Source organism: Gardnerella sp. DNF00257 (genome assembly GCF_049262745.1).
Classification (GTDB): domain Bacteria; phylum Actinomycetota; class Actinomycetes; order Actinomycetales; family Bifidobacteriaceae; genus Bifidobacterium; species Bifidobacterium piotii.
Genome location: NZ_CP058403.1, coordinates 1,268,774 through 1,384,116 on the forward strand (window position 1 = coordinate 1,268,774; position 115,343 = coordinate 1,384,116).

General features: G+C 43.7%; 99 protein-coding genes, 4 tRNA genes and 1 pseudogene (2 of these 104 running past the window's edge). 29 read left to right on the forward strand and 75 right to left on the reverse strand.

The annotated features are described in order from the left end of the window. Both HXT23_RS04970 and HXT23_RS04975 read left to right on the forward strand, forming a co-directional pair. On the forward strand, positions 1–1,630 hold the 3' portion of the coding sequence (locus tag HXT23_RS04970; RefSeq protein ID WP_422112779.1) for a DUF6020 family protein. 449 nt of this gene lie to the left of the window's left edge; 1,630 of the gene's 2,079 nt are visible here — the last part of the coding sequence; its start codon lies beyond the left edge, outside the window; it ends in the stop codon at positions 1,628–1,630. 8 nt (positions 1,631–1,638) lie between these two features. Then, the gene (locus HXT23_RS04975) at positions 1,639–2,736 is read left to right on the forward strand and encodes a helix-turn-helix domain-containing protein (protein WP_422112780.1); all 1,098 of its coding nucleotides are present in this window, start codon (positions 1,639–1,641) and stop codon (positions 2,734–2,736) included. Positions 2,737–3,154: 418 nt separating this feature from the next. Here the strand turns inward: HXT23_RS04975 and rplA are convergent, their stop codons facing one another. The 20 genes from rplA to HXT23_RS05075 form a co-directional block, all read right to left on the reverse strand. Then, positions 3,155–3,850 (reverse strand): 50S ribosomal protein L1, encoded by a 696-nt coding sequence (gene rplA, locus HXT23_RS04980; RefSeq protein WP_115794021.1) that lies wholly within the window; start codon positions 3,848–3,850, stop codon positions 3,155–3,157. 15 nt (positions 3,851–3,865) lie between these two features. Next, on the reverse strand, positions 3,866–4,297 hold the full coding sequence (gene rplK / locus HXT23_RS04985; protein ID WP_004112010.1) for a 50S ribosomal protein L11: 432 nt from the start codon (positions 4,295–4,297) through the stop codon (positions 3,866–3,868). Between the two features lie 402 nt (positions 4,298–4,699). Further along, positions 4,700–5,083, reverse strand: a complete 384-nt coding sequence (gene rplL / locus HXT23_RS04990; protein ID WP_004112006.1) for a 50S ribosomal protein L7/L12 — start codon at positions 5,081–5,083, stop codon at positions 4,700–4,702. Positions 5,084–5,179: 96 nt separating this feature from the next. Next, positions 5,180–5,701 (reverse strand): 50S ribosomal protein L10, encoded by a 522-nt coding sequence (gene rplJ, locus HXT23_RS04995; RefSeq protein WP_004112001.1) that lies wholly within the window; start codon positions 5,699–5,701, stop codon positions 5,180–5,182. 439 nt (positions 5,702–6,140) lie between these two features. Then, positions 6,141–7,535, reverse strand: coding sequence for an NCS2 family permease (locus tag HXT23_RS05000; RefSeq protein ID WP_032816763.1), 1,395 nt, complete (start codon positions 7,533–7,535; stop codon positions 6,141–6,143). 308 nt (positions 7,536–7,843) lie between these two features. Further along, entirely contained in the window at positions 7,844–8,623 is a 780-nt protein-coding gene (gene pstB, locus HXT23_RS05005; protein ID WP_004131665.1) for a phosphate ABC transporter ATP-binding protein PstB, read from the reverse strand. A gap of 69 nt (positions 8,624–8,692) precedes the next feature. Then, complete coding sequence (gene pstA / locus HXT23_RS05010) at positions 8,693–9,718, reverse strand: phosphate ABC transporter permease PstA (protein WP_116285490.1); 1,026 nt, start codon at positions 9,716–9,718, stop codon at positions 8,693–8,695. Continuing rightward, a complete protein-coding gene (gene pstC / locus HXT23_RS05015) occupies positions 9,715–10,689 on the reverse strand; it encodes a phosphate ABC transporter permease subunit PstC (RefSeq protein ID WP_116285488.1) in 975 nt (324 codons plus the stop codon). Before pstC ends, pstA begins: the two co-directional genes overlap by 4 nt. 94 nt (positions 10,690–10,783) lie before the next feature. Beyond that, positions 10,784–11,962 (reverse strand): phosphate ABC transporter substrate-binding protein PstS, encoded by a 1,179-nt coding sequence (gene pstS, locus HXT23_RS05020; protein ID WP_162861491.1) that lies wholly within the window; start codon positions 11,960–11,962, stop codon positions 10,784–10,786. Positions 11,963–12,244: 282 nt separating this feature from the next. Continuing rightward, the gene (gene mtnN, locus HXT23_RS05025; RefSeq protein ID WP_020973538.1) at positions 12,245–12,946 is read right to left on the reverse strand and encodes a 5'-methylthioadenosine/S-adenosylhomocysteine nucleosidase; all 702 of its coding nucleotides are present in this window, start codon (positions 12,944–12,946) and stop codon (positions 12,245–12,247) included. A gap of 40 nt (positions 12,947–12,986) precedes the next feature. Continuing rightward, complete coding sequence (locus HXT23_RS05030) at positions 12,987–13,478, reverse strand: hypothetical protein (protein WP_116285485.1); 492 nt, start codon at positions 13,476–13,478, stop codon at positions 12,987–12,989. A gap of 239 nt (positions 13,479–13,717) precedes the next feature. Then, a complete protein-coding gene (locus HXT23_RS05035) occupies positions 13,718–14,902 on the reverse strand; it encodes a 3-deoxy-7-phosphoheptulonate synthase (protein ID WP_116285483.1) in 1,185 nt (394 codons plus the stop codon). Positions 14,903–15,386: 484 nt separating this feature from the next. Then, positions 15,387–16,721 (reverse strand): C1 family peptidase, encoded by a 1,335-nt coding sequence (locus HXT23_RS05040; protein ID WP_016636470.1) that lies wholly within the window; start codon positions 16,719–16,721, stop codon positions 15,387–15,389. A gap of 156 nt (positions 16,722–16,877) precedes the next feature. After that, positions 16,878–18,269, reverse strand: a complete 1,392-nt coding sequence (locus tag HXT23_RS05045; protein ID WP_016636471.1) for a hypothetical protein — start codon at positions 18,267–18,269, stop codon at positions 16,878–16,880. Between the two features lie 106 nt (positions 18,270–18,375). Next, positions 18,376–19,059 carry a pyroglutamyl-peptidase I gene (locus tag HXT23_RS05050; protein ID WP_016636472.1) on the reverse strand — a complete coding sequence of 228 codons (684 nt, stop codon included), beginning with the start codon at positions 19,057–19,059 and terminating at the stop codon, positions 18,376–18,378. A gap of 45 nt (positions 19,060–19,104) precedes the next feature. After that, a complete protein-coding gene (locus tag HXT23_RS05055) occupies positions 19,105–20,070 on the reverse strand; it encodes a polyphenol oxidase family protein (protein WP_020757181.1) in 966 nt (321 codons plus the stop codon). A gap of 66 nt (positions 20,071–20,136) precedes the next feature. Next, positions 20,137–21,000, reverse strand: a complete 864-nt coding sequence (locus HXT23_RS05060) for an aldo/keto reductase (RefSeq protein WP_020757182.1) — start codon at positions 20,998–21,000, stop codon at positions 20,137–20,139. A 127-nt stretch (positions 21,001–21,127) separates the two neighbouring features. Continuing rightward, positions 21,128–23,887, reverse strand: a complete 2,760-nt coding sequence (locus tag HXT23_RS05065; protein ID WP_116285480.1) for a polyribonucleotide nucleotidyltransferase — start codon at positions 23,885–23,887, stop codon at positions 21,128–21,130. Positions 23,888–24,359: 472 nt separating this feature from the next. Beyond that, entirely contained in the window at positions 24,360–24,629 is a 270-nt protein-coding gene (gene rpsO / locus HXT23_RS05070; RefSeq protein WP_004131651.1) for a 30S ribosomal protein S15, read from the reverse strand. 120 nt (positions 24,630–24,749) lie between these two features. Further along, positions 24,750–25,406, reverse strand: a complete 657-nt coding sequence (locus HXT23_RS05075) for a hypothetical protein (protein ID WP_032817168.1) — start codon at positions 25,404–25,406, stop codon at positions 24,750–24,752. 139 nt (positions 25,407–25,545) lie between these two features. On the opposite strand from HXT23_RS05075, the gene HXT23_RS05080 reads away from it, so the two are divergent. Further along, the gene (locus HXT23_RS05080) at positions 25,546–26,241 is read left to right on the forward strand and encodes a DedA family protein (protein ID WP_016636020.1); all 696 of its coding nucleotides are present in this window, start codon (positions 25,546–25,548) and stop codon (positions 26,239–26,241) included. 95 nt (positions 26,242–26,336) lie between these two features. Beyond that, positions 26,337–26,409 (forward strand) — tRNA-Ala (locus tag HXT23_RS05085). A 50-nt stretch (positions 26,410–26,459) separates the two neighbouring features. Here HXT23_RS05085 and HXT23_RS05090 read toward each other — a convergent pair. The 9 genes from HXT23_RS05090 to HXT23_RS05130 all read right to left on the reverse strand — a co-directional run bounded on the left by HXT23_RS05090 (position 26,460) and on the right by HXT23_RS05130 (position 36,278). Continuing rightward, positions 26,460–28,553, reverse strand: a complete 2,094-nt coding sequence (locus HXT23_RS05090) for a serine/threonine protein kinase (protein ID WP_116438175.1) — start codon at positions 28,551–28,553, stop codon at positions 26,460–26,462. Between the two features lie 202 nt (positions 28,554–28,755). Further along, complete coding sequence (murA, locus tag HXT23_RS05095) at positions 28,756–30,114, reverse strand: UDP-N-acetylglucosamine 1-carboxyvinyltransferase (RefSeq protein WP_050566871.1); 1,359 nt, start codon at positions 30,112–30,114, stop codon at positions 28,756–28,758. A 118-nt stretch (positions 30,115–30,232) separates the two neighbouring features. Beyond that, the gene (locus HXT23_RS05100; RefSeq protein ID WP_422112781.1) at positions 30,233–31,678 is read right to left on the reverse strand and encodes a serine/threonine protein phosphatase; all 1,446 of its coding nucleotides are present in this window, start codon (positions 31,676–31,678) and stop codon (positions 30,233–30,235) included. Between the two features lie 412 nt (positions 31,679–32,090). After that, positions 32,091–32,162, reverse strand: a tRNA-Gln gene (locus HXT23_RS05105). Positions 32,163–32,202: 40 nt separating this feature from the next. Beyond that, positions 32,203–32,275, reverse strand: a tRNA-Glu gene (locus HXT23_RS05110). Between the two features lie 180 nt (positions 32,276–32,455). Further along, positions 32,456–34,018 (reverse strand): glutamate--tRNA ligase, encoded by a 1,563-nt coding sequence (gene gltX, locus HXT23_RS05115; RefSeq protein WP_422112782.1) that lies wholly within the window; start codon positions 34,016–34,018, stop codon positions 32,456–32,458. Positions 34,019–34,057: 39 nt separating this feature from the next. Beyond that, positions 34,058–35,020 (reverse strand): hypothetical protein, encoded by a 963-nt coding sequence (locus HXT23_RS05120; protein WP_422112783.1) that lies wholly within the window; start codon positions 35,018–35,020, stop codon positions 34,058–34,060. A gap of 92 nt (positions 35,021–35,112) precedes the next feature. Next, on the reverse strand, positions 35,113–35,745 hold the full coding sequence (locus tag HXT23_RS05125; RefSeq protein WP_422112784.1) for a histidine phosphatase family protein: 633 nt from the start codon (positions 35,743–35,745) through the stop codon (positions 35,113–35,115). A gap of 23 nt (positions 35,746–35,768) precedes the next feature. Further along, positions 35,769–36,278: a GtrA family protein gene (locus tag HXT23_RS05130; RefSeq protein WP_016796990.1), complete on the reverse strand. Its 510-nt coding sequence runs from the start codon at positions 36,276–36,278 to the stop codon at positions 35,769–35,771. A gap of 136 nt (positions 36,279–36,414) precedes the next feature. On the opposite strand from HXT23_RS05130, the gene HXT23_RS05135 reads away from it, so the two are divergent. Continuing rightward, positions 36,415–36,762 carry a phenylpyruvate tautomerase MIF-related protein gene (locus tag HXT23_RS05135; RefSeq protein ID WP_016796989.1) on the forward strand — a complete coding sequence of 116 codons (348 nt, stop codon included), beginning with the start codon at positions 36,415–36,417 and terminating at the stop codon, positions 36,760–36,762. A gap of 108 nt (positions 36,763–36,870) precedes the next feature. Here HXT23_RS05135 and brnQ read toward each other — a convergent pair whose 3' ends face one another. Together brnQ and argS are read right to left on the reverse strand one after the other, a co-directional pair. Beyond that, the gene (gene brnQ / locus HXT23_RS05140) at positions 36,871–38,427 is read right to left on the reverse strand and encodes a branched-chain amino acid transport system II carrier protein (RefSeq protein WP_422112785.1); all 1,557 of its coding nucleotides are present in this window, start codon (positions 38,425–38,427) and stop codon (positions 36,871–36,873) included. Between the two features lie 231 nt (positions 38,428–38,658). Next, on the reverse strand, positions 38,659–40,455 hold the full coding sequence (gene argS, locus HXT23_RS05145; RefSeq protein ID WP_422112786.1) for an arginine--tRNA ligase: 1,797 nt from the start codon (positions 40,453–40,455) through the stop codon (positions 38,659–38,661). A 112-nt stretch (positions 40,456–40,567) separates the two neighbouring features. On the opposite strand from argS, the gene relB reads away from it, so the two are divergent. Both relB and HXT23_RS05155 read left to right on the forward strand, forming a co-directional pair. Continuing rightward, positions 40,568–40,804, forward strand: coding sequence for a type II toxin-antitoxin system RelB family antitoxin (gene relB, locus HXT23_RS05150; RefSeq protein WP_016636007.1), 237 nt, complete (start codon positions 40,568–40,570; stop codon positions 40,802–40,804). Beyond that, the gene (locus HXT23_RS05155) at positions 40,788–41,054 is read left to right on the forward strand and encodes a type II toxin-antitoxin system RelE family toxin (RefSeq protein ID WP_016636006.1); all 267 of its coding nucleotides are present in this window, start codon (positions 40,788–40,790) and stop codon (positions 41,052–41,054) included. Before relB ends, HXT23_RS05155 begins: the two co-directional genes overlap by 17 nt. Positions 41,055–41,150: 96 nt before the next feature. Here HXT23_RS05155 and valS read toward each other — a convergent pair whose 3' ends face one another. The 4 genes from valS to HXT23_RS05175 all read right to left on the reverse strand — a co-directional run bounded on the left by valS (position 41,151) and on the right by HXT23_RS05175 (position 47,171). Further along, entirely contained in the window at positions 41,151–43,907 is a 2,757-nt protein-coding gene (valS, locus tag HXT23_RS05160) for a valine--tRNA ligase (protein WP_422112787.1), read from the reverse strand. Between the two features lie 69 nt (positions 43,908–43,976). Further along, entirely contained in the window at positions 43,977–45,560 is a 1,584-nt protein-coding gene (locus tag HXT23_RS05165) for an ABC transporter substrate-binding protein (RefSeq protein ID WP_422112788.1), read from the reverse strand. A 125-nt stretch (positions 45,561–45,685) separates the two neighbouring features. After that, entirely contained in the window at positions 45,686–46,312 is a 627-nt protein-coding gene (nth, locus tag HXT23_RS05170; protein WP_422113089.1) for an endonuclease III, read from the reverse strand. Between the two features lie 43 nt (positions 46,313–46,355). Then, complete coding sequence (locus tag HXT23_RS05175; RefSeq protein ID WP_422112789.1) at positions 46,356–47,171, reverse strand: winged helix-turn-helix domain-containing protein; 816 nt, start codon at positions 47,169–47,171, stop codon at positions 46,356–46,358. 158 nt (positions 47,172–47,329) lie between these two features. Between HXT23_RS05175 and HXT23_RS05180 the strand changes: the two genes are divergently transcribed. Beyond that, positions 47,330–48,055, forward strand: a complete 726-nt coding sequence (locus HXT23_RS05180) for a beta-carotene 15,15'-monooxygenase (protein WP_346284188.1) — start codon at positions 47,330–47,332, stop codon at positions 48,053–48,055. Between the two features lie 191 nt (positions 48,056–48,246). Here HXT23_RS05180 and HXT23_RS05185 read toward each other — a convergent pair whose 3' ends face one another. Beyond that, the gene (locus HXT23_RS05185; RefSeq protein WP_004105658.1) at positions 48,247–48,741 is read right to left on the reverse strand and encodes an inorganic diphosphatase; all 495 of its coding nucleotides are present in this window, start codon (positions 48,739–48,741) and stop codon (positions 48,247–48,249) included. 469 nt (positions 48,742–49,210) lie between these two features. Here HXT23_RS05185 and HXT23_RS05190 point away from each other — a divergent pair, with 469 nt between their 5' ends. Genes HXT23_RS05190 through pgl form a run of 4 tightly spaced genes read left to right on the forward strand, consistent with a single transcriptional unit; the run spans position 49,211 to position 54,964 of the window. After that, the gene (locus tag HXT23_RS05190; protein WP_016796982.1) at positions 49,211–51,478 is read left to right on the forward strand and encodes an acyltransferase family protein; all 2,268 of its coding nucleotides are present in this window, start codon (positions 49,211–49,213) and stop codon (positions 51,476–51,478) included. 56 nt (positions 51,479–51,534) lie between these two features. Further along, positions 51,535–53,115, forward strand: coding sequence for a glucose-6-phosphate dehydrogenase (zwf, locus tag HXT23_RS05195; RefSeq protein WP_032817659.1), 1,581 nt, complete (start codon positions 51,535–51,537; stop codon positions 53,113–53,115). After that, positions 53,112–54,110 (forward strand): glucose-6-phosphate dehydrogenase assembly protein OpcA, encoded by a 999-nt coding sequence (locus HXT23_RS05200; protein WP_016796980.1) that lies wholly within the window; start codon positions 53,112–53,114, stop codon positions 54,108–54,110. The genes zwf and HXT23_RS05200 overlap by 4 nt, the downstream gene beginning before the upstream one ends. Positions 54,111–54,142: 32 nt before the next feature. Next, on the forward strand, positions 54,143–54,964 hold the full coding sequence (gene pgl / locus HXT23_RS05205; RefSeq protein ID WP_016796979.1) for a 6-phosphogluconolactonase: 822 nt from the start codon (positions 54,143–54,145) through the stop codon (positions 54,962–54,964). Between the two features lie 100 nt (positions 54,965–55,064). On the opposite strand, the gene gndA is transcribed toward pgl, so the two are convergent. After that, the gene (gndA, locus tag HXT23_RS05210) at positions 55,065–56,525 is read right to left on the reverse strand and encodes an NADP-dependent phosphogluconate dehydrogenase (protein WP_422112790.1); all 1,461 of its coding nucleotides are present in this window, start codon (positions 56,523–56,525) and stop codon (positions 55,065–55,067) included. A 437-nt stretch (positions 56,526–56,962) separates the two neighbouring features. On the opposite strand from gndA, the gene HXT23_RS05215 reads away from it, so the two are divergent. From HXT23_RS05215 to nrdF, 4 genes are all read left to right on the forward strand, one after another. After that, a complete protein-coding gene (locus tag HXT23_RS05215; RefSeq protein WP_016635882.1) occupies positions 56,963–57,214 on the forward strand; it encodes a glutaredoxin family protein in 252 nt (83 codons plus the stop codon). A 70-nt stretch (positions 57,215–57,284) separates the two neighbouring features. Then, the gene (gene nrdI / locus HXT23_RS05220; protein WP_016635883.1) at positions 57,285–57,779 is read left to right on the forward strand and encodes a class Ib ribonucleoside-diphosphate reductase assembly flavoprotein NrdI; all 495 of its coding nucleotides are present in this window, start codon (positions 57,285–57,287) and stop codon (positions 57,777–57,779) included. Between the two features lie 94 nt (positions 57,780–57,873). Beyond that, a complete protein-coding gene (gene nrdE / locus HXT23_RS05225; RefSeq protein ID WP_422112791.1) occupies positions 57,874–60,102 on the forward strand; it encodes a class 1b ribonucleoside-diphosphate reductase subunit alpha in 2,229 nt (742 codons plus the stop codon). 82 nt (positions 60,103–60,184) lie between these two features. Next, positions 60,185–61,264 carry a class 1b ribonucleoside-diphosphate reductase subunit beta gene (gene nrdF, locus HXT23_RS05230; RefSeq protein ID WP_119529140.1) on the forward strand — a complete coding sequence of 360 codons (1,080 nt, stop codon included), beginning with the start codon at positions 60,185–60,187 and terminating at the stop codon, positions 61,262–61,264. A gap of 167 nt (positions 61,265–61,431) precedes the next feature. Here nrdF and HXT23_RS05235 read toward each other — a convergent pair whose 3' ends face one another. The 5 genes from HXT23_RS05235 to HXT23_RS05255 form a co-directional block, all read right to left on the reverse strand. Beyond that, complete coding sequence (locus HXT23_RS05235; protein ID WP_012913985.1) at positions 61,432–61,707, reverse strand: type II toxin-antitoxin system YafQ family toxin; 276 nt, start codon at positions 61,705–61,707, stop codon at positions 61,432–61,434. Further along, positions 61,700–61,969: a type II toxin-antitoxin system RelB/DinJ family antitoxin gene (locus tag HXT23_RS05240; protein ID WP_016796973.1), complete on the reverse strand. Its 270-nt coding sequence runs from the start codon at positions 61,967–61,969 to the stop codon at positions 61,700–61,702. Before HXT23_RS05240 ends, HXT23_RS05235 begins: the two co-directional genes overlap by 8 nt. A 186-nt stretch (positions 61,970–62,155) precedes the next feature. Continuing rightward, entirely contained in the window at positions 62,156–62,329 is a 174-nt protein-coding gene (locus tag HXT23_RS05245; protein ID WP_004131597.1) for a hypothetical protein, read from the reverse strand. Continuing rightward, a complete protein-coding gene (locus tag HXT23_RS05250) occupies positions 62,326–62,619 on the reverse strand; it encodes a DUF2089 family protein (protein WP_016796972.1) in 294 nt (97 codons plus the stop codon). Before HXT23_RS05250 ends, HXT23_RS05245 begins: the two co-directional genes overlap by 4 nt. Positions 62,620–62,910: 291 nt before the next feature. After that, a complete protein-coding gene (locus HXT23_RS05255; RefSeq protein ID WP_016796971.1) occupies positions 62,911–63,501 on the reverse strand; it encodes a type IV toxin-antitoxin system AbiEi family antitoxin domain-containing protein in 591 nt (196 codons plus the stop codon). A gap of 354 nt (positions 63,502–63,855) precedes the next feature. Here HXT23_RS05255 and HXT23_RS05260 point away from each other — a divergent pair, with 354 nt between their 5' ends. The 3 genes from HXT23_RS05260 to HXT23_RS05270 are packed head-to-tail and all read left to right on the forward strand — an operon-like array spanning position 63,856 to position 66,212. Further along, positions 63,856–64,317 carry a hypothetical protein gene (locus tag HXT23_RS05260; protein ID WP_016800024.1) on the forward strand — a complete coding sequence of 154 codons (462 nt, stop codon included), beginning with the start codon at positions 63,856–63,858 and terminating at the stop codon, positions 64,315–64,317. Between the two features lie 34 nt (positions 64,318–64,351). Further along, the gene (locus HXT23_RS05265) at positions 64,352–65,005 is read left to right on the forward strand and encodes a response regulator transcription factor (protein WP_016635753.1); all 654 of its coding nucleotides are present in this window, start codon (positions 64,352–64,354) and stop codon (positions 65,003–65,005) included. A 34-nt stretch (positions 65,006–65,039) separates the two neighbouring features. Further along, positions 65,040–66,212 (forward strand): hypothetical protein, encoded by a 1,173-nt coding sequence (locus HXT23_RS05270; RefSeq protein ID WP_016800022.1) that lies wholly within the window; start codon positions 65,040–65,042, stop codon positions 66,210–66,212. A 207-nt stretch (positions 66,213–66,419) separates the two neighbouring features. Here the strand turns inward: HXT23_RS05270 and HXT23_RS05275 are convergent, their stop codons facing one another. From HXT23_RS05275 to HXT23_RS05285, 3 genes are all read right to left on the reverse strand, one after another. After that, positions 66,420–66,707 (reverse strand): addiction module antidote protein, encoded by a 288-nt coding sequence (locus HXT23_RS05275; protein WP_422112792.1) that lies wholly within the window; start codon positions 66,705–66,707, stop codon positions 66,420–66,422. Between the two features lie 155 nt (positions 66,708–66,862). Further along, positions 66,863–68,095 (reverse strand): hypothetical protein, encoded by a 1,233-nt coding sequence (locus HXT23_RS05280; RefSeq protein WP_016807336.1) that lies wholly within the window; start codon positions 68,093–68,095, stop codon positions 66,863–66,865. Then, on the reverse strand, positions 68,089–68,829 hold the full coding sequence (locus HXT23_RS05285) for a response regulator transcription factor (protein ID WP_422112793.1): 741 nt from the start codon (positions 68,827–68,829) through the stop codon (positions 68,089–68,091). The genes HXT23_RS05280 and HXT23_RS05285 overlap by 7 nt, the downstream gene beginning before the upstream one ends. A gap of 193 nt (positions 68,830–69,022) precedes the next feature. On the opposite strand from HXT23_RS05285, the gene HXT23_RS05290 reads away from it, so the two are divergent. Next, positions 69,023–69,526 (forward strand): hypothetical protein, encoded by a 504-nt coding sequence (locus HXT23_RS05290; RefSeq protein WP_116285449.1) that lies wholly within the window; start codon positions 69,023–69,025, stop codon positions 69,524–69,526. A 25-nt stretch (positions 69,527–69,551) separates the two neighbouring features. Here HXT23_RS05290 and HXT23_RS05295 read toward each other — a convergent pair whose 3' ends face one another. Further along, positions 69,552–69,899 carry a hypothetical protein gene (locus HXT23_RS05295; RefSeq protein WP_032815943.1) on the reverse strand — a complete coding sequence of 116 codons (348 nt, stop codon included), beginning with the start codon at positions 69,897–69,899 and terminating at the stop codon, positions 69,552–69,554. 259 nt (positions 69,900–70,158) lie between these two features. Here HXT23_RS05295 and HXT23_RS05300 point away from each other — a divergent pair, with 259 nt between their 5' ends. Beyond that, complete coding sequence (locus HXT23_RS05300) at positions 70,159–70,395, forward strand: hypothetical protein (RefSeq protein ID WP_016833933.1); 237 nt, start codon at positions 70,159–70,161, stop codon at positions 70,393–70,395. An 11-nt stretch (positions 70,396–70,406) separates the two neighbouring features. Here HXT23_RS05300 and HXT23_RS05305 read toward each other — a convergent pair whose 3' ends face one another. From HXT23_RS05305 to HXT23_RS05375, 15 genes are all read right to left on the reverse strand, one after another. Continuing rightward, positions 70,407–71,030: an FMN-binding protein gene (locus HXT23_RS05305; protein ID WP_016807341.1), complete on the reverse strand. Its 624-nt coding sequence runs from the start codon at positions 71,028–71,030 to the stop codon at positions 70,407–70,409. Positions 71,031–71,085: 55 nt separating this feature from the next. Next, a complete protein-coding gene (locus tag HXT23_RS05310) occupies positions 71,086–71,931 on the reverse strand; it encodes an ABC transporter ATP-binding protein (RefSeq protein ID WP_205727580.1) in 846 nt (281 codons plus the stop codon). A 75-nt stretch (positions 71,932–72,006) separates the two neighbouring features. Next, positions 72,007–73,296, reverse strand: coding sequence for an ABC transporter permease (locus HXT23_RS05315; RefSeq protein WP_116285443.1), 1,290 nt, complete (start codon positions 73,294–73,296; stop codon positions 72,007–72,009). Continuing rightward, positions 73,286–74,698: an ABC transporter permease gene (locus HXT23_RS05320; protein ID WP_422112794.1), complete on the reverse strand. Its 1,413-nt coding sequence runs from the start codon at positions 74,696–74,698 to the stop codon at positions 73,286–73,288. The genes HXT23_RS05315 and HXT23_RS05320 overlap by 11 nt, the downstream gene beginning before the upstream one ends. 12 nt (positions 74,699–74,710) lie before the next feature. Beyond that, positions 74,711–75,982 (reverse strand): Fe-S-containing protein, encoded by a 1,272-nt coding sequence (locus HXT23_RS05325; RefSeq protein WP_422112795.1) that lies wholly within the window; start codon positions 75,980–75,982, stop codon positions 74,711–74,713. A gap of 131 nt (positions 75,983–76,113) precedes the next feature. Further along, positions 76,114–76,746, reverse strand: a complete 633-nt coding sequence (locus HXT23_RS05330) for an iron transporter (protein WP_004131558.1) — start codon at positions 76,744–76,746, stop codon at positions 76,114–76,116. Between the two features lie 74 nt (positions 76,747–76,820). Beyond that, complete coding sequence (locus tag HXT23_RS05335; RefSeq protein ID WP_422112796.1) at positions 76,821–78,578, reverse strand: FTR1 family iron permease; 1,758 nt, start codon at positions 78,576–78,578, stop codon at positions 76,821–76,823. A 320-nt stretch (positions 78,579–78,898) separates the two neighbouring features. Then, the gene (locus HXT23_RS05340) at positions 78,899–82,186 is read right to left on the reverse strand and encodes a type I restriction endonuclease subunit R (protein WP_422112797.1); all 3,288 of its coding nucleotides are present in this window, start codon (positions 82,184–82,186) and stop codon (positions 78,899–78,901) included. Positions 82,187–82,223: 37 nt separating this feature from the next. Beyond that, the gene (locus HXT23_RS05345) at positions 82,224–83,408 is read right to left on the reverse strand and encodes a restriction endonuclease subunit S (protein WP_016635264.1); all 1,185 of its coding nucleotides are present in this window, start codon (positions 83,406–83,408) and stop codon (positions 82,224–82,226) included. After that, a complete protein-coding gene (locus tag HXT23_RS05350) occupies positions 83,405–85,009 on the reverse strand; it encodes a type I restriction-modification system subunit M (RefSeq protein ID WP_422112798.1) in 1,605 nt (534 codons plus the stop codon). The genes HXT23_RS05345 and HXT23_RS05350 overlap by 4 nt, the downstream gene beginning before the upstream one ends. 198 nt (positions 85,010–85,207) lie before the next feature. Continuing rightward, positions 85,208–86,212: an FAD:protein FMN transferase gene (locus tag HXT23_RS05355; RefSeq protein ID WP_422112799.1), complete on the reverse strand. Its 1,005-nt coding sequence runs from the start codon at positions 86,210–86,212 to the stop codon at positions 85,208–85,210. 8 nt (positions 86,213–86,220) lie between these two features. Beyond that, a complete protein-coding gene (locus HXT23_RS05360) occupies positions 86,221–87,531 on the reverse strand; it encodes a Fic family protein (RefSeq protein WP_016635647.1) in 1,311 nt (436 codons plus the stop codon). Positions 87,532–87,966: 435 nt separating this feature from the next. Next, positions 87,967–88,929 carry a Fic family protein gene (locus tag HXT23_RS05365; RefSeq protein ID WP_422112800.1) on the reverse strand — a complete coding sequence of 321 codons (963 nt, stop codon included), beginning with the start codon at positions 88,927–88,929 and terminating at the stop codon, positions 87,967–87,969. Between the two features lie 233 nt (positions 88,930–89,162). Further along, positions 89,163–89,885 carry a Fic/DOC family protein gene (locus tag HXT23_RS05370; RefSeq protein ID WP_119529121.1) on the reverse strand — a complete coding sequence of 241 codons (723 nt, stop codon included), beginning with the start codon at positions 89,883–89,885 and terminating at the stop codon, positions 89,163–89,165. 28 nt (positions 89,886–89,913) lie between these two features. After that, positions 89,914–90,096, reverse strand: a complete 183-nt coding sequence (locus HXT23_RS05375) for an antitoxin VbhA family protein (protein WP_016635642.1) — start codon at positions 90,094–90,096, stop codon at positions 89,914–89,916. Positions 90,097–90,512: 416 nt separating this feature from the next. Here HXT23_RS05375 and HXT23_RS05380 point away from each other — a divergent pair, with 416 nt between their 5' ends. Next, entirely contained in the window at positions 90,513–91,796 is a 1,284-nt protein-coding gene (locus HXT23_RS05380) for an ATP-binding protein (RefSeq protein WP_119529120.1), read from the forward strand. A gap of 128 nt (positions 91,797–91,924) precedes the next feature. Here the strand turns inward: HXT23_RS05380 and HXT23_RS05385 are convergent. From HXT23_RS05385 to atpB, 9 genes and pseudogenes are all read right to left on the reverse strand, one after another. Beyond that, a pseudogene (locus HXT23_RS05385) lies at positions 91,925–93,801 on the reverse strand (hypothetical protein). Positions 93,802–94,040: 239 nt separating this feature from the next. After that, positions 94,041–94,355 (reverse strand): F0F1 ATP synthase subunit epsilon, encoded by a 315-nt coding sequence (locus HXT23_RS05390; protein WP_004131539.1) that lies wholly within the window; start codon positions 94,353–94,355, stop codon positions 94,041–94,043. Positions 94,356–94,357: 2 nt separating this feature from the next. Next, positions 94,358–95,845: a F0F1 ATP synthase subunit beta gene (gene atpD, locus HXT23_RS05395; RefSeq protein WP_004133619.1), complete on the reverse strand. Its 1,488-nt coding sequence runs from the start codon at positions 95,843–95,845 to the stop codon at positions 94,358–94,360. A 6-nt stretch (positions 95,846–95,851) separates the two neighbouring features. Then, the gene (locus HXT23_RS05400; RefSeq protein WP_004131536.1) at positions 95,852–96,856 is read right to left on the reverse strand and encodes a F0F1 ATP synthase subunit gamma; all 1,005 of its coding nucleotides are present in this window, start codon (positions 96,854–96,856) and stop codon (positions 95,852–95,854) included. 3 nt (positions 96,857–96,859) lie between these two features. Further along, complete coding sequence (gene atpA, locus HXT23_RS05405) at positions 96,860–98,536, reverse strand: F0F1 ATP synthase subunit alpha (protein ID WP_016635637.1); 1,677 nt, start codon at positions 98,534–98,536, stop codon at positions 96,860–96,862. A gap of 16 nt (positions 98,537–98,552) precedes the next feature. Further along, positions 98,553–99,134 (reverse strand): F0F1 ATP synthase subunit delta, encoded by a 582-nt coding sequence (locus tag HXT23_RS05410; protein WP_004131534.1) that lies wholly within the window; start codon positions 99,132–99,134, stop codon positions 98,553–98,555. 78 nt (positions 99,135–99,212) lie between these two features. Then, the gene (locus tag HXT23_RS05415; RefSeq protein ID WP_004133623.1) at positions 99,213–99,755 is read right to left on the reverse strand and encodes a F0F1 ATP synthase subunit B; all 543 of its coding nucleotides are present in this window, start codon (positions 99,753–99,755) and stop codon (positions 99,213–99,215) included. 60 nt (positions 99,756–99,815) lie between these two features. Continuing rightward, entirely contained in the window at positions 99,816–100,049 is a 234-nt protein-coding gene (gene atpE / locus HXT23_RS05420; RefSeq protein WP_004105752.1) for an ATP synthase F0 subunit C, read from the reverse strand. Positions 100,050–100,149: 100 nt separating this feature from the next. Continuing rightward, positions 100,150–101,010, reverse strand: coding sequence for a F0F1 ATP synthase subunit A (gene atpB / locus HXT23_RS05425; protein WP_016635636.1), 861 nt, complete (start codon positions 101,008–101,010; stop codon positions 100,150–100,152). 369 nt (positions 101,011–101,379) lie between these two features. Between atpB and HXT23_RS05430 the strand changes: the two genes are divergently transcribed. Beyond that, positions 101,380–101,453 (forward strand) — tRNA-Met (locus HXT23_RS05430). Between the two features lie 97 nt (positions 101,454–101,550). On the opposite strand, the gene HXT23_RS05435 is transcribed toward HXT23_RS05430, so the two are convergent. The 3 genes from HXT23_RS05435 to HXT23_RS05445 form a co-directional block, all read right to left on the reverse strand. Next, entirely contained in the window at positions 101,551–102,570 is a 1,020-nt protein-coding gene (locus tag HXT23_RS05435) for a tetratricopeptide repeat protein (RefSeq protein ID WP_016635635.1), read from the reverse strand. 78 nt (positions 102,571–102,648) lie between these two features. Then, positions 102,649–103,668: a hypothetical protein gene (locus tag HXT23_RS05440; protein ID WP_016635634.1), complete on the reverse strand. Its 1,020-nt coding sequence runs from the start codon at positions 103,666–103,668 to the stop codon at positions 102,649–102,651. A gap of 21 nt (positions 103,669–103,689) precedes the next feature. Then, entirely contained in the window at positions 103,690–105,543 is a 1,854-nt protein-coding gene (locus HXT23_RS05445) for a hypothetical protein (protein ID WP_422112801.1), read from the reverse strand. Between the two features lie 250 nt (positions 105,544–105,793). Between HXT23_RS05445 and HXT23_RS05450 the strand changes: the two genes are divergently transcribed. Next, positions 105,794–106,789, forward strand: coding sequence for an FKBP-type peptidyl-prolyl cis-trans isomerase (locus HXT23_RS05450; protein WP_016635632.1), 996 nt, complete (start codon positions 105,794–105,796; stop codon positions 106,787–106,789). A 260-nt stretch (positions 106,790–107,049) separates the two neighbouring features. Here the strand turns inward: HXT23_RS05450 and HXT23_RS05455 are convergent, their stop codons facing one another. Then, a complete protein-coding gene (locus HXT23_RS05455) occupies positions 107,050–109,287 on the reverse strand; it encodes an RNA degradosome polyphosphate kinase (RefSeq protein WP_016635630.1) in 2,238 nt (745 codons plus the stop codon). 611 nt (positions 109,288–109,898) lie between these two features. Between HXT23_RS05455 and HXT23_RS05460 the strand changes: the two genes are divergently transcribed. The 4 genes from HXT23_RS05460 to HXT23_RS05475 all read left to right on the forward strand — a co-directional run bounded on the left by HXT23_RS05460 (position 109,899) and on the right by HXT23_RS05475 (position 112,939). After that, positions 109,899–110,630, forward strand: a complete 732-nt coding sequence (locus HXT23_RS05460) for an MIP/aquaporin family protein (RefSeq protein WP_016795912.1) — start codon at positions 109,899–109,901, stop codon at positions 110,628–110,630. An 86-nt stretch (positions 110,631–110,716) separates the two neighbouring features. Beyond that, positions 110,717–111,751, forward strand: coding sequence for a glutamyl-Q tRNA(Asp) synthetase (locus HXT23_RS05465; RefSeq protein ID WP_422112802.1), 1,035 nt, complete (start codon positions 110,717–110,719; stop codon positions 111,749–111,751). 35 nt (positions 111,752–111,786) lie between these two features. Further along, the gene (locus tag HXT23_RS05470) at positions 111,787–112,095 is read left to right on the forward strand and encodes a hypothetical protein (protein ID WP_119529114.1); all 309 of its coding nucleotides are present in this window, start codon (positions 111,787–111,789) and stop codon (positions 112,093–112,095) included. A 31-nt stretch (positions 112,096–112,126) separates the two neighbouring features. Further along, on the forward strand, positions 112,127–112,939 hold the full coding sequence (locus HXT23_RS05475; RefSeq protein ID WP_422112803.1) for a YggS family pyridoxal phosphate-dependent enzyme: 813 nt from the start codon (positions 112,127–112,129) through the stop codon (positions 112,937–112,939). Positions 112,940–112,976: 37 nt separating this feature from the next. On the opposite strand, the gene HXT23_RS05480 is transcribed toward HXT23_RS05475, so the two are convergent. Beyond that, on the reverse strand, positions 112,977–113,792 hold the full coding sequence (locus tag HXT23_RS05480; RefSeq protein ID WP_422112804.1) for a fumarylacetoacetate hydrolase family protein: 816 nt from the start codon (positions 113,790–113,792) through the stop codon (positions 112,977–112,979). Positions 113,793–114,022: 230 nt separating this feature from the next. On the opposite strand from HXT23_RS05480, the gene clpB reads away from it, so the two are divergent. Then, positions 114,023–115,343, forward strand: the 5' portion of a protein-coding gene (gene clpB, locus HXT23_RS05485; protein WP_422112805.1) for an ATP-dependent chaperone ClpB. 1,274 nt of this gene lie beyond the right edge of the window; the window shows 1,321 of its 2,595 coding nt (coding positions 1–1,321); the start codon lies at positions 114,023–114,025; its stop codon lies off the right edge, out of view.

The window sequence follows — 115,343 nt, forward strand, 5'->3', positions numbered from 1 at the left end:
GGCGCCCGTAACGCTGCTCGCCGCATACGGAGCCGACATTTGCTCACAAATCCGCGAATACAGCTGGGCGTGGAATCAAGTAACTGGCCTAAAACAGCCATACATTGGCTTCTTTAGCTTTGTTCCAGCAGACATTTACCCTACGGCGCACTACCTTTGGCCCGCAAAACCAACGTACTTAAGCGACCAACACAACATTGTTTTAACGCTTATTTACGGCGCTACAGCCGCAATATCGCGCTATTTTACAGAGTCGAACGACGCAGGAATAGTGTTGCTTGCCGTTATGCAATTTGTGCTCGCGGCATTTTGTTGCGCTGCAACCGCAAACCGATTCTTAAACACGCCGTGGGCTAGTGCTAAAACAGGCGAATCGCAAGCTGGACACGCGCCATGTGCAACAGCATCAATCCAAACAACACCAATCGCCTTGCGCGCCGCCGTAATAATCACATTTTTATTCAGCCCACTCGTAGTATTTTCAACAATTTCGCTTACAAAATCGCCGCTGTTCGCGTTTGCATTTGTGTGGTGGTTTGGCATAATGTACGAGCTTAATTGCCTGGAATTCAAGCAAAAGCCAGCCGCACACACAATCGTCGAATTAATAATCAGCGTATGCATTATGCTGATTGCCGCAAAATACGCGTGGTACATTCTTGCGATTCAATTTGTGTTGATGATTATATCTAGCAGAAAACGTTGGAAAATATGGGTTTTGTGCATTCTGCTACCAACAATTCTTATACATGGCGCAATTATGCTTGCTATTTCTAGCGGCACTATTATAAATGGCGACCCAATCGAAAGCCGCGGAGTGCAACTTCAGCAAATCGCCAGAATCGCAAAGCTAGACTCCAAAAGCATACCGCATGCAGCAAAGCGCGCAATATCGCCAATTTTCAATCTTAGTCAAACTGCAGAAGCGTACACTCCTCAAGACGCGGACCCTGTAAAATCTTCTGGCTTGCAATCTAAAAAAGTGAGCTACCGTTGGCGTTATATTACAAAAGACAACATGAAAAAGTTTAACCACGCATGGTTGCTTATGATTACACACAGTCCGATTGTTGCAACGGATGCGCTGTTAGCAAAGTCGTACGGCTACTTCGACATTCTAGACGTGCCTTATGTTGGCCCCGAATACTACGTAAACACCGAGAATATAAAGAATTCTGAGTGGATTCGCTACTGGCTGCCCGAGTGGCGTGGCGCTGTATCGAGCAGCGTGGAAGCATGGAGCAATACGCCGATTCTTGGGTGGATTATTCACGGAAACTTGTATGTTGTTACAACGCTGCTGATTGGCGTTGCTGAAATAGCATTGCGCAGGTGGAAAACGCTGGTTTTGCACGCGCCTCTTGCGCTTTTGATGGGCGTAATGGTGTTGGCTCCTGCAAACAATTTTGAGCGACACATGCTGCCGATTGCGTTTGTGTTCTTCTTTACGGTTCTAATGTTTATAAGGGATAGCGTTTGCAGCTCATGCCGTAATACGTGCGATAACACATGCCATAACACATGCCGTCAAAGTGATAAAATAAGTTGCGATTTGGTGCATGATAGTACGCGCGACAAGACGCATGATAGTTCGCACAAGGATTCGCACAACAAGACGCACAAGGATTGAGGGAGTGAATGGACGAAAACGCTGACTTTCTTACAATTCTTACAGGCGTAAAGCCAAATGACGAACGCGATGTGGCAAATAATAATACTGATTCTTCAAGTGATGATTCGAGCTTTACACCAAGTTTTACGCCAATGCCGTGTGCGCCAAAAAGCGAAGATGCACTCGGAATTTTTGACATTCGAGACGGCAAAATTTTTGACTCGGCAACGCGCTTGCGATTGCACGCGCTAATCGGAACGTGCCTTATGAACGGCATTGCAGACAGCCGCGTAAGTGCGCTAATGCACCTCTTGCAATGGCAAGAAAATACGCGATTTGTGGCGATTGCAGGCACGTATAAAACGGAATCAAACTCAAACGACGACAACCCAAATCCAACACCGCAAAACGCGGGCGCACATGCGGCGCAAAACAACACAGACTCTTTAAGACGCGCAATATGGACGCAACTCGGCGCATGCGGAGCATACGATGCGATAGTTGACAGCGTGCAGCTAGACGCCATTAGCGCGCGTGCAAAAACGTGGAAAATCGGCGGAAAATCGCAAGAAAGCGTCGACGCGAGCAAACGCAAAGATGCAGCGCCTTCGCACATAATCATTCTTGCGCTAAGAGAAAACCCAAATCCAACAGCATTAAACAAGATGTGCGAAGTGTTTGCAAAGTCGGGAAAACCCGTTTGCATAAGCGAAGTTGTAGTCGGCGCGCAAAAAATATGCAAAGAAATCACAGCAACACTTGCAGCGCTTGCCGTTGCGCCGTCTGTAACGCATTTGCCGCAAATAATCCGCTGCGACGACGTTCTTCCAGAGCGCGCACTTATAGGTGATGAAACCGCCGTAGAAACCTTATACACTAAGGTGTATCAAAGCTTGGCGCCGTACAATCCAGACGACCCGACTTTGCAAACAGTCGACGCTTTCTTGCGATTTGGCGGCGCACTGGATCAAACTTCGCACAATCTTAACGTGCATCCAAACACAATACGATACCGCTTGCGCAAAGTTGCGCAAACAACAGGCTGGGACGCCACTGACCCTAGAGAGGCGTACGTTTTACAAACTGCGATTACGATTGGGCGCATCCGCGATTCTGCGCTCTAAAACATTGACGTATTTTGTTGAGATTTTCGGCGCGCCATGCAATACACTCAGCAAATACTTACATGATTGCTTTCCTCGCTTGGTATTGCGCGAGGTTTGAGTATTTCTCTCCTCGCAAGTCCCGTCGCTACGCTCCTCTTTTATTGCTCGTAGAGAAATACATCAAACCTTCTGGATATCTAGAACAATTGCGTAGCGTTTATCACCGAGATTCTCGATTTTTCTTGCTCTCTCAGCGAGTCACCATCTAGCGACGCTGAGGCTCGCCTCGCTCGCGGCGAAAAATCTTGAATCTCTACCTTGCTTGGTGACGCTGTTTGAAAAGAATATAAAAACAAAAGCGCCGAAAACAACGCATTCTAAAAAGAACACACTATTTTCAGCGCTAAAAAATTACTCAGCTATGCTTAGCTAAAAATCACGCAGCAATGCTTGCAATATCCACTGGAACGCCAGGAGCCATTGTAGAGGTAATCGTTACCTTAGTGATGTAACGACCCTTAATGGTTGTAGGCTTCAAGCGGCGAATCTCATCGGCAACAGCCTTGAAGTTCTCTTCAAGAGCCTTATCGTCGAAGGAAAGCTTGCCAAACAGGAAGGAAAGATTGCCCTGACGATCAACGCGGAACTCAATCTTACCACCCTTAATATCGGCAACAGCCTTTGCAACATCCATTGTAACGGTGCCAGTCTTAGGATTTGGCATCAAGCTACGAGGACCAAGCACACGACCAAGGCGACCAACCTTGCCCATCATGTCTGGGGTTGCAACAACGGCATCGAAGTCAAGGAAGCCACCGGCAACCTTTTCGATAAGCTCGTCATCGCCAACAATGTCTGCGCCAGCTTCTTGAGCCTCAGTAGCCTTTGGGCCACGAGCAAACACCAAAACCTTAGCGGTTTTACCAGTGCCATTAGGCAAGTTCACAACGCCACGAACCAACTGATCCGCCTTGCGAGGATCCACATTAAGGCGCATAACAGCCTCAGCAGACTCGTCGAAAGCGTACTTTGGCATGCTCTTAAGCAAAGCAATAGCCTCAGCTGGGGTGTAAAGGTTGTTGCGGTCGATCTTCTCAGCCGCTTCACGATACTTCTTAGAACGCTTCACCATTTTTTCCACTCACTTTCAGTCGGTAACGGTAATACCCATCGAGCGAGCAGTGCCCGCGATAATCTTCATACCAGCTTCAACATCTCGTGCAGAAAGATCTGGCATCTTGATTTCGGCGATTTCGCGCACCTGAGCCTTGGTTACAGAACCAACCTTGTGGGTCAATGGGTTCTCGGTGCCCTTAGGAATGCCAGCAGCCTTAAGCAACAAAGCAGCAGCTGGTGGAGTCTTAAGAATAAATGTAAAGGAACGATCTTCGTAAACAGTAATCTCTACTGGAACGATCTGACCCATCTTGTCCTTCGTCTGGTCGTTATAGGCCTTGCAGAAGTCCATGATGTTTACGCCGTGGGAGCCTAACGCAGGACCCAGTGGTGGGGCTGGATTTGCTTTACCAGCCTGAATCTCGAGCTTAATAAGCGCAGAGACTTTCTTTTTTGGAGCCATAATATGGTTCTTCTTTCTTTTGAAGCGGTTAAATCGGCGCCCTAAAACGTTGATATTAAGCCGTTTTAAGGATCCTCCCGCAACTTATATTGCTGTGCTGTGCTAGCGGATTACTCCTCCAGTCACAAGCTTTCCTATTATGCCACTTTGCCGCGACGATTTGGTGAAATGTTTTCCCGACTTTGTACGCGATTTAAGCCAAATATGGTACAAAAAGCGGAAATAGCGCTAGTACGGATTAGCTACGCAGAGAAGCAAAAACGGCAAGGAATTCGTGATAACCACAAAAACCTTGCCGCATTCAAAACGCATCCGCGACTAATGCGCTAGCAAATCGCTAATTAGCAAATCACGCTAGCAACCAGCCGCATGCGTTAACAAAGTTAACAAAAGAGCCTAGAACTACTTAAGTTCAACGGTTGCGCCGGCTTCTTCAAGAGCAGCCTTAGCCTTGTCGGCATCTTCCTTCTTAGCCTTCTCGAGGACTGGCTTTGGAGCATTGTCAACAATGTCCTTAGCTTCCTTCAAGCCGAGGCCAGTCAAAGCCTTAACAGCCTTGATGACGGCAACCTTCTGAGCGCCTGCAGAAGCGAGGACAACGTCAAACTCGTCCTTCTCTTCCTCAGCAGCGCCAGCGGCAGCGGCTGGAGCAGCAGCAACAGCAGCTACAGGAGCAGCAGCCTCAACATCGAACTTCTCTTCAAAGGCCTTGACGAACTCAGAAAGCTCGACGAGGGTCATTTCACCGAAAGCTTCAAGAAGCTCTTCGCTAGTGAGCTTAGCCATAATGGCTTCCTTTCTTACTTGGCCAGACACACCTTGTGCCTTAGAGCCATAACATTTTTATTATTTTTTGGTCTCATGCAGCAAGCTGCAAGGGAATCAAGCGGCCTTTTCCTGCTTCTCGCGCAAAGCGTCGATAGTACGCACTGCCTTGGTTGGCAAAGCGTTGAACAGGTAGGCGGCCTTGGACATGGTGCCCTTGAGCGCGCCAGCCATCTCGGAAAGCAATTCTGGGCGAGACTTGAGGTCTGCCAGCTGCTTGGCGCCTTCGGCATCGTAAACGGTTCCATCTGCGAAACCGCCCTTAATGACGAGGGTCTTATTCTCTTTGGCAAAATCACGCAAGGTCTTAGCAGCCTCAATGAAATCGCCCTTTACAAAGGTGATTGCAGTTGGGCCAGCAAGAAGCTCATCAAGACCTTCAATGCCCGCTTCCTTAGCGGCAATGCGAGCAAGCGTATTCTTAGCCACAGAGTAGGAAGTATCGCGGCCTAGCTTTTCGCGCAGAGAAGAAATCTGCGGAACTGTAAGCCCGCGGTACTCGGTAAGGTAGACAGCGTCGGCGTTACGGAACAAATCCGTAAGCTCTGCAACTACCGCTTCCTTTTCGGGCCTCTTCATGGCGTTCCTTCCTAAATTGGCCGCTGGAATGGAAATAACATATCAAAAAAGCCCTGCGCACGGCAGAGCATCCAAAAAAACACATAGTGTTAAAAAGTTTGTGAAAAATCGCAAATAAATCGCAACAATCACTGCTCAACCTGTGCTGGCATGACACATCATTTTCAGGAATCTTTCGACTCCACCAACGGTCTGTGGTTTACGTTGGGCAAGTTTAATACCCACGCGCGACAATGTCAATATTTTTTCGCAAACTTTATAATTTATTTTTATTTAGGATTATTTAAGAGCGTACTCAACACGCGCGGTTGCTGGCGACTTATCCCAAACTCACGCGGAAAAATCGCAAGCAACCGTACGCATCAAATACGCTCTTAAAATAATTAATTAAATTAATATCTAACTAATATCTAACTTAACTAATATCTAACTATTCGATTTACAAAACTGCGTTAGCAACAAAGTCAAGAATGAACAAAAGCGAAACAATCCAAAGCATTGGATGAACGTCTTTAGCACGCTTCTTGCAAGTCATAACTAAGCAGTACATGATGAATCCAGCGGCAATGCCGTAAGAAATCGAGTAAGAGAACGCCATAAACACGGCAGCGAAGAACGCAGGAATTGCTTCGGAAATATCGTCCCAAGCAATCTCCTTTAACGAGCTTGCCATCATGCAGCCTACAACTACAAGCACGCCAGCCGTAGCAGCCGCAGGAACGGCGCTAGCAAATGGCGCAAGAACAATCGAAAGCGCAAAGCACACGGAAACAACTACAGAAGTCAAACCAGTGCGGCCACCAGCACCAATACCAGCAGCAGACTCAACGTAAGTAGTTGTGTTAGAAGTACCGCAAATTGCGCCAACCGAAGTTGCAATCGAATCAGCAAACAGCGCACGATCCATCTTGGAACTAAAGCCAGAGCCGTTTTCCAAAGCCTTCTCATCTGCCTCCGAGAAAATGCCAGTTCTGCGGCCAGTGCCAATAAACGTGCCAAGAGTGTCGAAAGTATCCGACATAGAGAAGGCGAAAATAGTTACCAAAACAAGCGGGATGCGTGCTGGATTAGAGAAGAGAGCAGGGAAACCTTGCGGGCCAAAAATAGCACCAAAGGTGGTTGGAAGCTGGGCAAAAGCGTCTGTAACAGAAACAGCATTATTTAACGAAGTTAAGCCAAGCGGAATACCAATCAAAGATGTTGCAATAATCGTAATAAGCAAGCTTGCGCGAACCTTAAGAACAGTAAGAACAATAGCCAAAACAAGTCCAATAAGGAATAGCCACAAAATAGGATTATTAATAACAGCAAGGCCTGGAATAGCAGCGGTTGGCTTACTCTTAGCAGCGGCAGCAGGATCCTTGGAGGTAAAGGTGATTAAGCCAACGCTCATAATGCCAACGTATGCAACGAATAAACCAATGCCACCACCAATCGCATGTTGCAACGAAGTTGGGATGGCACGAATAATCATCTTACGAATCTTGGTAACGGTAATAATAATGTTAATTAAACCGCACAAGAACACCATACACATGGCTTCTTGCCACGTAAAATGCAAGCCAAAGCACACTGTGTATGTGAAGAATGCGTTAAGACCCATGCCAGCAGCTTGAGCGTAAGGCACGTTAGCAAACAAGCCCATAACGAGTGTGCCAATAATTGCTGCGATGATTGTAGCGAGGAAAACGCCACCCTTAGGCATGCCAGTTTGGCTTAAAATCATTGGGTTTACAACAATAATGTACGACATTGCAAAGAATGTAGTGAGACCTGCAGTGATCTCCGTTGATACATTCGTGCCGTTTTCTTTGAGATGGAAGAACTTTTCCATAAACTCTCTGTTCCTTGGTTTTACAGCGCAAAAGACCATAAAAAGCGTGGCGATAGCACTTGAGCAATCGCGGACGCAATTACATTTGGGCATTCACGCAGAGGTTACTGCGACTCGCTCGGCGCGCAAAGCACAAGCCGAATAAACACTCTAGAAAACTCGCGAGAATTAGAAACGACTTATAGAACTTTGAACAACCGAACAGGTTCGACCTTACGCGCACGTGCTGACCAAAGAAAAATCGCGCAAAAATTATGCAAAAATCGCCTAAAAATCGCGCAAAAAACACACAGAAATCGCTGCAAAAATCACCCAAATCGGCCAGAAATGTAGCGCTCCGCCTCCGCATTGCGCGGATTGTTGAACATAGTGGTTGTATCTGCAAAATACTCAAGATGCCCTGGTTTTCCAACCGCCTTAAGGTTAAAGAACGCAGTGTAGTCGGCAACGCGCGCCGCCTGCTGCATGTTATGCGTTACAATCACAATCGTGTAATCGCGCTTAAGCTCGTTAATCAAATCTTCTACAGCAAGAGTAGAGATAGGGTCAAGAGCAGAGCAAGGCTCGTCCATAAGAAGCACTTGCGGATGCACAGCCACGGCTCGCGCAATACAAAGTCGTTGCTGCTGACCGCCAGAAAGCCCGATTCCTGGCTTATCGAGTCTATCTTTAACCTCGTTCCACAAATTCGCGCCACGCAAAGCCCACTCAACTAGGTCGTCGGCGTCTTGCTTTGAAATATGGCGATTGTTTAAGCGAACTCCTGCAAGAACGTTTTCTCGAATAGACATTGTTGGGAAAGGATTTGGGCGCTGGAACACCATTCCAACATCTCGGCGAACGGCCACAGGATCCACATCTTTGCCATACAAATCGCGGCCTTCAAGCAACACCTGACCTTCTACGCGAGCGCCTGGAGTAATCTCGTGCATGCGGTCTAGAGTGCGCAAAACCGTTGATTTTCCGCATCCCGAAGGCCCAATAAAAGCCGTAACCTTGTTTGGCTCAATGCTTATGTTAACGTCTTCTACTGCTAGAAAATCACCATAGTAAATGTTCAAATGCTTAACATCAATGCGCTGACCCATTTGCGCCTCACTTTCTAAAATCCTTCGTCTTACTTTGCTTTACTTTGATTTACCTTGATTCACTTCGCTTTATTTCGCCTTTACTGAGAACACGCGCGCTACAACTCGCCCAATAATATTCAGCAGCAAAACAACCACAATCAAAGCAAGCGCCGCCGCCCACGCACGCTCCATCGGAATCGTAGTAACGCACGAAGATGGCGCGTTAGCTGGGCAATTCGCCGAAAGCTTGGAATATTCCTGGTAAACGTACACTGGCAAAGTAGTCATTTGCCCGTCAAAAAGATTGAAATTCGTGGATGCAATAAACCCAGCTGCCATTAAAAGCGGAGCCGTCTCTCCAACCACGCGCGCAACCGCAAGAATACAGCCAGAAACAATGCCAGGCAACGCGGTTCGCAACACGATTTTTGTAATCATGCGCTGCTTTGTAACGCCTAGAGCAAGCGCCGCTTCACGCAGATCGTTCGGCACAATTTTTAACATTTCTTGACACGACTTAACAACAGTTGGCAGCATAAGCAGCGAAAGCGCAACCGACCCTTCAAAACCGTTGATTGTTCCAGGGCCTACAAAAATCGTAAAGCTAGAAAACGCAAACAAGCCAGCCACAATCGAAGGAATTCCGCTCATAACGTCTACAACAAGATTAATCACCCTAGCTAAGCGGCTGTCTCGCGCGTACTCAATCAAATACACGGAGCACATAATTCCAATCGGAATCGAAATTGCCATTGCGCCAAGCGTAATCTCCAACGTTCCAATAATGGCGTGCAAAATACCACCGTAGCCGCCTGTGCCAGTAGCAGCGCCGCCAACAACATAAGTCATATTATGTGTTAAAAAGTCAAGGTTTAGCCGCTTAATGCCGTTTACAATAGTCGTTAAAAGCAAAGAAAGTAGCGGAATTAGCGCAACTACAAAAGACAAAAAGATTAGCACGCGCATAAACAAGTCTTTTCGCTTACGACTTGCGATTCTAGAGCGCGTTGGGCGGAACTTGTTAAAGTCGATTTTTGGAGATTCGCTGCTTGCGCCAACAGTCTGATCAGAGCCAACGGAGCCAACTTGTAACGATTGCGAATTTTGCATCATGCACTCGCCTTTCCCGTGATTTTGCGCGCAATAAGGTTTACAGCGAATGAAATAACAAACAGCACCAAGCCTGTAGCAATAAGCGCACTAACACCCAATCCGTTTGCTTCTGGGTATTGCGCTGCTATGTTTGCTGCAATCGTTTGGTTTTGCGAAGCTTGCAAAATGTTGAATTTAAAGGTGAATCCTGGAGACAAAATCATAAGAACTGCCATTGTTTCGCCCAAAGCGCGACCAAGACCAAGCATAGATGCGGAAACAATTCCCGACTTTGCAAACGGCAAAACCGCTAGCTTTATCATCTCCCACTTTGTTGCACCAAGCGCGAGCGCGCCTTCTTGTTGCAATCGCGGCGCTTGCTGGAAAATGTCTCGCGCCATAGAAGTTATAATCGGCAGAATCATAACAGCAAGAACAATGCTAACAGTTGCAGCACTACGAGAAGGGCTTGCAGCAGGACCTGCAAAAAGCGGAATCCAGCCAAAGATGTGCGAAATAAACTTCCAGAACGGGTATGTGGATGGCACTAGCACCAATCCGCCCCAAAGACCGTAGATTACGGATGGAATCGCAGCAAGCAAGTCGACTACACCACTTAAAAGCGGCACGATTTTTGGCGGAGCATAGTGGCTTATAAACAGCGCGATTCCAATCGAAACAAAGAAAGCAAGGAGCAGAGCGAGCGCAGACATAAGAACAGTTCCAAAAACCATTGGCGCTACGTAGCCTAGAAAATCGTGCGCTTTGCCGCCAGTAAAGTCCAAAAATACTTGGCTTACTTGGCTTTTGTTTGCGCCTATAATAGGCCACGCTTGAAACAGCAGGAACAATGCAACAGCTGTAAGCACCATTAAAATCAGCAATCCGCAAGCAAGAGCTACGCTTTTGAACAAGCGGTCTGCAAAACCACCTGCAAAATGGCCACTTTTGTGCGCATCTTTACTGATTTCAGTTCTTTGTTTAGAACTCACTCATGCTCCTTTTGTAGTCATTATATAAATGCTATCAGCAGCAATATATTGACTACTATATTAACTACTCTAAAATCTTTGCAAAATGCTATTTTTACTTGCCTATCGACTGAATCGACTTGTTAATCCTTCCCATAAGCTTTTCTGGCAAAGGCGCAGTTCCAGCAGCATCTTGAGCCGCAGCCTGGCCATCTTTGCTAGTAACGTAGCTAAGCCAAGACTTTGCAAATCGTGCAGTTGCAGCATCTTTGTAAGCACCGCACACAATATCGTAAGAAACTAGCACAATCGGATAAGCGCCTTTTTCTTCCGTTTTGTGGTTTATTTTAACAACAACGCGGTGCTTTGATTTTGCTGCAGCATCTTCATCAACCTTTGAATCGTTAATGGTTATAGAGCCACCTTCTGGGCTAATCTGGTTGTAAGAATCTCCCACTTTTACTGCCACAGTTCCAAGCTTTCCAACTTGCGAAAAGTCCGCGTATCCAATTGCTCCGTCTGCCATGCGAATTGTGGAAACAACGCCAGACGTGCCTTTTGCGCCCTGACCTACGCTATTTGGCCAATTTTCGCTAAGATCGTAAGCCCAATCGCTTGGCGCAACGTCTTTTATGTAGCTTAAGAAGTTCTGCGTTGTGCCAGACTTATCAGACCTGTGAACAACTGTAATCGGCTTATCTGGTAGCTTTAGCTTTGGATTTTGCGATTTAATAGCATCGTCATTCCAACGCGTAATCTTGCCGTCGAAGATTTTTGCGATTGTAGAAGCGTCCATATTTATGTGTTTTCCAGCATCCGAAACGCCCTTTAGATTAAAGATTACTGCGATTGGAGAAACATATACTGGAACATCGAAAGCCGTAGTGCCATTTGCGCAAACCGACTTTGACTTTTCTAACTCGTCGTCGCTTAACGATTTATCGGATCCAGCCCAAGCTGTGGCTCCCGTCATAAACGTTGTAACTCCTGCACCCGAGCCAGTTGGATTATATGCGATTTTTGCGCCAGGATTTTTGGATTGGAATCCTGCAATCCACGCTTCTACAGCAACCTGCTGGGAAGACGCACCCGAGCCTTGGAAGTTTCCTACGATTTTTGCGCTAGTATTTGCAGACGATTGCGAACTGCTTGCAGGAATATTATCTCCGCAAGCCGCAAAGCTCACTAAAGTTGCGGACGCTAACAATCCTGCTGCAATCGCGCGCATATTCCACTTTGTGTTAGACTTTATTGATTGATTTTCTACTGCATTATTTACTGCATTTTTACGCATATTCTTCATTTCCTTTCAAGAAGAATTGCCATTATGCCAGTCAATCTGCGTTTCTCGTATAACCTACCGCAAATTTTCCTCTTAACTATTTAACTAATGTTTAAAACTGGCATCTTTTATTTCTTATTACCTTTTTTCTTCTATTAACGATGCCAATCTTAAGAGTGGGGTAAAAACCTTGCCGCCAAAATCTGATTGCACTCAAAAAATGGCGGCATTTAGCGCTACTCGCCTTTTGTTTGGCGATGCTGCGCGTCGGCGACCACATCGGCGTGTTGAACTCTACAAATTCCTAACAATATTTACTGTCATTTTTGCAGCAGTATCCGCGTATTCCGATATGTCGAAAGTGTGGAATTCCTCGTATTTTGTGTCTGCATTGTCGCTCATTGCGCGCACAACTAGCGCTGGAACGTCGTTTCTTGCAGCAACGTGAAGAATCGCAGCGCCTTCCATTTCTACAGCATCCGCTTGAGTCGCCTCAATAACTTCCGCCACTTTTTCGGGCGTGTCTACAAAATATCCGCCAGATGCGATTGTTCCCAAAATGTGGTTAATGCCCATCTTTGTTAAAACGCTGTCTGCTGTTTTAAGAAGATAATCGTCTGAATGATATTCGTTTGTAAACGGCTTCCACTGATTAATCATGCGCATGTCAGTGTCTAAATATCTTAATGTTTTTCCAAGAACAACATCATTTGTATGCAAATTTTTATTAAGATTTCCCGCAATTCCCGAAAAGATTACGGCCTGCGGCTTGTACGTATCAATTAAATACTGTGCGGTTGCAGCGGCATTTACAAGTCCCATTCCGCCAACCGTTGCAGCCACTTCGATTTTTCCGCCATCTTCGCATTCAAGCACGCCACAAGATACGTCTAAGCTGGCTGCCTTATTATGCTTAACATTGCTAAGAGAAGCGGCAATGTGCGCAACTTCTTCTTCCATAGCGCCAATAATGGCAATTTTTGTAAACTTAGGCATTCGTCAAATCATCCTTTAGTCTTAATCGTATGTGCTGTATTTAATCTCGCGCGTTGTATTTAATCTCGCGCGTTGCATTGCGTCTAATCAAAAATACGCTTACACAACACATAATAACAAAAGACACGGTTGCAATTTTTAGCGAAGCGCTGCACGTGAATTCAAACCAAGGATTTGTAGCGGGAACATTCAAAAACTCCATGATTTGATTTTGAAGCGCAATAAACCCAAAGAAAGACGCTATTAGCAAAACGCAAATCGTAGAGCCAACAACAAGACGCCACCCGCGCACAAAAACGCAAAGCACAATCAACGTAATAAACGGAACAATAACGCTAAACCATAGTGCAGAACAGGCAACAACAGTGTAGCCTTTGCTGTGAGTGCCGCGATACCACGCAAACGCCAGAAGAAATGCGCCAGCAAGCAAAAGCGCAAAAATCGCGTATCGCGCAATTGGCAGAGCGCGGCTTAAAACGCCATCTTTATCTTGGGGAATATTGTTGTACTCAGGGGCTGGCGATTCGCACATTTTGCACTCCTTTGTTCAAAAATGCTGACTATTTGAGGATTTATTGTAATGGTTTACACCTAAAAAAAAAAACACGGCGTGTCGCCATACAATCGCACTACAGTTTACATAGATTACGCCAAGTGCGGTAGAGATTCGAAATTTTTCGCAGCGGATGAAGCGTATCGTTAGCGCGGTCTAAGCGCGCTAACGCAGAAACACCCAGCCCTCCTACACACCAAATAGGAATCGCGCAACACTCAAGACTTAAGTCGGCGAGCAGAAACAGACTGCGCAAGCGTGTTAAGCAATCGCGCAGTATCTTCCCAAGAAATGCATCGATCTGTAATAGACTTTCCGTATTCAAGCTCGCTCAAAGGCGCAGGATCTTGGTTTCCGCCTTGCAAGAAGCTTTCCATCATAACGCCTTTAATGCCCTTTTCGCCGTGCGCAAATCGATCCGCAATATCTTGCACAACTTGAATCTGGCGATTCTCATCTTTGCCTGAATTTCCGTGCGAGCAATCGATTACAACGCCATTAGACGCCACGCAATCCGCGCCGAGCCTCAAACGAACCGATGCAACGGCCGCTGCAACAGAAGCCGAATCGTAGTTTGGACCCTTGCTAGATCCGCGTAAAACAACATGGCAATCAGGGTTTCCAAGCGTTTGTACAGCGCACGCGCGTCCAAGATGGTCAATTCCAAAGAAAGTGTGATGCTGACTGGCAGCTAGGCAACCATTGACGGCGGCCGTAACAGAGCCATCCGTAGCGTTCTTAAATCCGACTGGCATAGAAAGACCACTAGCAAGCTGGCGGTGAATCTGCGATTCCGTGTTGCGCGCGCCAATCGCCCCCCAGCTAACCGCATCCGCAATAAACTGCGGGCTAGTCGGCTCCAAAAACTCGGTTGCTGCAGCCAAACCAGCGTCCAAAACGCCAAGAAGCGTGCGACGCGCCAAAAGCAAACCCTTGTGAATATCGTGCGTGCCGTCAATATCTGGGTCGTTAATCAAGCCCTTCCAGCCAACTGTTGTGCGCGGCTTTTCAAAGTAAACGCGCATAACAATCAAAAGCTCGCCTTCGAGCTTTGCGCGCAAATCAGCCAAACGAGACGCGTAGTCAAGAGCTGCAGCGGGATCGTGAACCGAGCAAGGTCCAACGATTACAAGCAAGCGATCGTCATCTCCGTTAAGGCATTCGCGAATCTCATCGCGTGACTCGGCAACAATATCTTGCGCATACGGAGAAAGTGGCAACTCGCCAAGAACTTGAGCAGGAGTGGGAAGCGGCTCCAACTCCAACACGCGACGGTTGATTATACGATCTACTCCAACCTGGTCTTCCCAGCGCTCGAATTTAGACGAGTCAAGCGGATTCATGCCGTTTTCAACAGCTTGCTTGACTGCGCTTGAAATGCGCTGATCAGGCGTAGATTCCATTTGTCACCATCCTATAGAATAAACTGCGCTCAATGCGGCAAGATTTGACGCAATTACAAAGCACTACAAGTTTATGTAGTCGCTCAGACCTGCCTTCGAGCTTAGAGCGTAGCGCAACTCTCCTATTTGATGTTGCGCGAGGTTTGAGTATTTCTCTCCTCGCAGGCGCGACGAACCGCCTTTCCGCTTTTTGTACCAAATTTGGCCTAAAACACGTACAAAACCCGGAAAACAACTACGCATTTTGTACCATATTTGACCAAAAACACGTACAAACTCGGGAAAAACTTCCGCTTTTTGTACCAAATTAGGCCAAATTTGGTACAAAAAGCGGAAAATAACTCACGCGGCTCGGGCGCATTAGAGTAGGCCACAACAGTCGCGCGGTCTAAGCGCGCGACTGTCCTCGCTGCAGCAGAAGCAATGCTTCTGCTCTAAGCAGCTCGGGCGCGCTCGATTAGGCTAATTTCCTAGTGAAATTAGCCTAGGCGAGCGCGCCCATTGGGTCCCACGCCGGCAAAACAATTGCTGGTTCTTCCAGTGCTTTCTTATATTCCTCTGGCAAAAGAGCCTTAGGCACAGCAACCTCGTACACGTACTCAGTGAACCAATCGTCACTCATCGTAAAGTAACCCTTGTCCGCAATATCCGCGCCCCAAGAGTTCTCAACACGCCAGCGGCGAGTAGTCGTGCCGTCATCCGCAACGTCAACTCCAGCAAACGCCATAGCATGATTCATAGCCGAATCAGCAAAACGCACGCGCTGCTCCTTGTTCAAGTCAAAATCAACGCCATAAACGCGATCATACTCAAACAAATCCGTAGCCCAAGCGCCATTATCGCGATCCATCATAGGGTGGCAATCTGCACCAAACCAAACTGGAATACCCTGCTCAACAAGAATCTTACGCACGCAATCCTTCATAAACTGGTTTGGCACGTTCAAATATTCAGTAGCATCTCCGCCAGCAACATTGCCCAAGTGCTCAATCGCAATCTTCTTGCCCTTTGGATGCTCCGCACGCGGATCGTCCACCAAGCAAACGTAGTCTTCCAAACCAGCAGTAACGTACTTCTTCCAAAACTCAACTGGAGTAATTTCGCCATCACGATGGAACTTTCCGTCCTCGTCTGTCCACTCCCAATCGAAGCTCTTTGGTGGCTCACCCAAGTGAATTGTAAGAATCCTATGACCTGCAGCCATAGTCGTCTCAATAATATTGTCAATATCTGCAGCGTTAGCATACATATGAGCCACAGCTGTGTGCAAGAGCTTTTTAAGCTGAGTATTCATATCTCCAGTGTCTTTAGAAGACTCTGTTTCTGGGTACAAATCCTTAGGAACAGCACCATATTTCTTGTAGATGTTCATAGCCATGGTCCACTGGCCGCCGTCGCCCATAACGTCACTGAGCAAATGCTGCAACAAACGCGAATCAGAAGGTTCGCCAGAGCGAACAAGAGCCGCAACGTCATTTAAGAAGTAGTTGATTCGCTCAAGCTTGTCGAAGTACATTGCGTAGTTCTGCGAGAACTCAAAATCCTTAACTTTAAGCGATTTTTTAGCAACAAATCGCGCAACATTCAAAGAGCTAAATAGCCAGCAGCGACCAGAATGATCTTGATGCCTTGCGTCGCCATTATCCACAACCGTTGAGAATCGGCGCTGCAGCAGGCGAGCGCGATCGTAGTTTCGCGCCACTTTATCGATTCCTGCAGCCGTAACGCCGTTCATTGCCAAACGATTCAATGGATTTGCGTCAAAATCGTCACGCAAATTTTGCAAAGCTTCGGCACTTAATTCACAGATCTCAGTCACTGTATAACCTTTCTTGTTTTCCTTGTTTTATGTTTATTTTTTATAGTTTATTTTAGCTTTTTTCGCAAATCTTGCGTCTGCTTGCGACTTTTCCGCGACTTTTCCGCACAAATCACGCAGCACAAATTACGCCGCGCGCTTCTGCGCCAGCGCAACTCACGACTCCTGCGCAATTGCCTCTTCCACTTGAGCTTGAGCATCTTTTCTAGCCTGCTTTTGAGCATCCGCATCTCTATGCTCCGAAGCATCCGCATCTGCAGAATCGCCAGAATGCCCCTGTCCAGAAGCAGCATCTCCAAAATCAAATCCCGAGAATGCGTTTGCAAACAAAGACCTAAGCTCAGTAACGCGCTGCGTGATTTGCGCTTCCCTATGCTGCAACTGCGTTAAGCGCGCCGTCATGCCGTCAAGCTCCTTTTGAGCTGCCGCCCTGCGCTCTTCCACCTGAGCCGTAGCATCTTGCATAGCTTTGCGAACGATTTGCGCAGCTTGAGCATCCGCATCTTTATGCGCTTGAGCAGCATAATCATCCGCATCTTGATGCACAGTTTTTGCGCGCGCAACAAGCGCGTCTGCCTCTTCTTGCGCAGCACGCTCACGCTCTTTTAGACCAGAAATAAGCTCGTTCACCTTTTTTGTGGCCTCTTCTTGTTGAGCTGCAATGTCGTTTCTAATTTGCTCAACTTCTGCACTAACTTGGCTCAGTGTACGCGTACGCTCAACTTGCGCTTCGTCCGCAATCTCCTGGGCTTTTGCAGCAGCCGCATCCGTGATTTCTCCCGCCTTGCGCTGAGCATCCGCCATCATCTTTGTTGCGCGCTCTTGCATATCTGCAAGCTTCTTGTTCGCTTCTGCTAAAGCAGACTCAATTTGATCATTTGTTTCTGCTTTAGCATGTGCGATTTCCGCGTTGGCAGCCGACCTTTGTTCTGCGATTTTTTGCGCTGCATCCGCCTTCAGCTGTGCGATTGCGCGCTCTTGCTCAGACTTTTCGGATGCCATTCGCTTCGTATGTTCTTCACGCGCATTGTTGATTTCTAGCGTTGCAGCATCTTTTTGTGCATTAACATCTTTGCTCGTTGTTTCGCGCAAACGCTCTGAATCCTCTTTCGCAGCGCTCGTCATTTGATTTGCCTTATTGCTGGCTGTAGAGAGTAGCGTATCTGCCTTGGTTTGCGCCTCTTGAAGCAAATGCTCCGCGTCTAATTTTGCGTTATTCAGCAAAGTTCCTGCCTGCGCTTGAGCCGTTTTTTTAATCGACGCAGCGTCTTGCTTTGCGCGCTCAATTAATTGCGCACTCGTTTGCTCTGCCGAGGCAAGTAATTGTTGCGCATTTGCGCCCAAAGATGCAAAAGTATTACCGCTTTTTGCGCGTTTTACATTATTTTTTTCTTCTTGCAATTGTGCTTGCAATTGAAGAATAGATTCGTCACTAGATCGCACTTGTTCACGCAACCGCGATATTGTGCGCTCATAGTTGGTAAAGGCTTCGTTGACTTTATCTTTGTCGTACCCTCGCAAAGCAGTTGGGAAACGATCTGGCACCATGTTTATTCCTTTCACAAACCCCCGCACGACTCTACTTATCGTGCACACTCCATCAGCAATAACGCTATCACTTTAGTTGCTAAAACACTCGAGCGTGTCGCGCGAATTACTTGAGCAATATTCCCGAAGACGAAGGTTTCATATAGTAATTTACAGCTTCGCAAATTATGCTTTTTCCAGCTTTTATTTGCGCGTCCAATGGCAGCCCGTGGCGTGCATCATGCAACGCAACCACTGGCGGAAAACTTACAAACCCTGCAATTATGCGCTTTTTAGAATTATTCGACGCCCAATCTAGCAATCTATAAAACAGCGAATTGCAAACATATGTTCCTGCATCCGAGCTTAGCGTAGACGCAATCCCACTATGAGCAAAATCGTTTAGAATCATTCTTAGCGGCAGCCTAGTCCAGTACGCAGCAGGCCCATTTTCAACGATTTGCACGCTTTGAGGAGTGTGGTTATCTACGTCTGGCTTATTCGCATCCATTATGTTTGTAGCGCATCGTTCTAGTTGCACTCCACGAGCCGCGTGTTTTACGCCTGTTGCAATCACAATATCCGCGTCTTGCGCGTTAATCGTTTCTAAAAGATGCGGCCAAGCGTTTGCAAAGCTGATTGGCAACATTACAGACGTAATTTTTACGCTAACATCTTCTGGAAGATTAAAATCCGATGCTAAATCGCCATTTTTGGCGTGTTCAAGCGCTAGTGGCACTTCGTGCGACGGATTTATTTCTAAATCCTCGTATGGCCCAAACCCAGAAATCACTACGTTAATTTGATTCATAACAATAGCTTTCTATAGCTTTCAATAGCTTTCTAACAATAGCTTTTACTTGTCTTTAACTACAAGCGCAAGCAATCGTCCTTCGTGAGATTTTCCTGCAAGACCAGCGCGCCTATGAGAATACCATAATGGATTTTCCAGCGTACACATTGGGTTTTGCAACGCCTTAAGGCGACTTTCCAACACTTCGCCTTCGCCGTCTACCTTACAAATTGTTTGCAACTCTTCGTCTTTAGCCAAATATTGTGTGGCAGCAGTAACGCGCGGCAAAGCGTCAACAATATTTGCAACTCCTGCAAGCGCTAAATCAATGCGAGCAGCTTCTGCAATATCAATTCCAAGTCCACCAAAACGCGTTTGCGTTACAGTTTGTGGGTATCGGCGTTCAAAGTCGCGCGCGATTTCTTCGCCAACTTCGTAGCAATCACCACAAATACATGGCCCTAAAACAGCTGTTATATTCGAGCGTTCGGCTCCCTTTTCGCACATTGCTTCAATAACAGAATCAAGCACGCCAGCCATTAAGCCTTTTCTGCCGCAATGTGCTGCAGCAATTACACCAGATTCACTATCTGCAAGCAAAACTGGCAAGCAATCTGCAGCAAACATTCCTAAAGCAAGCGAGCAAGCAGTTGAAACTTGCGCGTCTGCTTCGATTCTAGCGTGTGAATCTGCAAAACCTGTAGCATCAAAACCGTACGGAGTGTTCCACGAATCAACTATTGGATCTGCATCAAATACGCTATTTCCGTGAACTTGGCTAACAAGACACAAGTCAGATTTAAGCGCGCGTTGCAAAGCACAACGGTTGCTAAACACAGATTTAGCATCATCGCCAGCTTTGCCTCCTAAATTAAGCGAAGCAAACGCACCTTCGGAAATTCCACCTAATCGCGTTGTAAAAACGGCGTGAGCGCGCGCTCCAAGTGGCACTGGAATCGTCACTGGAATTGGCAAGCCATCTTCGTCTTCGTGTGCAAGTGGCATTCCTGCTACGCTAGTTTCTTGCATATTATTCGCTTTCGTTTTGTCTTATTCGTTTTGTCTTATTCGCTGTAAAAGTTAATCAAAATTAAACTAACCCAAATAAGCTAATTCTTCGTCGCTTAATTGCAAATCTGCAGCCTTTAAGCTATCTAAAATCGTAGCTGGCCTATGCGCGCCTGGAATAACAAAAACATTGCTGCCCTTGGCAAGCTCCCAAGCCAAAACAACCTGCTGATAGCTAACGTTGTGAGCATCCGCCACTTTACGGAATGGGTCAAAAAGATGCTCGTCGTACGGGTGACGGAACCCTCCAAGCGGACTCCAGCAAACAAACGCAATTCCAAGCTTCTTGCAATATTGCAATGTGTCTTCGTTTTCTAAATGCACTGGCGAATACTGATTTTGAACAGCAACAAGCTTTTCTCCCAAAATCTCACGCGCAATGTCAATCTGCTCAACAGATGCGTTAGAAATGCCGATTTCTCGCGCGACTCCCTCATCAAGCAGATGTTGCATTGCTTCAATCGACTCATTGTATGGAACTTCTGGATCTGGCCTGTGGAAGTAAAGCAAATCAATCGTATCTACGCCAAGAGCCATTGCCGACTCTTTAGCGTGCGCAATCAAATGCTCTGGCTTTCCATCTTTACCCCACGTTGGCTTACCATCTGTAAAGTTGCGGAAGTGGCCGACTTTTGTTGCAACAAGAATCGAGGACTTGTCTCCATTCCAGCTATCCAACGCCTCGCGCACAAGCTTTTCGCCAGTTTGCTCCTCACCGCCCGAGCAATAATACGCCCATGCCGTATCTATATGCGTGCATCCAGCGTTTAGAGCCGCGTGGATTGTTTCAATGCCCATACTGTGCCCAAGATTGTTTTCAATCGTTAATGGCATCTCACCAAAGCCAATAGCTGTAGTGTTAAACGATCCTATAGTACGATTCATGGCCATTTTGCTCCTGTTCAAATGTTTCAAAAAATGTTTCAAAATGCCCCCAAGCGCAAAAGCAACTTGAAGGCATTTAGATTTTTTATTTTATATGACTAGGCGCTTATGCGCTTGCGTCTTTATCTTGCGATTAGTCCTCGTCAAATGGGTCAAAATCGCGACGGATCCTGCGACGAGGGCGTTCTGCGCGCTCCTCGCGAGCAGCGCGATACTCATCGTAGTGGTCGTCGTCTGCAGCGTAGCGCAAATTGCGGTCGCTCACTCTGCGATCCGATCCACGGCGAGGACGCTCTGCGCGGTCGTCGGAACGATCGGAACGCTCTGCGCGCTCACTTGCACTATCATCTCGCTCGTCGTATCGGTCGTCGCGAGGAGCGCGGCGGCGAGGACGATCTTCATAATCGTTGTTATCGTAGCGATCGCTTCTGCGATCATCTCTTCTAGAAGAGCGTTCGTCGTAGCGGCTTGAACGATCCGAACGATTTTCCCTATCGTCATAACGCGAATCGCGATCATCGCGAACGCTACGGCGGCGAGGACGATCATCTCTATCTCCTCTGTCTCCACGATCATCCCTATCGTCGCGTGGAGCACGCCTACGGTCACTTCTGCGATCATCCCTATCTTCACGATCTTCGCGAGATCCACGACCACGGTTTTCACGAGGCGCTGGCGCCGAAGACTCTTGATTTTCAAAACCTGGAATTGCCAAAGAGATCTTGCCGCGCTCGTCTACGCTTTGCACGATTACTTCTACGGTATCTCCCTCTTTAAGCACATCTTCAACAGTGTCGATGCGCTCACCGTTAGCAAGATTACGAATCTGGGAAATATGCAACAGGCCGTCGCTTCCAGGAGTCAAGTTTACAAAAGCACCAAAGCTCGTAGTCTTAACAACCTTGCCAGTAAAAGTCTCGCCAGCCTTTGGAATACGTGGATTTGCAATAGAATCAATGATTTCCTTAGCCTTTTGAGCAGCTTCGCCACCTTCGGAAGAGATGTACACAGTACCGTCATCTTCAATAGCAATCTCGGCACCAGTTTCTTCTTGAATCTGGTTAATCATCTTACCCTTAGGGCCAATTACTTCGCCAATCTTATCTACAGGAATCGTAGTTGTAATAATGCGTGGAGCAAATGGGCTCATCTCTGCTGGGCAATCAATGCACTCGTTAATCACTTCAAGAATAGTCGTGCGCGCCTCGTGAGCTTGCTGCAAAGCAGCAGCCAAAATGTCTGCTGGAATGCCATCAAGCTTAGTATCAAGCTGCAAAGCAGTAATAAATTCAGACGTACCAGCAACCTTAAAGTCCATATCTCCAAACGCATCTTCTGCGCCAAGAATATCGGTCAAAGTCTTAAAGATGTGCTTGCCATCAACGTCTCCCGAAACCAAGCCCATAGCAATGCCAGCAACTGGAGCCTTCAAAGGAACGCCAGCAGCGAGCAAGGAAAGCGTAGACGCGCACACGGAGCCCATAGATGTAGAGCCGTTGGAACCAATAGCTTCCGATACTTGACGAATAGCATATGGGAACTCTTCGCGACTTGGCAAAACTGGCACCAAAGCCTTCTCTGCCAAAGCACCATGACCAATCTCGCGGCGCTTTGGAGAACCAACGCGACCCGTTTCACCAGTGGAGTATGGAGGCATCTCGTAGTTGTGCATGTAGCGCTTAGTTTGTGGGCCAGAAAGCGCATCCACTTGCTGTTCCATCTTAAGCATGTTCAAAGTAGTTACGCCCAAAATCTGGGTTTCGCCGCGCTGGAAGAGCGCCGAACCATGAACGCGAGGAACAATATCAACTTCTGCACTAAGCGTACGAATATCGCGCAAGCCGCGGCCGTCAATACGGTAATCTTCCGTCAAAATACGACGACGAACAATCTGGCGCTGCAACTCCTTGAACGCATTGCCGAGTTCCTTTTCTTTCTCGGCTTCGTCCATATCAGTAAACTCTTGCGCAATCGCCTCGCGCACGCCTTCTTTAATTTCCGCAATGCGGTCTTGGCGTGGAAGCTTTTCTGCAATAGAAAGAGCCTCGTTCAAATCAGCATGAGCAATCTCATCGATTCTTGCATAAAGCTCATCCGTATACTCTGGGAACAGCTGGAATTCCTTGGTTTCCTTAGACGCAATTCGCTTCAACTCATTTTGCGCTTCGCAAATAACCTTAATGAACGGCTTTGCGGCTTCTAAGCCTCCAGCTACAACTTCCTCATCTGGCTTAATTTGACCCTCATTATAAATCAAATTCCAAGCATTCTTACCAGCGCCAGCTTCGATCATTGCAATCGCAACATCGCCATTTTCAATAACGCGACCAGCAACAACAATCTCAAATACAGCACGCTCACGCTCACTCCAACGAGGGAATGCAACCCACTGGCCATCAATCAAAGCCAAACGCACACCAGAAACTGGACCTTCAAATGGCAAACCAGAAATCATAGTAGAAGCAGATGCAGCGTTCAAAGCAATAACGTCGTAAGCATCATCTGGATTAATTGCCAAAATCGTTTCTACAACTTGCACTTCGTTACGCAAAGTGTGTGGGAAAAGCGGGCGCAATGGGCGGTCAATAATACGGCACGCAAGCGTTGCCTCATTTGACGGGCGTCCTTCTCTGCGGAAGAAAGATCCTGGAATCTTACCAGCAGCGTACATTTTTTCTTCCACATCAACAGTCAGTGGGAAGAAGTCGTAGTTTTCTTTTGGACTAGATCCTGCAGTCGTCGTCGACAAAATCATGGAATCGTCATCCAAGTATGCGGCAACAGCACCATCCGCCTGCTGAGCGAGGCGACCTGTTTCAAAACGCAGCGTGCGCTTTCCAAATGAACCATTATCAATAACGGCTTCTACAGCCTTAATTTCGGGACCCTCCACGGGTTCCTCCTTTTCTTAACTTACCTAATCAACCAACATGCGTCGTCATTGGCAGACTCGCTTTTTTGTTACCTTTGCCTAACATCCGCGCGAATCTTTGCAAAATGCATAACCAACATTTCGTAGTTTTTTGTTTCGGTTACTTCAATCATCCATATTCAATTATGTTTTATTCTTCAGTTATAAATCCTGCAAACTTAAGAACTCGCTAAAACTAAATCGCTTAAATCTTAAATCACTTAAATCTTAATCATTTAACCTTAAATCAATTATTCTTAAATCATTTAGCTTATAATCTAAATCGTTAATCCTAAATCTTCAAACTTAAATCTTCAAACCTCAAATTCAGCCATTTAATCAAGCTTTTTAATTCTACTTCAAACACACTAAATTCACTAGAATTGCATAAACAATACGCATAAATACAGATGCATAAATACAAAAGCCCGAGCTTACGCTCGGGCAAAAAGACTTATCGACGCAATCCGAGTCGATCAATCAAAGAACGATAGCGATTAATGTCTACGCGCTTCAAGTAATCAAGAAGACGACGACGGTCACCAATCATGAGCATCATACCACGACGAGAGTGGTGATCATGCTTGTGCTCCTTCAAGTGATCGGTAAGGTCGGAGATGCGCTTGCTGAGCAAAGCAACCTGAACCTCTGGGGAACCCGTGTCACCCTCGTGCGTTGCGTATTCGTTGATAATGTTCTTCTTATCTTCAGCCGTTAATGCCACGGCGTCCTCCTTATGTAGTTACTGCGCGGTGCCGCATCCTTTAATACAGCGCTTGCAAATCCGCGGGCGTTACACGCCGAGTTTCAATGTTACAACTATGCCCAAACAAGCTTATAAAGCCTACATAGCAGTCATAAATCCACCAAAAATCACAACAAGAATCGCAAGAACTTCAATAGCGTAAAACATTATTAACGAAGCCCAGCTGCGAGTCAAAACGTTTAATCGCGATTTTTTAGGAACCGTTACAAGCAATCCAACAAATAAAATCGCATAAACAGCAACGCCAAATCCAGCAGAGATTATTCCAAGATTTGCTGCATTTGCAAGCCCACTTGCTGGTCCGTAAACTACGTATGTTGAATACCAAAAACTTAAGCGCAATAAGCATAATCCGCTAATAAATTGTTCAATCGCTAGAAAAACAACAAACAAAAATCGCCAAAGCCATCTACCAGACTCAATTAGCGCCATTGCTAAAACTGTAGCAGTTACAACTGTTGTAACCCAAGCAATAAACACAACTCCCTGTGCAGATAAGACAGAAAAATTCTTAACAACCCAAGCAGTATGCTGAACTGCCAAAGTTCTACCCGCCCAATAAGGAACAACAACCGCTACAAGAAGAATCGCAAAATAAAGCACCCAGCGCTTAGGATTTGAGTGGCGTTTGGAGATATCTGCTATAGACAGCTCCGACTCCAATTCGCCAGGCGACTCAAGGGGTTCATCTGCGTTAGCATTAGCAGCATTAGCGTTTGCTTTACACTGAGCCATCTCTTGCATTCTCCTTTAACGTGCTAAATTCTAAATGAATACCTTACCAGCCACATTCCCCTATCTAAAGCGTGCAATATAATGATACTCCACGCGATTGCAACAAAATTCGCAATCACAAACAGATTTAGGTACACACATGGGTTTTATTCACTTTATTCTTAACCTTCTTAAAGATCCGCGCTCCGCTATAGCTGGCTGGATTGCTATGGGAACTGCTCCTGCTTTAGCATTGATTTTTCTAATCATTTTTATTGAAACAGGCGTTGTATTCTTCCCATTCTTGCCTGGAGATTCCTTGCTTTTTGCAGCTGGATTCTTTGCAGCTCCAGATGCACAAACTGGTAAAAGCTCGCTTCCACTTGCGATTTTGCTCGTAGCTGTTTGGCTTGCACCAATTATTGGCGACCAATGCAACTACTTTATTGGCCACTTTTTCGGCAGGCGAATCGTTGAATCAGGCAAAGTTAAGGCCCTAACGCCAGAACGCATTGCTAAAACAGAGCAAATGATTGATAAGTGGGGGCCAATTGCAGTGTTCTTAGGCAGATTCTTCCCATTTATTCGCACATTTATGCCTTTTATTTCTGGCATTTCTGGCATGCGTTGGACTCGTTTTACTCCTTTTTCTGTTCTTGGCGGAATAGTGTGGTCGTCGCTTTTTACTCTTCTAGGCTACTTCTTTGGCAACATTCCTTTTGTTCAAAAGAATTTTGAGCTTGTTATAGTGGCGATTTTGCTTATTTCTCTTGTGCCAACTTTTATTGGACTTTATAAAGCTCATGCTGCAAACAAAGCTAAAAAGCAATCGGAAGGCAAATCGCAGCAAGATTAACTAAAGAATTAGCAACGTTTTACAACACTCCAACGCTGTTAGCGTTGTACTTTTACGCATTTTGTAGTACAGTGTGCAGAGTTGTGTAAAACATTGGGGCTATAGCTCAGTTGGTAGAGCGCTTCGTTCGCATCGAAGAGGTCGTGGTTTCGATTACCATTAGCTCCACTAAGCCCACTGCATTCATTCCACCGCAGTGGGCTTTTTCTTTGCAAATCTTAAACGCCGCTGTTATCAAACGTATTTTCAATCGAATCTATAAGCGGATCCGCCTGACTCATTATGCTCTTAACTCTGTTATCAACGTTTTTATTTTGCGACTTCAAAGACCGTGCTAAATCCAACGCATCGTCAAAAATCTTTTCAACAATATCTTGATTTACGCCATCTGCCTTAAATTGCGCACTCCAAGAGTTCAGTGACTCAAACACAATCTCACTTGCATCTATTTTTACAATCTCATTTTCGTTTTTCTTTGCATTTTCAACAAAAGCGCGCAGCTTTCCAGCATACTCTCGCACTTTAGGCATTGGCTTACCTTGCGAATAGTTTGTAAGATCTAAGTAGCCTTTGCCAAGCGTAGAATACATTAACCCCGACTCATAATCCTTTGCTTTAACACCCTTTAACGCCTCTTCAAACCACTTTACAGACTGTTCAATTCGTTCCTTTCTATTCGCACTACTTGATTCTTCTTTATCTTTAACTCCGTAATACCAATACGCTTTTCCAACAGATAAGCATAATTCATACCAATCTTCGGATTTTTTAAGATCCGACTTGTACTTATTAACAAACGACGTAAAATCTTCTCTTTCGCTTGCGCTCCACCGAAAATCTTCAATCTGGTTTACTAAAAGTCGCAACGCTGGCTGAATAGACATAGGCTGAACATTTGCGTTAAAAAGCTTTACTTGTAAAAACATAGCTTTATTAACGTATTCAACAATCTGCTTAGAATCTGTTGATTTTGCAGCCTTAACCATGTATTTTTTATACTCTTGCGCACTGCTTGTTATATTGCTCGCATGCTTGTTTTTTGTAGAAATATTTCCGCTTTTTACATATGATCGCGGCTCTATTACTTTCACTCTGCCTGCATTTGTTATTACAGATTTACAAGCAAATGCAAAAACAACACATCCAATAAATGCCATTAAGACGCAACAAACAATCTTAAAAATATTTTTCTTGCCATTTTTAACACCATTTTTAACACCATTTTTCTTGTGTCTTTTGCCAATATTTTGATTACCACTTTCTACGCGCAATCGCGCTCTAGCACGGCTGCTACGACTTGCATCATATTTTTTGCGCGTTTGCGCACCTCTTGCACGCCTTTTATTGCGCAAAACAAGACCAGATTCTCCCATATTTGATTCAACTTTTTCGCCAAATTCTAAATCTTCTAAACAATCTTTTAGCGCTTGAGAAAACTCCGCACAATCTTCGTATCGATCCTTTGGATTATGCGCCAATGCGCGCATTAACACATAGCGCACACCACTATCGCAATCGTCGCAGCTCAAGTCGAAGTTAGTAAGCGGATGAGATTTATTAGAATCCTTAAAATCTAAAGTCTGATTACTAGAAAAACTAGAAAAATTGGAATTGTTAAAACTTAAAGAGGAATCAGAATGATTGGAACTCTCGCAATAGCACGTACCCGTAAGCGCGTAAAACAACGTTGCTCCAAGCGCATAAACGTCTGTAAAAACGCCGATTTTAGCATCCTGCTCAAAAAGCTCGGGAGCTGCAAATCCACATGTTGCAAAACGCGCATCTTGCTTAAATCGACTTGGTTGCACCAAAACACCATCTTCGCCTTTAAGCTCTAATGCAGAGCCAAAATCAATTAGATGCACACTAGAATCATTAGAAATCATAACGTTAGAAGGTTTTAAGTCGCAATAAACAACAGCTGGATTTAACGAGTGAAGATATTGCAATAATTCGCATAGCTGGATTCCTAAAGCGCATACTTGACTAGGAGTAATAACTCCGCTTTGCGCAATAATCGTTTTTAGCGAACTTCCCTCAACATAGTCGCGGACTGCGTACGCTCTGCCATTTTCTTCAAAAAAATCAACGATTCTAGGAATGCTAGGATGATTGCAATGATTCAAAACCTCGACTTCTGCTCGAAGCGATTGCAAAATCAAAGCTTTTTTATCACTATCTAAATTCTCATTAGACGTTTCTTTAACAGCCCATTTTTTGTGTAAAACATTGTCTACTGCAAGATAAACGCTAGAAGTTCCGCCCGAACCAAGCTTTCCCAAAAGCTGATATTTTCCACCTACACAAACCATATTTACCGCACTTTCATAAAATCAAACCGATAATAATCCTGTGCGCTAAACTCTATGCACTAATTCATGCAAAGAAAAGACTTAATGGAAAATGTGTACCAAAGCCATCAAAGCCCTAGAAAAATAAGGGAAAAGTTATCCACATTGCTTACATTGCTTACATTGCTTACATTGCTTACATTGCTAGCATTAATAACACTAATCAATCAATGTCTGCACCAAGAGCAGTGAGCTTTCCTCTAAAATCTGCATAACCGCGGTCAATAAGCGAAATGCCCTTAACATTAGACGGTCCTTTTGCTGTAAGAGCTGCAATAAGATGACTAAAGCCGCCACGCAAATCTGGAACATCAATATCTTGACCAGTAAGAGGCGTTGGCCCAAAAATCACAGCAGAATGCTTGTAATTGCGCTGCTGGAATCGGCAAGGAAGCGAGCCAAGGCACTCGCGATACAGCTGAATCATTGCGCCCATTTGCACAAGCGGCTTTGTAAAGCCAAAACGATTCTCATACACTGTTTCGTGCACAATGCTCAAGCCTTTAGCTTGCGTTAAAGCAACAACAAGCGGCTGCTGCCAATCGGTCATAAAACCAGGATGAACGTCTGTTTCAATAGCAACTGGATGCAAGTCTCCGCCTGGATGCCAGAATCGAATACCGTTATCTGCAACGTCAAACTGGCCGCCAACTTTGCGGAAAACGTTTAAGAATGTCATCATTTCTGGCTGAGTTGCGCCTTTAATAAACACATCTCCGTGAGTTGCGAGCGCCGCCGAAGCCCAAGATGCTGCCTCAATCCTATCTGTTAAAGCAGTGTGATTGTAACCTTGAAGCTTATCTACGCCCTCAATCCTAAATGTGCGATCAACGTCTACAGAAATTATTGCGCCCATTTTTTGCAAAACGGCCACCAAATCCATAATCTCTGGCTCGATTGCTGCACCCGAAAGCTCCGTTTTGCCTTCTGCAAGAACGGCTGCAAGAAGAGTTTGCTCAGTGGCACCAACCGAAGGGTAAGGAAGATGGATTTTAGTTCCGCGCAAACCGTTTGGAGCAGTAATATGAATACCGTCTTCGTGGTCTTTGTTTACATTTGCGCCAAGCTTGCGCAAAGTTTCAAGATGGAAGTCTATAGGACGACCGCCAATATTGCACCCACCAAGCGCTGGAATAAAAGCCTCGCCAAGCCTGTGAAGAAGCGGGCCAGAAAACAGAATAGGAATACGAGAAGACCCAGACAGCGTGTCTACGTCTGCAACATCTGCAAGTTGAACATTGCTTGCGTCAATGCTAACAACGCCTGCAGCGCCATCAACGTTTACGTTTACGCCGTGCAATCGAAGCAAATCCGAAACAACATGAACATCTCTAATCTCTGGAACATTCTTTAACACGGATTTTCCAGGAGCTAGCAGCGCTGCAACCATCGCCTTGCTAACAAAGTTTTTTGCGCCACGAACTTTAATCGTTCCGTTAAGCGGCTTGCCACCTTCTACATGTAAAACGTCTGCAGCGTCGATGCCACTTTCGTTATGTTCAGCCGTGTTTTGCGCAGACACATTTACCTCTTTCGTTTGCAACTAAAACTAATTAACTATAATACCGATACTCGTGCCAATCGCATGTAAATTACGTTGCAATCGCGCTCAAATTCGCGCCAATGCTAAATAATCCGTACTATTTTGCAACTATAGACCGCCATCTTCTTAAGATCCTTGCAAAAAGTGAAGGCTTTTGCAATAAATCGACTTCTGGCAAATCGTGGCTACAATCCGCGTTTAATCCATATGTGTACGCTTTCTTAGACGATGCTTTGCCAACTAAATCGCCAAATTCCAGCATTTGCGTTCTAGGCTCGTAAGGGTGACGAATGTCAAACTCAAGAAGCCTTGCTCCACATTTAGAAGCCACTGGCCCGTAAGACGCAAATCCGCACGTTGCAGTGGCCATTAGAAGCATGCCAGAATCCTCGCACCTGCCCGCAAACGCGTTTCTGTGATCGTGCCCTGCGCAAAAAGCAAAAGCACCAATCTTTTGCAAAATATCGTATTCACCGCTGTCTTTATCTGGGCAGCTCACGCCTTCTCCAAGATATCCATCTGGCAAAACGCGATTATCGTCTAAAGCGTAGTATTTTCCAGCAAAACGCCTATATCCTTCGATTGCGTGTTCTTTAGCAGCGCAATCTTTAGCAACTTCGCGCAGCAAATCGTAGTATTGCGGAAGCGGAAAATGCTGAAAAACGCAAAATCTTGGCGGCAAAAAGTTTGGCAAATCCGCTAAAAAGTCAAGTGCCTTGCTAGAAGGACTTCCGTAGCCGCCGCGCTTTTCATAATCGCCAGAATCTACAAGAACAATAGAAAATACGACTTTTTCTTGATTTACGTCCATAACCGGCAAAGCGAATGTTCCTGCTTTACAAGGAAATATGATTTGATTTGGCAAAATGCTTTTTGGAAGAGACATTGCGGATCCGCTAGAAAATTCCCCATCGGTTTGCTGGCGATTCAAGCATCCCGAAAACTCTTGATACAAAGAATCCAGCTCCGCGTTGCTTAATCCGCACTGAAAATCGTGATTCCCGTACGTTAGCGCCCAAGGAATTGAGCGATCTTCTAAAGGCTTTACCATGCATTTAATATGATCTAAGACTTTTTTGCGCGTATTTTGCAAATCTTTTTCATGCGACTTGCGCGCATCTGCTCCACGGTTATCTGCTCCACGGTTATCTTGCGACTCATCCCAGCGTCTTCGCACAAATGTGTTCGCAAAATCTTTAGCATATCCTGCAATTTGATTGCCACTAAAAATCACAATATCTGGCCTAACTGCATCGCAAGCAGACTCTATTAGCTTAATCGTGTCTTTGCTGATTTTTGGCGCATCTTGAACATCTGCAAACTGTAAAACGCGGAATTTTCCCGAAAGATGAAATTGCAACTTACCTAATCTTGCAGAGACGGATGTTGGAAGCTTCGACGAATCAGATGCGCTATACGAATTAGACAAATTAGACGTATTAGATGCATTAGACGACTTAGCATTTTGAAAAGTCTCCTGCTCATTTAGGCTGCTTTTCAAAATCTTAGAGTCGCTTTTATCAGATTCTGCAATTTCTAACATAGTTCAAGCATACGGCACAGCATCTGGCGTATCAACAAAACACGGCAAAACACTAAAAATCATTAATGATTATTCAAGACAACGCAAAACAAGGCAAAACAAGGCAAAACACCGCAAAAATAGCGTTTTTTTACAATGTTTTAAGATAACTTTAAGCTAATAACCTATTAGCATTAAGAAAAGAGTGGTTAGATATAAAGCATAGACGGAATAAATCACAATAATCAGTGATTTAGAACTAATAACTGAACCTCTCTTCTTCTCTTCTTTCAAACCCCCGAGCCAATCACTCGGGGGTTTTGTTTTGCGCAAGACTTGCACAAGATTCGAGTAGGATTCAAGTAGGATTCGAGTAGGATTCATTCGTGGAAGTTGAAAAAGAAAAAGCCCCCGCGATTACGAGAGCTATTCGCTGGGGTACCTGGACTCGAACCAAGAATGGATGAACCAGAATCACCTGTGTTGCCAATTACACCATACCCCAATTGGCAGGCTTCGCGGCTCTTGGAACCGTTCAGTCTTTGTACCCCCGACCGGATTTGAACCGGTGTTGGCGCCGTGAGAGGGCGTAGTCCTAGGCCGCTAGACGACGGGGGCTTAATTTATTTGCTACGCCTCTAGACGCAACAAATGTCGACTTTACAACATAACGCAAGTATATGCAACTAGCGGCGTGTCGTACAACAACCAAATCAACAACAAATCAGCTACAAAATGCCCCCATGCAAGTCAAAAATCAACAAGCATGGGGGCAAATCGCGTTAAAGCTTAATCATTTTACAAATGCTCACGCAATCCAGCCAAGCGAGCCAAAGTCACGTCTTTGCCAACGATTTCCATGGACTCAAACAATGGCGGAGAAACGCGGCGGCCAGAAAGTGCAACTCGCACAGGGCCAAACGCCAATCGCGGCTTATATCCAGCTTCCTCAACAAGCTTCTTGTTCAAAAGCTCGTGCAAAGAATCTGTATGCCAATCAGAAGCATCAACACCCTTCAAAGCAGAGAGCGCAGCGTCTAGCACATCGCCAGCAGATTCCTTAAGCTGCTTGCGCGCATCGTCATCTGGCTCAATGTAGCCATCTTCGCTTAACAGGCTACCAACCATTCCAGCAACTTCACCAAGCAAGCGCACGCGAGGCTGAACAAGAGGAGCAGCAGCGGTGAGCACTTCACGCTCGCGATCAGTCAACGCATCCCAATTGTCTGCACTAACTACGCCATCCTTATGCAAGTAAGGCACAGAACGATTCAAAAAATCTTGAGGCTCAAGCATGCGAATATGCTCAGCGTTAATGGAAATTGCTTTGTCTAAGTCGAAGTGTGCAGGGTTTGCTTTAACGTCGCGCACATCGAACTTTTCAATCATCTCGTCCATAGAGAACACATCGCGATCAGGCGCAATCGACCATCCAAGCAAAGCCAAGTAGTTCAACAAGCCTTCTGGAATAAAGCCGTTATCTCTATGCAAGAACAAGTTAGACTCAGGGTCTCTCTTAGAAAGCTTCTTCTTACCTTCTCCCATAACATAAGGCATGTGGCCGTAAAGCGGAGTTTCCTTAGCAATACCCATTTCCATAAGGTAACGGTAAAGCACAATCTGACGAGGTGTGGAACTAAGAATATCCTCACCGCGCAAAACAACGTTCACATCCATTAATGCGTCGTCAACAGGGTTCGTAAGCGTGTAAAGCGGATCGCCATTCGGGCGCACAATCACATAATCTGGAACAGAACCAGCCTTAAAAGTGATTTCGCCACGAATCAAATCGTTAAAAGTAATGTCTTCATTTGGCATCTTTAAGCGAAGTGCAGGCTTTCTGCCTTCATCGCGGAAAGCTTGCTTCTGCTCCTCAGTAAGGTTTCTGTCGTAACCGTCGTAGCCAAACTCAGCTGGGCGCCCTGCAGCAATATTGCGCTCTTTAATCTCTTCTGGAGTAGAGAAGGACTCGTAAGCGTATCCTGCTTCAAAAAGCTTTTTTGCTACGTCTTTATAAATCTCCATACGTTGAGACTGGCGGTACGGGCCATTTTCTCCGCCAACATCAATGCCCTCGTCCCAATCAATATTTAGCCAACGAAGAGCCTCAATAATCTGCTGGTAGCTTTCTTCGCTATCTCGCTCGTTGTCCGTGTCTTCAATGCGGAAAAGCAACTTGCCGTTCGTGTGGCGAGCCTCTGCCCAGTTAAACAGCGCGGTACGAACCATACCTACGTGAGGCGTACCAGTTGGCGAAGGGCAAAAACGCACGCGAACATTCTTTGGAAGTTCAGGCTTTGTGGATTTTGTTGCATTATTAGCAACTTCTTGAGTTTCCTCTGTATCAGTCATAGGTTCCATTGTGCCGCGCGTTACGGACGTGCCTGCGGACATGCCTATCTAGTCAAGCGCTTGCGTTGATTCCTTATTACCTTCTACGTGCGCAAACTTAGCAGCAAGAGCTTCGCGAGACTTTCTATCGTCTTCTTCTTTTGCAAGCTTCTTAGCAACTTCTGGATCCCAAAGAACGTCTTCCTTATGCTTTGACCATTCACGCTCAAGTAATGGGGCCGCAAATTCAACCAGCGCGCTCATACCAGTTTCGCTATTTTCGCCACCATCGCCACTTTTTACGCAATCAACAAGCTCACGCCACTGATTATCCTTAAACATCATTCGAGGAATTCCAGCACACTCACACACTTCGTTAATATATAGGAATATAGGCAAAGTTTCGTAAATGTTTCTGGTTTTTTCAATAAGACTTTTAAGAATAGACAGTATTGCAGTAATTTTTTGCGATTCTACAGAATTAAGTCCGCAAAAATCACGCTCTTGTTCATACGATTGTTCACACTCTTGTTTTGCGCACCTAAACGCATCTTGCAAGCTCTCAACACTCCAATTACCAGCAACACTTAAAGAATCAGCAGCACCATTGATTGCGTTAACATCGTTAGAAAGATTGGATTCAAGCTTGCTAAAAATAGCGCTAACATCATTCGTGTTATTTTCTAGCTCTTCTTGCGCTTCGCTATAGTCTGGTTCGTAGCATAAATCCATATCATCGTAAGCGCTTGCTGCTGCCAAAAGCGCATCAACTATCTCTTGCGGGCGGCCTGGAATTTCGTCTGCACCTTCATACACAAACTCTGCATCTGGAACAGTAACGTCTAAATCTGTAATAATTCGAGCAATAGCGCGAATCGCCCTAACCTCAAGATTTTCAGCATATTTTGCGTCATTATCTAAATGGCGAGCTTCGCTTAAAGGCCACAATTTAGTTAAATCCGCGGCCGACTTTGCAGCAGACTCAAGCAGACTCAAAGCCTTTGAATCCAGCTCTTCTACAGAATCACCCATAATAACGCTCCTTCGCATTAGCTGTAAAAAACACGGTTTCTACGCATCTTTTATGCATATTTTAAAGTCTACTGCTTATTATTCCACACGTTCTATTGCACACGCGCCGCAGGATCCACATATGTGATGGAAAGCACATTCATATTTGCGCAATCGAACGTAATCGAAGTAATCGACGCCAAGGCCGTTTTGCGCAAAAGCATATTGTGCTCCGCGTGACCCGTTTCTAGCAAATGACGATAAGACCATATTGGCGATTCGTGCGTTACAGCTACGATTTGCTCTCCTGGGTGATTTTTCACTTGCTCGCACGCAAAATCACCAACGCGCGCAGCAATACTCTTGTAGGATTCTCCCCAACTTGGCTTCCACAAGTTAGATACAAGCTTCCAATTATTGTTTTTCCACAAAGCGCCTTCGCCATAGCCGATTCTTTTCCCTCGAAAATTGTTTTCCGCTTCGATTAGACGATTGTCTAGAATAATAGGGCCGATTTGCAAAGCGCTTGCGATTTGTTGCGCCGTTTCTTGCGTGCGCTCCAAAGGAGACGAGTAAATCGCACTAATTGTGCGCATTTGCGGAACAGTCGCAATATATTTTGCTGTAGCGCGAGCCATTTTTAAGCCGCGATTAGATAAGTGAAATCCTGGCAATCTCTCGTAAAGCACGTGATTTGGATTTTCCACTTCTCCGTGGCGCACAAAATGAATAGTCGTAGCTTGCATATTTTATAAACCTACTTCCAAACCTACTTCCAGCCTTTTGGAGTGTGGCTTAACGACCACTCGCCCAACTTGTGAGCAAAAGTATTATCTTTAGCGGCATCATAATCAGGTTTTTGCGACTTTGTGTCGTCTAAAAGCCACTTTCTAATAACAAAATTCCACACAGCTACAACAACTGTTGCAATAAGCTTGCCAATATTTGTGCGAAGCATGTAAATCGCAGTGCCGCGCAAAGCTTCAACCATTCCAAGCGTGCTAAGCCAAATAATCGCATCGTTAATAAGCAAACCAATAACTGCAGAAATAACAAAAATCAGCAATTCCATCCAACGAGCCATGTCTTCGCGGTGTTTAAACACGTACTTCATGCTGGCAATGTAGTTAAAAATAAGCGAGATTATAAAAGATATTGTTCCAGCAACAACGTTATTAAGATGCACAAGAAGAAGCAGATTTAGCAATACTACGTCAATAATAAGCGCAATGATTCCTACGATTCCAAACTTAACAACCTGTTCAATAAGTTTTTTCATACATTCAATTAAACACGCGGAGGTTAACAATTTACTATAATTATTGCGTAACACAGGTTTATTATTGCGTAACATAAGTTGCGCAACACAAGTTTATAAACTTAGAAAATCCATAAAATTTAGCAAAGGAGCGATTATGCCAGTTATTCACACTCACGTTTCTGTAAGCACTACACCTGCTCAGCGCGATGCATTAAAAGCAGCATACGGCAAGGCGATTAGCGCAGTTCCAGGAAAAAGCGAGCATTGGCTTATGTGCCCATTTGAAGACAATATGCCAATTTATTTTGCTGGAGATAATACTAAGCCTGCAGCTTACGTTGAAGTGAACGTTTTTGGCTCTAGCGTACCTGGGTCTGCTTGGGAAAAGTTGACAGAGCAGATTATGGCAGCTTTGGAGAGCGAGCTTGGAGTGCCACAAGACCGCACTTACATTCGTTACACTGCAACCACTGACTGGGGTTGGAACGGCGGCAACTTCTAGTCGCAAGTTTTATACAAAAATCGCCATATCTTGTTACGTAAAATACGCACCAAAATATGGCGATTATTTATTATTACAACTATCTATGCAAATAGATACAAATAGTCATTAGGATTGATTGCCAAAATTAGGCTCGTCAACAGTAGTTTTAGCAGATACAGCTAACGCATCCGACTCATCAAGCTCAGATTCGCTGGAAGAATAGTCATCGCTACTAGCAACGCTGCCTTCAAGATCTGGGCCAGCAGCTGCACGAGCAACCTCTTCCATACCTTTGTTGTCACATAAAACCATGCGGACATAGCCAACAACAAATCCAACAGCAGCTGGGCAAACCCAAGCCATGCCAAATTCCGAGAACGGCAACCAGTTTTGAGCAACAATCAACATATCGTTCATATGCAATGCGTTTCGCAAAGCTGTTGGCAAACTATTCAAAAAGTCAAATACAGCTGCAACACCAGTAAAACCAAGCGTCCAAGCGTACACAACTTTGGAATTTCCAAAAAGTCGACCGCACAAAGCTAAAAGAATCAATACGATTGAAAGCGGATACAAGAACATTAATACTGGAACCGCGTATTCGATGATTGCGCTCAAACCAAAGTTTGCAAGACCAAACGAAACAAGCGTAATCAATACAGCCCAAACTCTGTAGCTAGGACCTTTAGGGAATAACTTAGAGAAAGTTTCCGAACAGCTTACGATTAAGCCAACTGCCGTCTTTAAGCATGCAAGAGTTACAGTTGCAGCAAGCACAAATAAGCCAACGTTACCAAGATGATAGCGTGCAACTTGCGCCAAAGTCACGCCACCATTTTCCGCAGGTGGGAACAGCGCGCGGCTACGCACACCAACAACGACAATCGCAACGTAAATCAACGCCATAAGCAAGCAGCTAAAGAATCCAGATCGAGCAGTATTTACTGCCACATCTTTAGGATCTTTTACACCAAACTGGCGAATGGTGCTAACAACCACAATTCCAAATGCCAAGCTAGCTAAAGCATCCATTGTGTTGTAGCCATCTAAGAATCCCGTAAAGAATGACTTATTAACGTAATTTCCCATAGGAGCAGCATCTGAAGAAGCACCGCTTATAGGGGAAAATAGTGCGGTAAACACCAAAATCGCTAGGAACACAAGGAAGATTGGCGTAAGAACTTTACCAACCCACGTGAGTATGCCGCTTGGTTTCATAGCAAAGAAGAACGCGAGCGCAAAGAATACTACAGAGAACAAGAACAAGTACAGTTGTCCGTTTCCATCTTGCGGAATAACTCGCTCCAATCCAACAGTGTATGAAGTTGTTGCACATCGCGGAATTGCAAAGAACGGGCCGATTGTTAAATAAAGAACGCATGTAAAGAACATGCCGTATTTTTTGCTAGCTTTACTCGAAAGCTCAAAAAGGCCGTTTGCGCGGCTCATTGCAAGAGCCGTAACGCCTAACAATGGCAAACCAACGCCAGTAACAATAAAGCCGATTGTTGCAGGAGCAGAATTGTTTCCTGCGTTAGCACCAAGAAATACTGGGAAAATAAGGTTTCCAGCGCCAAAGAACATGCCAAACAACATGACCGCCACGTATGCGGACTCAATAATTGTCAAGTTCCTTTTTTTCGGGGCACTGTCTGTGCTGACACTTTGTGTTGTGACGCTCATGCTTACACCTCCTATATGGTGAAAAATTGTTTAAGCATATTATTTAACGCATTGAATAACAAAACTGAAACCGAAAAATAATATTAGGGGGTATATTAATAAATCGCATGTACTTAATCGGCAAAAATTTGCAATTTCGCGCGTGTCTCCTAATCAAAATAAAAGGACGCTAGCGTAAAAACTAGCGTCCTAAATAAAAAGCAAATGCGCAATAATAGCAAATGCGCTAAATCACATCTTGTCTGGAGCAGAAACGCCAAGCAAATCAAGTCCAGAGGCGATTACTGTGCGTACAGCAGCGTTAAGCTTTAAGCGAGCTGCAGCGCGTGCTGGCTCTGGGCACTTTGCAATGCGAACTGCTTCGCGCTCTGCTTCTGGCAAGCGATTTTCTGGGTCGCTCAACTCCATTGGCACTACGCGCTCAAGGTTGTACCACTTGTGGTAGCTTGCAGCCAAATCCTCAAGATAATGCGCAACTCTGTGCGGAGCGCGCAAATCGCCAGCTTGTGCAAGAGCTGCAGGCCATTGCGCCAAAGCAGCCAACACTTCGCCATCTGCCTCGGTATTAAGCAAGCTTAAATCGGCTCCATCCGCACTAATTCCAGCATCTTCAGCGTTACGAGCCACATTGCAGCTGCGTGCGTGAGCGTATTGCACGTAGTACACAGGATTATCGTTGCTGTGAGAAGCAAGCAAATCCAAATCAATATCAACGCTTGTGTTGTAGTCGGTGCGTGCAAGCGAGTAGCGCGAAGCATCAACGCCGATTGCATCAACTAAATCGTCAATCGTAATAACGTTTCCAGCGCGCTTACTCATGCGCACTGGCTTGCCGTCCTTCATAACGTTTACAAGCTGACCAATAAGAATCTGCATGTTTTCGCCAGGATTATCTCCAAAAGCCGCGCACATTGCCATCATTCGGCCAATATAGCCGTGATGATCCGCGCCAAGCATGTAAATTGCTACGTCTGCAGGATTCTGATCGCGATGGCGCTTATTGCGATAGTATGCGATATCTGCAGCAAAGTAGGCGTAATTGCCGTCAGACTTAATAATTACGCGATCCTTATCGTCTCCATGCTTGGTGGATTCAAACCAAGTTGCGCCGTCTTTTTCAAAAATATCTCCACGCTCACGCAAGTCTGCAATAGCGCGCTCAACTTCGCCATCTTCGTACAGGCTGTTCTCGTGGAACCACACGTCAAAACCAACACGAAAATCGCGCATTGACTTGCGAATTTCCGCAAACATCATTGGAACTGCACGCTTGCGGAACTCTTCTCGCTGCTCGGAATCGCCTTCGCCAAGCGGCAAGCCTTCCTCGTCTTTACCAAGATCGACTCTAGGCAAAGAAAGAATATCAACGCCGTCTGCTTGCGATTCTTTTATAACAGCATCCGCAATTTCGTTAATATACGCGCCTTTGTAGCCGTCTGCAGGCGTTTCTTCGCCATGAGCTGCAGCAACTAAAGACTTTGCAAAACGGTTGATTTGCTCGCCGTGATCGTTGAAGTAGTATTCGCGCACAACTTTTGCGCCGTTCGCTTCCAAGACTCGAGCCATAGAATCGCCAACTGCTGCCCAGCGAGTTCCACCAATGTGAATTGGACCAGTTGGATTTGCGGAAACAAACTCAAGATTCAAAGTTTTTCCGCTTAAATGCGCATTCTTACCAAAATTAGCACCCTGCTTTAAGACTTCGTCTACGACTGCCGCTGCAGAAGCAGAATCAAGCGTTATGTTAATAAAGCCAGGGCCTGCCACTTCTACGCGCGCAACACCTTCCGCATCTTGCAAGCGCTCTGCAAAAAGTTCCGCTAAACCGTGAGGCTTCATACCAGCTTTTTTAGCGAGTTGCATAGCAACGTTCGTAGCCCAATCGCCGTGTGCGCGATCTTTTGGCCTCATAACTGCAAGTTTTTCGGCAGCAGGAATCAAATCTTCTGTTAAGCTACCTGCTTTACCGCTTTCTACTAAATCTTTAGCAATTTTTTCAATTAATTCACTTAAGCTTTCTGGATTCATGGTTTACAGTCTAGCGTTACCGCGCGATGCTTCGCGATTATAACGTATTGGATTGCGTTATTCAGCATATAAGGTAATATATGTTTTACATGTTTTACAATGGAGATTAGAAATGGCTGCAACAATTACAGGATTAAGAGTACCCTCCAACGTTTTAGATCGTTATGATCAGCTCGCTAAAACCACTCACCGCACTCGTTCATTTTACATGAATCAAGCGCTAGAAGCCCAAATCGATGAACTTGAACATGAATATGGACTAATGGCAGATATTGAAGCATACAAACGTGGAGAATTAGAAACGTCTCCACTCGACGACGTGGTGAAGCGCCTTGGTTTGGAAGATTAATTTATCTAAAAGGGCTGAAAAACAGCTAGGGAAAATTGACAAAACAATTGCTAAGCAAATCGTTAAGGAACTTCGCGAAATTAGCAATCTCGACAATCCTCGAATCAGAGGCAAAGCGCTAACTGGCAACTATTCGGGGTTTTGGAGATATAGAGTAAGGGATTACAGAATAATTTGTGCAATTGAAAATAATGTGCTGACCGTTTTTGTTGTAGATATTGATCATCGCAGCAGAATCTACAATAAGTGATTATTACTAAGTGCTTAAATACACAAAAAGCGCTGGGGTCGAAGGTTAACTTCCAGCGCTTTTGTTTTGCGATTAACTATTTTCGATTACTGGCAATTACTTCTTTTTTGCAGGAGCTTCACCGAGTTCGCTTTGAGCAACAAAAACGTTTACGTTAGTTGCATCAGATTCCGCAGACTCAGAATCGGAAGAATCTCCAGCATCTGCAGCCTTAACAGCGTTAAGCTTTACTTCTCCAGTAACGCGACCCGCTTCCGCAACGTCTCCCAAAGTCTCTTCAACAGACTTGTAAGCGTTTTCTGCAACGTTCAAAGTCACTTGCAAAATAGGAGTCTTCATAGAAACTTTTGCTTCAGACTTAATCTTTCGCAAAGTAGCCAAAGCCTCGCCCGCGTAAGCCAAAGTGTCTGCAGAAACACCGTTTGCAGCAGCCTCATACGCCTTAGCGCATGGCCAGCTTGCACGATGCACAGAACCTTCGCCGTCATGCATCCAACTCCACACTTCTTCCGTAGCGTAAGGCAAGTAAGGAGCAAGCAAGCGAGCCAAAGCGTCGAGCGCAAGACCAAGAGTTGTGCGAGCAGACTTTACAGCAGCTTCACTTGGAGTGCGTCCAGTGGATTCTGCAGTACCATAAGCACGATTCTTTGCAAGCTCAATGTAATCGTCACAGAACTCCCAGAAGAAGGTTTCGATTGCTTCCAAAGCCTTGGAATGCTCGTAAGATTCAAGCGCATCAGTTGCTGTACGAATAACGGATGCAAGCTTTGCCATAACAGAGCAATCCAAAACTTCCGTAACGTTTGCAAAATCCCAGTCCGCGCTAGCAGACTCAAGAACTTGATGTTCATCGTTTTCTCGGCCAATCGCGAGCGCAAACTTAGTAGCATTCAAAAGCTTAATCGCAAGGCGGCGGCCAATCTTCATCTGGCCTTCGTCGTAAGTTGCATCCAAGCCAAGTTTTGCAGAAGTCGCCCAGTAGCGCACAGCATCCGCACCAAACTCTTCAATTGGCTTATTTGGTACAACAACGTTTCCCTTAGATTTAGACATCTTCTTGTGGTCTGGGTCCAAGATCCAGCCAGAAAGCGCAGCGTGCTTCCAAGGCAAGCAGCCGTTTTCAAGATACGCGCGGTCAACCGTGCTAAACAGCCAAGTACGAATAATATCCTGGCCTTGTGGACGCAAATCCATTGGGAAAGTAGCCTTAAACAAAGCCTGATTTTCCTCACCTGGCTCTTCCCAACGAGTCACAATTTGTGGAGTTAAGGAAGATGTTGCCCAAGTATCCATAATGTCTTGCTCGGCAGTAAAGCCATTTGGCTGGTTACGCTGAGATTCATCAAAGCCTTCTGGAACGTCAATAGTTGGATCGATTGGCAAACGATCTTCACTAGGAGTCAAAGGATGCTCGTAATCCACTTCCCCATTTTCGTTTACTGGGTACCAAAGTGGGAATGGCACACCAAAGAAGCGTTGGCGAGAAATAAGCCAGTCGCCATTCAAGCCATGAACCCAATTCTCGTAGCGCACGCGCATAAAGTCTGGGTGGAAGTTAAGCTCCTTGCCGCGCTCAATAAGCTCAGCGTTTAACTTTTCGTCCGTACCGCCGTTCTTTAAGTACCATTGGCGAGAAGTGACGATTTCCAAAGGCTTATCGCCCTTTTCGTAGAAGTTCGTCATACGCTTTGTTGGCTTTGGATCGCCTTCCATATCTCCAGCAGCTTGCAAAGCTTCAACAACTTCCTTGCGAGCAGAGAACGTGGTTTTACCAGCAATCTTCTCGAACATTTCGCGGCCAGACTCGTCCGTAATCCAATCAGGAGTAGTCATTACAATGCGGCCGTTTCGCTGAATAATTGGTCGAGTTGGCAAACTCAAATCGCGCCACCACTCAACGTCGGTTACGTCACCAAAAGTGCAGCACATTGCAATGCCAGCGCCCTTGTCCATTTGAGCAGCAGGATGAGCCAAAATCGGCACCTTCACCTTAAACAGCGGCGAGTAAACTTCCTTGCCAAAATACTTCTTGTAACGCTCATCGTCTGGGTGTGCAATCAAAGACGTGCAAGCAGCAAGCAATTCTGGGCGCGTAGTTTCAATATAAATTGGCGTACCATCTTCAAAGCGGAACGCAATCTTATGATAGAAACCAGGATATTCGCGCGCTTCAAGCTCAGCTTGTGCAACTGCAGTCTGGAATGTAACATCCCATAATCCTGGAGCGTCTTTCTGATAAGCCTCTCCGCGAGCAAGATTGCGCAAGAATGCTTTTTGAGCAACTCGGCGAGGCTGCTCGCCAATCGTGTGATAAGTTTGCGACCAATCAACAGAAAGACCAAGCCTACGCCACAAAGCTTCAAAAAGCTTCTCATCTTGAGAAGTCAATCGCTCGCAAAGCTCAATAAAGTTCTGTCTACTTACAGGAACCTGGTCTTTTGCCTCAATCTTCTTGCCTTCTGTGCCTTCAAATGGCGGCTTAAAATCAGGGTCATACTTAAGCGAAGTATCTACGCGCACGCCGTAATAGTTTTGCACGCGGCGCTCTGTTGGCAAGCCATTATCGTCCCAACCCATTGGATAGAACACATCAAAGCCTTGCATGCGCTTATATCGCGCAATCACATCCGTATGCGTGTAAGAAAATACGTGACCAACGTGCAAGTGACCACTAACTGTTGGAGGCGGCGTATCGATTGAATACACGGCCTTACGGTCGCGAGAATTGTGGAACGCGTAAGTCTTAGCTTCGTCCCAATTGCTACGCCATTTGTCTTCAAGACCATCAACACCAACCTTATTAGGCAATGGTGTTAAATGTGCGTGTTTTACTGTGTTATCCTGTTCACTCATGAACTGAATATTAGAAACTCACTGAGACATCGCACTATAACAGAGCACTAAGAACTCACTAAGCCAGCACTATTTAACAGTCACATCATGCAAAGGAAGCAGCTGATCGGTCATGTTAGTAGGGTATCCACTCACATTATTCTTTGCAACAACAACGCTATTCCTTGCGTACAACCATCCAGAAACCGCATAATCGCACAATTCTTTAGCGTACTTTTTAATGTTTTCTTCGTACTCTTGCGGGCTTGTAGACTTCATTGCGTCTGCAAAATACTTTTGCGAAGCATGGTCTTGGAACAAGTAGTTAGACTTAGTGTCTGCATACATTCCAGAATCCAAAGTGTGATTAGTCCAAGTAAGAGCTAAGTCGTATTTACCTTCGCGTATTCGTTGATCGATTACACTTTGGTCTAATTCTTCTAGTTTTACTGGGAATCCACCTGCATAGCTTAAGTTTTTTGCCATTTGATCGCAAACACTAGCCATTCCAGTTGGAACAAGCATTGTGATTCCACGCAAATATCCTGCAACAAAGTAGTGGTACATGCCATAAGCTTTTTGAACGTCGTGAGGATACGTGTTACTAAAATCTTCATACCCAGGAGACATAGGGTCGATTGGCCCGCCAACAAGTTGGCCTCCAAAAGGATCGGAAGCAAGAATAACATTTGGCTCAATCACGTGTCTTGCAGCTCTACGAATTTGCTGATCGCAGAACATAGATGACATTCCCGTGTTAAAAGCAAACATTCTTAATCTTGTGCTTTTTCCCTTTACCAACTTAGTGTTTGGCATTGCAGCCATTCGCTTGTTTTCATTTCCGTCTAGTGGAATTGCCATTTGCACGCTGCCATCTTTAACAGCGTTTGCTAAAGACGTGTCATCGTTAAAATACTTAAGCGTTATGCTTTGGCATCCAGCTTGCCCTGCCCAGTAATTGTTGTTTCTAACAAGAACGAGATTTCCCCCCTTGTTGTATCCCTTTACTGTAAACGGACCTGTTCCAATAGCATCGGAAGCGTAGTTAACAAAAATGTTTGTGTTGTAAACAATTCCAGCTCTTCCAGCTAATCGCCTTGGCAAAAGTGGGTCTGGAGTTTTAAGAGTTATGTTTAGAACGCTAGGCCCAGAATTAGAAACGCTTGTTATGTTTGTTAGCTTTTCGTAGCCAGGATAATTCTTTGTAATGCCTTGCTGAAGCGATTTAAGAACGGAGCTTGAGTCCATTGGGTCTCCGTTAGCAAACTTAATTCCACTGCGGAGCCTAAATTTATAATTCAATCCATCGTTCGAAACGCTCCAAGATTGCGCAAGTCCTGGGTGTAAAACATTGTTTTCGTCTCGTTTTACAAGTGTTTCGTAAACGTTCTCTAAAAGTGCCTGTTGTAAGGAATCACTATCGTCTGTTCTAATATCTAGCGAGGCTGGAGACGTTCGTAATCCTATTGTTAAAGTTGAATTTGACGCTGGAAAAATGTTTGTAGGTATTAAAGATCTTCCATCTATAAACCGCCATCCGCCCCAAATTATTGCAGATAGAATGCCGATTAAAACAATAAATACAACCCATGGTTTAGCGCTTCGTCTAGTTTTATGCGCATATCTTGCACTACGCACATGTGAAGCAGATGAGTATCTTTCAAATTCAGGCATGATTAAAAGTTTATATCACCGTTTGAATTTGATTGCCGAATTTATGCACAAAATAGTCTAAAAATATTCTAAAAATATTCTAAAAGAGTTTATTAGACGCCATTAATATTGTGCAAATTTATTTTCTACAATCTAACAGAAGGACACAAAAACCTAAGCGGGCAATCGCCACAGCGCGGGTTTCTAGCAATGCAAATCATTCTTCCGTGCAAAATGAGACGATGAGAAAGATTAGTCCATTCTTCTGGAGCAAAACAAGCTGTGACTTCTCTCTCGATTTTCGCTGCATCTTTAGCCTTAGCGCTAGCCTCACTCACCCAGCCGAGTCTTGACGTAACGCGCATAACATGCGTATCTACTGGAAATCCTGGAATCTTAAAAGCGTTCCCTAAAACAACGTTTGCTGTTTTTCTTCCCACGCCTGGTAGCTTTGTAAGATCAGCCATATTATTTGGAACAATGCCATTAAAATCTTTAACAAGTTTTTGCGAAAGCTCAATAATATGTTGCGATTTTACTCTATAAAATCCAAGCGAATGAATTATTTCTTGCACGTTGTATATTTGCGCTTTTGCCAAATCGACTGGCGTTGGGTATGCCTTAAAAAGCTTACTAGTAACCAGATTCACGCGCTTATCGGTTGTTTGCGCGCTAAGAACAGTTGCGATTAAAAGCTCAAATGGATTCGTAAAATTTAGCGCACATTTTGGATTTGGGATTTCTTCGCATAAAATCCTATATTCTTCGCGCATTTTGCGGATTTTGTTTATTTTATCTATCTTAGACAATATAAGCCTAGTCTAAATCGTTGGAAACGCTTGAATCATCGGCACGCGAATCGCCAGCATCCGCACTATTGCCATTTTGTGCGTAATCGTCATTTTCAACTTCGTCAACTTGAGCTTCTAATGGGTCGAAACGATATCCAACATTTCTAACTGTTCCAATAACATGCTCATATTCAACGCCCAACTTTGCGCGAAGCCTACGAATATGAACGTCTACAGTTCGCGTTCCGCCGTAGTAATCGTAGCCCCAAACCTCTTGAAGCAAATGCGCACGCGTAAAAACGCGACGAGGATGCTGAACAAAATACTTAAGCAGCTCAAATTCTTTATACGCTAAATCAATAGGCTTTCCGTGCAAGCTAACTGTATAGCTTTGCGTGTCTACAACTAAGTCTCCAGAGCACATTTGACCGTTGCTGTTAACTTCAACGCTTGTGGAATCGGCAACAGTAGAGCCAGAAGAAGAATCGGCAGAAACTGCTCTTTTGGCGGCTAATCGCAATCTTCCTTCCACTTCTGCAGGAGAAGCGGTTGTTAGCATAACGTCGTTAACGCCCCAAGATGGGTTTACAACTGTAAAACCGCCCTCTGTAAGAATTAGAATAATAGACATTGTTAAATTAGACGCGCGCACAATAGAACACAGCGATTTTGCTAAAGATAAGTCTTCTCTAGCATCAACAAGAAGAATTGTATCTTCGGGCATTTTAAGCATGCTAGAAGGTTCCATTGGCACTACGCGCACGCGATGCGAAAGAAGCGTTAGTGATGGCAAAACTTTTGCAGGCGCAGCACAAGAGGTCATCAATGTAATATCCGTCATATTGACACCTCCATAGCGCATAGAATTGAATGAAAATTCAAAATCAAGCTGTTATAAAAAAGAATTGTAATCCATGCTTAAGAAGAATCAAAAAGCGCAAGTGTACGCTTGCATATAAAATGGTGTAAATCACAGTGTAAACGCGATAGGAGCGTACAATGAGCAACAATATTCAGCGCAACAAAATGTATGGTCACATTACGATTGCTGTAACTCAATTTGTTGCTATAGTTCTTTTAGCATCTGCTGCAATGCTTCCGTTTGCAACAACAAAAGCAGTTTTAACGGTTTGCATTCTTATTCTTCTTGCTCTAATAACTTTTTGGCCACTCAAAGGTTCCACAGCCGATAAAGCTATTCCTTTTCTTGCATCAGTAGCGTCTATGTGGTGCGCAACGCTGGCCTTAAAAGGATGGCTGCCAAGCAGCGTAATTGATGGCGAATCAGAAGTTAGTATTCACAAATTCGTTGCTGCTATTAGACCATACGAGCGATGGGCAGTAAACTTTGCGCTAATTCTTGTTGCAGCAACATTTGTTAGCTTTGCTAGACAAATGTTTAGAGAAGATAGGTCTAATCTTGTACGAAACCTATCTCATTGCCTTACTGCAAGTATTGCATGCGCAGCCTTGCCTGGATGGCTTTTCTTGCCATCAATTATTAAATTCACTTTTTCTGTACGCGTATTAGAACTTGGCGTATTAGTGGCAATTCTTGGATTGTTTGTTGTGATTGTTTTGGCTGGCCTTTCTCACCTTTGGATTAAAGACGCGCAATACAATGCCGGAACAGTTTTTCCACAAATTGGAACAGCTTTGATTCCAATTATGATGTGCGGAATGGTTGTTTACGGAGCTGGATTAGCAATGTTGCTTGTAGCATAAGCGATTAAAGTTAATGCTAGTTGTTTCACGCAATATGTTTTATAGATAGCAATGTTTTATAGATAGCAATTACTTATTAAGATATTAAAAAATATTAAAAGATATTAAAAAGTGTCTAACACATAAAATGCGTTAGACACTAATAGATACGTTGTTAAAACGTTCGGAAGCTTCGCGACTAATCGCAAGAACTACTTTTCGCTTTCTTCCAAACGCTTGCGAGCTGCAACGATTTCCTTTTCGGCCTGCTCTACACCAGCCCAGAAGTCTCCAGGAAGAACTTCCTTGCCTGGCTCCAAAGCCTTGTATTGCTCAAAGAAGTGCTTGATTTCTGCCTTGTGATACTCGTTAACGTCATCAATATCTTTAATGTCGTCAAAGCGAACATCTGCTGGCACGCACAAAACCTTGTCATCTCCGCCAGCTTCGTCAACCATGTGGTACAAACCAACAGCGCGGCATTCAACAACGCAACCAGGGAATACGGAATTTGGAATCATAACAAGAGCGTCAAGCGGATCGCCATCTTCGCCCAAAGTGCCATCAATGTAGCCGTAATCATCTGGATAGCCCATTGCAGTGAATAGAGTACGATCCAAAAATACGCGACCAGTTTCGTGATCAACTTCGTACTTGTTCTTAGAGCCGCGTGGAATCTCTACCACAACGTTAAATGTTTCTGCCATTTTTACTCCTTAGCGTAAAACTTAATGCTTAAGCACATTAGTCATTTAAGCATTTGTTTATCAATCTAACGTTTGTACATCTAACTTAGACTGTTCAATCTAACTTTAGCGCGCAGCAAAGAGTACGTAAAACGCGTTGTATAACATTGGCATTTTCACAAACAAAAGTCGAAAGCAACCGCACTAAAAAATAGTAGAGAAAAATATTAATAAAAACAGTAAAACATTTGAAAAATATTTTGGTTCACATTAAAAAGCTCTAACAAATCACGCAAAAATACGCGAAAAATCAAGGAAAAACTAAGACACGCTATAGGCGTCTTTAGTGTCTTAATACGTAGATAATATGACTACGTTTTGGAGCGATGTTAATGGGAAAAATCGAACATAAACACTTGTAAAACTGAACATAAAACTGAGCACAAAACTGAACACAAACACAACAACCACGTATTAAGTTGTAGGCAAGATGACAGAATTGAACAACGCGGCAAACGCTGAAAGCAAACGCAACGCTGCAATAGACGGCATGCGCGCGATTGCAATTATTGGAATTGTAGCGTTCCACTTGCGTCCAATTGTATTCAATGGCGGCTTTTTAGGCGTAACAATGTTTCTTGTTATGGCAGGATACTTTAGCACCGTGTCTTTGCTAAAAATGTTCAGCGAGAAAAACGATAAAAATTCGCATTTAGATGGCAACCAAGAAAGCCAGCAGAAAAAATCAAAACTTATTACCTACTTTAAGTACCTGTTTAAGCGAGTAAAACGAATATGGCCTTCTACGCTAGGCATTATTGCACTAAGCGCACCACTTATGTGGCTGTTTTCGCCAAGTCTTTTAACAAAGTTGCAATCAGATGCTCTAAGCGGAGCAACATTTAGCAGCAACATGGCGTACGTTTTGCGAAAAGTCTCGTATTTTGAACAGTCTGGGCTGCCTTCTCCTATTAAGCATTTATGGTACTTAGGCCTGATTATGCAAATGTTTATTTGCTGGCCAATTATTCTATGCGCAATTCTTAAAATAGTTAAATCAAAGTTTGTGCGAATGCTTGTTACTGCAACGCTTGCGATTGTGTCTGCGCTTACAAGCATTGCAATAACAATTCTTTATGGAGAAGGACAAACCATTGCACGCGTGTACTACTCTTTAGATACGCGCGCATGTGAATTCTTAATCGGCGCGCTTCTAGCAATGTATTGCACGTGGTTTAGTGGAAAATCTGCTATAAAAATCATTTCAGACGCGTTCCGCTACATTGTTGGAAGCAAAAGCGAAAAAGAACAAATTGAAAATCAAGAAAACGATTCGCAAAATGGCAAAAACAAAGGCAGACAGCCAATTTTAGAATCCATTGTAGGATTTGCTGCACTAGCGTTTATTTTGTTCTGCTTTATTAAACAAGACGGACTAAAAACGTGGATTGTGTACGGAGGTTACGCACTTTTTGCAATAGTTTGCGCGATTTTAATGCACGCTTGCATGCTAAAAAACAACATTTGCGCAAAGATACTTGGCACTAACATATTAAGCTACTTAGGTAAGAGATCTTTTGCGATTTATCTTGTTCATTTTCCTATACTCGAAGTCTTAAATCCTGCAACTAGAACTACTCACATAACGCTGTTTGAGCAGATTTTGCAATGCGTGATTGTTGTTGCAATAGCTGAAGTTTTTTACAGAATTTTTGAAATGCCATTTGCAAGTAAATATATGACTTTTAGCGTTAGCAGTGTTAGCGCAAAATCAGAAGATGCGAAAGATAATTTAAAAGATAACTCAAAAGATAAAAATAAAAACCTTGATCTTTCTAGCGATACTTTAAGCGTTAAAAGCAAGAACATTAAGCTCCCATTTGTTCTACGAAAGCTTGCGACTACTGTGTGTGCAGCGGCTTGCATAGCGCTAATCGCAGCTCCACTAAATTGGAGCAGCATTGCGCAAGAAAGGTCAATACAATTAAGGCCAGAACTAGCAAGTCAAGAACAAAACAATAAGACTCATTCGCAAAATGGCAAGCAAAAGCCAGAATCAGGCCAAAGCTCAAAGTCAAACAATAACTCAAACAACAAGACAAACACAAAGTCAAACAACAAGTCAAAGCAAAATCAAAAAAGAAAAGTGGGCGGAAAGCGCCAAAATATAACAAAACAAACACTTCCAACAAAGCCAAGTGCGCATAGAGTTCTAAACCCAATCGCAGAAAAAGTGCCAGCAAACATAAACACAAAACCTTGGAAAATTGACTCAAAACAAGACGTTTGCACGGCAGATATAACAATGGTTGGAGACTCCGTAACCGAAGGCGCAAAACCGTACCTTATAAAAGCTCTACCAAACGCTTGGATTGACGGAAAAGTTAGCAGGCAGATTTTCCACGGAGCCGAAGACTACCAAAAAGACATAGCCGAAAAACACCCTGGAAGCGTTGTAATCTACGAACTTGGAACCAACGGGCCGCCTAGAGATGAGTCAGTTTTACAAAACATGGTGAATATTACTGGCGGAAAGCCCGTGTACTTTGTAACAACTCGCGTGCCTCAACCTTGGCAAGACGAGACGAACGCAAAATTGCGCGCATTTGCATCAAAGCGCAAGAACGTTGGAATCATTGACTGGAATGGCACGAGCGCAGGCCATAGCGAGTTTCTAACAGACGACGGAATACACTTAACACCTATTGGCGGGCCACAATACGCACGAATGATACGACTAGCCGTGTGCGGCGGATGACTTGCGACTAGCAAAACAAACCGCCCAAATCACGCCAAAATATTACGATGGTACATATGAGTGAGTTAATAACCCCATTTTCCCAAAGCAATAAGGGCGATTCGATTGCAGAATGGAAGAATCCTCTGCGAGACCCGCGCGACTTGCGACTAGCCAAAATCGCAGGCCCGTGCAGCCTTGTTATATTTGGAATCACGGGCGATTTAGCTAGAAAAAAGCTAATGCCAGCCGTATACGATTTGGCAAATCGCGGACTTTTGCCTCCTGGCTTTGGCCTTACGGGATTCGCCAGACGCGACTGGACAGATGAGCATTTTGTAAACTTTGTGCGAGAAAATATTCAACAACATTGCCGCACGCCATTTTGCGAATCCACTTGGATTAATCTTGCAAAAGGCATACGTTTTGTTCGCGGAACATTCGATGACGCAAGCGCTTTCGAGCGATTAAGCAAAACTGTAAGCGAGTTAGACAGAGATCGCGGAACTCGCGGAAATCACGCATTCTACATGTCGGTTCCGCCATCCAGCTTCCCTGTTGTAGCGCAGCAATTGGCTGCATCGGGACTCTCACACTCCTCCGAAAACGCATGGCGACGAGTGATAATCGAAAAACCATTTGGCCACGATTTAGCAAGCGCACAAGAGCTGGATCGCGTAGTTTCCGAGGTTTTTGACCCTAATTCCGTGTTCCGCATAGACCACTATTTAGGCAAAGAAACTGTGCAAAATCTGCTTGCTTTGCGCTTTGCAAACGCAATGTACGAGCCAATTTGGAATGCTAATTATGTTGACCACGTGCAAATCACAATGGCAGAAGATATTGGCATAGGTGGCAGAGCTGGATATTACGACGGCATTGGCGCCGCTCGAGATGTTATTCAAAACCACTTGTTGCAACTAATGGCACTCACTGCTATGGAAGAGCCTGTAAGCTTTAGCGCTGGCGATTTAACAGCAGAAAAAACTAAGGTCTTGTCGGCTATACGGTTGCCTAAAGATTTAGCTGCAAACACTGCAAGAGGCCAATACGCAGAAGGCTGGCAGGGGTCGTATAAGGCTATTGGATATTTGCAAGAGCAAGGAATTAGCCCAGATAGCACTACAGAAACATACGCTGCTGTGCGATTAGACGTAGACACTCGCAGATGGGCTGGAGTGCCATTCTACTTGCGAACTGGCAAACGCTTAGGCAAGCGCGTTACAGAGATTGCTGTGATTTTTAAGCGCGCTCCACACTTGCCTTTTGAGACTACTGCTGTGCGCGAACTAGGCAACAATGCGATTGTGATTCGCGTTCAGCCAGACGAAGGCGTAACAATGCGATTTGGCGCAAAAGTGCCAGGCGGAACGTCTATGGAAGTTCGCGATGTTTCTATGGACTTTAGCTATGGAAGGTCTTTTACAGAAAACTCTCCAGAAGCCTACGAGCGCCTTATTTTAGACGTTTTGCTTGGCGAGCCACCACTTTTCCCAACAACGCAAGAGGTTGATTTAAGCTGGAAAATTTTGGATCCGATTGAAGATTTTTGGGCTTCGCTTAACACGCGTCCGCAACCATACCGCGCTGGAACTTGGGGACCAGCGGAAGCTGACGCTATGCTTGCTCGCGACAATCGCCATTGGAGGCTGCCATGATTATTAATCTTCCTAACACAAACACGTCTAAAATCTCTGCAAAAATCGATGAGCTTCACGAAGAACGAGGCGAATCAGCTACTGGACGCGTGCTCACTCTTCTTATTGACACCACTCTTAAAGAGCTTGAAAACGCACTGGGCGCAGCAAACGCGGCTAGCCGCGAGCATCCTTGCAGAGTTATTGCGATTGTTCGCGATTGGCAAAGCGCTAATGCAAGTTTGCATAATCAAAATCAAGGTAATCAAGAAAATCAAGAAGATCAAAATCAAGAAGAAGAAACGCCAAACTTAGACGCTCAAGTGCGATTTGGAGCAGATGCTGGCGCAGGCGAAATCATTATTCTCTATCCACATAATGACCTTGTTCGCCACCCAGATACGCTTGTTATTCCGCTTCTTGTGCCAGACGCACCGATTGTTGCATGGTGGCCTACAAACGCGCCCGAAAATCCTGCTAAAGACTTGCTTGGAGCTATGGCAAGTAGCAGAATCACAGACGCTCAACGGGCCAGCAACACTCTTGAAACTGTACAAAATCTGCGCAAAAATTGGTCCTCTAAAGACGTGGATCTTTCTTGGACGCGCATTACGTCTTGGCGCGCAATGCTGGCTTCTATGCTTGATCAGCCGCCGCACTTGCCGATTCTTAGCGTTAAAGTTAGCGGCCCTAAGCATTACGTTCCGTTGCATTTGCTCGCGCAATGGCTAAAAATCTCACTTAATGTTCCTGTAGAAATTGTTGAAGATTCAAGCGCACATGCAATTACAGAAGTAAGTCTTAAGAGGCAGGATGGCGAGCTTTCTTTAACACGACCTTCTGGCAGCAGCCAAGCAATAATAAGTCTTCCAGGGCAAGCTTCTCAGCCTATTTCTATGCCTATTCGTTCTTTGCAAGACTGCTTAAGTGAAGAATTACGCAGAATTGACCCAGATGAGATTTATGCACAGCTTATTCACGCAGATTGTTGCACAATGCAGAGTAACGAACTCTAATACAACAAGTAAAAATAATAAAAGGATTCACTATGGCTAAAGATTTTAGATTTGCGCATAACGCAACAGTGTACGGCTACGATAATCAAGATATTATAGCTGCTGTTGCTGCACAAAAACTTGTGACTTTGATTATGCAATGGCAAAACAATGTTGAAAATCTTAATAAGCCATTCCATCTTTTGCTAACAGGTGGAACAGATTCGATTCGCATGTTTCAAATGTTAGCTAGCAACCCATTGCTTCCAGCAATCAATTGGTCCAATGTGCATATTTGGTGGGCAGATGAGCGTTTTGTAACTTATAACAGCGAAGATCGTAATGCGCGCAAGGCTCGCGAGTTGCTTCTTAACATGCTTAGCGATCACAAAGTTTTGCAGGAGTCTCATATTCACGAAATGCCTGCAGATGAGCGTAATGCGGAGGAAATTGCAAAAGCCAGCGACGCTGAAAATGACGCTATTTTAGACGCTGCTGCACGCGAATACGAAGAAGAAATTATAGGATTACTTGGCAAAGAGCCAGTGTTCGATTTGGCGATTCTTGGCATGGGACCAGACGCGCATATGGCTTCACTTTTCCCAGGATTGCCGCAAATTCATAATCGCGATCGCATAGTTTTAGGCGTGAACCACTCCCCTAAGCAGCCGCCAATGCGATTAACGCTTAGCGTTCCCGTGCTGGCTCATAGCCGCCGCACTTGGTTCTTAACTGCTGGCGAGCAAAAAGGAAAAGCTTTAATGAACGTGCTTTCTGGGAGCAATAACCCAGACTATCCTGCGTCTTTTGCCAACGGCACAGAAGAAATCGCGTGGCTAACTACCGCCGAAACTTTGCAAGCAGCAATCCAGTAATCTGCATAGCCTTCTAACATCGTGCATAATATTTAGAACAATAAAATACAGGCCTATGCATAATAACGCAAAGGCCTGTTAATTCTAAATATTATTTGATTTAATCTTGCTTTACTTCTGGGCGATTAGGCTCTGCCCACAAAGTGTGAAATACTCCTGGCTCGTCAATGCGCCCGTATGTGTGCGCGCCGAAGAAATCGCGCTGAGCTTGAATAAGTGATGCTGGCAAACGCTTTGATCGCAAGCCATCATAATATGCAAGCAAACTGGAGAATGCTGGAACAGGCACACCATGCTCCACTGCGCGCGCAACAACACGGCGCCAAGCAGCTTGCGACTTTTCAATAGCATCCTTAAAGTACGGTGCAAAAAGCAAGGAAACACTTGCCTGCCCAGATTCAAATGCCTCGGAAACGCGGTTTAAGAATTGCGCACGAATAATGCATCCGCCTCGCCAAATGCGAGCAACAGCAGCCTGGTCAATCTTCCAATCATGCTCAATTGCAGCAGCAGCAATCTCGTCAAATCCTTGCGCATAAGAAACAATCTTAGAAGCGTACAAAGCTTGGCGAATATCCTCAATAAATGCCTCGCGCTCAGAATCGCTAAAATCAAAATGCATATCTGGACCAGTCAAACCCTGGTTTTCTGCAGCTTCACGCAAAGCAACTTGGCTAGAAAGTCCGCGAGCGAACACAGCTTCTGCAATACCCGTTACAGGGATTCCAAGCGAAAGCGCAGATTGCACAGTCCAAGTACCCGTGCCCTTCATTCCAGCGTGATCCACCATCATCTCCACCAAAGGCTTACCAGTCTTAGCATCCTTCTGGCGCAAAACATCCGCAGTAATCTCAATCAAATAAGAATCAAGCTCGCCCTTGTTCCACTCGCTAAACACATCTGCAATGTCTTCGGACTTCATGCCCAAGCCGCGAAGCATTAAATCGTAGCTTTCGGCAATAAGCTGCATATCTGAATACTCAATGCCGTTGTGAACCATTTTTACAAAGTGGCCAGCGCCATCGGTGCCAATATGCGTTACGCAAGGCTCGCCTTCTGCAACAGCTGCAATCGACTTTAAGATAGGGCCGAGCGTCTTCCAAGATTCCTCCGTGCCACCAGGCATCATCGAAGGGCCGCGCAAAGCGCCTTCTTCTCCGCCAGAAACACCGCAACCAACGTAGTGAAGACCGCGCGCGCGAATGTTTTTCTCTCGGCGAATTGTGTCTTCAAAGTAGGAGTTTCCGCCGTCAACAATAATATCTCCTGGCTCCATAGCGTTTGCAAGCTCTTCAATAACAGCATCTGTAGGAGCACCAGCTTTTACCATAATGATTGCAGTGCGTGGGCGCTTAAGAGAAGCAACAAATTCTTCAACGGTTTTAGCAGGAACGAAAGCACCTTCGCTGCCGTGCTCATTCATCAAGGTTTCTGTGCGCGAATAATGACGATTATAAACAGCAACAGTATTTCCGTGATGCGCAAGATTACGCGCTAAATTCGATCCCATTGCAGCCAAGCCAACAACGCCAATATTTGCTCTAGCTTGAGTTTCCGCCATTTTGCACCTCTATCTTTTAATATTTATAATCGTAATATTTATAACCGTTTTATTATTTTATGATTGTTTTATTTTTAACACTTAATCAATCAAAACACACTTTTTAAAGTTTATCTGCCTATATGCACAAGCATTTTTGTTGCGATAACAAGGCGTACTGCATAGCGCGCGCATTAATGGCAATTTTGTGATAAAGATTACATTTTTACTTTTATTAGTCGCTATTTAGAAAGCATAAATACCGCTTAAATCTTATAGACACGCGTGATAATCAAAATTTGGACACACTAAATATAGGGATTATCCATACAACACGCCACTACAAATAGTGTTAAGTGGTAGTAGACTGTTAAATCGTGCCCAAAAGCACAAACTTAAATAATCATAAAGAAAAAGCGTTAAATACGCACAATACACACAACGAAGGGAGACGAACCGTGACTATTACAGTTTTCACAAAGCCACATTGCCCACAGTGCGATGCCACAAAGCGTCAATTCACTAAGCTAGGCGTGAATTTTGAAACAGTAGATTTAACTCAAAGCCCTTCTACTTTAGACCAATTGCGCGCAGCAGGATATCGCCAAGCGCCAGTGGTGATTACTCCAAACTCGTCGTGGAGTGGGTATCGCCCAGATTTGATTGCACAAATCGCAAGTCAATTAGAAGATAACAATCAAAACGATTAAAGCAGTCAAAAATCAACAATCAAAATATGCAAAGCAGTCAAAATAATCAAAGCAATTAAGAAGCATAAAAATGTGTGATCAAGAAAATATGTCACAACCAAGCGAGCCAGAAGCGCGCGCACAAGGCGAATCAATCGGAGCTGTAGTCTATTTTTCTTCCGTCTCCGAAAACACACTACGATTCGTGAAAAATTGCGATTTTCCAAGCAACAATGTGAACGTGTATCGCATACCGCTTCGTCCAAAAGAGCCAGAATTGCACGTTCGCGAACCATACGTTTTGATTGTGCCAACTTACGGCGGCGGAAATATTAAGAAAGCAATACCAATGCAAGTGCGCAAATTCCTAAACAATCGCGAAAATCGTTCGTTTATTCGCGGCGTAATATCTTCTGGAAATACGAATTTTGGAGACGCATATTGCGCTGCAGGCGGTCAAATTGCAGGAAAATGCGCGATTCCAAACATGTATTCGTTTGAGCTTACGGGAACTGCAGAAGACATAGAAAAAGTAGCGCAGGGAATACCAAGATTTTTAAGGCAATTAAAAGAAGCAGATAAATAAAGATAAACAAACAAAAACAACAAATACAGCACATAAATAAAATCAACCAGCGTTTGAAAAGCAAAAACAACGCACGAGGAAAGGAATAAAACCCATGAATAGCACGGATCCGATGAGCGAATCTACTTCGCTTAATCTTGATCACACTGACGACGCCAGCACTGCCAGCAGCAGCACAACTGCCGAACGCATTCGCAACAGCCGCGACTACCACGTTCTTAACGCTATGCTCGGTCTTTTTGATCCAGAAAAAGGTATTCAGTTTGATAAAGACACGGAAGCAGAAAAGCTTTACGTTTCGGGTTACGTGCAAGAACACAGCATGAAGTTTGCTTCTACTCGCGAGCGCTTGAATTATTTGATTAACAACTACTACTACAACGGCAACGTTTTCCACAAATACAGCGACGAGTTTCTAGATAAGTTCTACGAGCACGCAGAATCCGCTCACCACACTTTTGGCACTTTCTTGGGTGCTTTTAAGTTCTACACTTCTTACGCTTTGAAGACTTTTGACGGCAAGCAATATTTGGAAAACTTCGCTCAGCGCGCAGCTGCCGTAGCTTTGGAACTTGCAGATGGCGATGAAAAAGCAGCGCTCAACTATTTGGACGAAATGCTTGCAGGCCGATTCCAGCCAGCCACTCCAACGTTCTTGAATCTTGGTAAAGCTCAGCGCGGAGAGGCTGTGAGCTGCTTCCTTGTGCGTTTGGAAGACAATATGGAGTCTATTGCGCGCGGAATTAACTCTGCTTTGCAGCTTTCTAAGCGCGGCGGCGGCGTTGCTCTGCTTCTTACTAATTTGCGCGAGCTTGGCGCTCCTATTAAGCGCATCGAAAATCAGTCGAGCGGCGTTGTGCCTGTTATGAAGCTTTTGGAAGATTCATTCTCTTATGCTAATCAGCTTGGCGCTCGTCAGGGCGCTGGTGCCGTGTATATTAACGCTCACCACCCAGATATTATGCGTTTCCTCGACACTAAGCGCGAGAACGCAGACGAGAAGATTCGTATTAAGTCGCTTTCTTTGGGTGTTGTGATTCCAGATATTACTTTTGAGCTTGCTAAGCGTAAGGAAAAGATGGCTTTGTTTAGCCCTTACGACGTTGAGCGTGAGTACGGAAAGCCTTTTGCAGACATCTCCGTTACCGAGCATTACGATGAGATGGTTGCAAATCCTCGTATTCACAAGAAGTACATCGACGCTCGCGAATTCTTTATGACGCTTGCGGAGATTCAGTTTGAGTCTGGCTACCCTTACATTTTGTTTGAAGATACTGTAAATCGCACAAATCCTATTGAGGGCCGCATTACTATGAGCAACTTGTGCTCCGAGATTTTGCAAACTCAAGAAGCAAGCACTTATAACGCTGACTTGTCTTATAGCCACGTTGGTCGCGATATTTCTTGCAATCTTGGCTCGCTTAATATTGCTAAGGCAATGGATGGAAACTTGGGTGCAAGCGTTGATTTGGCTGTGCGCGCACTCACTTCTGTATCCGAGCACACTTCGATTGATTCTGTGCCTTCGATTCGTCGCGGAAACGCAGAAGGCCACGCTATCGGCTTGGGTCAAATGAATTTGCACGGTTTCCTTGCTCGCGAGCACATGCAATACGGAAGCGAGGAAGCTCTTGACTTTACAGACATGTACTTTATGACGGTTGCCTACCACGCTTATAAGGCTTCTCACGCTTTGGCTGTAGAGCGCGGGACTGCTTTTGCAAGCTTTAAGACTAGCGCTTACGCTAAGCCTGCAGGAAAAGGCAACTACTTCGATAAGTACACTGATGGCAGCCGCTCGCTTGAGCCTAAAACTCAAAAGGTTCGCGATTTGTTTGCGCGTTTTAACGTTGCAATTCCAACCGTTTCGGACTGGGAAGCTTTGCGCGACGAGATTTTGCGCGACGGCATTTACAACGAGTATTTGCAAGCTGTTCCTCCAACTGGCTCAATCTCTTACATCAACCATTCCACGAGTTCGATTCACCCGATTGCTTCTCGCATTGAGATTCGTAAAGAGGGTAAAGTTGGACGCGTCTACTACCCTGCCGCATACATGACGAATGACAATATGCAGTACTTTAAGGATGCTTACGAGATTGGCTGGAAGGCAATTATTGACACTTACGCGGAGGCAACTCAGCATGTGGATCAGGGATTGTCTCTTACTTTGTTCTTCCCAGACACTACGACTACTCGCGATTTGAACAAAGCTCAGATTTATGCATGGCGTAAGGGCATTAAAACTCTTTACTACATTCGTATTCGCCAGAAGGCTTTGGAAGGTACAGAAATCGAGGGTTGCGTAAGCTGCACGCTGTAAACCTTATGGTTGTAAATCTTTCGCAAATTAAATCAAAAACTTAAAAATTTTATAAAACGTAAACACAGAATCAGGAGTAATTATGACAGAACTCGATCCAACCGAGCTTAGAAGTAGCCTCGATAAGCCTTTCGGCACGAACCGCGTAATCGCAAGCGACCAAATGATGGCAGATTCAATCACACCAGCTCAATACCGCTATCATCACGGATCTCGCGTGCGCCCAGTTAATTGGAACAATATTGTTGACGACAAAGATTTGGACGTTTGGAATCGTCTTATTGCTAACTTCTGGCTTCCAGAAAAGGTGCCGCTGAGCAACGATATTCCTTCTTGGCGTTCCCTCACCGATCTTGAGCGCAAGACAACTACTCGCGTTTTTACAGGCTTGACTTTGCTTGATACCAGCCAGGCAACTATTGGTGAGCTTTGCCAGATTGAGCATGCGCGCACGGAGCACGAGCAGGCTATTTACACGAATATTGCTTTTATGCAGTCGATTCACGCGCGCTCCTACTCCTCTATTTTCTCTACTCTTTGCTCTAGCGAAGAAATTGATGAGGCTTACCGTTGGGCTGTCGGAAACGACGTTTTGCAGCAGCGCGTTACAACTGTGCTTTGCGAGTATGAGAGCGAAGATCCACTTAAGCGTAAGATTGCTGCAACTATGCTTTCTTCGTTGCTTCTTTACGCGGGCTTCTACCTTCCACTTTACTTTGCTTCTCGCGGAAAGATGATGAACACTGCCGATATGATTCGCTTGATTTTGCGCGATAAAGCAATTCACGGCTACTATTCTGGCTACAAGTTCCAGCGCGGTTTGGAGCTTAGAAGCGAGAACGATAAGAAGAATCTTGAAAAGTTCACTATGAACTTGCTTGATACTTTGTATGATTTGGAAGTTGAGTATTCTGGTCAGATTTATGAAGGATTTGACTTCCACGATGACGTTTTTGACTTCGTACGTTATAACGCTAACAAGGCTTTGATGAACCTTGGCTACCCTGCTAAGTACAGCGAAGAAGAAACTCACGTAAGCCCAGAGATTCTCGCAGCTCTTTCTCCTGCAGCCGACGAAAATCATGACTTCTTCTCTGGCTCTGGTTCCAGCTACATTATGGGCAAGTCTGTTGAAACCGATGACGACGATTGGGATTTCTAGTCGCTAGTCGCTAACCACTAATCGCTAGCCGCTTTACTAATTAATTAGGTTGCTTATGCACTTTTCATAAGCAACCTTTTTTATTTAATTATTTAAGAATATTTCCGTTTTGTAACTATTCTTAAATATCCCCGCACTTATGGCGTTATCGTGGCAGTTTTTGCTAGTTAGAATAAGTCATCGTGAGATCCTAAGCGTAGAAATATAATGCAATCTTCTTTAACTTGATACAACAGTAGAACGTCTGCAGACACATGCAATTCATGCACGCCTTTGTATGAGCCTTTAAGAATATGATCTCTATAAGTTGCAAGCTCGCGAGAATCTGCGCCATTGCAAATAAGTCTTACAATATTGATTACTTGCTCAATATCGTAATGCTTCTGCTTATATTTCTTAACATCTCGCAGATAGATTGGACTATAAAATGGCGGTTTAGGCATTGCGCATCAGCTCAGCAAAATCGTCTACAGTGCCTGCAGCTATTGGTTTTTCTTTCATAGCTTCATCAAGAGCGTGCTCGTATGGAGAACTTTCAAGTGAAAATGGGAAACGTTGCGTATTTACAATCTGATACAAAAATAGGTTGACTGCTGAACTCATATCAAGACCATAATGTTCAAGAACTTGCGATGCGCTATCTCGTATTTCTGGATTAACTCTTACACTTAATCTGCCTGTTCTAGCTGTTTTTGTAGAAGTCATGTCGTTTCCTTTAAGCTCAAAATCATAAATTGTTATTCATGATTTGCTTTATTATAACAGACCTACCGCACCCAATGTAATACCAAAGTAGCACCATTGTACACACAATTATTACTAAATTGCACGTTATCGTGGCAGTTTTTGTGATTTTTGCAATTTCTGTCACGATAACTCGGTTTTTGTGTTTTATAAGTCCTGTAACGCAATTCTTTTATCTTCTGCAGACTGCTTAGATGACTTATCGTTTTTCTTAAGAGAATGCGCATAGCGAATAAGACTTCTTGCAATAAAGAACACTAAAGCACATATAGCAAGTGCAATAAGAATGTCGATTATCGGACCAAATAATGCATAGCTCATGATTCATCCTTTCTTTTTCTATATTCGTTTATGAGTGTTCGAGCTGTGTCAACATCGTATTTATCGTCAATGGCAAGACTCTTTACTAAAAGAACGAACGGGTCTTCTGGTTCATTGTTGCTTATTCGAATTTTTTCAATGAGCCTGTTAAGTCTGATTCTCGTCGTTGGGTAAGAGACTTGATACATTTGCGACATTTCTTTTAACGATCCAGACGATAATACAAAGTTCTTTATAAACGACATGTCTTCGTCTGTGAGATTAGCCATCCATTTTGGAATATGATCCATATCACCCCTTTCTTCAGACTATAAACTTTAATTAAATTAAACTTTTATTAAAAATATTAAAGTTGTTGTATGAGTTTGTCAAGAATAAACATAAGAGATATGACGCAAAGCGACATTTTTATGTCGCCAGAATTGTCGCTTTGTCACCAATGGATACAAAATTTAGTCATTTTGCTTAGCGTTAAGAACGTTCAATAAGTTTATAATTTCATCAAGTACGCTTGAAAATGTTATTCCTTTTGTATAACTATATTTTTTCGAATAATTTTGCCACTGTTAATTTTGCCTTATTCACAGTAGCACTTCCAGTGTTTGCTTAATTTTATTGGATATATTCATTTTTGTTGCATACTCATGAAGTTTTATAAGATCTTTCCCATTGTACTTACTATAAGCTTGAAGAGTTTTAACAAAGAGTTCAGAATCAATGCTGTTTCTGTTTATTATAAAATCACAAATAATACGTTCAAAATCATAGACACGTACTTTATTCCCCATTGGGGTAGCCGTTGTAATAACGCCTAACTTGCTATACAATCTTGAAACCCAATGAATAGCTAAATTTGAGGGTGGATTATTAAAACGATATCCTCTAGGAACGCTTACTTCAAAATGTTGTGGAATTTCATCTGTAAAACCTTGAAGATAAAGAGCTGAAACATAAGAGAATACGGCCTGTGGATAACGATATTGAAAGAAGTAATATTCGTCATAATCACCATTGGAAGAGAGGAAAATCCCCCTTTCAATTCGATTAAGAACACCTTCGTTTTTCAAACGAGTTAAATATATAGTTGGAATATCTAATGTTTTACAATCCTTGTATGTAATTATTCCATGATTATTATCTAAATAGTTAAGGAGTATCTCTTTGTTTGACACAATAGCCTCACTTCTGTTGCTTTTATACTAATATTTTATCTTTTTTGTAGTGTAAAAGCAACAAAGAATTGTAACGCTATATTTTTAAGCAAGTTGTCATGGCAGAAATTGCAAATCTAGCAAAAACTGCCACGATAACTCAGTAAGTACGCGGATATTTAAAAATAGTTCCAAAACGGAAATATTATTAAATATTGATTGTTGAGAACATGCAAACTGCCAATAGTAAAAGTTTTTTAAAAGTTTTTCTAAAAGCACTATCGTTAAAAATAGGTACGCCTATTTGTGTAGATAAAATCTGCACGTTAGTATGTTGGTAATTTACAAAACAAGAATCACAAGGAGGTGCTTATTATGACCAATCCTTTGCGCGGTATACGAGAAGAAGATATTGTTAAGTACTTTAAAGCGCATAATCTTTCAGTTGGTAAAACATATGTGCTTACTATGAAGTACAACCCTTGGTGGAAAGATTTACTAAAATTGTTTGTCTTCAACACGCTGTGGTACGCCATGGAAGGTACTGCTACACGTATTGTCGCTGCCACTAATAATGAGTTTATTGTTGTTAATCCGAATGTCATTTTAGGCTCGGGTAATCTAGCTAAATTAGACGATAAGCATCTTCGTTGTATTGCGTGGAATCAACTCACTAATTTTGAAGTTATAAATAAGCCAACAACTCAAATAATTCGTTTTACTGCAAATGGCAAAACCGAAGAATGGAGTGTGCCAACGGAAAGTGCTAGCGTATGGCACTTTAATGTGTACAATCTTGATAATTTGAGAAAAACAATACAATCGCACATCTCTTGATAATCGGATTCCAAAACAAGATACCATATATTGTATGAACACTACTTACGCAATTGTTGATAATGACACGCTTGTATTGCGATATATGCAACTTCTTCTAAAAAGTCGTTTGCCTGAAAACTTTGTTTGTGCATGGATGTGTTCTTCTGCAAAACAAGCTATTCATCGTTGCGTTACAGAAAATACTCCTGACGTACTTTTAGTAGATATGTCAATGAGAGAAATGAGTGGTGTTGATGTAATTAAGGCAATTCGCGAGCGCAATAGCAATATTGTTTTAATTGGCATTACTTCCTACATGCTGGATGAATACGTGTTGCAAGTTGCTAAGTCGGGTGGTCAAGCGTTAATACATAAAGACAATTTATCAGACGTAGTTGCAGCTATCCAATCGCGCACAACAAGCTACGGGTGCCCAGAATTGCCACAATATATTGACTATTTTCACACTCCGCAAGAATCATTTAATATGATTTCTCAACTTCCGAAGACTTCAGTTTTGTCTCCTCAAGAATCGGAAATTATGCGCTTGTGCAAACAGGGGTATTCTACGAAAGAGATTGCAGATCAGCTTAATGTGAAAGTTTCAACAGTCAACACGCATTTACGGCGTATTTATGGAAAACTTCAAGTTAAAAGTCGCATGCAGGCGCTCGCTGCGCTCGCAAAATACTCGCATGACATATAACGTGTAAGAAATTAACGTGTAAAAGTAGGTAGTTATGAAATTATTAACGCGTATGATCAATTTTTTGCCGCATGATGCTTGGCAGAAAATTGGAATTGGTGCAATCATAAGTTGTACTTTGATTCTTGAAATTTGTTCCTATAATAATCTTCATTACTACTCTAATTGGCATGCAATTACAGTTGAAATAGTATGGATTGTAATCTGCTTATGTATTGCAATATGGCCGCGTAAGGCATCTTTTATTGTGCTCATTTGGATGCCGTTGGTAATTATTGCGCCAAATATCAACTACTCATCTATGATGCTTACCATATTGATCTGTTTGGCAATTGCTGTAATTACTCAACCTTGGTACACCGTGCTTTCTTCTTGCGGAGTATCTTCATGGTTCTTTATTATCTGCGATTTTCAAAACGCTTATGTGTTAGCGTGGTGGCTTCTTATCGTTCTTATTTCTAGCGCAATCGTAAAATATTATATTTCTACTATTCACCAACAGCAGGAACAGTTATTTTCGCAGCGTTACAACGTTTTTCAAAAATATGCCACTATTGCCGCAATTCGCATGCACGATGAAGTAACTAATGAGCTTTCCAGCATTATGATGATGGCCCAACAATCTATTGAACCTCAAACAACTCATGACCAAGAGCACGAAAATTCGCGAGAGATTCTTCAATGTGCTACTACAACTATTTATAAAGCACGCAATATCATTTCTCTTCTTGACAATGCTACAACTGCAAGCACTAGCGATGTTATGCAATCGACTACATGTTATAAAGATTTTTGCACAGGCTTACGCGCTCTATTTGACTGTGAACAAAAGTCATTTGAAAAGCTTGGCTATATTGGTTCCATTGACTTGAGTAGTGATTTAACTGCTGAAGATTCTCAATCAATGCGTTTGCCTTTTGAAGAATGTGCTCAAATTGAATATATTTGCCGAGAACTACTTGCAAACGTAAAAAAGCATGCTGCAAAGCCTAAAGAATACGCTATGAATGTAATACTTAATGACAATGAATGTCACATTACGTGTATAAATAGTGCGCAACGCGGTATTCTTGCTAACTTGCAATTAGGATATGGACTGCGTTTTCATAAGCTGCTTGCGGAACGAGTTGGCGGAACTTTTAAAGTTATTGAAGATGACGATTCGTGGATTATTAATGTACACGTTCCGCTTCATGCAGAGAAATAGCCATTGCGCAAGATGCTTATTGTGCTTTCTTGCGCTTCAATCGAGTACTTGGACGCTTTTCAATCGAGTATTTGTACGAACCTTTGCACAGCAGATGCAAGTAAGCGGTTAATCTGTTATGCAGAATACTGTTTCGTTGCTATGTTATACACGTTATCGTGGCAAAAATTGCAAATCTAGCAAAAACTGCCACGATAGCTGTGTATGTCACGCATTTGCTGGTTCTATTGCAATACGTCCACCTAACGCTTGAATAACCTTCGCAATAGTTTGGAAGCTAGGATTGCCGTCTCGTCTTAAGCTTTTATAAAGGCTTTCCCTTCCAACCTCAGCTTTTTGAGCAATCTCTTTCATTCCTCGAGCTTTTGCAATATCACCTATAGCAGCTTGCAACAAGCGAGGATCATTAAGTTCTGCTGCAGCATTTAGATACGAAATAACATCATCATCGTTCTCAAGATACTCGCTCGCATCCCATTTACTTATATTTACCATTTCTTTTTCATCCAATTGCGATACTCATCTGTTTTAAGTATCTCCATAAAAATATTTTATCCTGTAGGATACAGTTTTGCAATACACAACAGTTATCGTGGCAGAAAATGCAAATCTTGCAAAAACTGCCACGATAACGCATGATTTGAGTGATGCTAGTTTAGCGGAATAACAACATTGACCAGCCAAGTGTCATCATCTTTTTGAGCGCTTAAAGATCCACCTAAACGTTCCACAGATTTTTTGTGGAATAGTAGCCCTTTGCCAAAAACAAGTCTTTCGCCAAACTTATTCAACGTCGAAATCGAATTCATACACATTATTTTGCATTCGCGCTCATCAACCGTAACATTCATAGAAAAATCAACGCTAGTATTGCAATGCTTGCGAATATTAGTAAGCAGCTCGCTGCACATGCGAATAGCACATTGAGCTTTTTCAGTACTAACAGTCGCAGATGCAGTAAAATCACCACTCCCCGAACTTTCATCATTTACTGTTATAGAGCCATAATACCCAAGCTGCTCGCAAATCTTACGCTCAGATTGCAATCGTGCGCGAATATTACATAGAAAATCAGCCAAAGTCATGCAATTATTACCATTAGAACCATAAATAAACTGCGTGCCAGCAATGCTGGCAATATTTGAATCTAAAGAATCATCATACTTATGCTCAGCTTGCTCAAGTAGGTTAATAACAAGTCGCGTTTTAGAAAGCGCATTACGAGAATGCTCAACAATCTGCTCTAGCGACTCTTTTGTATGATCACTTTTCTCGGCAAACAAAGCATCAGTCGCAAGCAATGTAATATCCGTAATCTCATTGTTCACATCGTCGTGCAATTGCAATGCAACAGAAGCAATATAAGACTGGAACTCACTGCGCACAATATCCATTTTTGCGCGATTATTTTCCTCCAACATGTTCAAATACTTGCGCAAAGCGTAACCGCAAATCATGGAAATAAGAATAAAACAAGGGAAAGTAAGCGGAATGTAAGCCATTTTTGCAAAGTACATAATATTCAGCGAAACTATGTACGCACAAAGCAAATACTTCCACGAATCGTAAAAGCCTGCAACAAACATGCTAGCGATCAATGAAAAAAGAAAGCAAGTTGCATTTACACCTGGTACTGCTAACGTTACGCAATATAAAATCGGAGTTACGAGGGATATTTGACGAGGAAAAGCGATCAAAAGAAATATTGCGAACATCCAAACGTATTGGCACACAGATTGCTGCGGGTTATGCCACAAACCAGCTGTATTGCAAGATTGCACATCCATTGACACTACAAGAATCGCCAATATTATGAATAAAGTTCGCTGAATTTTCCAGCTTTTAACCAACTCAATAACGCGCGAAAATGTTTTCATTAACATGCATTATCCGTTTCTTGCAAAAGATTCGGATGATTTTGCAGCGAATCATTAAAATATTGCATATTGCTATTTTGCTCACGATTTTGCATTGCAGCAAATGCGGATATTGCTTGCACTCGGTTAGAAACATGCAATTTTTTGTAAATTCTATGAATATGCGTGTTAATAGTGTTTGGCATAAGACAAAGTTGAGACGCAATCTGATTCGTTGTGTACCCTTTAGCAAGCAGATCCATAATTTTTAGTTCTTGAGGCGGCAAAACGCTGCGCGATCTTGATTTAGAAAGCCTAATAAAAGATTCTTGCGGTGTAGCAAAATCGTAAGCAACGTCTTTAACACAACGGCATCCATACACCTGCTGATTATTACAATATTGCAAAGCTTCTGCTAGCCCTTTGAAATTGTCTTTAGCAACCATTGCTTGCCCGCCAACTTGCGAAACCATCGAAGCGTAGGATCTACAATCGTAAGAAGTCATGCCAATTAGAATAATGCTGTTGTTTTTCTCGCGAATTGCGCGTATTACGTCTACTCCAGACATGTCTTTCATTGACATATCTATCAGAATATAATCTGGAGTAGTTTTTGCTACTTGGCAATATTTCAAAGCTTGCACGCCTGATTTTACGCACCATTTGCACGCGTACTCGCTTGGCAAAAGCTTGCTGAGCACGTTTCGCATAACCGCTAAAACTAATGGGTCGTTATCTACTATTGCATACGTTTTTGGCATAATGGCTTTCTTGCAATCTTATGCTACTTTTCTTATATTCTACTTTATAAGCATGCGCAAAGTAGAGCAAATCGTGTAGTAATAAATGATTACAAGTAATGCATGTAAGTCAAATTTGGTTATAATAAGTAACAATATGTGACTTTTGGTTGCGTTGAAAATTCATTTTCAATAATGATTGCAGCAGGATTATATGACAAAACGACTAGTAGTATTGCACTCCGCAGAAGTAGCTGCGATGGCGTTCGCCTCAGCAGCTGCTTTTATGCGTAGCTTTGGCTTCTTCGTTTTGTGGCTTGTACCAGGACTTCTTTCTGTTGCATTGTATTCTTATGCATATTTTTTCTTGCGTAAAAGCGTTATTAAAGAAAAAAATGCGTATATCGCAAATAATATATCTAAGATTGATGGCGCAGGCGCTAACAGAACAAGTAATGATGTTGAGAATATAGAAAGCAACAAAGATTACATAATTACTCTTGAGCAAGAGCGCAAAAAAGTCGAATCACAAAATAAGCAAATACGTAGCAATTATCTAAATAATTTAACAAATATTATTACATGCTTTATTTGTGGGCTTATTCACGTTCCTTGGATTTATTACTATGGAATTGCAAATGGCGTTGTAACATTGGTAATTTTATGGCGAGTAATAAAGCGCCCACAAGGTCACCCTATTGATGAAAGCGATTTTTAAGGATTTAGACTTTAAGGATTTAAGCTTATTGCTGATCTTCCATTGAAAGATTTAATCCTTTTGCAGCATTGCGAAAATATTCTATGTAATCGCCATAGCCGTCTGCAATAATAGCATCCTCTTTTACAACAAAAGAGCCATTTTCTAGCACAATATATTTTGTAAAGAATTCTTCTAATTGCTTAGCTAATTCATCAATTTCATCTTGCGAAAGCTCTTCGCTACTATTTTCCGCAAAGTTATCTTCCTGCTTTTGAATTTGATTAATGCTATTTTCGCAAACTTTTCCTATTTTGTTTACGTTATCTTCTGGCTGCCAAGAGTTTATGCCAAAATCACTCATGCTTACACTACCAATATTTGCGCTACTCATGTTTGTATCTCCTTGTATTTGTAATATATTCACAACTTATATTCGCAACACATATTTTCAATATATTTGTGCGTTGCTTTAAGTCTAATTACAAACATTTTCCGTGCAATCTTGAGTACTAAGTTCTGAGTACATAGTATTTCTCGAAGACTTGCAGCATTTATACTAGAAATACAAAATGCATACGAACGATAAGCAATGTACATGAATTAGCTACAATGCTCACAAACAAAACAGCAAATTGGAAGGGAAACAACTCATGAGCAAGGACTCTATAAAACTTATTAAAAAAACGCTTATTTGGATTCTTAAGTGGGCAATATTTACAGCAATCGAATTCCTTCTTTTGTACGTTGCGCTTATATCTTGGAATCATGATTTTGCACAGTTCATGAACGAATACAGAAATGCGATTATTCCATTTATGGCAGCAACTGGAGCTATGGCAGCGGCGATGATTCGCGACGAAGGCACTATTCTTGAAGTCAAAGAGTAAGGTAGCTAAGATTATTGCGCGGATGCGATTGAAGCCTCTTGGCGAGCAACGTCAAGCGCTTTGTTGAAGGCATCACTAGTCCAACTTGCTCCAGCAACAACCGAAATATGCAAATCTTTTAACGGTTTTCCAACGATTTTTCCTGGAATAGCCTCACTAAAAGCGCTCATGTGTTTTTTGGAGATTGGCGTAAACGGATGAGACGTTATTTGCACACTGCTAATATTTCCATTTGCAACGCTTAAATTCACGTCAATGCTATCTTCTGCAACTGGCCCATACTTAGCTTTGATTTTGTAATCGCCATCTTTGTAATTGCCAGTGTCTGTTTTAGGCGAATTTTGCTGATTTTGCTGATTTTGTGAATCCTCACTTTGCGCAGAAGCGTGCGATTGCTGAGCTCCAGAATCGTAAGATTTTGAAGAATTGCCACTATCGTTTTCGCTTTGACCAGAATTACCAGCAAACTCATCATTCATCGGCACAGCACTCGGCTCGCCGCAAGATGCAAGAAACGCACTTGAGCTAGCCAAAACCGCAATCGCAGCAACCGTTTTTGCAATTTTTTTAGACTTCAAATCATCACGCAAATTATTGCAGCGTGAAACATTGTGAAACATATTGTCTAAAATCATAAATCATCGCCTTTAAATCTTAAATTAAAACTATACGCAACCAATCATCTAAAAACTAATCATCTAAATTCGCTAATTTAGGCGACTTAGTAGGCTCATGATTTTGCAAAGATTGCGCAACGCTTTCATCAACATGTGCACTCGTAAACGCAGGCTTGCCACCAATCGCCTCGTACGCTTTGCGCGCATCCTCATTATTCCAACGCTCCCCAACAAGCACACCGTGGTTGAGCATAATTTCACGATCCGCGCATTGAGCAACCAAAGAATCGTGCGTTACAACAATAATCGTAGTGCCCTGGGAATGAAGCTGCTTAAACAAGTCGAGTACAATCTGCTCATTCTTTTCGTCCAAATTACCAGTCGGCTCGTCCGCAAGAAGCAACTTCGGGCAGTTAATAAGAGCACGCGCAACGCACACGCGCTGCTGCTCGCCGCCAGAAAGCTGGCTTGGTAAATGATGTGCGCGGTCCTTTAATCCCACGCGTTCCAAGGCTTCCATTGCTTGCGATTCATCTACAACTGAATGATAATATTGCGCAACCATCACGTTTTCTACGGCTGTTAAATGTGGCACAAGATAAAACTTTTGAAACACAAGACCGATTACGTTTTTGCGAACGTCTGCAAGCTGACCCGCGTTCAAATCCTCGAGTTTGCGGCCTTGCAAAGCAACAGAGCCTTTAGACGGCGAGTCCATGCACCCAATAATGTTCATTAGCGTAGTTTTGCCAGAGCCACTCGAGCCAACAATCGAAAGCCACTCGCCTTGCGGCACAGTAAGCGACAAATCGTCAACAGCGCGAAGAGAGCCGTAAATCTTGGAAACATGGTCCAAAGTCAACAGCATTTCTGGCTTGGAATCTGTATTTTCCTGCCTATTTTCTACATTCTCTGTCATATTAAATCCTTAAATAAAATCCTTAACTAAACACTCTAAAAACATTCTAAAATCACTCTAAAAACACTATAAAAGCTATTCTTCTCGAAGCACAATCGCAGGATCGATTTTTGAAGCGCGCAAAACAGGCGGCAACGCAGCAACGCAAGACGCTGCAACGCTAAACACAATAGAAAACGCCACCAGCCACCAATTCACGCTCAAATCTCGCGCAAACACCATTGACGCAAGCAATCGCGCAAATCCATACCCTACTGCCGTACCAGAGATTCCGCCAATAAAACCATAAAGCCCAGATTCCGCAGTGAACTCAATGCCAATGCTCTTAGCGCTCGCACCCAAAGCTTTGCGCAATCCAATCTCATTTCGGCGCTGTTGCACAATCGAAGAAATCGTAGTGCTTACGCCAACCATCATCAACGCAAGAACAACCAGCGAAACAATCCAAAATAGGCTGCGAAGCATAGCAATAATGCCAGTATCTGCCGCTGTGACTTTAGTAACTTGTTGCGCACGAACACGCATAGAAGTCATATCGTTAATGCTGCGCACAACAGCATCTACGTTCGGCGCAGAAGACGAGTAAGCGATCACGTCCGCACCGCGCTTAACGCCTGTAAGCACACGCAAATCCGCGTTAGTTGCGTAAAGCATGGAATCTTCAGCGTCTCCCGTATCTAAAATGCCACAAACGCGGAAAGTTGTGCCGTGAGTATCCATAATATCTGTGGAAACTCTGCCTTCAACAAGCTTTTTTGAGGAAGATTTATCTGCTTGATTATCTGCTTGATTGCCTTGCGATTTACCTTCCAACTTTTGCGCTGGCTTGTGCGAATCCGAAGAATTATCGCCAGCGCGATACGCGATTGCAATGCGCGAACCAATCTTCAATCCCATAGCCGAAGCAACATCTCGCCCAACCATAACGTTGCCACTGCTAGGCCAAGCGCCGTCCACGTTCCAATGCTTATTAAGCGACTTAACAGCGGAAACATCCACTCCAGCAAGCACGTACGGAGCCGCGTTAATGCGCACATTTTCGTAACGGTACGTAGCAGATCGCATAGCACCTTTTGCAAGAACCATGTCGTTAGTGTGCAAAACCATTGCGCGATCAATGCCATTTTTCCACTCGCCTGCAAGCGGCGTCACAATAATATTCGCTCCGTACGTGCGCATTTCGTCACTCATTTGTTGAGGAACAACAATGCAAATTGCAGCCAAACAAAACAGCGTAGCAGCACCGACAAGAGTGGCAACTACTGCCATAAGCGCACGCGACTTTCGGCGAAAAACCGCGCCAAAAAGCATAGTCGCAAACATTGCGCTATTAGAAGTCATACCCGAACCAGATTTAACGCCCATGAAGCACCTCCGCAGGACGCACATGCAAAATAGAGCGAATAGAAGAGCCAGCAGCAGCAAGAACAGTAATCGCAAGAAGCACAAACACCAGCACAAATACCATTGGTCGAAGCGAAATCGCAGAACCAAACACGCTAAATCCAATCACTTGCGCAACGCCAAAGCCTGCAATCATACCAATAAGCGCACCAACGCACGCAATAACCGCCGTTTCCATAAGCATTAGCCGCGCAACAGCGCCATCGCGCGCACCCAGCGCCTTGAGAAGCGCAAGCTCCCCCGAGCGCTCCGAAATCGCAGCCGCCATAAGATTCGCAACCGCAACAGCTGCCGCAACCAAGCTAAGCGCCGTCATAAGCACCATCACAGCGCGCGTCTTGTTAAGCACGCTGCCTTGCATAGCCGAAACTTGCCGCACTTGCTTTGCAACAGCTCCTGGAATCACTTCTTCAATTTGGTAAGTAATCGAGCTTGGGTAGGCTGTGCAATACCACGTCTCCCACTCTTCTTGGCTAAGCGCCGCTGGATTCTTCGCCGCTTTACGCGCTAAATCGTTTTCTGGCGTAGTCAATGCTTTAACTTCAATCGCCTCAACCATATTTGGCCTATTGGAAAGGCGTTGTGTCTGGCTGGAATCCGCGTAAATCGCGTTATTGTCGATATCTCCAGAATCGTAGATGCCAACAATTTTAAGTGAGATTTGCCTGCCAGAACGAGTTAGTTTTATTCGCTGACCAACTTTTAGATTATGACTTTTAGCAAGATTTGCACCAACAGCGGCCTCGTGCTTAAAATCGCGCGGGAATCTGCCTTCAAGCATCTTCCACCAAGACCGCATTCCTTGCACGCCAACAACTGTTGTCTCTCCAGAAGCGAGCGCAAGCTTGCGATTAAACCACGTGCCAACAATCGGGACTACTGAATTAGCAGATTTAGCGGAATTAGTGGATTTAACAAAAGAAGAATTAGCAGAATTAGCAGACTCTGCAGAAGAATTTGCTTTAAGATTTGCATAAATCGTTAGTTTTGGCGCAAAATTCGTTATATTAAATGCCCAAAAAATCATTTTGATTTTTGCAGCATCCGATTCCTTCAAAAAAGCGGTAGATTCTTGACTTTCAGCATCCGCCAAAGTTTGAGAAGTTTGCAAAGTTTGCGAATTACTATAGTCCGAATTTGTGCGGGACGCATACAAGTCGTTCACAACAGCATTCGACTTAGGCTGAACAATAATATTGGACCCGTAAGAGCTAAGCTCCGCGTTAATTTTGTCTCCAACGTCGTAAACAACGCTAAGCATTGCAACGCTTACACACGCACTCAAGCACACAACAATCGCTATAAGAACTCGCTTTTTAATCTGCCTTGCAAGAGATCGCGCAACCATTCGAATCATAAACATTTGCAAGCACTCCTACTTAAAGTGCGAGCTAAGCACGTCTAAATCGGCTGTGTGAATGGTAATTTTGCCGCCACCAGCCTTGTATGGGAATGGAATAGGATTGCATCCGCCCTTAAAACCAATAGTCGCCAAATTTATTGCAACATCGCATTTTCGGCATATTATCTTGCCGTCTTTTTCGTAGTAGCCTGCGTCTCCACAATTTTCACAAGCGTCCAAGCCCACTCCATACGCTCCACCATTTTTCTTGATGATTATAAAGCGCATAACAGTGCCATCTTTAGCTTTGTATTGGAATCTATGCAAGTGGCCATCGCTAATTTGCACAAAGTTGATTGTTGCTACGCCATCATGCAACTCGTACGGTTCTGGCGGCGTAAGCGTTGGCTTAATATTCATAACAGATACGCCAACTGTAAGCGTAAGTATTACTACGATTGCAGCCATTAGCGCCGCAAGCGCGGACCTTCTAGACTTGCGCTTAAACGCTCGCTTTGCGCGGATTTGTGCAGAATTTTCTCCATCTACAGGCGTCTTAAAACCAATTACAAGAGAGGCGAACGCAGGAATCAAAAACACGCAAATTTGCGCAATAATCATAAGCGGAGCGTTGTTTATAAGCCAAACAAGAATGCTAAACGAAAAATCGTCTATATACAGCAAAATACTTCCTTGCATAATTTGCAGCAGAGATGTTAAATGCTGAATTAGCAAGATTATTAAGCTTAGAATAATTGCGATTTTAAAGGCGCCAATACTAGCGGTTGTGCGCAAAGATCGCACCATAAGACTTATGCAAATCGCAGCAGCCGCGCCAAGAATAAATCCTAGCGCGCGAAGAAGCATATCGGAAGTAAACGGAGGAGTGCTGGAGTCAACGAAAATCGTAAGCTGCAAAATAACGTCTGGGAGCGCGTAAAACACTGTAAACGCTAGGCAAAGCGCGCCAATTGCATTACTTATGTGCAAGGGCAGCGGATTTTTGCGCCATTTTGCAACCGTTTTGCCAGATGCGCCAACACAGGCGATTGTTGCAACATCTAGCGGAACTGCAATGCAAAGCGCTGGAAGGTTCACAAAATTGCGCTGATTAATCACCACGCTTGCGCGCAAAAATGCAAAAACAAGCGCCGCAACTGTTCCAAAAATCAAGCCGAAAAGTCGCCAGCGAGAGCTGATTGGCTTATCTCGTCCCTCGCCAACGCTTAGCGTTGCGCTTAATCCCATTGTAAGCAGCGCAAGAGGGAGCAGCCCTGGAAGAACTGTAACGAACATCCTGAGCATGTTCCCTCCTTTGCTGTTTACATGATTTTTGTTTTTTATTTATGCATTATGCATTATTTATACATTATGCATTATTTATTTGTTGTTTTTATTCTTAAAAACTACCACTGGCAAAAACACCACTGGCAAAATTACCACTGACGTGGAGTGTACTTCCAATCGTCGAATGTAGCGGTAATCGGCTCAGTCCAGAATCGGCCAGTCACGCCCGTAGCAGGATCTACGTGAAGCATCCAACCCTTCTTTTCTGGCGATTCAACAGAAAGCACTAACTTGTAGTTTCCAGCCTTATCGAGCTTAACATTTGCGCCGTAGTGTGGGCCGTCGGAAGCGTTCATTTGCATAAACGTTCCCTTTACAACAGCGTCGCCGCTCGCCTTATCAATAATTTGATAATTCACAGTCAAATCTGGAATAAACTCACCCTTGCCGTAGCCAAGCTGTGCACCTTTCTTGTTTGCGTGAATATCTGCCTCAAGGTGGAAGCTTGCCTCGCTTGCCTTTAAGCCCATGCCTGCTGGAACCATGTCGACTGGCTGGAAGTACACAGCGCCAATCGTAAGCGGGCCAATGTTCTGGTCTTGGTGAGGTCCAACTGGAACCTCTTCAAAGCCCTTGTCTCCGCCCTTATCGTCGGCCTTCTGCTCAGATGATTGTGGCTTTGACGCAGACTTTGCTGCATTTCCGTTTGCGCCACAGCCAGTGAGTGTTAGCATTCCTGCAAGCGCTAAGGCTGCAATTGCCATCATCTTTTTATTCTTCATATCTAACCTTTTCTATTAGTTATTGTTTATTATTGCTTGATTTTTAGTTTTGATTTTTAGTTTTGACTTATCCGTTAACTGTTGTCAACGGTTGCTTGCGATTTGCGCGCGCGCACAAAACTCACACACAACAGCGCAACAACTACGATTGCAGCTACGACTTGCGCCGAAATCGTTTCAACGTACGGATAGAATCCAAGCCAATCGTTAGTTGGCAAGCCTTGAATATACGAGCCAGCGAGCGCATCGCCCTCTATAAGCGCATGCACACCTCCGCCAGCAAAAATCACCACTAAAATGCACATAAGCGCGCTTGTTCCTGCAAAGAACGGGCGAATCGGTATGCGCACAGACGCAAAGCGAATCAGTAAGAAGATTACAACTAGAACAGCAGCTGCGGCCACGAATCCGCCCCAAATCATGGAGTCAGCTCCGCTTGATACAGCAAAAATCGCTTGGTAGAAAATCACAGTTTCTGCGCCTTCGCGAAACACTGCCAGGAAGCTTAGCAACGCTAGAGAAATCAGGCTGCCTTTAGAAACGGCTGCCGTTGTTTGGTTGCGAATATACTCGTTCCAAGCTTGCACAGAAGATCTTGAAATCATCCAATTGCTTGTGTACAGCAGCATAAGCATTGCAAACAGCGCCACAACGCCTTCCGTAATCTCTTGCTGCGGTCCAGAGCCATTGAATAACAATCCAAATAGAGCAGCAACAACAAGCGACGCCGCAATTCCAGCAACAAGACCCATGTAAATGTACTTAACCATGTGCTTGTGCCCAGATTTAATAAGATACGCGATTATTGCAGCAACAACCAGCAGCGCTTCCAACCCTTCGCGAAGCAAGATTATAAAAGCCTGACCAAAGGAGCTTGTTATAAATTGCATAAACACATTGGCATTAGCCGCTGCTCCGCCGTCTAGCTTAGATGCATCTTCAATAAGCATTGACTTAAGATCTGTAAACAGCTTTTTTGTTTGCGCAAATGATTTGCCATTGTTCATAGCTTGCCTGCACTCTTTGAATTGATATTCAACAGTGCTTACTCGGCTTCCGCTTATTGCGTTCATAACGTTCTTCTCGAAACCGAGCTTTTCGTAATACTGGTAATAGGCTTCGTTCACTAAATCAACAGCTTTTGCAACTTCTTGCTTATTTGCTTTTGCTGCTTTATACGTTGATGCAGATTTGTCGAGTATAACGTTCATTTCTTGCGCTACTTGACTCCAAGTTCTGCCGTTTCGTCCAAGATTCTTCTTTTTTGCAGCATCGAGCTTTTTGCGTTCTTTTGCGATCTGCGCGCGCAATTTGGATGCATAAACATTCGGCTTATCTAGATTTGTGTTTGAGTCTAATTGAGATGCTGTTTGCGCAACGTCTGCTTCTAGAGCAGATACGACTTCACTAATTTGCGCGGACTGATTTTGTTGATACACCAACGTTTGTAACTGTTGGAATTGATCACTTTGCGATTGAACTTTATTCTGACTAATCGTATCTCGCACAACTGTAATCATGTTTGAAGCTACATAAACAGAGTTGTATGCAGCTTGAAACCTGGTTGCCGCTCCTGCCATATTTGCGTTTGCATACTCGCTTTTGCCTTGTTCTAGCTGACTTTTAATAGCTAAAGAAACTTCCGACCAAGTGTTGTATGTTTTATTGGCATCCGTAGCATAAGCAGGCGTTGGAGCTGCGATTAGCCCAGCAATTCCAGCAAACCCAGCAACACCAGCAAACCCTATTGCGCAACTTACAAAAATGCATATAGCAAGTAAAAATGCATACACTTGCTGTGCTTTTTGGCGCGCTTTTGCACACGCGTGCATAATGTCTCCATATCTCCTTTGGCTCTAATCCCCATCGAGCGCACCCAACTTCTTTTATTTTCGTTCTATTTTTTAGTTTTGCTGGAGCTTTTATCTTTAAGTTTTAGCTTCAGTTTTCAGTTTTCAGTTTTAATCGTTCAAATTTTTTGGCGATTTCTACGCGGTTATTCTGTTTTGCTAGAACTTGTTCCGTTTTGTTATATTTGAAGTCGCCTCGCAAGTAACCCCATCAACATAATATCGATATATCAAGTAGATTGATATAGTTCAGCGCAAAAAACTCGCAAATATTACAAAAATGATATTGATAACGATAATTATCAATCTTTTTGCGAATCGTATTGAGAAAAGCCAATAAGCCCAACAAACTCATTAAACATGTTTCTCATACTTTCTACAATGCGACTTTTCTTCTCAGCGCGCGCCTTAGCCGCAGCGCCAAATCTGCTCATTCTAGGCATTAAATCATTAATGTCTGTACCAAGCTCACTTACTTCGCCAGCGCTAAAAGATTTCTCCATAAACTTGCGAGTCAAAGCATCGTTTAATCCTTCGCTTTGCACGAGTTGCTCCAAATCATGATTATACTTTTTCTCAACATACTCGCTCCAGCAATCAACAATGCTCAACTTGTTGCCGTTAGAATCGTAAACGGTAATGTTACCTTCAGAATCCACAAGCTTCCCAAGCTCATTCTCGTTAAGCTGCGCAATAAACCCTTCAATAAGCTTCTTTTTACTACGCAACTGCGGGCTAGAGTCAACCGCCACCCTAATAGAGGCAAGAACATTTTTATCTTTACAATGCTTGCTATGGTAACGTTCTACTAACATCAAAATGTAGTCAATATTTACTTCTACTTGGCGCACAAGCTCCATCTCAAACACAACGTCATCCGTAATGTCGGCGACCTCGCCTTTTTGCTCTTTGCGCTTCCACTCTTCATGCAAATCCTGGTAATGCCCCAAGTAATCTTGCATATCGCGCTCTTTGATTATCTCGTTGCCTTCAAATTGATCGAAAGCTTTCAGCATGTTACGCAAGCGCAAAATATTGCTAAAAAGCGATATAAACTTTTTCTGATTCTCTTCTCCAACAATGTTGAATCCTTGCAGCGGATACTTTTCCATAAGCTCATTTACTAAATCGCTGTATCCACAACGCTCAATTCCTTTAGCATCAATATAACCGTTGTAAATCTGCTCAAACGTAGGGCAAAGCACAATACCTTGCGCATCTTTATCTCCAAAAAGAGCTACCGCTTCGTCAACTCTATAACTCAAATCCCTAAAGCACACAATGTTTCCGAATGTTTTAACGGAGTTTAAGATTCGATTTGTGCGCGAAAACGCTTGAATAAGCCCGTGCATGCGAAGATTTTTATCTACCCAAAGCGTGTTCAAAGTTGTTGCATCAAAACCAGTTAGAAACATGTTGACTACAATCAAAACGTCAATTTCCTTATTTTTCATGCGAATTGAAACGTCTTTGTAATAGTTTTGAAATTTGTTATTTGACGCATCATACGCAGTATTAAACATTTCGTTATAGTCTTTTATTGCACTTTCCAAGAATTCTTGCGAATTTGCGTCTAGATTTGCCGTGCTTTCTGAATTTTCTTCTCCGAGAGAACCCATGCCGTTGGCGTACGCCGAAGAATCTGACTCACCCTCGTTTACTGCATAGCTGAAAATAGTTGCTACTTTTAAGCGTTCGCTTGGAGGCAGATTTTGCTGCTGCTTTTTGAACTCGTTGTAATACGCTTTTGCAAGAGGAATGTCTGCAACAGCAAAGATTGAATTAAAGCCGTTTATGTCAACTTCTTCAGAAGATTTTTTAGTCTCTAAAGTATTATGCTTATCTGCAGCAAGTTCTTTAACGTTAATAATGCGCTTGTATTTGTAAGTTTTCTCGTTGCGATACGTTTTTTGAGTAAAATGCTCAATAATGTATTGAACAACATTATGCACGCGCTCCGGGTGCTTAATTACATCTGATCGATTAATATCTTTAACCAATTCATCGGTTGCTTTTTCCAGCTCGCTCGATGTTTTTACAGTAGCAACGTATTCCACGCGGAATGGCAACACATTTTTATCGTTAATCGCGTTAATGATTGTGTACGTGTGCAAGCAAGGCCCAAAGGTTTGCTCGGTTGTAGAAATATGCGCAGCGTCGGAGCCAGCAGCGTTCGCTTCAAAAATTGGCGTGCCAGTAAACCCAAAAAGCAGAGCATTTTTAAAGTGCTTTACAATATCTGCATGCATGCCTCCAAACTGGCTTCGGTGGCATTCGTCAAAAATAAACACTATGCGTTTTTTGTAAATTTCATGGCTCGGGTTGCTGCTTATAAATCTACTAAGCTTTTGAATAGTGGTTATAATAAGCCTGCATTCTTCCGTATTGTCTTCTAGCTGTTTTGTAAGCACAGATGTTGAAGTATTACTATTTGCGGCTCCTTTTTCAAACCTGTCGTATTCTCTCATTGTTTGATAGTCAAGATCTTTACGGTCTACAACAAACAAAACTTTGTCAACAAGATTCTTGCCTTCTATGTCTTTCAAAGCTTTTACTAGCTGCGATGTTTTGAAGCTAGTTAGCGTTTTGCCAGATCCAGTAGTATGCCAAACATAACCACCCTTTTGACGCTCTGATGCTGGCATTTTGCTCGCATTAGCAAACATGTATTTTACGCGATTCACTATGTTTTCTGCTGCAGTAATCTGGTATGGACGCATAACCATCAAGCAATCTTCTGCATTAAAAACGCAATATTTTGTAAGAATGTTAAGAATTACGTGCTTTGCAAAGAAGGTTCTAGCAAAATCGCATAAGTCGGAGATTATAGTGTTTTGAGCATCGGACCAATAGTTTGTAAATTCAAAACTGTTACTTGTTGTGCTTTTGCTAGATCCTTTACTTTTCTGCTCTTTGTAAGCATTATTGCGAGTTGAGTTAGAGTAATACTTTGTTTCAGTGCCGTTTGAGATTACGAAAATTTGCACGTATCCAAATAGTCCGCTTCCAGCCCAAAATGAGTCGCGAGCATAACGATTAATTTGATTGAACGCTTCTCTAATAGGCACGCCTCTGCGCTTTAACTCAATGTGAACCATTGGCAAGCCGTTTACTAGAACAGTCACATCGTAACGATTGCTACGCGCAGGGCCATTTGCATCATTATTGTTTGCGTTAACAGCATACTGATTGATTACTTGCACAATATTCTTGTGAATATTTTCTTTGTCAATAATAGTAATGTTCTTATCTGTGCCGTCATCTTTTTTGAGTATTTTAACGTTATCTCGCTGAATAGCATCTGTTTTCTTAACTATATCGTCAGTGCTGTTTGCAATATTTTCTTTGAAAAATCTTTCCCACTCGCCATCTGAAAAATGATAGTCGTTGAGCTTTTCGATTTGCACTCGAAGGTTTGTTATAAGATCTTTCTCGTTGTGAATATGAGCATACTCGTAGCCTTGGGATTGCAAAATGTTAATGAACTCTTCTTCGAGTTGCGCTTCGCTTTGATAGTTGCCGTTATTGCGCGCACTCGGCGTAAACGTAGACATTACAGTGCTATCTTGATTCTCTAACACGATTTTCATTTTGCTTCCTTCTTTCTTACTTACTCACATTTTTTAATTACGCACGCTTGAAGGTTAGGAGTTGATCGCGATAGTACTCGTATTGCTTGCGACGAGCTGTAAGCTCTGCCGTAAGCTCTGCCGTAAGCTCTGTAAACGTATCTAAAATCCGCACAATCTCCGCTTGAACCTCAAGCGGCGGCACTGGGATTTCAAAATTAGAATATGTGCTAATCCAAAGACGTTTGTGTTCCGAAGAAGAAAATCCAAGAAGTGCCATCCAATGGTATAAATATCGTATTAACACATTAGGCTTCGCTGTAATCATTTTCATAGCAGATGATTTAACTTTAAATGGAAAATCAACCCATTGAATCGCACCAGTAAAATCATCAAAAATAATTACAGGATTATCTTTTGATGCTAAATAAATATTATCTAGCTCATCTGTATATCCAAGTATGAAGCTCTGTCCAGCAGTCAATACTGGAGTAGCGAAAGAATTATTATATTCTGTACTTTTTACTATATATTTCGTCGGCTGCTCATAGTTAGCAATCTCGCCAATCTTCTTATACTCCACACCGTTTGGGCAGTAGCGCGAGATAAACGAATGAAGAGGATTGTTGTCGTCAAATGTAAGCAGCGTATCTCGATAATACTCGTATTGCTTTTTACGAGCTGTAAGCTCTGCTGTAAGCTCTGCTGTAAGCTCTGTGAAATTGTCCAATATGCGGACGATTTCACGTTGTGCCTCCAGAGGAGGGACGGGTAGCTTGTAGTTCTTTATCATTTGAGCATTAATGTTTGATTGTGATCCTTGCCCCATACCTTTCAAGTTCTCATATTCATTGCAAAGAAAATGATATACATATCTAATCAACACTATATTTTCATTGATTTCCAAATTACAGCAAGCTTGATTGGTTGTAACGGGTATCTTATTAATTGCCACTTTAGCCGCAGTTGCACCATACATTGCGACAATAATGCAATTCGCCGAAATCCATTTTGCAGAAGAATTAGCTAAACCCTCTTCCGTAATTTTTACATCGGTATCATAAATATAATTCCAATCAACCTCTTGAGTTCTTACCCAAGGAATATCTCCACCATAATATTCAGATATAGATGTTTTTGGCGTTCCTCCAGAACAAATATTAACGCAGACTTCTTGGATAGTCTTATACTCCACACCATTCGGGCAAAGCTCAGCGATTAACTCCTCAAGCTTGCTAGTCATTGAGCCACCTCGCTATTATCAAAGTTAACGCTGCCAGCTTCAATCTCGCTTACAATCTTCTCAATTTGTTCGCGTAGCTCTTGCTCGCGAGCGCAAACCGACGCAATTTGCGCGTTAAGCTCCGTAATATCAATCTTTTCGCGAGTATCTTCCGCTTCAACATATGTGGAAACCGAAAGATTGTATTTATTGGATTCCACTTCTTCCAAAGACGCTACATGCGCAATATGCTCCACATCTTGCCTAGAAGTGTACCACTTAACAATCTGCTCAATGTTCTCATCCAAAAGCTTGTTACTATTCGTTGACTTTACAAACTCTCGGCTAGCATCAACAAACAATATAGAAGTATCATTCCGCTTGTTTTTACGCAAAACCATAATGCACGTAGCAATCGAAGTGCCAAAGAATAAGTTACTTGGAAGCTGAATCACGCAATCAACAGCATTACGCTCAACTAAATATTGGCGAATCTTTTGCTCGGCTCCGCCGCGGTACATAATCCCAGGGAAGCAAACAATTGCAGCAGCACCATCTTCCGCCAGATGCGCTAAACAGTGCAAAACAAATGCCATGTCTGCCTTGCTTTTTGGAGCAAGAACTCCAGCTGGAGCAAAACGAGGATCGTTAATCATACACGGATTAGAATCCCCCTCCCAACTCGTAGAATAAGGAGGATTAGAAACAACTAGCTCAAACTTTTCATTAGCATCGATTTGCGGATTTATAAGGGTATCGCCGCACGTAATAGTAAACTTATCAAAATTCACATCGTGCAAAAACATGTTCATGCGGCACAAGTTGTAGCTAGTAACGTTCTTTTCTTGACCATAAAAACCGCCATTAATGTTTTCAATGCCTAGCACTTTTTTGGCCTTTAAAAGAAGCGAGCCGGATCCGCATGCGGGGTCGTACACGCTGGAAATACTTGATTTTCCAACTGTTCCAAGGCGCGTGAGCAGCATTGAGACTTCTGCAGGCGTAAAGTATTCGCCGCCAGACTTGCCAGCGTTCGACGCATACAAGCCCATTAAATACTCATAAGCGTCACCAAAAGCCTCAATCACGTTGTTGTTTACGCTACCAAGCTTCATCTCACTAATCACTTGTAATAACTTAACAAAACGCTTATTGCGGCCTTCAACAGTGTCTGCAAGCTTAATGTTATTCACATCGTAATCGGAGAATAATCCCTTAAAATCGCCAGACGAATCAGTGCCTTGAGAAGAAGCTTCAATATTGCGGAACACGCGGCTTAATGTTTCGTTCAGATTGCTATCTTGAGGAGCGTTCTTAAGCACATTGCAAAACAGTTCGCTAGGAAGTATAAAGAAGCCTTTTTCACTAATCATGTCACCGCGAAGAGGCTCTGCATCTTCATCGCTTATTTTTGCATAATCAAAGTTTGGATCTCCGCCTTCAGATTCATGCTCATCTTTATTAATATAATCGCATAAATTCTCGGAAATATAGCGATAAAACATTGTGCACAATACGTATGCTTTGAAGTCCCAACCATCAACTGAACCTCGCAAATCGTCGGCAATCTTCCAAATCGTGCGATGCAATTCCGCGCGTTCTTCTTCTTTGCGAGTGTCCATTTTGCTGCTCCCTATTTGTGCAATTTCTGCACGCGTATGCGCCATAATTAAATAAACGCAATAATTAAATAAGCGTTCTTTAATATTCTACTGTAAACGCGCACAATCAGCAGCAACGCTACTCGCATCGCTTAGCCTAGATTCGATTCTTGCAAGCAAGATAGCTCGCATAGTCATTATTGGACATTAGTCCCCGCATTAGTCAGCAAAAAAGCGCGCTGGGAAAGCACACGTTTTGCGAAGCGCATGATTTGGCAGCATTACAGCAAACTCAGCGCCGACATTTTGCACGATTTTTTGCAAATCGCTTTCTTTCGATACAAACAACGCAGTTGCGAGCGCATCGGCATAAGCCGTTGGAAAATCGCAAGTTTTAGCAGGAATATACACCCAACTTGCGCATAAATCGCAAGCAGGAATGCCGTCAAGCGCATTAATTAAGTGAGTCGCAATTAAATTAGACTCAAAGCCACTTGCATCTTTTACTTTCCAACGCCTTCTTGCATTAGACGATGCACACAACGCTCCGCTCGTGATTGATGCCACTCCAACTGCTTGAGTTGTGTCAAAAGGATTTTCCAGAGCCACTTTTATTTGACTATTCTCTTTGCTAAAGCAAGCGCGCATATCTCCGCCTGCGTTTACCAAAAAATCAAAATCCGCATGCGAATCTCCGCTAAGCTCCTCTTTAATAATCTGTGTTACAAGATCTGCAAAATAGCCCTTACCCGCTGCACCAAAATCAAGCTGCACTGGCTGATTTGTGCAAAGCGTTGTGCTGCCGCCACCTTGCGAAATATCCGACCACGTAACTGGAAGAGCTCGACGATAATTAGCCCAACTGCCTATATTAGAACTCGCGCTAGCTGCCGACTCTGGAACGAATTTCACAGAATTGTTGTAGCCAAGCGCAAGCAGATCCGCACCAATGCACGCGTCGAAAGCTCCGCGAGTAGCAGCGTAAAACTCGCTATAAAGTGCAAAAAGTGGCCCAGCCCATGCTGGAAACACAAACTCGCCGCCATGCTCCGCACGAGCCATACGCGAAACTAGCGAATCTTCACGAAAGCGCGAAAGCACCGATTCATACTCTTCAACAAAAGCGCGAATCCGCTTCTGCACGCGCTGCGAAATCGGCACGCTGCTAGAGATAATAATCCCCGTTCCAAGCGCGCGCTCAAAAGCCGTCACATTCCCAAACATTATTTGCCTCACGCAAACATTTCATTCGCTTTTTTAGAAAGCTCATACCTAATAGGGCGTTCGCCAATAGAATCAACCATTCCAAGCTCAATCAAACCGTTAAGCGCGCTCACAATCTTTCTCTCACCAACCTGCTCATCAATTGCGTTTCCAACGTATTCGCTTAATTGCTTGCGAGTCATTGGAGTTGGATTATACGAAAAAAGCTTATTTTGCAACAAAATGGTCATAACTTCGTACTGAACTTTAGAAATCGCTGTTTTTTTGGAAAACTTGAACAGCTTATTCATGCAGTAAATAATCTGTTTTAATTGCAAAACAATATTGTTGAATACTTCGTTCTGTGCTTTTTTAATATATTTCAACATTGTGCAGCAAAACATAGTTAAATCATTGCAATTAAACAGTTCTTGAGCTTTAGAAAAAGCGGCATAGTATCCAGATTTCTCTGCGTAAATTACAGAGCTTAAGCTCAAAATTGTTGGCATCGAAAGCTGCTCGTGCAATTGCAAAGCAAGCAAAAACCGCCCAGTTCTGCCGTTTCCATCATAAAACGGGTGCACGCTCTCAAAAGCATAATGACACATGCACGCTTTAATAAGCGTTGGAACTTTGTTACTATTCATCAAACTCAACATCTGCGTTAAATGATCTTGAATTTCTGCTTCCGTTGCATCGCCATCGTGCACTACATTATTTGCGCCATCACGAATACTTACTTTTCCACTCCTAAAAATCTCACCATCTGGAATATCACCTGATTCTAATTCGCACTGCATAATGCTATTGTAGATTTTTCGTATATCTTGCAATGTTTGCGGAATTGAAGTGCCATTCTTATTGGAGTCTGCAACTGACTTTACATTCAAATCCACAACAGATTCCGCAACCGACTTTTCTTTAGAATCTGCAAGCTCAAGAAAAAGCTTAGTAAATTCACTAAAACGCGTATGCTTATTCTGCTCACTCGCAGCAGCAAGCGCTTTGGAAAGCTCTTTTCTAGTACTGTGAACACCTTCAATAATGTTGGTATTTTGCACTTCTTTTGCAATAAGTTGCATTAAATACTCGCGCTGAGCAAACCGCGGCAACCTGCTCCACGCTTTTTCAACCGCTTTTTCAGCATACGCAATATCATTCATGTGCGTCACAAGATCCGTTACACACATTGCAAAAATTTCATGAGCGTCAAATACGATTCCAGAACGATACGTTGCAGGATTATCAATGCGCAAGCAATACTCTTCTTCCGCAATATCACAAGGTTTTGCATTACTTTTAGACATTGCAACTATTTTGCGTATTGTTTTGTAATCCATAATGCGACTCCATTTATGTTATTGCGTTTACATTATTGCGTTTACGTTATTGAAGATTTTGTAGTAATGTCTTGCAATATTTTGCTTGCTATATCTTGCTTGCGATATCTTTGCCTATACGCAAATAATGCATTTATCACAAAATGATTGCATAGCTAATGTAAAAATCTATTCTATACCTACATTTTGCCAAAATGAAGGCATAGCGAGTAAAAAACATTCGTCTATACCGACATTTTCGCAAAAACGCACTATAGAAATATTGATAGCATCGGCAACATCACGCCACTCGTTTCGGCGTAGCTGATGGTAAGTGAAAAAAATCGGGCGACGCATAAATGCATCGCCCGCAAAACTTTCGTTTTCAAATCGTATGAAACACGCTACCACGCCACACATACGTTACACAATACAGTCTCTTTACAAAAGCTCGCGTCACAACCCAAAAAGCTTCAACAGCGCGCGGAACGTATCTTGACCATCATAGCAAGTTTCAACTAGGAATCCGCGCTCATTGCTGTATTCTTTGAGGCCGCGATAATAGTAATATTTCTTTCTATCCTCAATAATAAACGGCACAATATTATGCTTTAAGCATTCCTTAAAAGCAATCAAACGCCCAACTCTGCCATTACCATCCTGGAAGGGATGTATCCGCTCAAATCTGTAATGAAAATCAACTATATCTTCTAGCTGCAAATCAGTTTTAGCAAGGTATTCTGCCAACAACCTGCTAATCTCATTATGCACTTTTTCTGGCTCGCACGTTTGCACACCGCCTACAACATTCGCACGCAACTTGTAATCACCCACACGAAACCAAGGCAGAAGCTCGTCACTTGTTCCGCGTTTAAGCAGCAAATGTAAACGCTTAATCATGTCTTCACTAAGAGGCTCTTCAGCAACGTCAATACAGTAATCAATCGCGCGAAAATGATTCACTGTTTCAACAATATCGTCAACCTTAATACCCGTATTCTCTACTACGCCAACGCTTGAATCCGCGCTATCGACTACACCATCAGCTTTTTCTTCGGAGCCGATAGTATTAGTTTCAAAAATTCGCCTAGTTTGATCTTCACTTAGCTGGCTTCCTTCAATATGATTCGAGTTGTACGTCATGCGAATTTGAAGCTCGTGATAAATTCCGCCTGGAATACGATGTGCCTTTTCTTCCCTAAGCCTTTGCAAAATAGGGTTACTTGAAATTACGCAATACAATTCACTTGGCTTGCATTGTAAATAATTGCTGATTTTTGCGATTACTAAATTTGATAGTTTTTCACCTTTTGAGATTTTTGCAATCGTACGAGAAGAAATATGCAACTCGGCTGCTAACTGCGATTTTTTAACGCCTTTTTCACGCAGCCTGTTGTTAAATCCCGTGTAATCATACATTTTTAACGCTTCTCTTTCTTCTGCTTACCCTGCTTTATTGAGATGAATTATTGCGAATTTACATACTCACACACTAAAATCTTTACTTATTTTCCCATAATCAACATCAAAAGTAAAGATAATTGCGATTTTACGCACGCAAAAGTAAAGATTTGTGATTTTGCGCAAAAGAAAATATGCATCAAAAAAGAAATAACCAAGACACCAGCGTTAGCAATATGCAAGCGTTACATTCAATCTATGCCGTAACGCGTTTTATACGCCGCGTAATCCTTATCTTGCAAAACACTAGCCACATTCGGCGCGTATTCGTATTCTTCTTCAACAAGATGCGCAAACTGCTGCTGAGCTAAAAGCTCAACATTCAGTGGCTTTGTAATAATGCGAAACATGTCTTCAAGAAGCTTAGTATCGTTAGCATCTTTAGCCCGAATCGAAGCCTTGTCGTTAATGCGCTGCGTTATTAAACCCCAATCGAAATGATATCCAGCATCTCGCGCAACAATATCCCAAAAAACACGCTGCGTTCTGCCATTGCCCTCACGAAATGGGTGCAAAACATTAAAATTATTATAATTTACGCTTAGCTTACTAATAAAATCATCAATAGATAAACCTTGCAATAAATTATCATTTTTAAGCGTTTGCTCACAGTAACGAATCCCAACGCCCATGTATTCAAGCGGATGAAACGGCTCGCCACCACCTTTAGTCATGTCTATAGTACGAATCTGACCAGACCAATCGTAAACATCTTGAAAAAGATAATGATGAATCCACTGCAATTGCCTAACAGTGCCTTCTGCATGCGGCAAGTTTTCGTACAACTTATAGCTACGGACTGAAACTAAATCGTTTTCAAAGAAATCAAGATCTTCCTGAGTTTGTACATTAAGTTTGTTCTTCAGCACTCGCGTATGAGGAATAAGATATGGGTCAAAAACTTCATCAACCATGATTAATCCTTGAACAAGTTAAGATTGATTATTCTAGACCGTAACGCTTACGAGTTAGAGATATAAGCTCATCTGCGCTTATAGAACCGCGAATATATTTTCTTGTATCAGCCAAGCATGCAGAAGAGACCGTACCACCCTCTAATTTTGCTGAAGATAATGCTATTGCAACGTTTTCCAGTCGGAACTTTTGCGTTTCTTTATCAATCATTTCTACTCCCTGCCAACACCCGCTCTCAAATCAAAAATAACTACCAACTATTTTACTATTCGCAATGCATTTATGTGCAATAAACAGAACGCAATCAAAAAACGCAATAAACATAATACGAAAGGGCCTTCGAGTGTGAACGCAAATAGAAGTCGCAACAAAATCCACTTTTTACAAGTTTAAGTCATTCATAACCTAAACTTTTATTTTTCGTAAGTTTAAGTCATTGATAACTCAAACTTTGGATTTTACACAAGACGGTTCACTTTCAAAACTTAAAAAATATTACAATTTTGAAAGTGAAAATGATATAATACTTTCAAAAGTAAAATAAAATTAAAGTTTTGAAAGTAGAGATACGTGTTTGCTTTCAAAAGTGAAAAATACTACGATTTTGAATACAAAAGGTGATTGCAATGAAACTCATTGAGAGAACAGATTACTTAAATCACCTAAAGCGACTTAAAGGCACTCCAGATATAAAAATCATTACTGGAATTCGACGCAGTGGAAAATCGGAGTTGTTGCGAGCTTATAGCAAATATTTAGAAAACACTTATAGCAATCAAAATAGCCAACTTTACGCATCAGCCAAACACGCACAGCAGCCAAACAAGCTACAACAGCAAAACAACTCAAACAATCAAGAACTTAACATAATCAGCATTGACTTCAATAACCTAAATTACGAAAATCTAAAAAATTACAAAAGCCTTTTTGCATACGTTGAAAGCCGTTACATACCCGAAGCGTACAACGTTCTTATGATTGACGAAGTGCAATTATGCCCAAAATTTGAGCTTGCGATTAACAGCCTTCACAATAGTAATAAATACGATATTTACTTAACGGGATCTAACGCATTCTTACTTAGCTCGGACCTTGCAACACTGTTTAGTGGAAGATTCATTGAAATACCAGTCTTCCCGTTTAGTTTTGCAGAATATTGCGAATACTTTGAAGTAAAAAACAACTTTAACAATGCATTGCAAAAGTATTTACAACACGGCGGACTTGCAGGATCATACGTTTACGCTAACCAAGACGATGCGCAAGCGTACATAAAAAACGTGTATACAACTCTTGTTAAACGCGATTTAGTAGACAAATACGCAATATCGGAAGTGTCACTTCTTGACTCAATATGCGAATTTTTAATGGATAATATTGCAAATCTTACAACCGCAAACAATGTAAGCTCAATACTTAAGAAGAATCATATTGAAACAACGCACATAACAGTTGGCAATTATCTAAAATATTTATGCAATGCATTCATGTTTTATAAAGTAAAACGTTACGATATTCGCGGTAAAAAATATTTAGAAACAAACGAAAAATACTATTTAGCAGACACCGCGCTACGCTACGCAATTCTAGGAACACGCAACATGGATTACGGTAGAGCGTACGAGAATATTGTGGCACTTGAGCTTATGCGAAGAGGATACGCGATTTATGTTGGTAAACTTTACCAAAAAGAAGTAGATTTTGTGGCAATAAAAGCGAGCGAAAAGTTTTATATTCAAGTTTCAGACAACATTAGTGACAATGCAACGTTGGAGCGCGAACTTTCGCCACTAAAAGCAATAAAAGACTCTTACACTAAAATCCTGCTTGCAAACACTCGCCATGATTCCTACGACATTGAAGGAATACGCGTAATAGACATAGCACAATGGCTACTTAACGCAAACTAAGTCAAATTCTAGAACGCAGTAAGCAGAATACAATCGAAAAACACATAAGCAGAATACAAAAGGGCCTTCGAGTGTGAACGCAAGCGAACACAAACGAAAGCCCTAAAACACAGCGCATCAAGCAGAACTTAAATACGCACCTTACGCAACACAGCACCAGAAGCCGCAAACATCAAAGCAGCAAAAGCCACTAAAACGCCAGCAGCACCAGTAACAGGCAACACACTCTTAACATCACCCTGGCTAGTGGCATTGTTTGCAACAGTAATATCCGTCCAAGCAAGCTGATTGCCCTGCTCATCCACGAGCACAACCGTATGCTTACCAGAATAGCCAGCAGGGAATTGCGCATCAAAATAAGGAACACCATCAGCACCAAGCTTAACAGTCACGTAATCACTACCATCCACGCTACGCAAAAGCTTAGGAGTAGAATACATAAACGCATAAGCCTTTGCAGAACCCTCGCGATGCAAGCGATCAAGGAACGCCTTGTTGTTAACGTTCACAGAAACCTTGTTTGCAGAACCTGCAACAGCAATGTTGTTGGAGCCAACCTTTAGCGTACCTTTTAATTCTGGCTTAAGCTGATCAACGCTAGCAGGAGCCGAAGGAACTACGGCTTTAGCTTGAGCTGTCTTCTCAGAAGACTCAGTCTTTGCAGAAGAATCTTGAGTAGCATTGGAATCGGAAACAGATGGAGCAGATGGAGCTTTTTCTGCAGGCTTATCTGCAGGCTTTTCTTCAGACTTATCTGGGATAACATCACCAGAAGCTCCTGGATTCTTTTCACGCTCACTATTCTTGCTCTTCTTAGCTTCTGCAAGAAGATTCTCCAAATAAAGCAATCTAGACTTCTTAGATTTGCGAATCAAATTAGCTATAAAGTGGAAGCCTTGATCCTCCGCTTGCTTAGCTAATTTTTCCTTTTCATCTTTGTAGTTTTTAATAGCGTTCTTAAGATTTGCAGAAAGTGTATTACTAAAGTTTACAGCAGCAGCACCAGCTTGATTTGCTTCAGCAGTAGTCAACTTATCGAAAGTCTTATTGCCAAAACTATTTACAACTCCAAGGAACTTTGCAACAGCAGCTTTTTCATTGCTAGTAGCAGTAAACATTCCCGTGTTAACTAGCTGAGCTAATTCAACGGCATTAGTATAAGATTTTTCTTGGCCATCGCGACGCTTTTGCAATTCTTTTCTAAAGAATTCAATCTGGGAAGGCGTAGCACTTTTACCACTTGCTTTTAAAGCCTTAAGAAAATCTTCCTCTGATGTCCCTAGGTCTACAATGCCTTTAATTGCACTATCTGTAATTGTTTTTTGAGCTTCGTTAAATAAAGCACGAGCGCCACTAAAAGTCGCAGCTTTGCTCATAAGCGTAGCAGTAAAGTTGAAACCTTTAGCTTTTGCTTGCTTAACTAAGTCTTCCTTAGCATACTTTTCTGCTTCGTTAAGCGAATCCTCTAAAGAGGCTAAAGAATTGTAATTAGACTCTTTAATCTTGTTAGCAACTAAAGTAAGACCCTCATCTTCAGCTTTTTTAACTAAAGCAGCTTTGCCATTAACGTATGCGCTTTGAGCCTTATCGCGATCATCTTTACTACCGTAAAAAATCCCATTCGCTGACTTAAAGTCGTTAGCTTTACGCATCTTATTAGCAAGATCATGCAAACCAATAACGTCGAGATGCCTAGCACGATACTCAACAATCTTGTCGTTTACGTATTTAACAACAGCATTGTTCTCACTATCGTCACGACGACCTGTAACCTTCGACTCGTTTTTGTTTACATAATCTAAAATCTCATCAATTTCACTTTTAAAAAGACCAGAATCGTTCACGCGTTTTTAAGTGTCTCTAGAGGAGAGAGTTTAGCAGATTTTCCACCGCTATTCACTGGAACTGGAGTCGCACTACTAGCCAACGCTGGCATTGAAAACGCAATTCCCGAAACAAAAGTCGCTACCGCCGCAAATGCGGCAATCGCTTTTTTACTTAACATACTTTTCCTTTCCTCTCATCACGAATCATCGTGCGAAGAGCCTATTTGCTAAAACAGCACAATAAGTGATTCAATTTAGGCTTAAACTGAATCATTACAAAGTATACAGATACCCTACCCCCTAATGTATTGTTATAACCTTTTCAGACCAGATAAAACAAAAGCAGGAGTCGCGATAAATAATCGCAAACTCCTGCAATATATGAAACTTAGGCCTTATAAAACCGTAAGAGTTAGTCTTAAATCACTTTTGCGTTAGGCAAAACGTTGCCGTCTTTATCAACATTGCAACTATGCTCAACAGCAATAGTAATGTGATCGTTGTCAACGGAATAAAAGCCGTCAGTCACCTTAAAAACGTGACGAACGCCTTGCAAATCGTCAACCTTTACAAATCCGTGATCAATCAACGCAAGCACAGCCTCATGCCCAGGAAGAACACCCATTGTGCCATTCACAGAAGGAATAACAACAAACTTAGCATCGCCTTCCCAAACAGGATGCCTGGCTGCAACCACACTAACGTGCAGCGTTTTCACTTGCTTTTCTGCCATAATCACGCACCAAACTCTTGCTGCATATCGTGCCAACGACGCTCAAGATCGTCAATGCCACCAATGCCAGAGAACGCCTGCTCAGGAATCTCGTCATAAACGCCATCGCAAATGCGCGTAAACGCTTCAATCGTCTCGTCTGCTGGAACATAAGAACCTGGGCGGCCAGTAAACTTTTCGGCCACGTAGAAGTTCTGACCAAGGAACTGCTCAATCTTACGAGCGCGGCTCACAGTGGTCTTATCTTCCTCACCAAGCTCATCAATACCAATCAAAGCGATGATGTCTTGAAGCTCCTTATTACGCTGCAAAATAGCCTTCACGCGGTTAGCGCAATCGTAGTGAGCCTGGCCAACATAACGCGGATCCAAAATTCTAGAAGTAGAAGCCAAAGGATCCACAGCTGGGTAAATACCCTTAGCTGCAATGTCACGCGAAAGCTCGGTAGTTGCATCCAAGTGCGTAAATGTTGTTGCAGGCGCAGGATCGGTGTAATCATCTGCAGGCACGTAAATAGCCTGAAGCGACGTAATAGAATGGCCGCGCGTAGAAGTAATACGCTCCTGCAACGCACCCATCTCGTCTGCCAAGTTTGGCTGATAACCAACTGCAGAAGGCATACGACCAAGCAAAGTGGAAACCTCAGAACCAGCCTGAGTAAAGCGGAATATGTTATCAATAAACAGCAACACATCCTGATTCTGCACATCGCGGAAGTACTCAGCCATAGTCAAAGCGGTAAGAGGCACGCGAAGACGAGTCCCAGGAGGCTCATCCATCTGACCAAAGACAAGCGCCGTTTTCTCCAAAACGCCAGCCTCTGCCATTTCGCCAATCAAATCGTTACCCTCACGAGTACGTTCGCCAACGCCAGCAAACACAGACACACCACCGTGATTCTGAGCAACGCGCTGAATCATCTCCTGAATCAACACGGTTTTACCAACGCCTGCGCCGCCGAACAGACCAATCTTTCCGCCTTGCACATAAGGCGTAAGCAAATCGATAACCTTAATGCCTGTTTCAAACATTTGAGTCTTAGACTCAAGCTGATCGAAAGCAGGTGGGTTGCGATGGATTGGCCAGCGCTCAGTCACCTCAATGTTTTCACCTGGCTTAGCGTTTAAGATATTGCCAGTAACGTCAAAAACGTGACCTTTTGTAACATCTCCAACAGGCACAGAAATTGGGCCACCAGTATCTCGCACTAAAGCACCACGAACCAAACCGTCCGTAGGCTTAAGCGCCACTGCTCGCACAGTTGAATCACCAAGGTGCTGCTCAACTTCCAATGTAATCTCGTGGACGGTATCTCCTTCCGTGTTTCCAACGGTGTTGATATCAACCTTGAGAGCATTGTAAATATCTGGAAGATAGCCAACTGGGAACTCAACGTCAATCACGGAACCCTGAACGCGGGTTACGCGGCCAGCCGTTGGGTCGCTTTCCTTTGCATCTTCTGGAGGTGCTGTGGTCTGATTTTCAGCCATACGCTCCTATTCCTCCTCATTATTCAGCGCATCAGCGCTGCCGATAATCTCGGTAAGTTCTTGTGTAATGGAAGCCTGGCGAGAAGCATTAAGCTTTCTCGTTAAATCATCCACCAAATTGCGGGCGTTGTCTGTAGCCGTGTGCATAGCATTTTGCCTACTAGCTGTTTCGGAAGCTGCAGATGTAAGCAAGCATTCGTGAATACGCGACTGAATATACTTTGGCAAAACTGCATCCAAAACCTCGTCTGGGCTAGGCTCAAAGCAATATTCCACAGCATCTGGATTGCTGCGACTAACAGCTTCTTCACGCGCCGAAACCGCACCCGTAGACGAAAGCGAAGCCGAAGGGCCAGAAGCCGCCTCATAGTCAGGCCTATGCATAGCAAACTCTTCGCCGTCTTTTAACGGAACCAGCTCAACTGGAAGCATGCGTAGCGTACGAACCTTTTGCCTCACCATGTTTATAAACTCAGTGAACACAATGTAAAGCTCGCTAACACCGCCATCTTCTTCGGGAGTCATGTACGCGTCCATTAAAGTATCAGAGATTCGCTCTGCGATTGTTACATCAGGATGATCCGTAGACCCTTCCCAAGTGCCTGCAACGTCGCGATTACGATACTTGTAATAGGTTGCACCTCGGCGACCATACACATACAACTCTGCGTGCTTTCCTTCGGCGTCTAGCTTTGTAAGCAGTGCCTCGGTTTCTCGAATAATCGAAGACGTAAACGCGCCCGCCATTCCGCGGTCGGAAGTCAACGCCAGAACGGCTACGCGATTGCCTGCACGCTCTTTTCCAAAGATTGGATGCTTAATGTTTGCTTCGTGATGAGCTACCAACGCCTGCACGGCATCGAAAATTGCGTCGCTGTATGGCTTAGCGTTAAGCGCAATATCTCGCGCTTTTGCAATATGCGAAGACGCAATCATTTCCTGAGCCTTAAAGATTTTACCCAAAGACTGTGTGGAAATAATTCTCGATTTCAATGCAAGTTGGGAAGACATACGCTACTTCCCCTCAGACTCGTTATTGCTTGAATCGCGACCATCCGACTTTGGCTTTGCAACAAGCTTTTCCTTCTCAACAGGAGCAGGATTCTCGGCAGGAGGCAAAGAATCCTTAACAATCAAAGGCTTTCCTGCAGAAGTCTTAAACGACTTACGGAAATCTTCGATTGCTGCATCAAGCTTTGCTTCTGTCTCTTTTGTAAAGTCCTCGGTATCACGAATCACTTGCAAAATGTCGGTTCCCTTATCGAGATAATCCAACATTTCGCGCTCAAAGCGAAGCACGTCTTTTACAGGAATGTCGTCTAACTTTCCATGAGTACCAGCCCACACGGAAACAACCTCTTGCTCCATGGAACGAGGAGAGAACTGCTTCTGCTTAAGCAACTCGGTTAAGCGAGCGCCACGAGTGAGCTGAGCCTTGGAAGCTGCATCCAAATCGGAAGCAAACATTGCAAAGGATTCCAAAGACTTGTAACGAGCCAGCGAAATCTTAAGCATGCCAGAGACCTTCTTCAAAGCCTTGGCCTGAGCTGCGCCACCAACACGAGACACGGAAATACCAACGTCGACTGCTGGGCGCTGACCTGCGTTGAACAAATCGGACTGCAAGAAGATCTGGCCATCGGTGATAGAAATCACGTTGGTTGGAATGTATGCAGAAACATCGTTTGCCTTGGTCTCAATAATTGGCAAGCCAGTCATTGAGCCGCCGCCCATATCGTCGGAAAGCTTTGCGCATCTTTCTAGCAGACGAGAGTGAAGGTAGAACACGTCGCCTGGGTAAGCTTCACGCCCAGGTGGGCGACGAAGAAGCAAAGAAATCGAACGATATGCTTCTGCTTGCTTAGACAAGTCGTCGAAAACAATCAAAACATGCTTGCCGTTGTACATCCAATGCTGTCCAATTGCAGAACCAGTGTATGGAGCAATGTACTTAAAACCTGCAGAATCCGAAGCTGGGCTTGCAACGATTGTTGTGTACTTCATAGCGCCTGCTTCTTCGAGGCTTTGACGTACAGATGCGATTGTTGAACCCTTTTGTCCGATTGCTACGTAAATGCAACGAACTTGCTTCTTTGGATCTCCACTTTCCCAGTTTGTGCGCTGGTTAATAATCGTATCGATTGCGATTGCGGTTTTACCAGTTTGACGATCGCCAATAATCAGCTGACGCTGACCGCGACCGATTGGCGTCATTGCGTCAATAGCCTTTAAGCCAGTAGACAAAGGCTCGTCCACAGGGTGACGATGAATCACGTCTGGAGCCTGGGCTTCAAGAATACGACGCTCCTTGCACTCAATCGCACCAAGACCATCAATTGGATTACCCAATGGGTCTACTGTACGACCAAGATAGGCGTCTCCCACTGGCACAGATAACACTTCGCCAGTGCGGTAAACTTCCTGCCCTTCTTCAATGCCCGTAAAATCGCCTAGAATAACCACGCCGATTTCGTGAGCATCAAGGTTAAACGCTAGGCCCAGTGTGTCGTTCTCAAAGGTGAGCAGCTCGTTTGCCATGCAGCCAGTCAATCCAGCTACGTGCGCAATGCCGTCACCAGCCGTAACAACATAGCCAACTTCTTGTGTTGGCATGTCTGCTGGCTTGTACGAGTCAACAAACCCGTCAAGTGCCTTGCGTATAAGGGCGGGATCAATAGATAGTTCCGCCATAATTCTCCTTAATTTATTACTTCACTGCCTGTGTCCAAGCGCCATTGCGCGCAGAACGCTGCAGCTGCTTAAGCTGCATTAACATTGTGCGGTCTGTTACTTGATCGCCAATACGTATACGCATTCCACCAAGCACGTTTGGATCTACGATTGGGTTTATGTACGCACGATGACCCAACTTATTGCTGTAAATCTCAATCAAACGCTTGATTTGCTTATCCGTAAGAGGCTGAGCGGTTGTAACAGTAACCAAAGTTTCGCCTGCTTCGCGCTCAAAACCAGACCATGCGCCGCCAAAGCTGCCCGTCTTGCCACTTTCTGCGCCACCATGCCAAGTTCCTACAAGGTAGTGCATAATGCGCAAAACAACGGGATGCGCCTTACCTCCAATAAGCTCGTCGATTAAGCGAGACTTATCTTCCGAAGACCTATTTGGATCGGTAATGGCATCAGAAAGCTCTGGATACTTTTCGATCGTATCCATCATTGTTGAAAGCTCATCAGATATGCGTTGAGCTTCATCATGAGCGTCTGAAATGGCTTGCGCAAGCGAAGAACGCGATAAGTTTTCGCTTACTCGCGATGCCTTTTCTGGCATCCGTACCTCCTCATTTATGCAAAACTAAGTAACAATTAGCAACACTAAGACATAAAACTTAGTGAAAGCTTGCTTTAACTATTTGTTTTGCGCCGAATCCTTAACGTCTCCTACTTCATCAATCACATGATCAATGATTTTAGAGCCTACGGTATCGTCGTCTAGCTTAGACGCAAGAATTTTGCCTGCTAATGCCGCAGCGAGTACCGAGACTTCTCCTTGGAGGCTAGTCATGGCGTGCTTATGCTGAGCTTCAATGGAATGCTGAGCTTCACTAATAATCTTCGCAGCATCTTTTTCTGCACGCTGTCTTGCTTCATCAACAATCTTGGAAGCTTGTGCGCGAGCCTGTTCGCGAGTCTTTGCGGCATCTGCTTGAGCATTAGAGAGTTCTTCTTCCATCTGGCTCTTTAACTCATCAGCTTCACGCTGCACGTTTGCTGCTTTGGCCATTCCGCCTTCGATTTTCTCTGCACGCTCATCAAGAATTGCCTGGAATTTAGGCATAACGAACTTGTAGAAAAACGCTGCAAGAACAACTAAAATAACCAGCGACCATATAACGTCGTAAGGCTCCGGCAAGAACAACGCCAGTTTATTAGTTTCGGCTGCATATGCCATGGCTTGTCCTTTCTATTCTTTCAACACTTGTATGCGTTGGAACGAGTTGTTTCGTTCGGTTCAGCTTCCCATAATGTAGGCAACGAATCCGAGCAAGCCCAGAACCTCGATGAATGCCAAGCCAATAAACATGAACAACTGAATACGGTTGCCGACTTCTGGCTGGCGTGCAGTGGATTCCATAGCCTTGGATACAACCATTGCCATTCCGATAGCAGGGGAAAGAGTAGCAACGGCAAAGCCGAGAATGCTAAGGTTGCCCGTCAATCCTGCGAGAGCGATGATACTATTCATTGGTTTCCTTTCTTTAGGAACAGTAACCAGTTATAAACCCTAAGATTATTAAACCTGATTTATCTGTTTATTTTAACTAGATTTAACTAGATTTAACTATTTATGCAATAGCAACAGCAGATTTTTCTTCTTTCTCGGGGTAACTTTCCGAAATATACACAGATGCAAGAACGGTAAAAATAAATGCCTGTAAGCCTGCAACTATTACTTCGAATACTGTAAACAGAATGCCACCAAGCAGCCATAATGCACCGCCTAAGGCAAGGAGTTTATTGCTGGAATCCACCACAAAGAAGTTGGTGAATACTAGGCAAGTGGCCACCAGCAAATGGCCAGCAATCATATTCGCAAACAAACGGATTGTAAGCGAAAGTGGTCGCACAATCAACAATTCCAGCAGCTGCAATGGCGTAAGAATAAAGTAAATCGGCCATGGCACGCCAGCTGGGAACAAGGATTCGCGGAAGAACGTTAGGAATCCTTTTTCTCTAATTCCAGTGATTAAGTATTGGCATACAACCCAAAGAGCAAACACTAATGGCCCTGTAATAGTTGCTGTTGCAGCCATGTTTAAGCCTGGAATAACTGAGCAAAGATTAAAGAAGAATATTGTTATAAAAAGAGTTGTCATCATTGGCACATAACGCTTTCCGCGCTCTTCGCCAATCATTTCGTACACAATGTTGAATCGCACAAAGTCCATTAGGATTTCTAGCACGCTTTGGAATCTTCCTGGAACCACTTTTGCACGAGCTGCACCAATGCCAAAAATAATCATAACGATTACGGCCATAATAAGACGCACCATAACAATTCGATTCATGGCAAAAGGTGTGCCTTGGAATAAAATCTCTGGCGGCAAAAAGTCATTAATGCTTGGCATCTCTGGCTTTGCTGAAGCTAGCAACGCCGCAACATTTATATGCGCAGCTTTCGCTAAAACTTCGATAGCTCCACTCATTCGTGCCTCCTTGTAGGACTCTTTTACAATACAGTTGCGTTAAGTATAAAGTTATTCACAAGCTAGTTTGTAAAACCGTAAATCCTGTAAATTCATTCGTTGACATATGTGCGAAACGAAAATATATCTCTAAAAAGCTGATTCTACTCTTAGTTTGTACATTTGAGTTATATTGCTGATTATTAACGAGTGTTGCGATTGTAGAAATTATGCAAATTCTTAATAACTCGCTTTAGTCACTTGTTTATTATACTACACATTTGTTTAGAATTAAACTACTTGCGCGATAAAATTACGCGAGAAACACGCCGAAGACTTGACAAATCCAGATTTGCCCCTATCGTAGATAGAGCTGCTAAAAGCAGCCGACGCGGGGTGGAGCAGCTCGGTAGCTCGCTGGGCTCATAACCCAGAGGTCCATGGTTCAAATCCATGCCCCGCTACTTAAGCCAAGAATCGCATATTTCTCACGAATGCGTTCTTGGCTTTTCTTTTAATCTTTTTAGTTGGCGCAGTCTTTAGCGTGGTATATCTGATATATCAATAGAGAAGAATCGCTAGGCGGCGTCGAGCGCGATTCAAGCGCTCATCGCCAGCTGGAAGCATTGCAAAATACTCAAGCATGCGGTCTTTAACCACCTCTGCGCAATCTTTGTGAGAAGCAAGAAAATCAAGAAGCCTGCCAAAAGCATCGTCAATGTGGCCGTCAATCATATCTACATCTGCTACAGCAAGCTGAGCGGAAACATCGCCAGGATTATCGCCAGCAGCCTTGCGCACAGCCTCCACGTTTGTATTCGTATTTCTGCTAAGAAGCAAAGCCTTTGCACGCTCACGAGACGCCAAAGAATCATTCGGGTTATCTTGCAATACTTTTTCATACTCGCGCGCAGCAAGAGCATAATCTCCATTCATAGCTGCATCGTGCGCAATTTTGTGTTCAGGAGGAATGCTGGATGAATCGCCAGAATCCGCAGAATCGCCAGAATCCGCCGCATTATCGTCTACGCCAGAATCTGCCGAATCAACATAAGGAGCCGTTCCAGCAACACCAGACTTTTCTGCAACCTTAACTAATTGCAGCAAAATGGCACTACAAATCTGATTCAACTCATCTTCGCTAGGCAATCCTTGGCAAATAGGCATTGGCCTGCCACCAACCAATCCATATACAGCTGGAAGCTGCTGCGCGCGCAAAGCTTGAGCAATCGATGGGCTTTCATCCGCGTCAATTCGCGCAAGCTGCATTCTGCCATCTAAGGCGCTAACGGAATCCGCAAGTTTTTGCGCTAAGTCGTAAGAAGTTTCGTCACTTTTTTGCCAAACAAGCAAAATAATTGGAAAACTTACGGAAGTTTGAACCATTGCTTGGAAAGTTTGATCGTTAACATCAATCACATATCCGCCTGCAAGCGGCATTTTAGACTGCGGTTTGCCAGATTTTTCGGCAGCTTCGCGCTTTGCAAGAGCCTCCGCCTTGCGCTTTACGCCTTCTAGGTCTACTGCACCAGCAAGCGAAAATCCGCCTGGGTTCATGCCCATAGATTGTGAATCAACCATATTTCCTCTTTTGCTTGTATGTCTTCTACAAAGTGTCTAAAGTGCTTAAAACGGCCTTACAACAAGCCTAAGGCGCTTCTACAACGCTTCTACCTTTATAGGCTGACGTTCTGCTCCAACTGGAATAATCTTTGCGTCCGAGCCAGCAGGAGGCACAACCATCGCAATAACGTTCACATAAGTTACGCGCATTGTAGAAGTGGCCTTAGAATCCCCAAATAACGCTTTTTCTTCGTCGGAAGCTGGCCTAGATTCGCGGCCTTCTCCCGCTTTTCTAGTCCAAACTGAATCAATGCGAGCAATAACCAAATCACTCCCATCACTTGCGCGCATAACGCTAATCTGGTTTGTTACAGGAGTAAAAACTTGTTCTTGAGATCCCTTATTTCGCTCCATTCCAGCTTGAACTGTTTTAGAAAGCTCGCTTAATTTTGATCGCAAGTAATCATTAGCAAAATACTTTGCAAACTTGCTCGATTCTCCTCTTTGCAAAACATCCGCATACGCTGCAGCAGCCGCGTGTGGAGACATAACAAGTCCCGAATCATTAGCTTTACCCATAGAAGCTCCGATTGAAGGAACTGGGAATTTTGGCAAATGCACGCCAGGGAAAAGCCTTGCAACAGCCCAAAGCTTGTAGTTTGAGCGCGCACTATCTTGGCGAATCACCAACAATCGTTTAGACTGCTGGTCTTTTGTTGTTGTGGTAATTGTCATTAAATCGCGCGGCCAACTTGCGTTTGTTGGAACAATTGTTTGAGCAACTTCACGCGGAATAGTGGTTTTTGCATCTAGCTTGCCCATTTTTGCAGCAATCGCCAGCTCGCTTGCGCGCACAATAGCCGAAGGTCCGCTCATGTATTCTGCAAGATTACTTGCGTTTTTCTCTTCGTTAGCTTTTTCTAAAGAGCGCAAAACTCTTAAACGTATATCTTTTTCTTTGATTGGCGTTACATCTGGAAGCTCTTTAACGCTAGAGCCTTCTGCAGCTTTAGGAACTTGACCTTCGCAAGCGCAAAGTGTAAAGCACATTGCAGAAGCAACTACCGAAGCACACGCAAAACGCGCATAGTGCTTGATTTTATGAGCATAAAACATAGTCACACTTTCCAAAATACGTTATTTTTTGCGGTTTTTTGAAGTTTTTGAGGAGCCATTTGCATCATGATTAGCATTATTACTGGCCTTGTTGCCGTTGACATTTCCGCCACTTGCAGAGCCACTCGTGCGATTCTCTGAGCCTTTATACTTGCGATTTTTGCCACGATTTTGGCTTCTGTAGTCACGCTGGTTAAACTGGTTGCGCGACTTTCGCCTTGCTTCACCAGGCTTTGCGTCACCAGGCTTTGCACTAGTAGAATCGAAAGCCTCCGACGATTTGCCAAGATTTTCGCCAATGCGATTATCGCTCTTACGCCCATCGTCGTCTTTATAATACTCCGCATCCATTCTGCCATCTCGATTTTTACGCTCACCGCGATTGGCTTTCTTGGAGCCTCCAGCAGAATTTTCTTTGCGATTATTGCGATCGTTGCGATCTTTATACGATTCCTTCTTGTAGCGCTTTTTTGCAAATCCAGATTCCGATTTAGATGCGCTTTCTGATTTTTGTGATTTTTGTGATTTTCCAGGCTTCCCTGCGATTCCCGAATTCCTAAATTTACTAGATTCCGAAGATTCCGCAGATTCAGCAGCTTCACGCAAATCCTCCGATTGCTCCGACTGATTCGCGCTAGACAAATCGAAAGTTTCCGACTCTTTATTCCCAGCAGCAAAATCACCCTTAAAATCAGAACTCGACTCACTAGCAAGCCTTGCAAAATAAGCTTGCAAGTCATCTTTAGAAATAACAGTTGTTTCGTCTAAAGCGGCAGTCTTAGAAGAATTTAGACCAGACTTTACACTTATAGAAGAATCTACAGCAGATTTAGACTTTGCGGTACGCGTTCTTGCGTGAACTCCATGGCGCGCATGCGCTCCAGAACCCACTTTGTGCTTAGACTTTTTGTCTTTGTGGCTACCAAAAATGCCAGCTATTGTTCCAGCCAAAGCCTCCGAGAACTTAACTTCTTCTTGACTATTGTTTTCAACACTAATCAAGCCCGTTCTACTTGCAACAAGTCGCTTGTTTCGCCTGCGATGCGGAGCCATTGCAAACACAGAAGCCGAAAGACCACATAGCAAAATAAACAACGCTCCTACAAAATACATAGGAGTAGCAAAATCAGGAAGATTATGCCTGCGCCAACGCAATTCAACGAAAGCTTCGGGAGAATTCTTACCAAGATCGATTATAAGAACCCTGCGAGCAATTTTTGATTGCAACTCCGACGACAATTTTTGGCGAGAAGTCTGCGATTGCGCGCCATTTTGAGCATTGCTTTGCGCATTATTTTGCTCTTGCGAGCGCTCTTGCGACTCCTGCTTTATCGCTAAATCCGCCGCATTCCCCGCTTGCTCAAAGTCGGCAGCATTTATAGACAACTTTGCTAAACCCATTTGGCAAGTGGCATTAGTCCATAAATCGGAATCCTTAAAATCAACGTCTTTAGCAGCGTCTTTAGAAACCTTAGAATCGTCTGTTTTTGTGCTATCTATGCGAGCACCGTCATCTGCTTGCATAACATCTGTAGAAAGACTATTCCAATTATTAAGACCCGTTATTCGCTGAACGGAATAACCCTTAGTCCATCCACGAACATCTTTAGCTAAACCAACTGCAACGCAAATTGGCTTGCGACTATTTAGTGCCGCAACGCTAATTTTTACTCTATAGTCAACAAGATTCAAAACGCCTGGATCCGTAACAATGTACCTAGACCCATACACGTTTGCATGCGCCGAAACAATAGAGCTTGGCTTCCAAACAGTTGCGTTAAGCACACCAAGAACAATACTAAGAGCAGCAAGAAGGCCAAAAATTGGTGCCACTACTCCTCGCATAAACCTAGCTCGTTTTGTAGGACGTTGCATCAAACCTCTTTCTTAAGCTTGTCACGCCGCCAATTATTCAACCCCGCACGCGCACAAACTTATTAACGTAATTTTAAATTCGTTATATGCATCTACTGCTATCTATTCTACAATCTTTACTAATCTTTTATAAGGTTTGCTGTTTTGCACAATAAATCACGCTAGAATCACGCCTAAATTTCCACCAAATCGCACACAAATCGCTAGTTAAATCACACTAAAATCACATGCAAGTTATAGTCTTAAACTTATGACAAAAACCAAATTAAATTTGACTAAATCACTTATAACTCGAGCAATCTGCACTGCGAGCGCAATTGCCATGTGCTTTGGATTAGCATCTTGTAGCGCAAACAGCGAGTCAAGCAATGGCGCAGCAAGTAGCGAAGCAAATGCAGCTGGAATGAGTGTTTTAAGTGGCGTTAAGGCTAGCGGAGCTTTAGGAAAGCAGCCAAAGGTTGAGTTAACAGCACCTATAGATGTTAAGCCAAATTCTTACGCAATTTTGCAAGAAGGAAATGGCGCTAAAATCCCAGAAAATAGTCGCGTATGCGCTAATGGCATTGTGTACAACGCTAAAAGTGGCAAAGAGCTTATGAACACCTGGAAGCAAGGCAAACCAGACTGCTCAATTGTTGTTAAAAAGGGCGTTACTAGCAAGTCTTACTACACGCTGCTTAAGGGAAGGAAGATTAATTCCACGATTGCGTTTGGCATTCCTGCAAATCCACAAACTAAGCAAGACGCGTACGTAATGGTGTTAACTCTTGTTTCTGCAATGAAAACTCTTGATCGCGCAACAGGCAACAAAGTTAAAGATATTCCGCAAAATCTGCCGAAGGTAACTCTCGATAAGTCTGGCGCACCGTCGTTAGATAAGAATAACTACGTGCCAAATGGAAAGTTGATTTCTCAAACTTTGATTGAAGGCAACGGCAAAGTGGTTACCGAAAAAAGCACAGTAACCGCTCACTACACTGGATGGACTACAGACAAAGACGGAAAATTGTACCAATTTGACTCATCATGGAAGCGCGGCACACCTGCGGACTTCTCGCTAGCTGGTCAAGTTATTCCAGGATGGACTAAAGGCTTAGCTGGAAAGAAGGTTGGGTCACAGGTTCTTTTGGTTATTCCGCCAGAAGATGGATATGGCAAAGAAGATAAGAAGGACGCAAAAGGAAATGTAACTATTCCTGCAAATTCAACTCTTTACTTTGTTGTAGATATTCTCTACGCTTCGTGATTAGTTGCGAATTAACTCGCGATTAAACTGCGATTAATGTTATGCCGCGCTTGAATAAATCTTGCGCGGCATTTTTGCACAAGTTATACACTATTTTGCGTTATAAATGCTATAAATGTTACAAATTCCTCACGAGTGAGACAAATCTAACAAAAGTAGGCCAAAAAACGTTACAAATGTCTCGCGAGCGAGACAAATGTAACGAATTCGGAGCGCAAAAAAGCCAGAGCTAAATGCCCTGGCCTTTTGCTAATCGTAAGTTAATTAACGCCGCGCGGCTTACGCGTATGCGTGCGAATCAAGTATTCCTGGCTATCTACCAATGGCCTGCCCTCTGCATCGCGAGAATGCAACGTATAAGTGCCGTCGCCATCCATCCACCAAGAAACCGTTGAATCCGCCATTTGAAAATCAATGTACTGAATCAACGCTTCCACCTGGTCTGGAGCACTTATGCGAACCAGCGTTTCAACGCGCCTATCAAGATTGCGATGCATCAAATCGGCCGAGCCAATCCACACTTCTGGGCCACTTGCAGGGCCATCGCCAATTTGCGGACCGCAAGAATTAGCAAACGCGTAGATTCGGCTGTGCTCAAGGAACCTGCCAAGAATAGAACGAACGCGAATATTCTCGCTCAAGCCTTCAATGCCAGGCTTTAGCGAGCAAATTCCACGCTCCACAATGTCAATCTTTACGCCAGCTTGAGCCGCACGGTACAAAGCATCAATCGTCTTTTCGTCAACAACAGAATTGACTTTAATCTTAATCCACGCTTCTTTACCAGCAAGAGCCGCTGCCTCTTCCCTGCGAATTCGCTCAATAATGCCAGTTCTAACTGTGCGAGGAGCCACAAGCAAGCGATGGAAGCTTGACTTTGGAGCGTAACCCGAAAGCTGATTAAACAAACGAGTCAAATCTTGACCAACTACAGGATCGCAAGTAAGCAAGCCTAAATCTGTGTAAAGGCGAGCCGTCTTAGGGTTGTAGTTGCCAGTACCAACGTGGCAATATCGACGCAATCCTTCGGCTTCTTGACGAACCACAAGCGAAAGCTTGCAATGCGTCTTTAATCCAACAATGCCATACACAACGTGAACGCCTGCGCGCTCAAGCTTGCGTGCCCAAGCAATGTTGGCGTCTTCGTCGAATCGCGCTTTAATCTCAACAAGCGCAAGCACCTGCTTGCCAGCGTGAGCCGCGTCTACAAGAGCGTCGATAATCGGCGAATTACTAGACGTGCGGTACAACGTTTGCTTAATTGCAAGCACTTTTGGATCTGCCGCCGCTTGCGCCAAGAACGCCTGAACAGAAGTAGAGAACGAATCGTAAGGGTGATGCAGCAAAATATCGTGCTCGCGAATCGAAGCGAAAATATCTTGCGCGTGGCTAGTTTCGACCTCTGCAATCTGGCGATTTGTAGTAGGAATAAACGGACGATACTTCAAATCTGGGCGATCCAGCGCTTGCAACTCAAAAAGAACCGTCATATCTAGCGGCGAAGGCAAACGATAGACTTCCTCTGGACTTACGCGCAATTGATTAGCCAGCAGCTGAGACAAGAATGGGCTAGCTTCGTCGGAAATCTCAAGACGAATAGGCGGCCCAAAACGACGACGCAAAAGCTCCTTTTCCATAGCGTTGAGCAAGTTTTCTGCATCGTCTTCCTCAACATCAATATCTTCGTTACGCGTAACGCGGAAAGATCGTGCTTCCTTAATAATCATGCCTGGGAAAAGCGATTCCAAATGTGCTGCAATCAACTTTTCCATAGTAATAAAGCCGTAGCGCTCTTCGCGACCTTCTTCGTCTGTTAAATCGTCAACTGGAACAAGACGATTCAAATTATCTGGAATCTTCACGCGAGCAAAATGCGACTTTCCAGAATTTGGATTTTCTACAATAACAGCCAAGTTGATTGACTTGCCAGAAATATATGGGAACGGGTGAGCAGGATCCACTGCAAGTGGCGTTAATACTGGGAAAACCTGCTTGCGATAATAGTCTGAAAGTCTATCTTTTTCGGATTGCGTAAGCTTATCCCAACTGAGCATAACAATGCGCTGCTTAGCAAGTTCTGGCAAAATGTGGTCAATAACATAATGCGCATGCTCATCTTGACGACGATGCGTAACCTCGCTAATTGCGCGCAATTGTTGACGCGGGCTAAGCCCACTTGCTGCGGTTACTGCGATTCCCGAGTCGATTCTGCGCTTTAAGCCTGCAACTCGAACCATAAAGAACTCGTCTAGGTTGGACGCAAAGATGGCTGCAAAATTAGCGCGTTCAAGAAGTGGTAAATCAGTATTTTGCGCTAGCTCAAGCACGCGACGATTGAACTTTAACCAGCTAAGCTCGCGGTCAAAGAAGCGATCTTTTGGCAACGGTAGCTCGCCCTCACGAGCTTCACGCTTTTCTGCCTTTTCGTCTTCGGCGATGTGCTCTGCAATTTGTCCGCGCAGAATCGCCTTTGAGGGAGCGTCAAAAATTTGTACCATACTCCGTAATTGTATGCGCTGTAAGGGATGTGCGCGACTGAGTGTCGGCGGCTGCGAGTGCTCGACACGCCGATATCTTCAATATGTGAACGCATTTGAACATGACAACCATTGCATGTTCACAAAATGATGCAAAACTTGCGACTTTCCCGCGTGCAAATGAACACTAATTACAATATGTTAACAAAAGCAATTTTGCACTTTACTCTTGAGTAAAAAGTTGTGATAATAATAACCACAAGAACAAATTGAAAGAGCGGTAACCCACAAAAATGTATGGATGTTAGATTCCAATTACGTTGGACGGATACTTAAGACTTTTACCGTTGCAACGAGGATGTTGTGCAGATGAATCCGCAAGATTGTTTTTGTAAGCAAGAGGCTCGCCAAGGTGGTGAGCCTCTTTTGATGCTCGGGAATTTTAAGTACTGGCGAGCGCTGGTTAGCTACTCCCCGCACCATCGCACATACACACTGTCTGGCTCTTAGGGGAAACTATCAAAGAATAATTGTTGGAAGAATATTGTTAAAATTCATTTTCTTAGCTTCTTTGAAAATGATTTATTAAATAAGAGCAAAACAGCAAAACAATTAAGAAGGATCGAAGAACCATGCAGCACTCGTTTACAGTAATGTTGGCAGCTGAGTTTATTGGCACTGCCATTCTTATGATTTTTGGCAATGGAGCCGTTGCCAATGTTGAACTTAAAAACACTAAAGGTCATCACGCAGGTTGGCTAAACATTGCTATGGGCTACGGTTTTGGTGTTATGTTCCCAGTGCTAATGTTTGGCGGAATTTCTGGCGCACACATAAATCCTGCTATGACTATTGCGCAAGCCGTAAATGGCATGTTCCCGTGGCAAAATGTTGCACCTTATATTGTTGCTCAGCTTTTGGGCGCGCTTGTTGGCCAGCTTATTGTGTACGTAACTTATTTGCCACATTACAACGAGACTGAGGAGCCAGAAGCAATTCTTGGCACGTTCTGCACTACGGATGCTTACAATAACAAGCTTAACTACTTCCTCAACGAATTCTTTGGCACGCTCGTACTTGTTTTGGCAGCTCTTTGCTGCCTGACTTCTCCTTGGGGAGAGAAGAATTTGGCTGGCGCATCAATCGTAGTTGGCTTTGTTGTTTGGGGATTGGTGACTTCTATGGGCGGTCCGACTGGTCCTGCTTTGAATCCTGCTCGAGACATTATGCCGCGTTTGCTTCACGCCATTTTGCCAATTCCACACAAGGGTTCTTCTCGCTGGTGCGAAGCGTGGATTCCAGTCGTAGCTCCTACTGCTGGCGCAATTTTGGGCGTGCTTATGTTTAAGTCGCTATTTGCGTAAATTAGATTTATCTTAAAATTAGACTTATCGTAAATTAGCATAAATTATTAGCGTAATTTTATAAGCACAATTTTAGAGCATAATAAATGAGCGTAATTGGTAGATTCGCACCCACTCCTTCTGGGCGTATGCATATTGGAAACATGGTTGCTATGCTTGCGGCTTGGCTTTCCGCAAAGTCGCAAGGTGGAAGCATGATTTTGCGCCTGGAAGATCTGGACATTGCTAGAATGCCAAAAGATGCAAGCGCGCAAATTATTGACGACTTGCGTTGGGCTGGTCTTGATTGGGTTTGCGAGCCGATTTATCAACATAATCGCAATGCAATCTACCAAGAAGCTCTGGAATCTCTGGAATCTTTGCAAGACGTCGACGGAAATTCGTTGATTTACCCATGTTTTTGCTCGCGTTCCGATATTCGAGCGATTGCAGCTCCGCAAGAAGGCGACGGTTTTATACGCTACCCAGGTACGTGCAGAAATCTGCGCAAAACTGCGGAAGGCCTGGCACAAATCGAAAAGCGTTTGCAAAATCATCAGCAACATTCTTTACGACTTGCTGTTCCCTCGGCTGATTCGCCGCAAGCGAATGTGAGTTTTGAAGACGTGATTTTTGGGGAGCAATCGTTTAACATTAATCGCGATTTGGGAGACATGGTGATTCGTCGCGCGGATGGCGTTTTTTCTTATCAGCTTGCTGTTGTTGTTGACGATGTTTTAAGCGGAGTAAATGATATTGTGCGCGGCCGCGATTTGCTTCGTTCTGCTGCGCTTCAGATTTGGATTGGCGAACTGCTGGAAAAATCGGGATTTTTTGCGACTCATGGCGTGCATTATGTGCAGCCAAAATTTGCGCATTTGCCACTGATTGATAACGCTCAAGGCGAGCGACTCGCAAAAAGTAAGCACTCGCTAGACGTTGGCGCGCTTCGAGAATCTGGCTGGAGCGCCGAGCGCATGATTGGCTATTGCATGTATCTTTTGGGATACAGGAATCCTGGTCAAACTCGCCCAGTAGACATGAGCACAGCAGATGCACTTGCGTTGTTTGAAATCGACGAAACGCCGTGGAATTCTGTTCGCGCAAACTTAGCAGACAAATCCGTGCCCTTCCTTGACTAAACTATGTATTTAGACTGAGAAAAGGAAGGGTTGAAATGAAATTTAGTGAATTGAGTAAAGAAGAGCAAAAAGATCTTGCGGAATATGGCGAGATTATTTCAAAAGAAATGGAAGCAAAATCGGAACCAGATTCAGGAGATCCGACTTTGGATTCTCGCTGGGATCCATCTCGTGAATTGAGCAGATTGAATTATCGCCGTCACGCAATTGAAAAAGAGATAAATAACGCTGTGTACAAAAGCCGCAAAAATGGTCAGTCTTGGAATAAGATAGGTCGCGCACTTGGAGTTACTGCAGAAGCTGCACGTCGTAAATATAGTGATAAAATTCCTCAATTAGTGTGACTATTTTTTATAAGATTAGATTGGGGCAATAATGGCATATATGACGCAAAAAGATTTGGCGAATACTGAGGTCGATTGTGTTCGCGCGCGTCAAATTGCCGACGGTGTGCACAGCGTGCAAGACGCCATTGCTCAAGCCGAATCGCATTATGGGCGCAAACCTGAGTCAGTTACGCTACTTGCTGCAACTAAAACGCGAGATGTTGGCGAGATTATGGCGGCGCTTAAAGCTGGAGTGCGCGTAATTGGGGAAAATCGTCCGCAAGAAATCGTTGCAAAAGCCGAGATTTTACGCAAGGAAGCTGCTCACGAGAATTTAAGCGTTGGTGTAAATGGCAGTATAAATAGCGAAATTCCGCTCTACTTAATCGGCCAATTGCAAAGCAATAAAATAAACAAAGTTTTGCCACTCGCAAATGGCATTCAGTCGGTTGATGGCATTGAACTTGCGCAAAAAATATCTACGCGCGCGCAAAATTTGGGACTTTGCACAGACGTTATGTTGGAAGTGAACGTTTCGGGAGAAGTTACAAAATCGGGGTGCGTGCCAGAACGCGCGATCGACGAAGCACTCGCTATATCTAGTTTGCCATCGCTTAATTTGCGCGGATTTATGACGCTTGGAGCGCGCGTGAATGATGAAAAAATAGTTAGAAGCGGTTTCGCTGCATTGCGAGAAATCAGAGATTGTGTAAGTGAGCAACTTGCGCAAGATTATGATGGAAACTCTGCAAAATTAGAGCTTTCAATGGGAATGTCTGGCGATTTTGCGTGGGCGATTGCCGAAGGCTCAACAATGGTTAGGATCGGTTCGGCAATCTTTGGCCCACGCGCATTTGTGTAGTTTAAGTCAAAGTTTTAAGTCAAATTGATGATTTTAATTACGCATGCATAATCACATTGCGAAGTGAACCAATTCCATCTACATGCACAATCGCTTCGTCGCCAGCGTGCAAAGTTCCTGCTGGATACGGCGTTCCAGTCAAAATAACATCTCCTGGAAGAAGTGTTGAGAAGCTTGAAATCGCAGCAATTTGCTCTGGAATGCTGTGAATCAATCGTGCTGTAGTGCCGCTCGCTTGTGGCACATCTTTGCCATTAAGCGTAAATGAGATATGGGAATCGCGCCAATTTAGCTCGGTTGTAATCCATGGACCAAGAGGGCAAGACGTGTCGAAGCCCTTTGCGCGCGTAAACATTGGGTCGCTGCCTGCGCAATCACGCAAAGTTACGTCATTTACACATGTAAAGCCAAAAACGTAGTCCATTGCCTTATCTACCGACACATTTTTGGCGATTTTGCCCATAACAACAGCCACTTCTGGCTCAAAATTCATATCGTTTGAAAAAGCAGGAACAACAATCGGATCGTCAGGTCCTATTACAGATGTGCTCGGCTTTGTAAAAATCACCATGTCTGCTGCCGTATGTGACGCGGCCGCAGCAGAAGATGCACGCTCTTCGGCAGAACGCGTATCGTAGTTTTTTGCCAATCCGTAGACTTTTGAAGGAATCACTGGCGCAAGCAGACGCACGCCGTCGGCGTCTAACTCGTAGCGCTTACCTGTTGGTTTAACTCCTTGAGGGCTTAGTGGATGGCCTTCTAGAGCTACTAAATAATCCTTGCCGTCTGCTTCATCTTTTTGAACGAAAGCGTATTGAGGAACTTCATTATAGGAAAAACGTGCAATTCTCATATTTTTAAGATTACGACATATTTAATACTTAGGAAAATACTTAGAAAAATACTTAGGAAAAGTCGCAAGCAACCGTTGTATAAGGAAACGCCACAAACATCTTGAAAACAAAACTTGAGTGTAGTAGACTCAAGTTTTAGAAATTGACAGAATGTGGTTTGAGTGTAATTGCAAAAATCGCACGCAAATCACCTAAAATCCGCAGAATAGCGGTGCAAATGGGGGTAAATATGGAACAAAAGTTTACAACCTTAGCGCAAGATGCATTAAGCGATGCTGTACAAAGCGCGGCGGCGGCTGGCAATGCGCAAGTAGACACGTTACATTTGGCAGATGCCTTACTTCGCCAAGAGCAAGGCGTAGTGCGCGCGCTTATTGCACAGGCTGGTGCAGACGCGCAACAAATCGGAGCCGAAATTCGCAACGCATTAGTGGCATTGCCTTCATCTACTGGCTCAACTACAACTAAGCCAGATGCAAGTCGTCAGCTTTTGGCTGCCTTAAGCCAGGCAGAAAAAGAAATGCGCACAATGGCAGACGAATACGTTTCTACAGAGCATATGCTTATTGGCATAGTTGCAAGCGCGCCGAATGCTGTTGCAGATATTTTCAAAAAGCACAATGTTTCTGCAGATGCGTTGCGCAAGGCTGTGCCAACTGTGCGCGGAGGTGCGAAAGTTACCAGCCCAGACGCGGAAGGCAACTACAAAGCGCTTGAAAAATATTCGGTTGATATGACTGCGCGCGCTCGCGAAGGAAAGCTCGACCCAGTAATTGGGCGCGACCAGGAGATTCGTCGCGTGATTCAGATTCTTTCTCGCCGCACAAAGAACAATCCTGTGCTAATTGGCGAGCCTGGCGTTGGTAAAACAGCAGTTGTAGAAGGATTGGCTCAGCGAATTGTTGCAGGAGATGTGCCTACAACTTTGCAAAACAAGCGTCTTATCAGTCTCGATTTGGCTTCGATGGTTGCAGGTTCGAAGTATCGCGGCGAGTTTGAGGAACGCTTAAAAGCAGTGTTGAAGGAAATTCAGCAATCAGACGGTCAAATTATTACGTTTATTGACGAGATTCACACTGTTGTTGGAGCAGGATCCGCAGAAGGTTCAATGGATGCTGGCAATATGCTTAAGCCAATGCTTGCGCGCGGTGAGCTGCGCTTGGTTGGTGCAACTACGCTTAACGAGTATCGTGAGCATATTGAAAAGGATTCGGCACTTGAGCGCAGATTCCAGCAAGTGTTTGTTGGCGAGCCGTCTGTTGAAGATACTGTGACGATTTTGCGCGGACTTAAGCAACGTTACGAAGCACACCACAAGGTGACTATTAGTGACGATGCAATTGTAGCTGCAGCAACGCTTTCAAACCGCTACATTACTGGCAGACAGCTTCCAGATAAGGCGATTGATTTGGTGGATGAAGCGGCGGCTCACTTGCGTATGGAGCTTGATTCTCAGCCAGAAGAAATCGACGAATTGCAGCGCAAAGTTACGCGTCTTGAAATGGAAGAAATGCAATTAAAGAAGGCGGAAGATGCTGCTGCACGCGAAC

Bases quoted from the DNA above. Each gene is read 5' to 3' on its own strand.
- HXT23_RS04975 (WP_422112780.1), top strand. From the start codon at position 1,639: ATGGACGAAAACGCTGACTTTCTTACAATTCTTACAGGCGTAAAGCCA.
- rplA (WP_115794021.1), bottom strand. From the start codon at position 3,850: ATGGTGAAGCGTTCTAAGAAGTATCGTGAAGCGGCTGAGAAGATCGAC.
- rplK (WP_004112010.1), bottom strand. From the start codon at position 4,297: ATGGCTCCAAAAAAGAAAGTCTCTGCGCTTATTAAGCTCGAGATTCAG.
- rplL (WP_004112006.1), bottom strand. From the start codon at position 5,083: ATGGCTAAGCTCACTAGCGAAGAGCTTCTTGAAGCTTTCGGTGAAATG.
- rplJ (WP_004112001.1), bottom strand. From the start codon at position 5,701: ATGAAGAGGCCCGAAAAGGAAGCGGTAGTTGCAGAGCTTACGGATTTG.
- HXT23_RS05000 (WP_032816763.1), bottom strand. From the start codon at position 7,535: ATGGAAAAGTTCTTCCATCTCAAAGAAAACGGCACGAATGTATCAACG.
- pstB (WP_004131665.1), bottom strand. From the start codon at position 8,623: ATGGGTCAGCGCATTGATGTTAAGCATTTGAACATTTACTATGGTGAT.
- pstA (WP_116285490.1), bottom strand. From the start codon at position 9,718: ATGATGCAAAATTCGCAATCGTTACAAGTTGGCTCCGTTGGCTCTGAT.
- pstS (WP_162861491.1), bottom strand. From the start codon at position 11,962: ATGCGTAAAAATGCAGTAAATAATGCAGTAGAAAATCAATCAATAAAG.
- mtnN (WP_020973538.1), bottom strand. From the start codon at position 12,946: ATGCCTAAGTTTACAAAAATTGCCATTATTGGCGCTATGGAAGAAGAA.
- HXT23_RS05030 (WP_116285485.1), bottom strand. From the start codon at position 13,478: ATGTGCGAATCGCCAGCCCCTGAGTACAACAATATTCCCCAAGATAAA.
- HXT23_RS05035 (WP_116285483.1), bottom strand. From the start codon at position 14,902: ATGGAATCTACGCCTGATCAGCGCATTTCAAGCGCAGTCAAGCAAGCT.
- HXT23_RS05045 (WP_016636471.1), bottom strand. From the start codon at position 18,269: ATGGTGCCAGATCGTTTCCCAACTGCTTTGCGAGGGTACGACAAAGAT.
- HXT23_RS05050 (WP_016636472.1), bottom strand. From the start codon at position 19,059: ATGAATCAAATTAACGTAGTGATTTCTGGGTTTGGGCCATACGAGGAT.
- HXT23_RS05055 (WP_020757181.1), bottom strand. From the start codon at position 20,070: ATGCAAGAAACTAGCGTAGCAGGAATGCCACTTGCACACGAAGACGAA.
- HXT23_RS05060 (WP_020757182.1), bottom strand. From the start codon at position 21,000: ATGGCCATGAATCGTACTATAGGATCGTTTAACACTACAGCTATTGGC.
- HXT23_RS05075 (WP_032817168.1), bottom strand. From the start codon at position 25,406: ATGGCTCAGTGTAAAGCAAACGCTAATGCTGCTAATGCTAACGCAGAT.
- HXT23_RS05080 (WP_016636020.1), top strand. From the start codon at position 25,546: ATGGGTTTTATTCACTTTATTCTTAACCTTCTTAAAGATCCGCGCTCC.
- HXT23_RS05090 (WP_116438175.1), bottom strand. From the start codon at position 28,553: ATGGTTTGTGTAGGTGGAAAATATCAGCTTTTGGGAAAGCTTGGTTCG.
- HXT23_RS05100 (WP_422112781.1), bottom strand. From the start codon at position 31,678: ATGTTAGAAATTGCAGAATCTGATAAAAGCGACTCTAAGATTTTGAAA.
- gltX (WP_422112782.1), bottom strand. From the start codon at position 34,018: ATGGAACCTATGACTGATACAGAGGAAACTCAAGAAGTTGCTAATAAT.
- HXT23_RS05120 (WP_422112783.1), bottom strand. From the start codon at position 35,020: ATGGGTGATTCTGTAGAAGAGCTGGATTCAAAGGCTTTGAGTCTGCTT.
- HXT23_RS05125 (WP_422112784.1), bottom strand. From the start codon at position 35,745: ATGCAAGCTACGACTATTCATTTTGTGCGCCACGGAGAAGTGGAAAAT.
- HXT23_RS05130 (WP_016796990.1), bottom strand. From the start codon at position 36,278: ATGAAAAAACTTATTGAACAGGTTGTTAAGTTTGGAATCGTAGGAATC.
- HXT23_RS05135 (WP_016796989.1), top strand. From the start codon at position 36,415: ATGCCAGTTATTCACACTCACGTTTCTGTAAGCACTACACCTGCTCAG.
- brnQ (WP_422112785.1), bottom strand. From the start codon at position 38,427: ATGAGCGTCACAACACAAAGTGTCAGCACAGACAGTGCCCCGAAAAAA.
- argS (WP_422112786.1), bottom strand. From the start codon at position 40,455: ATGAATCCAGAAAGCTTAAGTGAATTAATTGAAAAAATTGCTAAAGAT.
- relB (WP_016636007.1), top strand. From the start codon at position 40,568: ATGGCTGCAACAATTACAGGATTAAGAGTACCCTCCAACGTTTTAGAT.
- valS (WP_422112787.1), bottom strand. From the start codon at position 43,907: ATGAGTGAACAGGATAACACAGTAAAACACGCACATTTAACACCATTG.
- HXT23_RS05165 (WP_422112788.1), bottom strand. From the start codon at position 45,560: ATGCCTGAATTTGAAAGATACTCATCTGCTTCACATGTGCGTAGTGCA.
- nth (WP_422113089.1), bottom strand. From the start codon at position 46,312: ATGCGCGAAGAATATAGGATTTTATGCGAAGAAATCCCAAATCCAAAA.
- HXT23_RS05175 (WP_422112789.1), bottom strand. From the start codon at position 47,171: ATGACGGATATTACATTGATGACCTCTTGTGCTGCGCCTGCAAAAGTT.
- HXT23_RS05180 (WP_346284188.1), top strand. From the start codon at position 47,330: ATGAGCAACAATATTCAGCGCAACAAAATGTATGGTCACATTACGATT.
- HXT23_RS05185 (WP_004105658.1), bottom strand. From the start codon at position 48,741: ATGGCAGAAACATTTAACGTTGTGGTAGAGATTCCACGCGGCTCTAAG.
- HXT23_RS05190 (WP_016796982.1), top strand. From the start codon at position 49,211: ATGACAGAATTGAACAACGCGGCAAACGCTGAAAGCAAACGCAACGCT.
- zwf (WP_032817659.1), top strand. From the start codon at position 51,535: ATGAGTGAGTTAATAACCCCATTTTCCCAAAGCAATAAGGGCGATTCG.
- HXT23_RS05200 (WP_016796980.1), top strand. From the start codon at position 53,112: ATGATTATTAATCTTCCTAACACAAACACGTCTAAAATCTCTGCAAAA.
- pgl (WP_016796979.1), top strand. From the start codon at position 54,143: ATGGCTAAAGATTTTAGATTTGCGCATAACGCAACAGTGTACGGCTAC.
- gndA (WP_422112790.1), bottom strand. From the start codon at position 56,525: ATGGCGGAAACTCAAGCTAGAGCAAATATTGGCGTTGTTGGCTTGGCT.
- nrdI (WP_016635883.1), top strand. From the start codon at position 57,285: ATGTGTGATCAAGAAAATATGTCACAACCAAGCGAGCCAGAAGCGCGC.
- nrdE (WP_422112791.1), top strand. From the start codon at position 57,874: ATGAATAGCACGGATCCGATGAGCGAATCTACTTCGCTTAATCTTGAT.
- nrdF (WP_119529140.1), top strand. From the start codon at position 60,185: ATGACAGAACTCGATCCAACCGAGCTTAGAAGTAGCCTCGATAAGCCT.
- HXT23_RS05235 (WP_012913985.1), bottom strand. From the start codon at position 61,707: ATGCCTAAACCGCCATTTTATAGTCCAATCTATCTGCGAGATGTTAAG.
- HXT23_RS05240 (WP_016796973.1), bottom strand. From the start codon at position 61,969: ATGACTTCTACAAAAACAGCTAGAACAGGCAGATTAAGTGTAAGAGTT.
- HXT23_RS05245 (WP_004131597.1), bottom strand. From the start codon at position 62,329: ATGAGCTATGCATTATTTGGTCCGATAATCGACATTCTTATTGCACTT.
- HXT23_RS05250 (WP_016796972.1), bottom strand. From the start codon at position 62,619: ATGGATCATATTCCAAAATGGATGGCTAATCTCACAGACGAAGACATG.
- HXT23_RS05260 (WP_016800024.1), top strand. From the start codon at position 63,856: ATGACCAATCCTTTGCGCGGTATACGAGAAGAAGATATTGTTAAGTAC.
- HXT23_RS05265 (WP_016635753.1), top strand. From the start codon at position 64,352: ATGAACACTACTTACGCAATTGTTGATAATGACACGCTTGTATTGCGA.
- HXT23_RS05270 (WP_016800022.1), top strand. From the start codon at position 65,040: ATGAAATTATTAACGCGTATGATCAATTTTTTGCCGCATGATGCTTGG.
- HXT23_RS05275 (WP_422112792.1), bottom strand. From the start codon at position 66,707: ATGGTAAATATAAGTAAATGGGATGCGAGCGAGTATCTTGAGAACGAT.
- HXT23_RS05280 (WP_016807336.1), bottom strand. From the start codon at position 68,095: ATGTTAATGAAAACATTTTCGCGCGTTATTGAGTTGGTTAAAAGCTGG.
- HXT23_RS05285 (WP_422112793.1), bottom strand. From the start codon at position 68,829: ATGCCAAAAACGTATGCAATAGTAGATAACGACCCATTAGTTTTAGCG.
- HXT23_RS05290 (WP_116285449.1), top strand. From the start codon at position 69,023: ATGACAAAACGACTAGTAGTATTGCACTCCGCAGAAGTAGCTGCGATG.
- HXT23_RS05295 (WP_032815943.1), bottom strand. From the start codon at position 69,899: ATGAGTAGCGCAAATATTGGTAGTGTAAGCATGAGTGATTTTGGCATA.
- HXT23_RS05300 (WP_016833933.1), top strand. From the start codon at position 70,159: ATGAGCAAGGACTCTATAAAACTTATTAAAAAAACGCTTATTTGGATT.
- HXT23_RS05305 (WP_016807341.1), bottom strand. From the start codon at position 71,030: ATGATTTTAGACAATATGTTTCACAATGTTTCACGCTGCAATAATTTG.
- HXT23_RS05310 (WP_205727580.1), bottom strand. From the start codon at position 71,931: ATGACAGAGAATGTAGAAAATAGGCAGGAAAATACAGATTCCAAGCCA.
- HXT23_RS05315 (WP_116285443.1), bottom strand. From the start codon at position 73,296: ATGGGCGTTAAATCTGGTTCGGGTATGACTTCTAATAGCGCAATGTTT.
- HXT23_RS05320 (WP_422112794.1), bottom strand. From the start codon at position 74,698: ATGTTTATGATTCGAATGGTTGCGCGATCTCTTGCAAGGCAGATTAAA.
- HXT23_RS05325 (WP_422112795.1), bottom strand. From the start codon at position 75,982: ATGCTCAGGATGTTCGTTACAGTTCTTCCAGGGCTGCTCCCTCTTGCG.
- HXT23_RS05330 (WP_004131558.1), bottom strand. From the start codon at position 76,746: ATGAAGAATAAAAAGATGATGGCAATTGCAGCCTTAGCGCTTGCAGGA.
- HXT23_RS05335 (WP_422112796.1), bottom strand. From the start codon at position 78,578: ATGCACGCGTGTGCAAAAGCGCGCCAAAAAGCACAGCAAGTGTATGCA.
- HXT23_RS05340 (WP_422112797.1), bottom strand. From the start codon at position 82,186: ATGAAAATCGTGTTAGAGAATCAAGATAGCACTGTAATGTCTACGTTT.
- HXT23_RS05345 (WP_016635264.1), bottom strand. From the start codon at position 83,408: ATGACTAGCAAGCTTGAGGAGTTAATCGCTGAGCTTTGCCCGAATGGT.
- HXT23_RS05350 (WP_422112798.1), bottom strand. From the start codon at position 85,009: ATGGACACTCGCAAAGAAGAAGAACGCGCGGAATTGCATCGCACGATT.
- HXT23_RS05355 (WP_422112799.1), bottom strand. From the start codon at position 86,212: ATGTTTGGGAATGTGACGGCTTTTGAGCGCGCGCTTGGAACGGGGATT.
- HXT23_RS05360 (WP_016635647.1), bottom strand. From the start codon at position 87,531: ATGGATTACAAAACAATACGCAAAATAGTTGCAATGTCTAAAAGTAAT.
- HXT23_RS05365 (WP_422112800.1), bottom strand. From the start codon at position 88,929: ATGTATGATTACACGGGATTTAACAACAGGCTGCGTGAAAAAGGCGTT.
- HXT23_RS05370 (WP_119529121.1), bottom strand. From the start codon at position 89,885: ATGGTTGATGAAGTTTTTGACCCATATCTTATTCCTCATACGCGAGTG.
- HXT23_RS05375 (WP_016635642.1), bottom strand. From the start codon at position 90,096: ATGATTGATAAAGAAACGCAAAAGTTCCGACTGGAAAACGTTGCAATA.
- HXT23_RS05380 (WP_119529120.1), top strand. From the start codon at position 90,513: ATGAAACTCATTGAGAGAACAGATTACTTAAATCACCTAAAGCGACTT.
- HXT23_RS05390 (WP_004131539.1), bottom strand. From the start codon at position 94,355: ATGGCAGAAAAGCAAGTGAAAACGCTGCACGTTAGTGTGGTTGCAGCC.
- atpD (WP_004133619.1), bottom strand. From the start codon at position 95,845: ATGGCTGAAAATCAGACCACAGCACCTCCAGAAGATGCAAAGGAAAGC.
- HXT23_RS05400 (WP_004131536.1), bottom strand. From the start codon at position 96,856: ATGTCTTCCCAACTTGCATTGAAATCGAGAATTATTTCCACACAGTCT.
- atpA (WP_016635637.1), bottom strand. From the start codon at position 98,536: ATGGCGGAACTATCTATTGATCCCGCCCTTATACGCAAGGCACTTGAC.
- HXT23_RS05410 (WP_004131534.1), bottom strand. From the start codon at position 99,134: ATGCCAGAAAAGGCATCGCGAGTAAGCGAAAACTTATCGCGTTCTTCG.
- HXT23_RS05415 (WP_004133623.1), bottom strand. From the start codon at position 99,755: ATGGCATATGCAGCCGAAACTAATAAACTGGCGTTGTTCTTGCCGGAG.
- atpE (WP_004105752.1), bottom strand. From the start codon at position 100,049: ATGAATAGTATCATCGCTCTCGCAGGATTGACGGGCAACCTTAGCATT.
- atpB (WP_016635636.1), bottom strand. From the start codon at position 101,010: ATGAGTGGAGCTATCGAAGTTTTAGCGAAAGCTGCGCATATAAATGTT.
- HXT23_RS05435 (WP_016635635.1), bottom strand. From the start codon at position 102,570: ATGGTTGATTCACAATCTATGGGCATGAACCCAGGCGGATTTTCGCTT.
- HXT23_RS05440 (WP_016635634.1), bottom strand. From the start codon at position 103,668: ATGTTTTATGCTCATAAAATCAAGCACTATGCGCGTTTTGCGTGTGCT.
- HXT23_RS05445 (WP_422112801.1), bottom strand. From the start codon at position 105,543: ATGCAACGTCCTACAAAACGAGCTAGGTTTATGCGAGGAGTAGTGGCA.
- HXT23_RS05450 (WP_016635632.1), top strand. From the start codon at position 105,794: ATGACAAAAACCAAATTAAATTTGACTAAATCACTTATAACTCGAGCA.
- HXT23_RS05455 (WP_016635630.1), bottom strand. From the start codon at position 109,287: ATGGTACAAATTTTTGACGCTCCCTCAAAGGCGATTCTGCGCGGACAA.
- HXT23_RS05460 (WP_016795912.1), top strand. From the start codon at position 109,899: ATGCAGCACTCGTTTACAGTAATGTTGGCAGCTGAGTTTATTGGCACT.
- HXT23_RS05465 (WP_422112802.1), top strand. From the start codon at position 110,717: ATGAGCGTAATTGGTAGATTCGCACCCACTCCTTCTGGGCGTATGCAT.
- HXT23_RS05470 (WP_119529114.1), top strand. From the start codon at position 111,787: ATGAAATTTAGTGAATTGAGTAAAGAAGAGCAAAAAGATCTTGCGGAA.
- HXT23_RS05475 (WP_422112803.1), top strand. From the start codon at position 112,127: ATGGCATATATGACGCAAAAAGATTTGGCGAATACTGAGGTCGATTGT.
- HXT23_RS05480 (WP_422112804.1), bottom strand. From the start codon at position 113,792: ATGAGAATTGCACGTTTTTCCTATAATGAAGTTCCTCAATACGCTTTC.